At 70.7% G+C, this 102,486-nt stretch carries 110 protein-coding genes; 57 read left to right on the top strand and 53 right to left on the bottom strand.

Annotated features, from left to right (window positions below):
- Positions 1-431: 431 nt before the first annotated feature.
- Genes Aau02nite_RS15770 through mshA form a run of 3 tightly spaced genes read right to left on the bottom strand, consistent with a single transcriptional unit; the run spans position 432 to position 3,558 of the window.
- Positions 432-1,730 carry an MFS transporter gene (locus Aau02nite_RS15770; RefSeq protein ID WP_246595176.1) on the bottom strand — a complete coding sequence of 433 codons (1,299 nt, stop codon included), beginning with the start codon at positions 1,728-1,730 and terminating at the stop codon, positions 432-434.
- A 32-nt stretch (positions 1,731-1,762) separates the two neighbouring features.
- The gene (locus Aau02nite_RS15765; protein ID WP_212989170.1) at positions 1,763-2,260 is read right to left on the bottom strand and encodes a type III secretion system chaperone family protein; all 498 of its coding nucleotides are present in this window, start codon (positions 2,258-2,260) and stop codon (positions 1,763-1,765) included.
- Positions 2,254-3,558: a D-inositol-3-phosphate glycosyltransferase gene (gene mshA, locus Aau02nite_RS15760; RefSeq protein WP_246595175.1), complete on the bottom strand. Its 1,305-nt coding sequence runs from the start codon at positions 3,556-3,558 to the stop codon at positions 2,254-2,256. Before mshA ends, Aau02nite_RS15765 begins: the two co-directional genes overlap by 7 nt.
- Positions 3,559-3,700: 142 nt before the next feature.
- Between mshA and Aau02nite_RS15755 the strand changes: the two genes are divergently transcribed.
- The gene (locus Aau02nite_RS15755; protein WP_212989169.1) at positions 3,701-4,462 is read left to right on the top strand and encodes an SDR family oxidoreductase; all 762 of its coding nucleotides are present in this window, start codon (positions 3,701-3,703) and stop codon (positions 4,460-4,462) included.
- A gap of 4 nt (positions 4,463-4,466) precedes the next feature.
- On the top strand, positions 4,467-5,261 hold the full coding sequence (locus Aau02nite_RS15750) for a class I SAM-dependent methyltransferase (protein WP_212989168.1): 795 nt from the start codon (positions 4,467-4,469) through the stop codon (positions 5,259-5,261).
- Positions 5,262-5,267: 6 nt separating this feature from the next.
- On the opposite strand, the gene Aau02nite_RS15745 is transcribed toward Aau02nite_RS15750, so the two are convergent.
- The 3 genes from Aau02nite_RS15745 to Aau02nite_RS15735 form a co-directional block, all read right to left on the bottom strand.
- On the bottom strand, positions 5,268-6,908 hold the full coding sequence (locus tag Aau02nite_RS15745) for a DNRLRE domain-containing protein (RefSeq protein ID WP_246595174.1): 1,641 nt from the start codon (positions 6,906-6,908) through the stop codon (positions 5,268-5,270).
- A gap of 235 nt (positions 6,909-7,143) precedes the next feature.
- A complete protein-coding gene (locus tag Aau02nite_RS15740) occupies positions 7,144-7,545 on the bottom strand; it encodes a response regulator (RefSeq protein WP_212989166.1) in 402 nt (133 codons plus the stop codon).
- Between the two features lie 72 nt (positions 7,546-7,617).
- Positions 7,618-9,384 (bottom strand): S8 family serine peptidase, encoded by a 1,767-nt coding sequence (locus Aau02nite_RS15735; RefSeq protein ID WP_212989165.1) that lies wholly within the window; start codon positions 9,382-9,384, stop codon positions 7,618-7,620.
- A gap of 231 nt (positions 9,385-9,615) precedes the next feature.
- On the opposite strand from Aau02nite_RS15735, the gene Aau02nite_RS15730 reads away from it, so the two are divergent.
- Both Aau02nite_RS15730 and Aau02nite_RS15725 read left to right on the top strand, forming a co-directional pair.
- A complete protein-coding gene (locus Aau02nite_RS15730; protein WP_212989164.1) occupies positions 9,616-9,840 on the top strand; it encodes a DUF7455 domain-containing protein in 225 nt (74 codons plus the stop codon).
- 79 nt (positions 9,841-9,919) lie between these two features.
- Entirely contained in the window at positions 9,920-11,731 is a 1,812-nt protein-coding gene (locus Aau02nite_RS15725) for a sensor histidine kinase (RefSeq protein WP_212989163.1), read from the top strand.
- A 3-nt stretch (positions 11,732-11,734) separates the two neighbouring features.
- On the opposite strand, the gene Aau02nite_RS15720 is transcribed toward Aau02nite_RS15725, so the two are convergent.
- The 3 genes from Aau02nite_RS15720 to Aau02nite_RS15710 all read right to left on the bottom strand — a co-directional run bounded on the left by Aau02nite_RS15720 (position 11,735) and on the right by Aau02nite_RS15710 (position 15,014).
- Positions 11,735-12,517: an SRPBCC family protein gene (locus Aau02nite_RS15720; protein ID WP_246595173.1), complete on the bottom strand. Its 783-nt coding sequence runs from the start codon at positions 12,515-12,517 to the stop codon at positions 11,735-11,737.
- A gap of 74 nt (positions 12,518-12,591) precedes the next feature.
- Positions 12,592-13,344, bottom strand: a complete 753-nt coding sequence (locus tag Aau02nite_RS15715) for a hydrolase (RefSeq protein ID WP_212989162.1) — start codon at positions 13,342-13,344, stop codon at positions 12,592-12,594.
- A gap of 113 nt (positions 13,345-13,457) precedes the next feature.
- Positions 13,458-15,014: a methyl-accepting chemotaxis protein gene (locus tag Aau02nite_RS15710; RefSeq protein ID WP_212989161.1), complete on the bottom strand. Its 1,557-nt coding sequence runs from the start codon at positions 15,012-15,014 to the stop codon at positions 13,458-13,460.
- A 211-nt stretch (positions 15,015-15,225) separates the two neighbouring features.
- Between Aau02nite_RS15710 and Aau02nite_RS15705 the strand changes: the two genes are divergently transcribed.
- Positions 15,226-16,074 (top strand): peptidoglycan DD-metalloendopeptidase family protein, encoded by an 849-nt coding sequence (locus Aau02nite_RS15705; RefSeq protein WP_212989160.1) that lies wholly within the window; start codon positions 15,226-15,228, stop codon positions 16,072-16,074.
- A gap of 136 nt (positions 16,075-16,210) precedes the next feature.
- On the opposite strand, the gene csrA is transcribed toward Aau02nite_RS15705, so the two are convergent.
- From csrA to flgN, 5 genes are read right to left on the bottom strand one after another with little or no spacing between them, the layout of a single operon-like run.
- The gene (csrA, locus tag Aau02nite_RS47385; RefSeq protein ID WP_212989159.1) at positions 16,211-16,462 is read right to left on the bottom strand and encodes a carbon storage regulator CsrA; all 252 of its coding nucleotides are present in this window, start codon (positions 16,460-16,462) and stop codon (positions 16,211-16,213) included.
- 49 nt (positions 16,463-16,511) lie between these two features.
- Entirely contained in the window at positions 16,512-16,910 is a 399-nt protein-coding gene (fliW, locus tag Aau02nite_RS15695) for a flagellar assembly protein FliW (protein ID WP_212989158.1), read from the bottom strand.
- Positions 16,911-16,951: 41 nt separating this feature from the next.
- The gene (locus Aau02nite_RS15690; protein WP_212989157.1) at positions 16,952-17,866 is read right to left on the bottom strand and encodes a flagellin N-terminal helical domain-containing protein; all 915 of its coding nucleotides are present in this window, start codon (positions 17,864-17,866) and stop codon (positions 16,952-16,954) included.
- An 8-nt stretch (positions 17,867-17,874) separates the two neighbouring features.
- Positions 17,875-19,257 carry a flagellar hook-associated protein FlgK gene (gene flgK, locus Aau02nite_RS15685; protein WP_212989156.1) on the bottom strand — a complete coding sequence of 461 codons (1,383 nt, stop codon included), beginning with the start codon at positions 19,255-19,257 and terminating at the stop codon, positions 17,875-17,877.
- Positions 19,257-19,742 carry a flagellar export chaperone FlgN gene (gene flgN / locus Aau02nite_RS15680; protein ID WP_212989155.1) on the bottom strand — a complete coding sequence of 162 codons (486 nt, stop codon included), beginning with the start codon at positions 19,740-19,742 and terminating at the stop codon, positions 19,257-19,259. The genes flgK and flgN overlap by 1 nt, the downstream gene beginning before the upstream one ends.
- 239 nt (positions 19,743-19,981) lie before the next feature.
- Here flgN and Aau02nite_RS15675 point away from each other — a divergent pair, with 239 nt between their 5' ends.
- The 30 genes from Aau02nite_RS15675 to Aau02nite_RS15530 all read left to right on the top strand — a co-directional run bounded on the left by Aau02nite_RS15675 (position 19,982) and on the right by Aau02nite_RS15530 (position 47,499).
- A complete protein-coding gene (locus Aau02nite_RS15675; RefSeq protein ID WP_212989154.1) occupies positions 19,982-20,806 on the top strand; it encodes a flagellin N-terminal helical domain-containing protein in 825 nt (274 codons plus the stop codon).
- A gap of 114 nt (positions 20,807-20,920) precedes the next feature.
- On the top strand, positions 20,921-22,393 hold the full coding sequence (fliD, locus tag Aau02nite_RS15670; RefSeq protein WP_212989153.1) for a flagellar filament capping protein FliD: 1,473 nt from the start codon (positions 20,921-20,923) through the stop codon (positions 22,391-22,393).
- Positions 22,394-22,410: 17 nt separating this feature from the next.
- Complete coding sequence (gene fliS, locus Aau02nite_RS15665) at positions 22,411-22,803, top strand: flagellar export chaperone FliS (RefSeq protein WP_212989152.1); 393 nt, start codon at positions 22,411-22,413, stop codon at positions 22,801-22,803.
- A gap of 5 nt (positions 22,804-22,808) precedes the next feature.
- Positions 22,809-23,132 carry a hypothetical protein gene (locus Aau02nite_RS15660; protein WP_212989151.1) on the top strand — a complete coding sequence of 108 codons (324 nt, stop codon included), beginning with the start codon at positions 22,809-22,811 and terminating at the stop codon, positions 23,130-23,132.
- Positions 23,133-23,316: 184 nt separating this feature from the next.
- Complete coding sequence (gene flgB, locus Aau02nite_RS15655; protein ID WP_212989150.1) at positions 23,317-23,664, top strand: flagellar basal body rod protein FlgB; 348 nt, start codon at positions 23,317-23,319, stop codon at positions 23,662-23,664.
- A 5-nt stretch (positions 23,665-23,669) separates the two neighbouring features.
- Positions 23,670-24,065, top strand: coding sequence for a flagellar basal body rod protein FlgC (locus Aau02nite_RS15650; RefSeq protein ID WP_212989149.1), 396 nt, complete (start codon positions 23,670-23,672; stop codon positions 24,063-24,065).
- Positions 24,066-24,067: 2 nt separating this feature from the next.
- Positions 24,068-24,412: a flagellar hook-basal body complex protein FliE gene (gene fliE, locus Aau02nite_RS15645; RefSeq protein ID WP_212989148.1), complete on the top strand. Its 345-nt coding sequence runs from the start codon at positions 24,068-24,070 to the stop codon at positions 24,410-24,412.
- A gap of 1 nt (position 24,413) precedes the next feature.
- Positions 24,414-26,012, top strand: coding sequence for a flagellar basal-body MS-ring/collar protein FliF (gene fliF, locus Aau02nite_RS15640; protein WP_212989147.1), 1,599 nt, complete (start codon positions 24,414-24,416; stop codon positions 26,010-26,012).
- Positions 26,013-26,053: 41 nt separating this feature from the next.
- Positions 26,054-27,079: a flagellar motor switch protein FliG gene (fliG, locus tag Aau02nite_RS15635; protein ID WP_212989146.1), complete on the top strand. Its 1,026-nt coding sequence runs from the start codon at positions 26,054-26,056 to the stop codon at positions 27,077-27,079.
- The gene (locus Aau02nite_RS15630; protein WP_246595172.1) at positions 27,063-27,737 is read left to right on the top strand and encodes a FliH/SctL family protein; all 675 of its coding nucleotides are present in this window, start codon (positions 27,063-27,065) and stop codon (positions 27,735-27,737) included. The genes fliG and Aau02nite_RS15630 overlap by 17 nt, the downstream gene beginning before the upstream one ends.
- 13 nt (positions 27,738-27,750) lie before the next feature.
- Complete coding sequence (locus Aau02nite_RS15625) at positions 27,751-29,058, top strand: FliI/YscN family ATPase (RefSeq protein WP_212989145.1); 1,308 nt, start codon at positions 27,751-27,753, stop codon at positions 29,056-29,058.
- An 89-nt stretch (positions 29,059-29,147) separates the two neighbouring features.
- Positions 29,148-29,822 carry a flagellar export protein FliJ gene (locus tag Aau02nite_RS46460; RefSeq protein ID WP_246595171.1) on the top strand — a complete coding sequence of 225 codons (675 nt, stop codon included), beginning with the start codon at positions 29,148-29,150 and terminating at the stop codon, positions 29,820-29,822.
- Entirely contained in the window at positions 29,819-30,778 is a 960-nt protein-coding gene (locus Aau02nite_RS15615; RefSeq protein WP_212989144.1) for a transglycosylase SLT domain-containing protein, read from the top strand. Before Aau02nite_RS46460 ends, Aau02nite_RS15615 begins: the two co-directional genes overlap by 4 nt.
- A 28-nt stretch (positions 30,779-30,806) precedes the next feature.
- Positions 30,807-32,906 (top strand): flagellar hook-length control protein FliK, encoded by a 2,100-nt coding sequence (locus Aau02nite_RS15610; RefSeq protein WP_212989143.1) that lies wholly within the window; start codon positions 30,807-30,809, stop codon positions 32,904-32,906.
- Positions 32,907-32,988: 82 nt separating this feature from the next.
- A complete protein-coding gene (locus tag Aau02nite_RS15605) occupies positions 32,989-33,480 on the top strand; it encodes a flagellar hook assembly protein FlgD (RefSeq protein ID WP_212989142.1) in 492 nt (163 codons plus the stop codon).
- 3 nt (positions 33,481-33,483) lie between these two features.
- Entirely contained in the window at positions 33,484-34,683 is a 1,200-nt protein-coding gene (locus Aau02nite_RS15600) for a flagellar hook protein FlgE (RefSeq protein ID WP_212989141.1), read from the top strand.
- 183 nt (positions 34,684-34,866) lie between these two features.
- A complete protein-coding gene (locus Aau02nite_RS15595) occupies positions 34,867-35,154 on the top strand; it encodes a flagellar FlbD family protein (protein WP_212989140.1) in 288 nt (95 codons plus the stop codon).
- A complete protein-coding gene (locus Aau02nite_RS15590) occupies positions 35,154-35,942 on the top strand; it encodes a flagellar motor protein (protein ID WP_212989139.1) in 789 nt (262 codons plus the stop codon). Before Aau02nite_RS15595 ends, Aau02nite_RS15590 begins: the two co-directional genes overlap by 1 nt.
- 2 nt (positions 35,943-35,944) lie before the next feature.
- Positions 35,945-36,973 carry a flagellar motor protein MotB gene (locus Aau02nite_RS15585; RefSeq protein WP_212989138.1) on the top strand — a complete coding sequence of 343 codons (1,029 nt, stop codon included), beginning with the start codon at positions 35,945-35,947 and terminating at the stop codon, positions 36,971-36,973.
- Between the two features lie 20 nt (positions 36,974-36,993).
- Positions 36,994-37,449 (top strand): flagellar basal body-associated FliL family protein, encoded by a 456-nt coding sequence (locus Aau02nite_RS15580; RefSeq protein WP_212989137.1) that lies wholly within the window; start codon positions 36,994-36,996, stop codon positions 37,447-37,449.
- Positions 37,450-37,596: 147 nt separating this feature from the next.
- Complete coding sequence (locus tag Aau02nite_RS15575) at positions 37,597-38,499, top strand: flagellar motor switch protein FliM (RefSeq protein ID WP_212989136.1); 903 nt, start codon at positions 37,597-37,599, stop codon at positions 38,497-38,499.
- Entirely contained in the window at positions 38,496-39,245 is a 750-nt protein-coding gene (fliN, locus tag Aau02nite_RS15570) for a flagellar motor switch protein FliN (RefSeq protein WP_212989135.1), read from the top strand. Before Aau02nite_RS15575 ends, fliN begins: the two co-directional genes overlap by 4 nt.
- A gap of 4 nt (positions 39,246-39,249) precedes the next feature.
- Positions 39,250-39,669 (top strand): flagellar biosynthetic protein FliO, encoded by a 420-nt coding sequence (gene fliO, locus Aau02nite_RS15565; protein ID WP_212989134.1) that lies wholly within the window; start codon positions 39,250-39,252, stop codon positions 39,667-39,669.
- Positions 39,647-40,546: a flagellar type III secretion system pore protein FliP gene (gene fliP / locus Aau02nite_RS15560; protein WP_246595170.1), complete on the top strand. Its 900-nt coding sequence runs from the start codon at positions 39,647-39,649 to the stop codon at positions 40,544-40,546. Before fliO ends, fliP begins: the two co-directional genes overlap by 23 nt.
- Positions 40,547-40,589: 43 nt before the next feature.
- Positions 40,590-41,354, top strand: a complete 765-nt coding sequence (locus Aau02nite_RS15555) for a flagellar biosynthetic protein FliR (RefSeq protein WP_212989133.1) — start codon at positions 40,590-40,592, stop codon at positions 41,352-41,354.
- Positions 41,355-41,357: 3 nt separating this feature from the next.
- Positions 41,358-42,449: an EscU/YscU/HrcU family type III secretion system export apparatus switch protein gene (locus Aau02nite_RS15550; protein ID WP_212989132.1), complete on the top strand. Its 1,092-nt coding sequence runs from the start codon at positions 41,358-41,360 to the stop codon at positions 42,447-42,449.
- Positions 42,450-42,528: 79 nt separating this feature from the next.
- On the top strand, positions 42,529-44,571 hold the full coding sequence (gene flhA / locus Aau02nite_RS15545; RefSeq protein ID WP_212989131.1) for a flagellar biosynthesis protein FlhA: 2,043 nt from the start codon (positions 42,529-42,531) through the stop codon (positions 44,569-44,571).
- Positions 44,561-46,117, top strand: coding sequence for a hypothetical protein (locus Aau02nite_RS15540; protein ID WP_246595169.1), 1,557 nt, complete (start codon positions 44,561-44,563; stop codon positions 46,115-46,117). Before flhA ends, Aau02nite_RS15540 begins: the two co-directional genes overlap by 11 nt.
- Positions 46,118-46,120: 3 nt before the next feature.
- Positions 46,121-46,378: a hypothetical protein gene (locus tag Aau02nite_RS15535; RefSeq protein WP_212989129.1), complete on the top strand. Its 258-nt coding sequence runs from the start codon at positions 46,121-46,123 to the stop codon at positions 46,376-46,378.
- A gap of 71 nt (positions 46,379-46,449) precedes the next feature.
- The gene (locus Aau02nite_RS15530; protein WP_212989128.1) at positions 46,450-47,499 is read left to right on the top strand and encodes a sulfotransferase family protein; all 1,050 of its coding nucleotides are present in this window, start codon (positions 46,450-46,452) and stop codon (positions 47,497-47,499) included.
- Here Aau02nite_RS15530 and Aau02nite_RS15525 read toward each other — a convergent pair.
- From Aau02nite_RS15525 to Aau02nite_RS15475, 11 genes are all read right to left on the bottom strand, one after another.
- Positions 47,452-48,510 (bottom strand): winged helix DNA-binding domain-containing protein, encoded by a 1,059-nt coding sequence (locus tag Aau02nite_RS15525; RefSeq protein ID WP_212989127.1) that lies wholly within the window; start codon positions 48,508-48,510, stop codon positions 47,452-47,454. The genes Aau02nite_RS15530 and Aau02nite_RS15525 overlap by 48 nt on opposite strands.
- 174 nt (positions 48,511-48,684) lie before the next feature.
- Positions 48,685-49,170, bottom strand: coding sequence for a hypothetical protein (locus Aau02nite_RS15520; RefSeq protein WP_212989126.1), 486 nt, complete (start codon positions 49,168-49,170; stop codon positions 48,685-48,687).
- Between the two features lie 7 nt (positions 49,171-49,177).
- Positions 49,178-49,540, bottom strand: a complete 363-nt coding sequence (locus Aau02nite_RS15515; RefSeq protein WP_212989125.1) for a response regulator — start codon at positions 49,538-49,540, stop codon at positions 49,178-49,180.
- On the bottom strand, positions 49,537-49,998 hold the full coding sequence (locus Aau02nite_RS15510) for a chemotaxis protein CheX (RefSeq protein WP_246595168.1): 462 nt from the start codon (positions 49,996-49,998) through the stop codon (positions 49,537-49,539). Before Aau02nite_RS15510 ends, Aau02nite_RS15515 begins: the two co-directional genes overlap by 4 nt.
- Positions 49,999-50,009: 11 nt before the next feature.
- Positions 50,010-50,387 carry a response regulator gene (locus Aau02nite_RS15505; protein ID WP_246595167.1) on the bottom strand — a complete coding sequence of 126 codons (378 nt, stop codon included), beginning with the start codon at positions 50,385-50,387 and terminating at the stop codon, positions 50,010-50,012.
- A gap of 15 nt (positions 50,388-50,402) precedes the next feature.
- Positions 50,403-51,248, bottom strand: coding sequence for a CheR family methyltransferase (locus tag Aau02nite_RS15500; protein WP_212989122.1), 846 nt, complete (start codon positions 51,246-51,248; stop codon positions 50,403-50,405).
- Complete coding sequence (locus tag Aau02nite_RS15495; RefSeq protein ID WP_212989121.1) at positions 51,245-52,435, bottom strand: protein-glutamate methylesterase/protein-glutamine glutaminase; 1,191 nt, start codon at positions 52,433-52,435, stop codon at positions 51,245-51,247. The genes Aau02nite_RS15500 and Aau02nite_RS15495 overlap by 4 nt, the downstream gene beginning before the upstream one ends.
- Before the next feature lie 16 nt (positions 52,436-52,451).
- Complete coding sequence (locus Aau02nite_RS15490) at positions 52,452-53,324, bottom strand: hypothetical protein (RefSeq protein WP_212989120.1); 873 nt, start codon at positions 53,322-53,324, stop codon at positions 52,452-52,454.
- Positions 53,324-53,761 carry a chemotaxis protein CheW gene (locus Aau02nite_RS15485; protein WP_125812421.1) on the bottom strand — a complete coding sequence of 146 codons (438 nt, stop codon included), beginning with the start codon at positions 53,759-53,761 and terminating at the stop codon, positions 53,324-53,326. The genes Aau02nite_RS15490 and Aau02nite_RS15485 overlap by 1 nt, the downstream gene beginning before the upstream one ends.
- Position 53,762: 1 nt before the next feature.
- Positions 53,763-56,105: a chemotaxis protein CheA gene (locus tag Aau02nite_RS15480; RefSeq protein WP_212989119.1), complete on the bottom strand. Its 2,343-nt coding sequence runs from the start codon at positions 56,103-56,105 to the stop codon at positions 53,763-53,765.
- Positions 56,106-56,231: 126 nt separating this feature from the next.
- Positions 56,232-56,930 (bottom strand): response regulator transcription factor, encoded by a 699-nt coding sequence (locus Aau02nite_RS15475; RefSeq protein WP_212989118.1) that lies wholly within the window; start codon positions 56,928-56,930, stop codon positions 56,232-56,234.
- A gap of 223 nt (positions 56,931-57,153) precedes the next feature.
- Between Aau02nite_RS15475 and Aau02nite_RS15470 the strand changes: the two genes are divergently transcribed.
- Positions 57,154-57,867 carry a sensor histidine kinase gene (locus tag Aau02nite_RS15470; RefSeq protein WP_212989117.1) on the top strand — a complete coding sequence of 238 codons (714 nt, stop codon included), beginning with the start codon at positions 57,154-57,156 and terminating at the stop codon, positions 57,865-57,867.
- Between the two features lie 119 nt (positions 57,868-57,986).
- The gene (locus tag Aau02nite_RS15465) at positions 57,987-58,499 is read left to right on the top strand and encodes a CAP domain-containing protein (protein ID WP_246595166.1); all 513 of its coding nucleotides are present in this window, start codon (positions 57,987-57,989) and stop codon (positions 58,497-58,499) included.
- 4 nt (positions 58,500-58,503) lie between these two features.
- Here Aau02nite_RS15465 and Aau02nite_RS15460 read toward each other — a convergent pair whose 3' ends face one another.
- The gene (locus Aau02nite_RS15460; RefSeq protein WP_438841137.1) at positions 58,504-59,598 is read right to left on the bottom strand and encodes a UDP-N-acetylmuramate dehydrogenase; all 1,095 of its coding nucleotides are present in this window, start codon (positions 59,596-59,598) and stop codon (positions 58,504-58,506) included.
- 57 nt (positions 59,599-59,655) lie between these two features.
- Here Aau02nite_RS15460 and Aau02nite_RS15455 point away from each other — a divergent pair, with 57 nt between their 5' ends.
- The 3 genes from Aau02nite_RS15455 to Aau02nite_RS15445 all read left to right on the top strand — a co-directional run bounded on the left by Aau02nite_RS15455 (position 59,656) and on the right by Aau02nite_RS15445 (position 63,046).
- Positions 59,656-60,417: a maleylpyruvate isomerase family mycothiol-dependent enzyme gene (locus Aau02nite_RS15455; RefSeq protein ID WP_212989114.1), complete on the top strand. Its 762-nt coding sequence runs from the start codon at positions 59,656-59,658 to the stop codon at positions 60,415-60,417.
- 180 nt (positions 60,418-60,597) lie between these two features.
- Positions 60,598-62,025, top strand: coding sequence for a GH1 family beta-glucosidase (locus Aau02nite_RS15450; RefSeq protein ID WP_212989113.1), 1,428 nt, complete (start codon positions 60,598-60,600; stop codon positions 62,023-62,025).
- A 4-nt stretch (positions 62,026-62,029) separates the two neighbouring features.
- Complete coding sequence (locus Aau02nite_RS15445) at positions 62,030-63,046, top strand: LacI family DNA-binding transcriptional regulator (RefSeq protein WP_212989112.1); 1,017 nt, start codon at positions 62,030-62,032, stop codon at positions 63,044-63,046.
- Positions 63,047-63,052: 6 nt separating this feature from the next.
- Here the strand turns inward: Aau02nite_RS15445 and Aau02nite_RS15440 are convergent, their stop codons facing one another.
- Both Aau02nite_RS15440 and Aau02nite_RS15435 read right to left on the bottom strand, forming a co-directional pair.
- Complete coding sequence (locus Aau02nite_RS15440; protein ID WP_212989111.1) at positions 63,053-63,862, bottom strand: EI24 domain-containing protein; 810 nt, start codon at positions 63,860-63,862, stop codon at positions 63,053-63,055.
- Between the two features lie 11 nt (positions 63,863-63,873).
- The gene (locus tag Aau02nite_RS15435) at positions 63,874-64,335 is read right to left on the bottom strand and encodes a hypothetical protein (RefSeq protein WP_212989110.1); all 462 of its coding nucleotides are present in this window, start codon (positions 64,333-64,335) and stop codon (positions 63,874-63,876) included.
- A gap of 186 nt (positions 64,336-64,521) precedes the next feature.
- On the opposite strand from Aau02nite_RS15435, the gene Aau02nite_RS15430 reads away from it, so the two are divergent.
- The gene (locus Aau02nite_RS15430; RefSeq protein ID WP_212989109.1) at positions 64,522-65,523 is read left to right on the top strand and encodes a PKD domain-containing protein; all 1,002 of its coding nucleotides are present in this window, start codon (positions 64,522-64,524) and stop codon (positions 65,521-65,523) included.
- 128 nt (positions 65,524-65,651) lie between these two features.
- On the opposite strand, the gene Aau02nite_RS15425 is transcribed toward Aau02nite_RS15430, so the two are convergent.
- The 8 genes from Aau02nite_RS15425 to Aau02nite_RS15390 all read right to left on the bottom strand — a co-directional run bounded on the left by Aau02nite_RS15425 (position 65,652) and on the right by Aau02nite_RS15390 (position 71,246).
- Positions 65,652-66,542 (bottom strand): alpha/beta fold hydrolase, encoded by an 891-nt coding sequence (locus Aau02nite_RS15425; protein ID WP_212989108.1) that lies wholly within the window; start codon positions 66,540-66,542, stop codon positions 65,652-65,654.
- A complete protein-coding gene (locus Aau02nite_RS15420; RefSeq protein ID WP_212989107.1) occupies positions 66,539-66,862 on the bottom strand; it encodes a DUF2516 family protein in 324 nt (107 codons plus the stop codon). Before Aau02nite_RS15420 ends, Aau02nite_RS15425 begins: the two co-directional genes overlap by 4 nt.
- 70 nt (positions 66,863-66,932) lie before the next feature.
- Positions 66,933-67,400 carry a hypothetical protein gene (locus tag Aau02nite_RS15415; RefSeq protein ID WP_212989106.1) on the bottom strand — a complete coding sequence of 156 codons (468 nt, stop codon included), beginning with the start codon at positions 67,398-67,400 and terminating at the stop codon, positions 66,933-66,935.
- The gene (locus Aau02nite_RS15410; protein ID WP_212989105.1) at positions 67,397-67,927 is read right to left on the bottom strand and encodes an XRE family transcriptional regulator; all 531 of its coding nucleotides are present in this window, start codon (positions 67,925-67,927) and stop codon (positions 67,397-67,399) included. Before Aau02nite_RS15410 ends, Aau02nite_RS15415 begins: the two co-directional genes overlap by 4 nt.
- A 69-nt stretch (positions 67,928-67,996) precedes the next feature.
- Complete coding sequence (locus Aau02nite_RS15405; RefSeq protein WP_212989104.1) at positions 67,997-68,932, bottom strand: asparaginase; 936 nt, start codon at positions 68,930-68,932, stop codon at positions 67,997-67,999.
- A complete protein-coding gene (locus Aau02nite_RS15400) occupies positions 68,929-69,762 on the bottom strand; it encodes a beta-keto acid cleavage family enzyme (protein WP_212989103.1) in 834 nt (277 codons plus the stop codon). Before Aau02nite_RS15400 ends, Aau02nite_RS15405 begins: the two co-directional genes overlap by 4 nt.
- A 27-nt stretch (positions 69,763-69,789) precedes the next feature.
- Positions 69,790-70,851 (bottom strand): CAF17-like 4Fe-4S cluster assembly/insertion protein YgfZ, encoded by a 1,062-nt coding sequence (gene ygfZ / locus Aau02nite_RS15395; protein WP_212989102.1) that lies wholly within the window; start codon positions 70,849-70,851, stop codon positions 69,790-69,792.
- Positions 70,848-71,246 (bottom strand): Fur family transcriptional regulator, encoded by a 399-nt coding sequence (locus tag Aau02nite_RS15390; protein WP_212989177.1) that lies wholly within the window; start codon positions 71,244-71,246, stop codon positions 70,848-70,850. Before Aau02nite_RS15390 ends, ygfZ begins: the two co-directional genes overlap by 4 nt.
- Before the next feature lie 62 nt (positions 71,247-71,308).
- Between Aau02nite_RS15390 and Aau02nite_RS15385 the strand changes: the two genes are divergently transcribed.
- A complete protein-coding gene (locus tag Aau02nite_RS15385; RefSeq protein WP_246595165.1) occupies positions 71,309-72,100 on the top strand; it encodes an aminotransferase class IV in 792 nt (263 codons plus the stop codon).
- Positions 72,101-72,190: 90 nt separating this feature from the next.
- Here Aau02nite_RS15385 and Aau02nite_RS15380 read toward each other — a convergent pair whose 3' ends face one another.
- Both Aau02nite_RS15380 and mtfM read right to left on the bottom strand, forming a co-directional pair.
- Positions 72,191-72,790, bottom strand: coding sequence for a heme-binding beta-barrel domain-containing protein (locus tag Aau02nite_RS15380; protein WP_246595164.1), 600 nt, complete (start codon positions 72,788-72,790; stop codon positions 72,191-72,193).
- On the bottom strand, positions 72,787-72,891 hold the full coding sequence (mtfM, locus tag Aau02nite_RS47380; protein WP_281420991.1) for a small membrane protein MtfM: 105 nt from the start codon (positions 72,889-72,891) through the stop codon (positions 72,787-72,789). The genes Aau02nite_RS15380 and mtfM overlap by 4 nt, the downstream gene beginning before the upstream one ends.
- Positions 72,892-72,905: 14 nt before the next feature.
- On the opposite strand from mtfM, the gene Aau02nite_RS15375 reads away from it, so the two are divergent.
- The 3 genes from Aau02nite_RS15375 to Aau02nite_RS15365 are packed head-to-tail and all read left to right on the top strand — an operon-like array spanning position 72,906 to position 74,439.
- Entirely contained in the window at positions 72,906-73,280 is a 375-nt protein-coding gene (locus Aau02nite_RS15375; protein WP_212989100.1) for a DsrE family protein, read from the top strand.
- Between the two features lie 42 nt (positions 73,281-73,322).
- A complete protein-coding gene (locus Aau02nite_RS15370; protein ID WP_212989099.1) occupies positions 73,323-73,838 on the top strand; it encodes an RNA polymerase sigma factor in 516 nt (171 codons plus the stop codon).
- Positions 73,819-74,439, top strand: coding sequence for a LytR C-terminal domain-containing protein (locus tag Aau02nite_RS15365; protein WP_212989098.1), 621 nt, complete (start codon positions 73,819-73,821; stop codon positions 74,437-74,439). Before Aau02nite_RS15370 ends, Aau02nite_RS15365 begins: the two co-directional genes overlap by 20 nt.
- Here Aau02nite_RS15365 and Aau02nite_RS15360 read toward each other — a convergent pair.
- The 7 genes from Aau02nite_RS15360 to Aau02nite_RS15335 form a co-directional block, all read right to left on the bottom strand.
- A complete protein-coding gene (locus Aau02nite_RS15360) occupies positions 74,436-77,258 on the bottom strand; it encodes an RICIN domain-containing protein (RefSeq protein WP_212989097.1) in 2,823 nt (940 codons plus the stop codon). The genes Aau02nite_RS15365 and Aau02nite_RS15360 overlap by 4 nt on opposite strands.
- A gap of 72 nt (positions 77,259-77,330) precedes the next feature.
- Entirely contained in the window at positions 77,331-78,194 is an 864-nt protein-coding gene (locus tag Aau02nite_RS15355; protein WP_212989096.1) for a hypothetical protein, read from the bottom strand.
- A gap of 69 nt (positions 78,195-78,263) precedes the next feature.
- Positions 78,264-78,593 carry a DUF1416 domain-containing protein gene (locus tag Aau02nite_RS15350; protein ID WP_212989095.1) on the bottom strand — a complete coding sequence of 110 codons (330 nt, stop codon included), beginning with the start codon at positions 78,591-78,593 and terminating at the stop codon, positions 78,264-78,266.
- Positions 78,594-78,595: 2 nt separating this feature from the next.
- The gene (locus tag Aau02nite_RS15345) at positions 78,596-79,444 is read right to left on the bottom strand and encodes a sulfurtransferase (RefSeq protein WP_212989094.1); all 849 of its coding nucleotides are present in this window, start codon (positions 79,442-79,444) and stop codon (positions 78,596-78,598) included.
- 171 nt (positions 79,445-79,615) lie between these two features.
- On the bottom strand, positions 79,616-79,693 hold the full coding sequence (locus Aau02nite_RS47780; protein ID WP_322790998.1) for an Ms5788A family Cys-rich leader peptide: 78 nt from the start codon (positions 79,691-79,693) through the stop codon (positions 79,616-79,618).
- Positions 79,694-79,762: 69 nt separating this feature from the next.
- The gene (locus Aau02nite_RS15340) at positions 79,763-80,551 is read right to left on the bottom strand and encodes an LmeA family phospholipid-binding protein (protein ID WP_246595163.1); all 789 of its coding nucleotides are present in this window, start codon (positions 80,549-80,551) and stop codon (positions 79,763-79,765) included.
- Positions 80,552-80,616: 65 nt separating this feature from the next.
- Positions 80,617-81,633: a hypothetical protein gene (locus tag Aau02nite_RS15335; protein ID WP_246595162.1), complete on the bottom strand. Its 1,017-nt coding sequence runs from the start codon at positions 81,631-81,633 to the stop codon at positions 80,617-80,619.
- Positions 81,634-81,962: 329 nt separating this feature from the next.
- Here Aau02nite_RS15335 and Aau02nite_RS15330 point away from each other — a divergent pair, with 329 nt between their 5' ends.
- The 6 genes from Aau02nite_RS15330 (at position 81,963) to pstB (ending at position 87,987) form a co-directional block, all read left to right on the top strand.
- Positions 81,963-82,679 (top strand): winged helix-turn-helix transcriptional regulator, encoded by a 717-nt coding sequence (locus tag Aau02nite_RS15330; protein ID WP_212989174.1) that lies wholly within the window; start codon positions 81,963-81,965, stop codon positions 82,677-82,679.
- The gene (gene mshD, locus Aau02nite_RS15325; protein WP_212989092.1) at positions 82,676-83,542 is read left to right on the top strand and encodes a mycothiol synthase; all 867 of its coding nucleotides are present in this window, start codon (positions 82,676-82,678) and stop codon (positions 83,540-83,542) included. The genes Aau02nite_RS15330 and mshD overlap by 4 nt, the downstream gene beginning before the upstream one ends.
- Positions 83,543-83,891: 349 nt before the next feature.
- Positions 83,892-84,983, top strand: coding sequence for a phosphate ABC transporter substrate-binding protein PstS (gene pstS, locus Aau02nite_RS15320; protein WP_212989091.1), 1,092 nt, complete (start codon positions 83,892-83,894; stop codon positions 84,981-84,983).
- A 46-nt stretch (positions 84,984-85,029) separates the two neighbouring features.
- The gene (gene pstC, locus Aau02nite_RS15315; protein WP_212989090.1) at positions 85,030-86,115 is read left to right on the top strand and encodes a phosphate ABC transporter permease subunit PstC; all 1,086 of its coding nucleotides are present in this window, start codon (positions 85,030-85,032) and stop codon (positions 86,113-86,115) included.
- A 32-nt stretch (positions 86,116-86,147) separates the two neighbouring features.
- Positions 86,148-87,194: a phosphate ABC transporter permease PstA gene (pstA, locus tag Aau02nite_RS15310; RefSeq protein ID WP_438841138.1), complete on the top strand. Its 1,047-nt coding sequence runs from the start codon at positions 86,148-86,150 to the stop codon at positions 87,192-87,194.
- A 16-nt stretch (positions 87,195-87,210) separates the two neighbouring features.
- On the top strand, positions 87,211-87,987 hold the full coding sequence (gene pstB, locus Aau02nite_RS15305) for a phosphate ABC transporter ATP-binding protein PstB (protein WP_212989088.1): 777 nt from the start codon (positions 87,211-87,213) through the stop codon (positions 87,985-87,987).
- On the opposite strand, the gene Aau02nite_RS15300 is transcribed toward pstB, so the two are convergent.
- Entirely contained in the window at positions 87,988-88,749 is a 762-nt protein-coding gene (locus tag Aau02nite_RS15300; RefSeq protein ID WP_212989173.1) for an NUDIX hydrolase, read from the bottom strand.
- 81 nt (positions 88,750-88,830) lie between these two features.
- Here Aau02nite_RS15300 and Aau02nite_RS15295 point away from each other — a divergent pair, with 81 nt between their 5' ends.
- The gene (locus Aau02nite_RS15295; protein ID WP_212989087.1) at positions 88,831-89,820 is read left to right on the top strand and encodes a Gfo/Idh/MocA family protein; all 990 of its coding nucleotides are present in this window, start codon (positions 88,831-88,833) and stop codon (positions 89,818-89,820) included.
- Here the strand turns inward: Aau02nite_RS15295 and Aau02nite_RS15290 are convergent.
- The 5 genes from Aau02nite_RS15290 to Aau02nite_RS15270 all read right to left on the bottom strand — a co-directional run bounded on the left by Aau02nite_RS15290 (position 89,810) and on the right by Aau02nite_RS15270 (position 94,083).
- Entirely contained in the window at positions 89,810-90,688 is an 879-nt protein-coding gene (locus Aau02nite_RS15290; RefSeq protein WP_212989086.1) for an RNA polymerase sigma-70 factor, read from the bottom strand. The genes Aau02nite_RS15295 and Aau02nite_RS15290 overlap by 11 nt on opposite strands.
- Positions 90,685-91,275, bottom strand: a complete 591-nt coding sequence (locus Aau02nite_RS15285) for a carboxymuconolactone decarboxylase family protein (RefSeq protein ID WP_212989085.1) — start codon at positions 91,273-91,275, stop codon at positions 90,685-90,687. The genes Aau02nite_RS15290 and Aau02nite_RS15285 overlap by 4 nt, the downstream gene beginning before the upstream one ends.
- A gap of 57 nt (positions 91,276-91,332) precedes the next feature.
- On the bottom strand, positions 91,333-92,340 hold the full coding sequence (locus Aau02nite_RS15280) for an inorganic phosphate transporter (RefSeq protein ID WP_212989084.1): 1,008 nt from the start codon (positions 92,338-92,340) through the stop codon (positions 91,333-91,335).
- A gap of 3 nt (positions 92,341-92,343) precedes the next feature.
- Positions 92,344-92,970, bottom strand: coding sequence for a DUF47 domain-containing protein (locus tag Aau02nite_RS15275; RefSeq protein ID WP_212989083.1), 627 nt, complete (start codon positions 92,968-92,970; stop codon positions 92,344-92,346).
- Positions 92,971-93,126: 156 nt separating this feature from the next.
- The gene (locus Aau02nite_RS15270) at positions 93,127-94,083 is read right to left on the bottom strand and encodes a PI-PLC domain-containing protein (RefSeq protein ID WP_246595161.1); all 957 of its coding nucleotides are present in this window, start codon (positions 94,081-94,083) and stop codon (positions 93,127-93,129) included.
- Between the two features lie 105 nt (positions 94,084-94,188).
- On the opposite strand from Aau02nite_RS15270, the gene sigJ reads away from it, so the two are divergent.
- Positions 94,189-95,073 carry an RNA polymerase sigma factor SigJ gene (gene sigJ, locus Aau02nite_RS15265; protein ID WP_212989082.1) on the top strand — a complete coding sequence of 295 codons (885 nt, stop codon included), beginning with the start codon at positions 94,189-94,191 and terminating at the stop codon, positions 95,071-95,073.
- Here sigJ and Aau02nite_RS15260 read toward each other — a convergent pair.
- Positions 95,056-95,562 carry a DUF402 domain-containing protein gene (locus tag Aau02nite_RS15260; RefSeq protein ID WP_212989081.1) on the bottom strand — a complete coding sequence of 169 codons (507 nt, stop codon included), beginning with the start codon at positions 95,560-95,562 and terminating at the stop codon, positions 95,056-95,058. The two genes, sigJ and Aau02nite_RS15260, sit on opposite strands and share 18 nt — an antisense overlap.
- A gap of 20 nt (positions 95,563-95,582) precedes the next feature.
- Between Aau02nite_RS15260 and Aau02nite_RS15255 the strand changes: the two genes are divergently transcribed.
- Entirely contained in the window at positions 95,583-97,652 is a 2,070-nt protein-coding gene (locus tag Aau02nite_RS15255) for an ATP-dependent DNA helicase (protein ID WP_212989080.1), read from the top strand.
- Between the two features lie 114 nt (positions 97,653-97,766).
- On the top strand, positions 97,767-100,514 hold the full coding sequence (locus tag Aau02nite_RS15250) for a transglycosylase domain-containing protein (protein ID WP_212989079.1): 2,748 nt from the start codon (positions 97,767-97,769) through the stop codon (positions 100,512-100,514).
- Between the two features lie 40 nt (positions 100,515-100,554).
- Here Aau02nite_RS15250 and Aau02nite_RS15245 read toward each other — a convergent pair whose 3' ends face one another.
- Positions 100,555-101,850: an AI-2E family transporter gene (locus Aau02nite_RS15245; RefSeq protein ID WP_438841136.1), complete on the bottom strand. Its 1,296-nt coding sequence runs from the start codon at positions 101,848-101,850 to the stop codon at positions 100,555-100,557.
- Between the two features lie 140 nt (positions 101,851-101,990).
- Here Aau02nite_RS15245 and Aau02nite_RS15240 point away from each other — a divergent pair, with 140 nt between their 5' ends.
- Positions 101,991-102,287 carry a GroES family chaperonin gene (locus Aau02nite_RS15240; RefSeq protein ID WP_212989171.1) on the top strand — a complete coding sequence of 99 codons (297 nt, stop codon included), beginning with the start codon at positions 101,991-101,993 and terminating at the stop codon, positions 102,285-102,287.
- A gap of 18 nt (positions 102,288-102,305) precedes the next feature.
- Positions 102,306-102,486, top strand: a 181-nt coding sequence (locus Aau02nite_RS15235; RefSeq protein WP_212989078.1) for a hypothetical protein, incomplete at its 3' end; no start/stop codon positions are given.

The following is a 102,486-nucleotide window of genomic DNA, read 5'->3' as shown; positions in this document are numbered from 1 at the left end:
TCGCCGCCATGAAGGCCGACGATCTGCGCCGGCGGCTGCGCGGGCACGGCGTCAAGGGCACCGGCGAGCTGAAGAAGCCCGAGCTGGTGCAGCGGCTGATCAAGATCGAGACGGCCGGCACGAAGAAGAAGGCGGCCAAGAAGTAGCCGCCGGTGGGCGGCCGGAGGGCCAGCGGTCGACAGCCGGATGACCGAGGCGGGCATCATCCGTGAGGGTGAAGTTGCCAGGTGTGACGGTTCAGACAGATGGCAGACAGCCAACCCGCTTGTGGCCCTTGACCGGCCCAACTAGCGTGGTCGATGGACGCCGAGCCGTCAGTTCGGGGAACGGGTCGGCCCTTCGGGGCCACCGCGGATCGGCGTTCGGGGACGGGTGGCATCAGCCGTTGGGGGACGGCGTTACCCGAGACCGGCGGTTAGTGCGGGCGACGCCTATGGGGATGGGTGTCGCCCGCCGCCGCCGGCGCCGTCAGCCCCCACGGCATCCGGCTTCGCAGCCTTCAGTTCTGCAGCCTTCAGTTTCCCGGCCTTCACTCGTCGCTCCCGGCTCGGGCCCGCCGCCAGATGCAGAAGCGCGGCCACGACACCGACGGCAGCGACGATCAGCCAGTGCGCCGGCCCGAAAGCCTGCAGGCTCACACCGCCCAGTGCCGGCGCCAGGAACGCCGCCGCCGGGAAGGTGAGGAAGAACACCGCCTGGTAGCGCCCGCGCAGCTCGACCGGCGCCAGCTCCGCATTGATCTCCGCGTTCGGCGGTGCGGCCAGCATCGACCCGACGGTCCAGACCGCCGCCGCGACCAGGTAGCCGCCGAGCCGGTCGGCGAACGCCAGCGTCGCGAAGCCCACCGCCATCACCGCCACCGCCGTCGCCAGCACCCGGTCCTTGCGGTGCCGGTCGATCAGCCGCGGCACGAAGAGCTGCCCCAGCACGATGAGCGTCCCGCCCAGCGCGGTGACGAGCCCGTAGCCCGACGGGCTGAGCCCGTCGGCGCTCATCGCCAGCGGCACGATCGTGCTGGTCTGGGCGTAGAGCAGCGCCTGCAGCAGGGTCAGGCCGACGAAGACCAGGAAGATCCGGTCGGCCAGGACGGTCCGCATCCCCCCGCCGGCCACTGCCACCGGCGGCCGCCGGCTGAGCGTCTCCGGGACCTTCCAGGCGATGAGTACGCCGGTGAGCACCGTCGCCGCCGCATCGATCAGGAACAGCCCGAGATAGCTCCACTCGGCCAGCAGCCCGGCCAGCAGCGACGCCCCGGCCAGGCCCAGGTTGAACGCCCAGAACTGCAGGTTGAACGCCCGGGAGCGGCGCTCGGCGGGCACCACGTCGATGATCGCCGCGACGAAGGCCGGGCCGGGCATCGACTGGGCCAGCCCGAGCAGCAGACCGAGCCCGGCGACGAGCCGCAGATCCGTGCTCACCCCCAGGGCGACCAGCAGGGCGGCGGTGGCGAAATGCGCCGCGAGCAGCGTGGAGCGGCGGCCCCAGCGGTCGGTGAGCACGCCGCCGAGCAGGGTGCCGGCGACGCCGCCGATGCCGTACCCGCCGACGATGAGGCCGGCCAGCGCCGGGCTCGCCCCGCGCTGGGCGGTGAGGTAGAGGCTCAGGAACAGCACGGCGAAGCCGCCGACCCGGTTGATCAGCAGACCGGTCCAGAGATACCAGTACGTCGCGGGGAGTCCACCGGCCGCGTCCGTCCACCACTTGCGCCCGGTCGGCACCCGGTCCCCCAACTGGTAACGATCTTAACAGTTACCGGTTCAGGTTAGCCCGGGGTTTCCTCGTCGGCGAGGTGGGCGAAGGCCTGCAGGTTGGCCAGCGACTCGCCGCGCTTGACCCGCCACTCCCACTCGCGCTTGATGGACGAACCGAAGCCGATCTCCAGCATCGAGTCGAAGGACTCGTCGGCGTACGTCAGCACCGCGCCCAGCAGCCGGTCCAGCTCATCCTCGTCCAGGCCCTTCAGCGTCACCCGGCCGGTCAGGTAGACGTCACCGGCGGCGTCGATCGAAAAGCTCACGCCGTACATGCGGGCGTTGCGGCGCAGCAGCCAGGCCCACAGCTCCTCGCTCCGCTCGTCCGGATGGCGCATCACGAACGCCTCGATGCGCAGGGCGTGCTCCCCCACGATGAGGTTGCAGGCCGTCTTGAGCTTGTGTGTGCCGGGCAGCGTCACCACCCACGCGGCATCGCCGGTGGACTCGCACTCCAGCTCACGTTCCGCGCAGACGCGCTCGATCAGCGCGCCGATCTCGGTCACCATGAGAAGGAGCCTGCCAGGCGGGCCTCGATCAGTGCACGGTGCTCGGTGACCGCCTCGCGGTAGACCCGCAGCAGGCCGTCCGCGGTGCGGTCCCAGGAGAAGTTGGTGGCGTGCCGGACCGCACCGATCGACAGCCGCAGCCGGCGGGCCGGGGCCAGCAGCAGATCGGCCAGCACCCTGGCCCAGTCGTCCGGATCGTGCCCGTTCACCAGCACCCCGCTCACGCCGTCGGTGACCGCCGTGACCAGGCCACCCACGGCCGCCGCGACGACCGGCGTGCCGCAGGCCTGCGCCTCCAGGGCGACCAGCCCGAACGACTCGTTGTGGGAGGGGACGGCGACCAGGTCGGCCGCCCGGTACAGCGCGGCCAGGGCCTCGCCGGTCTGCGGCACCACGAACCGCACCTTGTGCGAGACGCCGAGCGACGCGGCCAGCTCGATCAGCGCGGTGGGCCGGTCCAGGCCGCTGCCGCTGGGGCCACCGCAGATCACCACGGTCACGTCCTCGTCGCGCAGGGCCGGCGCGGCCAGCGCGTTGATCAGCACGTCGGGGCCCTTGAGCGGCTGGATCCGGCCGACGAAGGCCACCACGTACCCGCGTTCGGGCAGGCCGAGCCGGCGGCGGTCGGCCGCCCGGGTGGACCGGGGTCGAAAGCGGTCCAGATCCACGCCCGGCTGCACCACGGTGAGCCGGGTCGGGTCGGCGTCGTAGCAGCTGACCAGGTCCTGGGCCTCGAAGCGGGTGTTCGCCACCAGCCGGTCGGCCTCGGCGATGACCTGCTCCTCGCCGATCACCCGGGCCTTGGGCTCGGGGCGGTCACCGGCGGCGATGAACCTGTTCTTGACCTTGGCCAGGGTGTGCGCGGTGTGCACGTGCGGGACACCCCAGCGTTCCCGGGCCAGCCAGCCGACCTGCCCGGACATCCAGTAGTGCGAATGGATCAGGTCGTACGCACCGGGCGGGCGCGCGGCCTCGGCCCGGAGCACGCCGTTGGTGAAGGCACAGAGCTGCGACGGCAGCTCCTCCTTCGACAGGCCCTCGAACGGGCCGGCGGTGACGTGGCGCACAGTCACGCCCGGAGCCATCTCGACGACCGGCGGCAGCTCGCTCGACGTGGCGCGGGTGAAGATCTCCACCTCGACGTCCCGCTCGGCCAGCCGCTTGGAAACCTCGACGATGTACACGTTCATGCCACCGGCGTCACCCGTGCCGGGCTGCTCGAGGGGCGAGGTGTGCACGGAGAGGGTGGCGATGCGCCGGGGTGTCGGCCAGGGGCCTGCAGCCCGCAGCTCAGCCACGTCGTGTCCCTTCGCGAAGCAGTGGAACGTAACGGGGAACTGTTACGCCGTCGTTCATCTTCCCTACCGGAAGGTCCTCAACCCAACGCCAGGAGGCCGGGGGTGACCGAGCTCTCCCGCCGGGGTGAGGCAGGATCAAAGGATGGTGCAGAAGAAGATCGCCGTCGTCACCGGGGCGTCCAGCGGTATCGGCGCGGCCACCGCCCGCCGGCTGGCCACCGAGGGCTTCCACGTGGTGGCCGCGGCGCGGCGCGCGGACCGGCTGGAGCAGCTGGTCGCCGGGATCGGCCCGGACGCCACCGCCGTGGTCTGCGACGTCACCTCGGATGCGGCCGTCGACGCGCTGGCCACTGCGGTCGGCGAGCTCGGTGCACCGGTCGCGCTGCTGGTCAACAACGCGGGCGGGGCGCGCGGGATGGACCCGGTCGAGGCCGGCTCGGTCGACGACTGGCAGTGGATGTACGAGGTGAACGTCCTGGGTACGCTGCGGGTCACCAAGGCCCTGCTGCCGGCCCTGGAGGCCAGCGGCGCGGGCACGGTGGTGACCGTCGGCTCGACGGCCGCCTTCACCGTCTACGAGGGCGGCGCCGGTTACACGGCCGCCAAGCACGCGCAGAACGCCCTGGTCGGCACCCTGCGCCTGGAGCTCGCCGGCCGGCCGGTGCGGGTCATCGAGATCGATCCCGGCATGGTGCGGACCGAGGAGTTCTCCCTCAACCGCCTGGGTGACCCGGCCAAGGTCGACGCGATCTACGCCGGCGTGCGCGAGCCACTGGTGGCCGAGGACATCGCGGACTGCGTCGCGTGGGTCGCCACCCGGCCGCAGCACGTCAACATCGACCGGCTGGTGGTGCGCCCGATCGCCCAGGCCGCCCAGCACAAGGTGGCCCGGGAACAGAGCTGATGCCATGAAGCCGGTCGGTGCGGTCACCCGCGGCACCACCAACCCCAACCGGCTGCGCCGGGTGGACAACTTCATCGCGTACCGCTGCGGGGAGCTGCTCACCCGCGCGGCCGCACCGCTGGTGGTGGATCTCGGATACGGCGCGACGCCGATCACGGCGGTCGAGCTGCGGGCCCGGCTCGCGGCCGCGGTCCGCCCGGACGTCGCGGTGGTCGGCCTGGAGATCGATCCGGTACGGGTGAGCGACGCCCAGCCGTGGGCGGACCCGCCGCTGCTGGAGTTCCGCCGGGGCGGCTTCGAGCTGGCCGGCCTGCGCCCTCAGGTGGTCCGCGCGTTCAACGTGCTGCGCCAGTATCCGGCGCAGGACGTGCCCGCGGCGTGGGCCGCCATGACCGGCACCGGCGCGCTGCTGGTCGAGGGCACCTGTGACGAGCTGGGCCGGATCGCCACCTGGGCGGTGGTCGGCGCGGAGGGGCCGCGGACGCTCACCCTGTCGGCGCGACTGTCCGATCTGGACCATCCGGCCACCTTCGCCGAGCGGTTGCCGAAGGCCCTGATCCACCACAACGTGCCCGGCCACCCGATTCATGACCTGTTGCGGACCCTGGGCGCCGCCTGGGACGCGTCGGCCACCCCGTTCGGTCCGCGGCAGCGGTGGCGGGCCACCGTCGCGAAGTTCCGCGAGCAGTGGCCGGTGCTGCCCGGTCCGGCCCGGTGGCGCCGTGGCGAACTGACCGTGCCCTGGCCCGGACAGCCGGCCGGGCCGGCCCGCGAACGGACCGGCCCGGTATCGGGGTGAACGACGTCACTTGCCGATGGTCACCTTGAACATCGGGTCGGCGGCGACCTTCTTGAACGCGGCGAGGCTGCTCGCCGAGGAGTTCACCGAGATGTCCCGGTCACCCTCGTCGTCGCTGGCGGTGTCGAAGTAGACGACGGCCTTGATCGCCGGGTGGGCCTTCAGCTCGGGGACGACCGAGGCGAACGCGGCGGACTTGTCGGTGATGGTCGCGCGGCGGTGGTACATGCCCCACTCGGCAACCATGATCGGCTTGGTCGGGTGGTTCTGGACGGCCCAGTCGTACCAGCCGAGGCCGCCGCCGGTGGGCTGCCGGTCGAGGAGGTCGCCCATGCCGCCGTAGTGGTAGTAGCCCTTCTCCACGCTGACGTAGGAGTCCAGGCCGACCCAGTCGACGTACGCGTCGCCCGGGTAGAGGTCCTTCCACCAGGACTGCGCCATCCACTTCTCGTTGCCCATGTAGGCGATCACGTTGACGGCGTTGCTGACCCCGTTGGCGCGCAGCCGGGTGATCACGTGCCGGTACATCGCGGCGTAGTCCTTGGCGGTCATGCCCGACGAGGCGGTGGTCTGCACGTCGTTCTCCGGCTCGTGGTGCAGCGCCAGGAAGAACTTCTGGTGGTAGTTCTGCTTGACGTACGCCGACCACTTGTCGATCCGGGCGTTCTGCTCGCCCGCGGCGACCTTGGCCCAGGTGGAGTTGTAGGCGATCTTCCAGTTCAGCAGGAGCACGCGCGGGCGCTGCGGGTCCTGGGTCATCGCGATCTCAGCCTTGGTCGGGAACTGCTCGTCACCCTTGTGGTACTGGTGGAAGATCGTCGCGGTGCGTCCGGTGAGCGTCTCCCAGCTCTTGAGGGCCTGGTCGCGCGGGGTGTCGGTGAAACCGCCGGCCGCGGCTCCCCACAGCACGCCGCAGGACGGCACGAGCAGCGCACCGGTGACGCATTCCGCCGGCGGCGTCGTGGTCGGCGGAACGGTGGTCGGCGGGGTCGTCGGGGCGGTGGTGGGCGGGGTCGTCGGGGCGGTGGTGGGCGGGGTCGCCGGCCTGGTGGGGGTGATCGTGGTGCGCTTGACCGTCAGGACCAGCTCGGGGCCACCGGCGGTGGCGGTGCCGTACTCGATGGCGCGCAGCCGGGTGACGCCGTTGGTGGCCGCGGACTTCAGCGCGAACGCGTAGGTGCCGGCCCGGGTGACCACTTTGGAGACGTCGAAGCGCAACGTCGTGTCGGTGGTCCGCGGCTTGATCGAGGCGACCAGCCAGCCGAGGGCGGGCGCGTTCGCCGCGGTGAGCTTCTGCTCCGACCAGGTACCGGCCACCGAGTAGACGTTGAGCGTGGCGGCGACCGGCTTGCTCTCCACCGGCAGCCGCAGTTCAGCCGCGGTGACGGTGGCCCCCGCGGCAACCTTGGGTGCGAACTTCACATAGGACAGCCGGGTCTCTCCGGCCTCCTTGCCGACCACGAGCTTGTCGGCCGAGCCGAAGTTCACCGTCTTGCGGGTGCTGGACGTGTAGGCGTCGTCGGTGCTGTAGATGGTCGTCGTCTCGGTCGTGGTCGCCGCGTTCGCCGTACCGGTCAGGGTGAGGCCCGTGCCGGCCACCACCACACCCGTCAGTGCGACTCCGATCGTCCTGCGCCTGGCCGTCACGTCGTTCCCCCTGTATGTCAAACAATTGCTGTCTGACATTCAGGTTCGGCGCGGGCGGGTGCCGGCCCGGATCGCGAACGGGTGCAGGCCGGGAGCCCCGCCACAGTGGACCGTCTGGCGGCACGGGCCCCACCGGATGAAGGGCTTTTGGGCCGACGGCGGCTCCGCCGTTCGGCCGACCCCCGGACGCGAAAAACGCCGCCGGAAAGTTCCGGCGGCGTTCTCGCTCAGCTCGTCACACGGTCGGTGCCCGCTGGTCCAGGATCGAGCGCAGGGCCTCGAGCAGCAGATCCGACGTGAACGGCTTCTTGACCAGCAGGGCGTCCGGCTCGATCAGGCCCTTGGTGACGGCGATGTCCTTGGGCAGACCGGAGATGTACACGACGCCCATCTCGGGGCGCAGCTCGGACGCGGTGCGGGCCAGCTCGCCACCCGAGTCGCCGGGCAGGTTGAGATCCGTGACCAGCACGTCGATGACACCGGGATGGTCCTGGCAGACCGCGATCGCCTGCTCCCGGTCGCCGGCCACCAGGGTGGCGAAGCCGCGGCGCTCGAGCATCCGGCGCATGATGTCGCGCAGGTCCTCCTCGTCGTCGACGACGAGGACCGTGGGGCGCTCCTGCGTGACCTCCGTCATGGCGGCCTCCTTGCCTCTACTCACGGACAACGCTAACGGCGGGACACCGCACCGGTACGGCTTTCCGAGCTTTCAGAGGGTCAACTTCCACTTGTCCAGGATTCCGGTCGTGGTGCCGTAGGTGTCCTTGACCTGCAACGTCCACGTACCGTTGCGAGACGTACCGGAAAGGTTGATCGGGTAGGTCTGCGACAGATTCGCCACCCTGTCCGCCTTGTCGGCCTGCTTCAGCGTGTACTTCGTGCCCCGCGGGCTCACCAGCGAGACGACGAGCGAACCGCGGAAGCCGTGCACGACGGTCACCGTCACGCTGGAGGTCGCCGACGCGGTGCCGGTGCAGCCGGAGATGCCCACACTGCTCCACGCGGTGCCGTACCGGCTGATCCGCACGTCGGTGCCCATGGTGAACGGCCCGCACGCGGGGACCGGCACGCTGGTGGTCGGGGTCGTCGTCGGCGCAGTGGACGGGGCAGTCGTCGGAGCGGTGGTGGGGGCCGACGTCGGAGCGGTGGTGGGGGCCGACGTCGGAGCGGTGGTGGGGGTGGTCGTCGGGGCGGTGGTGGGGGCCGGCGTGGTCGGGGCCGTGGTGGGCGCCGGGGCCGGGGTGCCGGTGACGGTGTTCAGCCAGGCCGTGTTGAGCAGCTTGTTGACCGAGCCGGTGCCCGGTGAGGTCACCTTGTCCACCGACGCCTTGGTGGTCAGCAAGGTGAGCACCTGGGCCGGCGTGGCGGCCGGGTCGGCCCCCAGCACCAGCGCGGCCGCGCCGGCGACGTGCGGGGCGGCCATCGAGGTGCCGCTCATCGTCTGGGTGCCGGTGTCGGAGGTGTAGCCGGCCGACGTGATCCTCGCGCCCGGCGCGAAGATGTCGAGGCAGGAACCGAAGTTGGAGAACGACGCCCGGGCGTCGGTGCTCTCGGTGGCTCCGACCGTGATCGCGTTGGGCGTGGCCGCCGGCGAGTAGCCGCAGGCGTTCTTGTTCTCGTTGCCGGCCGCCACGGTGTAGGTGACGCCCGACGCGATCGACTTGGTGACCGCGGCGTTGAGCGCCGAGCTCAGCGTGCCGCCGATGCTCATGTTGGCCACGGCCGGCTTGACCGCGTGCGTGGTGACCCAGTCGACACCCGCGATGATCGCCGAGTACGAACCCGATCCGGTGCAGTCCAGGACCCGGACGCCGACCAGCTTGACGTCCTTCGCGACGCCGTACGCGTGGCCGCCGACCGTGCCGGCCACGTGGGTGCCGTGCCCGTTGCAGTCCTGGGCGGTGGCGTCCTTGTCGATGAAGTCCCAGCCGTGGCCGGCCCGTCCACCGAACTCGGCGTGGCTGGTGCGGATGCCGGTGTCCAGCACGTACGCGGTCACGCCGGCCGCGGAGCGGTGGGTGTAGGTCTTCGACAGCGGCAGCGCCGGCTGGTCGATGCGGTCCAGGCCCCACACCGGGGTGCTCTGGGTGTCGGCCATCCGGACGGTGGCGTCCTGCTCGACGTAGTCGACGGCCGGGTTCGCCGCGAGCCGGCGGGCCGCCGTGGCGGTCATGGTGGCCTGGAAACCGCGGACGGCCGAGAGGTAGTTGGCACGGACCTTGCCGCCGTACCGCTTCGCGAGGGACTGGGAAGCGGACGTCACCCGGGAAGCCGCTGCGGATCCCGGCTTGAGCACCACGATGTAGCTGCCGGCGATCGCATCCGCGGCGGCCGCGGCGCGGACCGGGCCGGTGGGCAACGCGGTGGGGGTACCCGCGAGTGCGGTGCCAGTGACGCCGGTCACTGCGGCCGCGGTGGCGATGCCGGCGGTCAGCGCGAAGCGCGCGGTACGGCGCCGGCCGTCGTTGCGAGTCATTCTGGGTTCCCTCCCGTTAAGCCACAGGCGAACGACTTCACCCGCGTATTGGGGTATGCCGGTGGCGTCTGAGGGAAAGGTTGACGACGGGACAGAGTCACCAGGGACCTTGCCGGTTGCGCGTCAGTAGCAGGGTCCCGAAGGACGTCCCGAGGGCTAAGGCGCCCCTCCGGCGGGCCGAAGTACCCGCTGTCAGGACCGCTGCACCGCCACCGAGCAAGGAGAGCGATGATGACCACCATGCTGTCGCCCGAGATCGTCACCGTCCCGTCCCTGGTCGACCGCTGCGACAGCTGCAACGCGGCCGCCAAGGCCGAGATCGCCCTCAGCAGCGGCGGCTCGCTGGTGTTCTGCGGGCACCACGCCAACAAGCACGCCGACCGGCTGGTGCTGCTCGCGTCCAAGGTCACCGTCGAGGACGGCTTCGAGTGGGCGGGGCAGTCTCACCCGGCGTGACCACTTGATCCCATCCGCCGCGATATGATCACTCCCTCACACTTGGGCGGAAACGCCCATATTTAGAGGGGTTCCACCGGTGCAGATCGCGGCGCACGACGTGGGCAGGCTGTCCCGGATCCTCGCCGGGTGCGCCGGTGTCGCGGTGGCCGTCTTCGGTGCCCTCGACCTGCTCACCTCGTCCGCTGAAGAGAACGCCCTGACGTCGAGCCCGGCAGCCGCACTACTGGCCGCCGGGCTCGCCCTGTTCCTGCTGGCGCCCATCCGGGCCAGCACCCCGGCGCGCGTCACCGCGTACGTCCTGGCCGGCCTGGCCGCTCTGCTGGGGGCGGCCGCGCTGGTCCGGCATCCGGCTGCGGCTGTCGCCACCCTGCTGACCGGGCTGGCCCTGACCGGCATCGACGTGCGGGTACGCCGCCCCGGGGAGCAGTCCCGGTTCCGGATCGCCGACCCGCTGCTGGCCGGGGCCACGATCATCGCGCTGGTCGCCCTGGTGCCGCGGATGTTCGCGCCGACCTTCCCGGACGGCGGTGGCCCGGACAGCGTGATGACGCCGTACCACGCCGGTGCCCTGCTCACCCTGGCGCTGGGGGCCATCCTCGCGCGCCCGGAGGCGGGTCCGCTGCGTACCGCCGCGGCCGCCGGACCCGGCACCAAGATCCGGCACACGCTGCCCGTGGTGATCGCCGTGCCGGTGCTCGCCGCACTGGTCAGCGCGCTGGCGGTGCGGACCGGGATCAGCCGGCCGGCCGCCGCGATCAGCACCGGGGCCATCCTGGCCGCACTGGCCGTGCTGGCCCTGATCGGTTTCCTGGTCCGCTCGCTGGAGGGGGCCGACCGCCAGCAACGGGAGCTGGTCGCCGAGCTGCGCGAGCGCCGCGAGTTCGCGGACACGCTGCTGCAGTCGATGAACGAGGCGGTGATGGTGCTCGACGCCAACCACCGGGTGATCGACGTCAACCGGCGCTGGCGGGAGCTGACCGGCCACCGCGAGCCGGCCGCCCCGGATCCGGCGTCGCTGCCGCCGGCCGGCACCGGCGACTGGCTGGTCCGGCACGCCGACGGCACCGACATCCCGGTGCTGGCCACGATGGCCCCCATCCCCGACGCCGACGGGCGTCCCCGCGCGTACGTGGCGACCTACGTCGACATCACCGACCGCAAGCGGGTCGCGGACGAGTTGCGGGAACGGGCCGGCGAGCTGGAACGCAGCAACGAGCGGCTGCGCGAGTCGAACGCGAGGCTGGCGGCGGCACTGGCCTTCAAGAACGACCTGACCTCGATGCTGACCCACGACGTGGCCCAGCCGATCAGCTCGATCGCCAGCCTCTCGGAGCTGCTCAGCGCGGACTGGGCCGAGCTGGACGAGGACACCCGTCTCGAGCTGACCACGAAGATCGACAAGAACACCCGCCGGCTCGTCAAGATGATGAACGATCTGCAGCTGCTGTTCCGCCTGGACACCGGGGCGGTCACCGCGCGGCGTACCCCGGTGCCGGTCCGGGAGGTCGTCACCGCGGTGGCGGCGGAGCTCCGGTGCGCGGCGGACGTGACGATCGAGGTCGACGAGGACCTGGCCGCGCTGGCCGACCGGCAGCACCTCTGGCACGTGGTGCACAACCTGCTCGGCAACGCGCTGAAGTACGGCGATCCCCCGCTGGTGGTCAGCGCCCGCCGCGCCGGGGAGGCGGTCGAGCTGGTGGTGCAGGACCGCGGCGCGGGCATCCCCGAGGAGCTGGTGCCCCAGCTCTTCGACCGGTTCATGCGCGGCGCCGGGCTCGGCCTGTTCATCGTGCGGCACCTGGTGGAAGCCAACCGGGGCTCGGTCCGCTACGAGCGGGCCGAGCCCCGGGGTGCCCGTCTGGTGGTGACCCTCGAGGCGGCGCGGTGAGCGTCACCAGTCGTGGTCGCCGCCGCGCTCCTCCTCGTGGATGACGCCGTCGCCGCGGACGTCGCGGGAGCCCATCGCCTTGCCACCCATTGGCGCGGAGCCGCCGCTCACCGACCGCGAGCCGCCGATCCGGCGGCCGGGGGCCAGCACGTCGTCCAGGTCGGCGGCGCTGGTGATGCCCGGCGCCGAGGTGATGTCCACGTCGGTGCCGGCGTTGGCGTTGCTGAACTCGCCGGCGCTGGTGCCCCAGCCGGCACCGGGATGCGGCCGGCCGCCGCGGGCCCGGGCGGCGACGGAGGCGGGTGAGGCCGGGTTGCCCGGCGTGCCGGCGAGCTGCTTGGAGCTCGCCCCGCGCAGCTGCAGGTCACCCAGCTTGCCGGTCTCGATCAGGCCCTTGAAGGCGTCCAGGTCGGCCTTGAGCCGGCGGCGCAGGGTCTCCTGACCGTGCCGGTCGCTGGGCAGCAGGAAGGCCACATCGGCCTCCAGCTGGGCGACGATCTGGGTCCGGGTCTCGCCCATCGGCCGCAGCGTGATGGTCTCGGCGAGCAGTGGTCCCTCGGTGGTCGCCCAGGAGACCCGCTCGTCCAGGGAGCGCTCGGTGATCCGGGCGTCGAACTCCCGGCGGTGGCCCTCGACGTCCATGATCCAGTGGGTGCGGTCGTCGCCCACCCGGGTCACCCGCTGCACACCGGTCATGAACCGCGGATAGTTCTCGAACGTCGCGATCTGCTCGTACACCGTGTGCAGCGGGGCACCGACCTCGACGGCCTGCTGAACCATACTCATCGCATCTCTCCCATGCTGAAGTGCTGGCATGACCGAGAGTACGTATGCGATTACGGATCGCGGCCGGTTTCCGATCAGACCCGGCGCACGTACTGCCAGTGCCCGACCTCGCCGGCGTACCGGGCGTCACTCGCCGCGACCAGCGCCACACCAGCCTCCCGCAGCATGGCCACCACCCGCGGGGACGGGCCCCGCCAGGCCTCGCTGATCTCGACGGCCGTACCGGTGACCAGACAGGCGGTGGCCAACGCGGCCAGCATCTCGCCGGTGACCGCGGACTCTTCTACGCCGACCTGGGTGAGCAGGCTCAGCGGACGGGCGAGCTGCGCCGGGGCGTACCGGGAGGCCCGGTCCATGCCTTTGATCGTCGCCGTCACCACGATCTCGGCCACCTCGTCCGCAGTGAGCTCGCCGGTGGCGAGCCGGGCGCGTACCTCACGCGGCAGCATCGGGCCGGTGGCCATCGGCAGCCGGGACACGGCCACCGACACCGCCTCCAGGTGGCCCAGGTCGGCCGGCCAGGCCAGCCAGCCGTCGCGCTGGACGACCTCGACCTCGGCGGCGATGCGCAGGTTCAGCTCGGTCCGCCGGCGGGCCCGGCGGATGGTGTCCGCGTACGCGGACAGCCACGTCGTCTCCGGCCCCACCTGGTCGGCGAAGGTGACGGAGCTCAGCCCGGCGTGGTCGGCGGCGGAGACGATCAGGCCCACGCTGTCCCGGCCGGCCGCGAACCCGGTGTGCACATGGGCGTCGGCCCTCAGATCCAGGGCGGCCGCCGGGGCGGCGAGGGTGGTGCCGTCCAAGACCGATTCACGCTCTGCACCCACGATGACTCCCGAGACCGTTTCCCGCCGGACGAGTTCATCTCGCCCTGGGGATTACGGTGCGGCCCCGGTGTTGTGGACCGGGGCCGCACCAGGTGCAGTCCGGGTGCGTCCGGTCAGAGCCGGAAAGCGCCGACCAGAGTGCGCAGTTGCTCGGCGGTGCGGGCGACCTCTTCACTGGCCTGCCGGGTCTGGGTGACCCCCTGCACCGCGTTGGCGCTGGCGGTGGAGACGTCGGAGATGTTCGCGGCGATCCGGCTGCTGCCCGACGCCACCTCGCCGATGCTGCGGCTCATCTCGCCGGTGGTGGCGGTCTGCTCCTCCACGGCGCTGGCGATCGTCGTCTGGAAGTCATTGATCTTGGCGATGACCTCGCTGATCCGGCCGATCACCTCGACCGCGCCGCCGGTGTCCTGCTGGATCGCGTTGACCCGGGAACCGATGTCCTCAGTGGCCCGCGCGGTCTCCTGGGCCAGGTCCTTGACCTCGCTCGCCACCACGGCGAAGCCCTTGCCCGCGTCACCGGCCCGGGCCGCCTCGATGGTCGCGTTCAGGGCCAGCAGGTTGGTCTGCTCGGCGATCGAGGTGATCAGCTTGATGACGTTGCCGATCTCGGCCGACGACTCGCCGAGCTGCCGGATCGTCTCGGTGGCCTGCGCCGCCTCGGCGACGGCGACCGCGGCGATCTGGGCCGCCTCGCTGGTGTTGCGGGAGATCTCCCGGATGCTCAGGCCCATCTCCTCGGAGCCCGCCGCGACGGTCTGCACGTTGCGGGAGATCTCCTCCGCCTCGCTCGACGCCGAGGAGGTCTGGGCGTCGGTGTTGTGGGCGGCGTCGGCGATCTGCCCGGCCACGGCCGAGAGCTCGGTCGCCGAGCTGGCCAGGGTCTCGGCCTCCTGGCCGATCGTGGTGAGCGAGCGGTGGATCGAGGCGACGGCAGCGTCGAGCCCGGTGGCCATCCGGCCGAGCTCGTCGCGGGTCGTGATGCCGCTGCGCTGGGTCAGATCCCCCTTCTGCAGCGCGTCGATGACCTCACCGAGCCGCTGCACCGGGCGCAGGATCGACCGGGCCAGCGGTACGGACAGCCCGATCAGCAGGATCAGCCCGACGAGCCCGACGAGCCACGCCGCCCGCTTGGTGTCACTGACCGCGTCGGTCATGGCCGCACGCTCCTGCTCGGCCGTAGCCGTCACCTTCTCGTTCAGCGCCCCGAGCTGATCGTCCACGGCGTGGTTGCGCTCGGCGATCTGGTCGGTGTTCACCGCGGCACCGCCGGGAACCAGGGACTGCTGGACGAATCCGGAGATGAAGGTGCCGAATTCGTTCACGTCCGGCCGGATCGTCCCGAACTCGGCCGCCAGGGCACCGGTCAGCCCGCACCCCTCGACCCCGTCGGCCGCCTCGGTCGCGGAGGTCACGTCGTCGGCGACGTCCTGCGTGACGTCGTGCTTGAGGGCGGACCGGTACGCGTCTACCTTGAGCTCGCTCTGCCTGGTGTCGAGGTGGTTCAGCGCCGCCAGACAGACCTCCAGCGTGCGCACCTCGTCGGACTGGGTGACGACCCTGTTCTGTCCCTGCACCGTGATCGTGGCTAGAGCGACCAGTGCCAGCACGCCGACGAGCACGATAAGCGTCAGACGCTTGGCGATGCCCATTTCCGTCAATCTCGACATCCACGTCTCCTTCGGAAGCGACCATGTGCCCGCGCGTCCGGGCTCACGATGCGGCACTAGTTCCATCTTCAGACCGGATCGGCCTACTCGCGCCGGTTTTTATCTATTTGCCGCAACTGTTCTGCACTGACGGAGCACCGGAACCCGCATCCCGCGCTCGGCAGCCTGGCCTGATCGAGACGCGTCCGCGTACGGCCGAAGGGAAGAACCCATGAAGCGACGACATCAGCGCACCGCCCTCGCCCTGCTCGCCGCGGTCAGCACCGTCGGCAGCTCCCTGACCCTCAGTTCCGGCCCGGCCGCCGCATCCGGCACCGCCCGGATCGCCGGCACCGGCAAGGTCGTCACCGGCGGAACACCGCTCAACGCGCGTAGCGCCCCGTCCGCGGGCAGCCCCCGGATCGGCACCATCAGCAACGGCGCCACCGTCTCGATCATCTGCCGGATCGCCGGCCAGTTCATCAGCGGGACCGTCACGAACACCGGTTACTGGGACCGCCTGGCCGACAACGGCTACATCTCCGACGCGTACGTCCAGCGTGGCGCGTTCCCCATTCCCAAATGCCCGGCCCCCGCCGCACCGATTTCGGCCGCACCGTTGCCGCCCGTGTCGGGCACCTGGATGCTTCCCGTCGCCGCCGGGCTGATCAGCGGCTTCCGCACCACGGCCCGCCCGGCGCACGACGGCATCGACCTGGCCGCCACCCGCGGCACCCCGATCCGCGCGGTCGCGGCCGGCACCGTGATCCGCATGGTGTGCAACGTCTCCAGGGGAAGCTGCGATGTGGACGGCAGCCCCGCGCTGAAGGGCTGCGGCTGGTACGTCGAGGTCCAGCACGAGGGCAACCTGGTGACCCGGTCCTGTCACATGGTGCGGCGCCCGTCGGTCACGGTCGGCCAGCGCGTCCCCCGCGGCGCGATCCTCGGCTACGTGGGCACGTCGGGCTCGTCGTCCGGCCCGCACCTGCACTTCGAGGTGCACGCGGGCGTGCCGGCGACCCGGGAGAACGCCGTCGAGCCGATCGCGTTCTTCCGGGCGCGCGGGCTCTCCATCCGCTGATCCCGTCCATCCGCTGATCCCGGCACCGCCGTCCACCCGGGCGGCGGCGCCGGTCCGGCCCGCCAACCGTTGCCGGGCAAGCCAACGGGCCGGACTCCCACAGGGAGCCGGCCCAGATTGGTACCACTATGGAGGGTCAGTCGCCCGGAGGTTCGACCATGGCCGGGCGCAACATCTCGGTCACCGCGCGGACGGCGTCCTCATCCGGCGACGCCGCCTCACGGTTGGAGGTCTGCAGCTCCCGAAACACCTCTTCACGGTGCACTCGAATGCTGCGCGGAGCCTCGATCCCGATGCGGACTACGTCACCGCGGGTCTCGAGCACGGTCACTACGACGTCGTCACCGATCATCAAGCTCTCGCCGGCCTTCCTGGTCAGCACGAGCATCGCAGTCGCCCCTTCTCCATCCGTGGACAGGACATCGGTGCGGACTCGCTCAGTAATCCTTGCGCATGACTGCGCGTACCGGCAGGCTGCTGTCGTTGAGGACCACCTGCATGGCCCGTCGGCTGTCCCGGTCCACGATGATCGGGGCCAACAGGTTCGCCGTCGTCTCGTTGGCACCGGCCGTGATGACCACCATCACCAGGAGCCGATCCGGATCCTTGGTGTTCAACGCGGCGAGCACCTGGTTCTCGATCTCCGGCGCGTAGTCCGGGAAGAACGGCTCCGGCGGTGCCACCAGGAAGCGGAGTTCCGGGTCCTGGATGGAGGTGAACGCGTACAGCAGGCCCTGGTCGTTCAGCCGGACGAGAATGAACTGCTGGTGCGCGGGAAAGCCGGGCATGGGCACAGCCATGTCAATGATCGGCATTTCCAGGTCGATGTCGGTCATGGATGCCCCAATCGGCCGGGACTCGGTGCGTGTACTCATGGTCACCTCAGGTAGTCGATGAGCGACGGTTGGATAACCTTGGCCGCGGCGGCCAAGGCGGCCTGGTACGAGGTCTCCTGCAGCTTCATGTCCATAATCGTCTTCGGCAGATCGATGTCCTCGATGTCGGACAACTGCGACGTCACAGACAGCAGACGGTCCTGCGCGGACTCCTTCATCTGCGTCATCCGATTATATCGTGAACCGATCTCGGAAACTGCCGATCGCAACTGATCGCCGGCCTTGTCGAGTTGCTGCAGATTGGTCTGCAACTGAGTATCGTCGCCGGCCCTGATACCCGCGGAGATATCCTGCAGCACCCTGAAGAGACCGGTGGCATCGTCACCGAAAGCCTCCACGCCGGTCACGTCCACCCGCACCTTGGCTCCGGAGCCGACCGTCCGCGAGACACTGGTGTCCGCGGGGCTGCTCGGATCGTAGGTCGCGCCCTGGTACACACCGTTCCCGTCGTACGCCACTTCGCCCACGGTGGTGCCACCGAAGACGGGCCGATCGAGGTATCTGGTGTTCGCCTGGGCGATCAGGGTCTCCCGGATCTGGTCGATCTCGGCAGCCAATGCCTCCTTGGCCAAGACACCGGAGGTGGAAGTGTTCAACCCCTGCAGGGTCAGATCACGGGCCTTGTTCACCAGGGCCGAAGAACTGCCCAGCGTGTCCTCCATCGTACTCAGCCAGTTCAGCCCGTCCTCGGCATTGCGGATGTACTGCTGACTCGCCCGCGATTCGCTACGGAACTGCAGCGCGGACACCGTGCCGGCCGGTGAATCCGACGGCCGGTTGAGCTGCTTACCGCTCGACAGCTGATCCTGAATCTTCGCACCTTGCGCGAGATTGCGTTGCAGATTGGCCAGCACCCGGGTATGGATGCTCTTTTCGGTGACTCTTCCGCTGATCATTGATACTCCTACCTTCCGACCAGGCCGGTGCGGTTGATGAGCTGGTCGAGCATGGAATCGATCGTTGTCAGCACCCGGGACGCGGCCTCGTACCCACGCTGGAACGTCAGCAGGTTGGTCATCTCCTCGTCGAGATTGACCCCGGACTGCCCCTCGCGGGCCGCATCGATCTGCGCGGCCACGACCCCCTGGATCTCAGCGCGGCGCACGGAGCCCTGCGACACGACCCCGAGCTGACCGATCAGCTCCTGGTACTCCCGATCCGGGCCGTCGGCCCTGTCGCCGATGTCCGCGATCGCCTCGGCCACCGAGCTGTCCCGGGTGCCGGGGGCCCCGGACACCGCGACTTTGTCCGGGTCGGTGATCAGGACCTTGATCGTGCCGGCCGAGTTGCCACCGAAGAAGGCGGCTCCGGTGTCGCCGTCGGCGCTGTAGCCCTGGCTGTGCAGAGCGTTCACCTGGCCGATCAGATTCTGGGCGATCGAGTCGAGATCGGCCGCGAGATCGGGGATGATCCTGGTCATCGTGTTGGTCATCGCGCCCACGGTGCCGCCGGCTTCGGCCGGGGTGCCGCTGTCCTTCCAGGTCAACGCCACCGGAGCGGCGGCCTGGTCGGCCAGCCGAGCGGCCCCGGTGTACTCGACCTTCCGCGTCACAGCCCCGGTGACCAGCGTGGAGCCGCCGATGAAGACGTCCATGCCGCCGTTCGGCCGCTTGGCGGCGGTGGCCCCGGTGAGCTCCGAGAGCCGCATGGCCAGCAGATCCCGGCGGTCCTCCAGCTCGTTGACCGTTACACCTGAGGCGTTCGCCTGGATGATGCTGCTGTTGAGCTGGGCGATCGATCCCGCCGTGACGTTCACCTCGTCGACGTAGACGTCCATCGAGTTCCGGCTCTGGCTCCACTGCCGGGCAAGCGCGTCGTGAGCGCCGTTCAACTGGTCGGCGACGATGGCACTCTGTTGGATGAGGGCGGACCGGCTGGCGGTGAGCTGCGGATTGTTCGCCACATCGCTCCAGCCGCCCCACATGTCCTGCAGCTGGGCCGCGAGCGCGGTGTCACTCGGCTCCGCGAAGGCGTCCTCGATCGAAGCGTACGACGCGCTCTGGCTGGCGAGATAGGCACTCGTGCCGTGTTCGGCCCGTCCCCGGCTCTCCAGGTACTCGTCACGCAGGCGCTGCACAGCGGAGACTGCGACACCGGTGCCGATCCCGTCCGTCTTGGCCCACATGGACGGCACAACCGCGCCGACCTGAGCCTGCATGACGACGCGTTGCCGGGTGTATCCCTCGGTGTTGGCGTTCGCGATGTTCTGACCGGTCACATCCAGACCGCGACGCTGGGCGTAAAGCGAGGTCAGTGCGGTGTTGATACCGCCGAAGCTACTGCCCATCAGATTGCCTCATCCACTAGACTTGGCCGGCGCAAGCCGCCGCTGACGGCTTTTCCTTGCGGGCTATAGGTTTCCACGGTGTCGGCGAACGCGAGCATGGTTTCGCGAGCTGCCCGCTGACCCGCGGTGAGCAGGTCCCGGTTGATCTCCGCCATGGCGGAGATCTCCGACGTCAGCGTCAGGAACGCCCGGCGGTGCTGATGCAGGAGATCTCCCCAGGGCGCGGGCGCGGTGTCCGCCAGCTCCCCCAGAGACGCCTCCGCGCTGAGCCCCAGCTCGATCGCGACAGCCTGGGAATAGGCCGCCCTGGCGACCTCGGTCTGCCGGATCTGGTCCAGCACCACCTCTACTTCACGCGTGGCGTGCGCGAGCCAGCGGGACCGATTCGAGGCGAGCAGCAATTGCTCCTCCTCCAGCTTGAACAGCAGCAGTTCCAACAGCTCCCGTGCGCGCCACAGGACGCTGGACAGGTCGGTCAAGCTCACGGCTCCTCCGTCTCCGCGAGGGGATCCCTCCGCTTCATCGGAAACGTCGGCAGGCGCCAGCCGTCTCTGAGGGGTTGAGGGGCGCCGGGTTGCCTCCTGGCGGGCCGGCGTTCGGAAAAAGTCGCGAACAAACTTCGGATACCCCTCAGGACGGACCGTGGCCGACCGATCTCTGATGGCGTAAGCAAAACGGCTCATGGACGGGCCGGGTCAGGACCCCACTCAAGGAGGAAATTCAAATGGGTCTTCGTATCAATCAGAACATCGCTGCCCAGAACGCCTACCGCAGCCTCTCTGTCTCCGACAACCAGATGTCGAAGTCGCTCGAGAAGCTGTCGTCGGGTTTCCGGATCAACCGGGCAGCCGATGACGCCGCGGGTCTCGCCATCAGCGAGGGTCTGCGGAGCCAGGTCGGTGGCCTCAAGGTCGCCGCCCGCAACGCCCAGGACGGCGTCAGTGTCGTCCAGACCGCTGAAGGTGCGCTGAACGAGGTGCACTCGATCCTGCAGCGCGGTCGTGACCTGCAGGTGCAGGCCGCGAACGGCAGCAACAGCACCGACTCGCTGGCTGCGATCAACTCCGAGCTGACCGCCCTCGGCGACGAGATCACGGCCATCGCCGGGCGCACCGACTTCAACGGTGTGAAGCTGCTGGACGGAAACGCCAACCTGACCTTCCAGGTGGGCGCGAACAGCAGCGACACGCTGTCGGTCGACATCAGCGACCTCGACCTGACCGCTGCGGCCGCGTCGCTCACCACTGCGGCGACCAACAACGCCGCAGCCGGCTCTGCGGCAGACATCGATCTGATCGACGCTCAGATCAAGCTCGTCTCCGGCGAGCGGGGCAAGCTGGGTGCCTCGCAGAACCGGCTCGAGCACACCATCAACAACATCAACGTGTCCGTGGAGAACCTGTCGGCGTCCGAGAGCCGGATCCGCGACACCGACATGGCGCAGGAAATGATGAGCTTCACCCGCTCGCAGATCCTGTCCCAGGCGGGCACCGCGATGCTGGCTCAGGCGAACCAGTCGCAGCAGGGCGTTCTGTCCCTCCTGCGCTGATAGCAGCGTCCAACAGCTCAACCAACTGAATAGACAACCGAATAGACGGGCGGCCGGCGACCTCGCCGACCGCCCGTCAGGTATCGGCACCGACGAAGAGAAAAGAGCGCCGCGATGGCTATGAGCGTCGACGGACTTGTCACCGGCATGAGCACCTCGGACACAGTCAAGCAGCTCATGCAGGTCGAGGCCCTTCCCCAGACGGCCCTCAAGACCAAGATCACTGTGCACAACCGCACAGTGACCGCATACCAGAGCGTGAACAGCAAGATGGCGGGTCTGGTCACCGCGGCCAAGGCGCTCGACGACCCGGCCAGCTGGGCCGGGATCAAGGCGACGTCGAGCTCGAACGCCGCCGTGGTCACCGCGCTTCCCGGCGCGTCCGCCGGCTCGTTCACCTTCAAGGTCGATGCGCTGGCGGCGGCGCACACGGCCACCTTCACCGGAGCGTCGGTCTCCTCGCCGAGCGATGCCCTGCTCGCGCCCGTCATGGCCGGCGACACCTTCGACATCAGGCTGGCTGACGGCACCACGAAGACGCTGACCCCGACGGACAGGTCGCTGAAGTCGGTGGCCGCGGCGATCAACGGCGACCCCGACTCCATGTTCAAGGCCGCGACGGTGCAGGTGGGGCCGGGCCAGTACACACTCCAGCTCACCGCGAAGGCCTCCGGCGCGGACGCCGCCTTCTCCAACGGCCTCACCGGCGCGGACGACGACCTCAGTGGTGCCCTGACCGGCCTGACCCTCGGCGGTCCCACGCTCACCAGCCAGGGTGCCGACGCCCGGCTCCAGGTGGGCACCACGGCGGACGCCTACTTCATCACGTCACCGACGAACACCTTCGCCGACGTGCAGCCGGGGGTGACCGTCACCGCCACCAAGAAGCAGGCTGCCGACGACGCGCCCGTCACCATCAGCCTCGACATCGACGCCGAGGGTATCGCCACCAAGCTGCAGGCGCTGATCGACAGCGCCAACACGGCGCTCACCGAGATCGCGGCACAGAGCCGGGGCAAGAACGGCACCGTCGCGGCCGGAGCGCTGGTCGGTGACACTGCGATGCGCAAGCTGAGTCAAGACATCATGAGCACCGTTTCCGGCGGTGCCGGCGCGCTGGGATCCTTCAACACGATCGGCATCGGGCTGGACCGCAGCGGCAAGCTGACCTTGGACAAGGAGGCGTTCGGCAAGGCTTTCACCGCCGACCCCGCCAAGACCCAGGAGTACTTCAATTCCTACACCGAGGTGCCCCACGAGAAGGCCAGTCCCACCAAGTTCGACCCGGGCTGGGACCAGGCGCAGGGCCTTGCCAGCAAGCTGCTGACGGTCGGGTTGCAGGCCACCGAGGGCGTGAAACTGCCCACCGATCCGCCGGGCAGAGTGAAGGAAGGCACGCTGCAAGGCCTCATCCAGCGCCGTACCGACTCCATCGAATCCCTCAACGACCAGGTCAGCGCCTGGGATGTCCGGCTGGATCTGCGCAAGTCGGCACTGCAGCGGCAGTTCTCCAACCTCGAGGTCGCGATGGGCAAGATGCAGCAACAGTCCTCCTGGCTGGCGAGTCAGCTCGCCGGCCTCGGATGAGCGGAGCCAGTTCCCTCATGACCACACCTTCACCGGCCATGCGCGCCCGCTACATCGCTGACTCCGTCGCCACCGCTTCACCGGCCAAGCTGCTGCTGATGCTCGTCGACCGCCTGCTCCTGGATCTCAACCGCGGCGAACAGTCGCTGCTGGCCGGCGACCGGGTTGAGGCCAACACCCACCTCAAGCATGCCCAGGACATCGTCACCGAGCTCCACGTGTCGCTGAACCTGGACCTCTGGGACGGGGCCGCCGGCCTGGCCGCCCTCTACGGCTTCGTCCAGACCGAACTGGTCAACGCGAACGTGCGCGGCGACGCGGCCAAGGTCAAGGCGGTCCTGACGCTGATGGAGCCGCTTCGCGACACCTGGCGTGAGGCGGCACTGGCCGTCGCGGCATCCGAGGAGTGATCTCGATGGCCGACGAATGGCGGCAGGTGTGGATCGCCGCTCTCGATGAGCTCGAGGCCGACGTCGAGGCCGTCGAGCGGATGATCGCCGAGGAGCACCGTAGCCAGGAACTGCCGGCGGCAACCCCGTGGGCGCCGCCGCCCGGCATCGGAGCGATCCCGTTGGATCTGCGGCCCCGGGCGGACTTCATCCTGACCCGGCAGCTGGAGGCGGCGAAGGCGGCAGCCCTGGCCATCACGGCCAACCGGCGGCAGACGGCGTTCGCCTCCCGGGTGGAGGTCGGCACCTCCGGCAAGGGTGTGCCCACCTACATCGACTGCGCCATCTGAATCACCTGCATCACCGGCATCGGACCCGGGGCCCCAGCAGGGGTCTCGGGTTCTTGCGTGCAACCCACCAGCAACCGGTTGGTACTCAGCGGATCGGCCGTCGGGCCGAAACGGAATGTACGAGCAACGGATTGCTCGACGATCGCCAAGGACGGGCGCCTGTTGCACCGAGAAGGGAGCTGCCGTGTTCGATGACGTCTCTTCGTCAGCGCTCCGCGTCGCAGTGGCCGGCCTGTCCGCCCGCCAGAACGCCATCGCCAACAACATCTCGAATATCGAGACCCCCGGCTACCGGGCTCGTAAGGTCAAGTTCGAGGAGGCGCTGAGCAGCGCCGTCGCTCACGGCCAGTCGCCCTCGACGGTCTCGCCGAGCGTGCAGAACTCGCTGGAGCCGACGCGGCTGAACGGCAACAACGTCAACCTCGACGAGGAGACGCTCTCGCACATCGACACGACGATGCGCTATCAGCTGACGCTGCGCGCCCTGGACGGTAAGTACGGACTGATCCGCGACGCGATCAAGGGGGCCTGAGGTAGATGAGCACCTTCAACGCGATCGGCACCGCAGCATCCGGCGTCACTGTCTACCGCAAGTGGCTGGACGCCGTCTCCGACAACATCGCGAACATGGACAACGTCAGCAAGACGTCCGAGAACGCGTTCCAGGCCCGGTACGTAGTCGCCCAGGAAGCCCAGGACGGCAACGGCGCGCAGGTGGGCGGCATCGCCTACGGCAGCGCGGAGGGTTTGCTGTCCTACGAGCCGGACAACCCGATGTCCGACACCGAGGGCTACGTGCGCCGGCCGGACATCGACCTCGGCAGCCAGATGGCCCAGCTGATGATGGCGCAGCGCGCGTACCAGGCGAACCTCTCGGTCGTGGACCGGGCGCGGGAGTCTTACAACGCGGCGATCCAGCTCGGGAGGGCGTGACCATGACCTCTCCGATCAGCGCGCTCGGCGCGGTCAGCGGCCTCAGCGGCATCGGCGGCGTCGGTGCTGTCGGCGGTGTCGACGGCATCGCCGGGGCCGGCGTGAGCCAGGCCGTCACCGGGCCGAACACCGACTTCGCGGGCATGCTCTCCAAGGGCCTCGAGAGCGTCCAGGGAGCCCAGTCCAAGGCCTCGGACCTGGCCGTGCAGGTGGCCAACGGCACGTTGCAGGACCCCGCCCAGTACACGATGGCCTCCACCGAGGCCGCGCTGGGACTGCAGCTGACCATGGCGATCCGCAACAAGGCCGTGGAGGCCTTCCAGGAGATCATGAGGATGCAGGCCTGATATGAGCGACCGACTCCCCGCGCCCGTCCGCAAGGTCGGTGACAGCTTCAAGTCCTTCACCCCGGGACAGAAGGCCGTCACCGTCGCCGCCGTGCTCGCTCTCCTCATCGGCGGCTACTTCTTCGCCACCTGGGCGTCGAAGCCCTCGTACTCCGCCCTGTTCAGCAACCTGTCGAGCAAGGACGCCAGCGCGATCGTCGAGTCGCTGCAGAAGACCGGCACGGCGTACGAGCTGAGCAACGGCGGCAGCACCATCCTGGTGCCCAAGGACCAGGTGTACGACCTGCGGCTGCAGCTGTCCGGCGAGGGTCTGCCGGGCGAGTCGGACACCGGCTACGCGCTGCTGGACCAGCAGGGCATCACCACCAGCGACTTCATGCAGCACACGAACTACCAGCGCGCGTTGCAGGGCGAGCTGGCCAGCACGATCAAGTCGATCGACGGCGTGGAGGCGGCGACGGTCAACCTGGTGCTGCCGCAGAAAGACGTGTTCGCCGATGACCAGAACAAGACAACCGCCTCGGTGCTGGTGCAGTCCGCCTCGAACAAGCCGCTGACGGCCGAGAAGGTCCGCGCGATCGTGCACCTGGTCGCGTCGAGCGTCGAGGGTCTCGACCCGGAGCAGGTCACCGTGGCCGGCGCCGACGGCAAGATCCTGTCCACCGGCGGCGGCGCCGCGGTGGCCACCGGCGGTGACAGCGGTACGGAGTCGCAGACGGTCGCCTTCCAGAACCGTCTCAACGCCTCGCTGCAGAACATGCTCGACAGCGTCGTCGGACCCGGCCACGCCGTGGTGACGACCACCGCTGAGCTGGACTACGACCAGACCGAGACGACCACCGAGCGCTTCACGTCGGACCCGTCCGTCGCCGCGCTGTCGGAGAGCATCAGCCGTGAGGCCTACAACGGCAACGGCAACGGCACCGGCGGTGTGCTCGGCCCGGACAACATCCAGGTGCCGAACGGCACGGCGAGCAACGGCGCCGGGCAGTACGAGAACAGCAACACCGTGCGCAACAACGCCGTCAACAAGACCACCGAGGCCCGCCGGAGTGCGCCGGGCAGCATCAGGAAGCTGAACGTGGCGGTCCTGCTGGACAGCACGACCGCCGGTGCGGTGAACGCCGCCGACGTGCAGGCGCTGGTCAGCGCCGCGGCCGGGGTCGACGCCACCCGTGGCGACACCATCGCGGTCAGCGCCATGCCGTTCGACACCAGTGCCGCCACCGCGGCCAAGGACGCGCTCGCCGCGTCCGCCGCCGCCGAGCAGTCCGCCCGGCAGACCTCGCTGATCAAGACCGCGGCGCTGGCTCTGGTGGTGCTGATCCTGTTCTTCCTGGCCTGGCGGGCGAGCCGGCGGGCGAAGAAGCGCAAGGCCCTGACCCCGGCCGAGCTCCGGCACCTCGAGGAGATGCAGGCCGCGCTCGAGCAACAGCGCCTGGCCCAGCTCAACGCGGCGATCCCCTCGCCCGCGATCGAGGCCGCGAACGCCGACCTGGAAGCCCTCGAGGAGCGCCAGCGCGAGATCGAGCAGATGGTCGAGGACCAGCCCGAGGAGATGGCCGCCCTGTTGCGCGGCTGGCTCGCCGCCACCCGCTAGGCCCGTAGGCACGTCCACCCCTGGTTCAAGGAGGAACCGCGTTGACCGCACCCGGACTGAGCACGACGTCGATGACCGGCCTGCGCAAAGCCGCCATCCTGATGGTCCGGATGGGCAAGGAGTATTCGACCCGGGTGCTCGCCAACATGAAGGAGAACGAGGTCGAGGAGATCTCCGCGGAGATCGCCCGGCTGGGCAAGCTGGAGCCGCAGGTCGTCGGCGACGTCATCGACGAGTTCTACGTCCTGGCCACCACCAAGCACGCCGGCGCCGGCGGCATGGCGTACGCCCGCGAGCTGCTCGAGGCGTCGCTGGGCACCGAGCGAGCGCAGCTGATCCTGGACCGGCTGCAGGCCTCGATGACCGACATGCCGTTCAACTTCCTCAGCCACGCCGACCCCCGGCAGCTGCTCTCCTACGTACAGCACGAGCACCCGCAGACGATCGCACTGGTGCTGGCGCACATCCCGTCGGCGCTGGCCAGCTCGATCCTGTCCGGGCTGGCCCCCGAGGTGCAGTCGGACGTCGCACACCGGATCGCCGTCATGGACCGGACCTCGCCGGACGTGATCCGTCAGGTGGAACTGGCTCTGCAGCGCAAGCTCTCCACCGTGTTGCAGCCGGACGAGCTGTCCACGGTCGGCGGCCTGGACCCGCTGGTCGACATCATCAACCGGGCCGACCGCACCACCGAGCGTCTCATCCTGGAGGCCCTGGAGGCCCGCAACCCGGAGATCGCCGAGGAGATCCGGCGGCGGATGTTCATGTTCGAGGACATCGTCAACCTCGACGACCGCTCGGTGCAGCTGGTGATGCGCCAGGTCGAGCCGTCCGACCTCGCCACCGCGCTCAAGGGCGTGGCGGAGGAGGTCCGCAGCAAGGTCACGCAGAACCTCTCCGAGCGGGGCCGGGAGAACCTGCTGGAGGAGATCGACCTGATGGGCCCGGTCAAGGTGAAGATGGTCGAGGAGGCCCAGACCAAGATCGTCGCGGTGATCCGCGCGCTGGAGGACTCCGGCCAGATCGAGATCCAGCGTGGGGGCGAGGCCGATGAGCTCATCGAGTGACGACGGGCCGGTGCTGCGGGGCAGCGTCGCCGAGGCGGCCACCGCGGCCCGTTTCGGCGTTGACCTGCGCCGCGGCGTACCCGAGGACAGCGCACCGGTCGAGCGGGCCAAGCAGCAAGCCCGGACCACCGGTTACGCCGAGGGCTGGGCCCAGGGCCAGCGGGCCGCGGCGCTCGCGGCCGAGGCGGCCGCCGAGCGGGCCCGGGCCGTGGAGCAGGCGCACGATCACCGTCGCGCGGCCGCCCTGGCCCAGGCCGTCAACGCGCTGGGCCGGGCCGTCACCAACCTGGAGACCCAGCTGATGCCCACCCTGCACGAGCTGCAGGAGGCGGTGCTGGCGCACGCGTTCGAGCTGGCCGAGGCCATCGTCGGCCGGGCCGTGGACGACCCGGAGGGCCGGGCCGCGGCCGCGCTGCGGCGGGCCATGAATGCCGCGCCCGAGCAGGGCGACATCGTGGTGAGCCTGCATCCCGACGATTTCCGCCATCTCGTCGGCACGGCAACCAACGCCGACTACAACTACGAGGGCCGGCCCGTGCACCTGCGGCCCGATCCGGCACTGCACCCTGGCGACGCGGTGGCCGAGACCGGCACCACGACTGTCGACGCCTCCATCGCCGCCGCTGTGGCGAGGGCGCGGGCCGCACTGAGACTGTGAAGGACTCCACCGGGTGACCGACGTCTTCCGCAACCGCATCAACGCCGCCCTGACCGCGGCGCAGCCGCTGAGCCGGGGCAAAGTCACCGGGGCGGTCGGCCTCCGGGTCACCGTCAGCGGCCTGGAGGCGCGGGTCGGTGAGCTGTTGCGGATCGGTGAAGGCGACGATGCCGTCCTCGCCGAGGTGGCCGCGATCGACGGTGACCGCCTCTCCTGCCTGCCGCTCGGCTCGATCGCCGGCATGAGCACCGGTAGCCCCGTGGTTTCGACCGGCGGCCCGCTGCGCGTCGCGGTCGGCCCGGATCTGCGCGGCCGCATCCTGGACGGCCTGGGCCGGCCGATGGACGGTGGCCCACCGCTGCGCGGCGAAATGGTGGGCATCGACGGGGCGCCACCGTCGGCGATGGAACGCCAACTGGTCGACGCGCCGATGCCGCTGGGCGTCAGGGTTCTGGACACGCTCGTCCCGTGCGGCCGCGGCCAGCGCATCGGCATCTTCGCCGGCTCGGGCGTCGGCAAGTCCACGCTGATGTCCATGATCACCCGTGGCACCACCGCCGAGCTGAACGTGGTCGCCCTGGTCGGCGAGCGAGGCCGGGAGGTACGCGAGTTCATCGAGCACGACCTCGGGGCGGAAGGGCTGGCCCGCTCGGTGGTGGTGATCGCCACGTCGGACACGCCGCCGCTGGTCCGGCTCCGGGCCGGCGCGGTGGCCACCCGGATCGCCGAGTACTTCCGCGACGAGGGCGGCGACGTGCTGCTGATGATGGACAGCGTGACCCGGGCGGCGATGGCGCAGCGCGAGGTCGGGCTCTCCGTCGGCGAGCCGCCGGCCACCCGCGGCTATCCCCCGTCAGTCTTCGCGATGCTCGCCTCCATGCTGGAACGGGCCGGCCCCGGCGCCCGCGGCAGCATCACCGGCCTCTACACCGTGCTGGTCGAGGGTGACGACCACAATGAGCCGATCGCCGACGCGGCCCGCTCGATCCTGGACGGGCACATCGTGCTCGACCGCAAGCTCGCCACCGCCGGCCACTTCCCGAGCATCCAGGCCCTCGACTCGATCTCCCGGGTCGCCAACCGGATCACCACCCCGGAGCAGCGGCAGGACGCAGCGGAGCTGCGCCGGATGATGGCCGCGCACCGCGACGTCCGCGAGCTGGTCGAGATCGGCGCGTACGTGCCCGGCACCAACGCGGACGCCGACCGGGCCACCGCGATCTGGCCGCTGATCACCGCGTTCCTGCGGCAAGGGCTGGACGAGAAAGTCAGCGCGCCCGAGGCGTGGCAGGCCCTGCGGCAGGTCATCGCCGCCTCCTGACGGTTGCAGGTCGGGTGCATTCGCTCAGCCGGGCCGTAGCCGGGCCGACCGGAGTGGTGAGGGAGCACCTCGACGTATCGGGAGGTCTTGTGAATCGCCTGTTCCGGCTCGGCCCCGTACTGCGCGCCCGTAAGGCCCAGGAGGACGCGGCGAAGGGTGCCGTCATCCAGTCCCGGCAGCAGATCCGCGAGGCACAGGCGCTGGTCAAGCGCCGGCACCTCGACCTGGCCGGTGCGGACGCGCCGACCGAGGGGACCGCGCGGGCCATGGTCGCGTCGATGGTGGCCCGGCAGTCGATGGCGGCCACCCTCTCCGGCGCACACCGAATGGTCGCCGACGCCGAGGATGTGGCCCGGGAGAAGCAGGCCGAACTCGCCGACGCGGCGAAACGGCGCCGGGCGGTGGAGCTGATGGCCGAACGGCACGCCGAGACCGTCAAGGCCCACGACCTGAAGGTCGACCAGCTCGCCGTCGACGAGATGGCGGTGACGGCCAAGGCCCGCAGCGCCGCCCGCGGGGTCGACGCGACCAGCGAGGAGCGGGCCCAGGTGCTGCGGCACGGTAAGGGCACCGCCGCCGACCGGGAGGACGTCGCCCGGGAGACCGCTAACTCGGTCGCCGCCCGGCGGCAGAGCACCAACCTCGCGCATGCCGGGCAGGTGATCACCGCCGCGCAGGCGGCTCTCGCGGTGGTGGCTAAGCAGAACGCCGGACCGGCCGATTCCCAGGACGAGAACGACGCCGACGACGGGAGCCGCGCATGATGGGTGTCCAGGGAGTCATGTCCCGCATCTCCGAGCTCAAGTCACAGCTCGGGCTCACCCCGGCCGCACCGAACGTCACCTTTGCCACGGCGCTCACCGAAGCCAAGGACGTCAAGGGCACCAAGAACAGCACCGGTGTCACCGGCCAGTCGGTGGTCGACGCCGCGAAGAAGTACCTGGGCACCCCGTACAAGCTCGGCGGCACCGATCCGGCTACCGGGTTGGACTGCTCGAGTCTGGTGCAGAAGGCGTACAAGGATCTGGGGATCGACCTGCCGCGCACCTCGCAGGAGCAGGCCAGGGCCGGCACCAAGGTCGACAGCCTGCGCGACGCGAAGCCCGGTGACATCCTCGCCTTCGACAGGCCCGTCGGTCACGTCGCGATCTACCTCGGCGACAACAAGATGATCGCGGCGCCGAAACCCGGCGACCACGTCAAGATCCAGTCGGTCTACGAGACGCCGACGCACATCCGGCGCGTGATCGACTCCGACCTCACCGCCCGCTCCGCCACCGGCACCACGGCGGCCGCCGCCGTACGCCCAGCCAGCCTGCAGAACTCCACGTCGCTGGCAGGTGTCCCGTACGCGGACATGTTCCTCAGGGCCGGCGCCAAGTACGACGTGTCGCCGAAGCTACTCGCCGCGGTCGCCAAGGTCGAGTCGGGATACAACCCGAGGGCCGTGAGCAGGGCCGGCGCACAGGGTCTGATGCAACTCATGCCGGCCACCGCCCGCGGTCTCGGCGTCGACAATTCGTTCGACCCGCAGCAGGCCATCAACGGCGCCGCGAAACTGCTCTCCGGTCACCTCAAGGAATTCAAGTCGCTGCCGCTGGCGCTGGCTGCCTACAACGCCGGCGGCGGCAGCGTGCACAAGTACGGCGGTATCCCGCCGTTCGCCGAGACGCAGGCGTACGTGCCCAAGGTCCAGAAGGCACTCCGTGCGCTCGGCTGAGTACGCACACAATGAGGGGAACCGCCGCATGACGAGCTCCGTGACCGGGCCCGACCGCAGGCCGACGACCGATGCCGGACGCCGTACCGGTGCCCGGCCCGGCGAGGGTGCGGAGTCCTTCGGATCGGCGCTCTCGGCCGAGCTGGACCGTGACCCGGCCGACCAGGCCCAGCACGCGAGCCGGCAGCGGGCCGGCCAGGCGGCACAGAGCCGGACCGCTCAGCAGCGGGCGCACGACCAGGCTGCCTCGCACCGTTCCGCCGCCGCGTTCCGGGAGGCGTCGAACCAGGTCGAGTCCCGCTCGGTCGACGCCCGGTTGCAGAACCGCGGGGCCCAGAACCGGGTCGCGCAGAACCGCGTCCTGCAGAACCGCAGCGCCGACCAGCGGGTCATGCAGCAGCAGATGTCCCAGACCCGGGCGGCGGCCCAGCGCACCACGGCCCAGCACCCGGAGGCCTCGCGCCCCGAAGCAACCCGACCTGAGACAGCCCGGCCCGAAACGGCCGCGCCGCAGACCGCACGGCCCGGGACTGCTCGGCCCGAGACCAGCCGACCGGAAGCCGCCCGACCCGAGCCGGCGGGGACCGGATCCGCGAGCGCGGAACCCTCGCGTGTCGAGACCGAGCGCCCGGCCGGGGCTCAGGACCCGCAAGCGCGGCCCGCCGAGTTGCGGCAGCCCGGAACCGGCCGGGCCGACACCGGCGCGGCGCAGGTGGCCGAGGAGACGGACGGCTCGGTCACCCGGGAATCCGAGGTCGCCGAGACCGCTCCGCTGCCCGCGATGCCGTTCCAGGGCGCGTGGGTAGCCCTCGGCCCCGTGCCGGTCGATCCGGTAGCCACCCCAGCCGCCGCCACTGCGGCCACAGTGGTCCCGGCGGCTCCGGTGATCCCAGCCGATTCACCGGCTGCGGCCGCACCGGCACCAGCACCAGCACCAGCACCAGCACCAGCACCAGCACCGACCAGCGCTCCCGCAACCGCTCAGGCAGCGGCAGCGCCGGTGGTCGACGCCGGCGCCTCGCAGGCTGTCGCATGGACCGAGGCCGAGGCACAAGCTGCTACTCCGACCGGCAACGCCGGGATCCCGCTCGCCCCGAGCAGCGCGGCGCCGACCACCGGCAGGCAAGCTGACGCCGTCGCGCAGGCAGCCGTCACGCCGCAGACCGCGTCCGCTACCCCGCCAGCCTCTCTGACCGCGCCGACGACTACGGCCCCGGCTACCACTCCCGTAGCACCGGTTGGTCCCGCCGGTGCCGAGCTCACGGGCGATGGCACTGACCCGGCGGCGCCGGTTGCTCCCGCTCCGAGCGCGACCCCGGCCGCCGCGCCGAACGCGACCCCGATTGCCGCGCCCACCACGGCAGCCGTCACATCGCAAGCGGCCACCGGGGCGGTCGTGGACGGTGCTGTCCTCGCTCCTGACGCCACGGCCACCGGTCAGCCCGACGCCGCTTCCGCCAAGGTCGAGGCTCCGACTCTCGGGCATCGGGGCGCGAGCACCGGCGGTGACGCTGCTGGGCAGGGCGCGGACGGACAACCGTCCGGCGCCGGCACGAATACCCCGCTCGCCACCACGGCGCCCGGCACGGACGTGTCGTTCGGCGTACCCGGCGTCGCTGGTGTCGCCGCCACCGCACCGACGGCGCCGGCCACGCCGACCGCCCCGGTGGCCGCCGCACCGCCGCCGGCACCGGCCACGCCCGGCCCTCTCGTCAACCAACTCGCCACCCGGATCGTGCCGCTGCGGCTGGACGCCGACGGGGTGCACCGGCTCACTGTCAACCTGCACCCCGTCGACCTCGGCCCGGTCCAGGTCATCGCCGAGATCCGCAACGGCGAGATCAACGTACAGCTGGCCAGCTCGACCGACGCCGGCCACGAGTCGCTGCGCGGCGCGCTGGACGACCTGCGCCGCGAGCTGCAGCAGGCCGGCTTCTCGAACACCTCGCTGGATCTGCGCCAGGGCACCCCGCAGGAGCAGGCTCGTCAGCAGTTCGCGTTCCTGAACAACGGCGACGGGACGCGAGGCGAGAACGGCTCCGCGACCACGGAACCAGCCCTGCCCGTCACCGCCGAGCCGCTTCTCCCCGGTGTCGACGGCAACAGCCGGCTCGACATCCAAGCTTGACCCCGAACAGGGCTAAGCGAATCGGTGCACCCGCCGAAACTGTGTGCGAGGGCCACCGACTCGAACCCAGGAGGACTTGTTCATGACGTCACCGATCGGCGGAAACGTCAGCAGGGAATTCGACGCCAGGAACGTGACCGCGACGTCGATGTACACGAACAAGACCACCACGGACGCCGGCGCGAGCAAGTCGGTCGGCGACCGGGACACGTTCCTGAAGCTGCTGGTGGCACAGCTCAAGTACCAGGACCCCAGCAACCCGGCCGACTCGACGCAGTTCCTGGCGCAGACAGCGCAGTTCACCCAGGTCGAGAAGCTCGGCGAGATCGCCGAGATGATGCAGGCCCAGCAGTTGATCGGCGCGAGCGCGCTGGTCGGCCGCACGGTCACGTATCAGGACGCGAACGGCATGACCCATACGGGCGTCGTCACCAAGACGAAGCTCAACGGAGACAGCGAACCGACGCTCGTGGTCGGGAACACGGATGTGCAGCTGTCCAAGGTCACGGAAGTCCAGCAAACCGCAACCGGACCAGCGACAACCACCGATCCCGCTACCCCGAAGGACACCTGACCCATGCTGCGTTCTCTCTTCTCCGGCATCAGCGGCCTGCGCGCGCACCAGCAGATGATGGACGTCACCGGTAACAACATCGCCAACGTCAACACCACCGGCTACAAGTCGAGCCAGACGGTCTTCCAGGACACACTCTCGCAGATGGTCAACGCCGCGGGCGCACCGCAGAACGGCGCCGGTGGCACGAACCCCGCGCAGGTCGGCCTGGGCGTGCGGACGGCCAGCATCAATGCCAACTTCAGCCAGGGCGCGGCGCAGACCACCGGCAAGTCCGGCGACATGATGATCCAGGGTGACGGCTTCTTCATCACCAAGAGCGGCGGCGAGACGGTCTACACCCGCGCCGGCTCCTTCACCTTCGACGCCAACGGCTCGCTGACCACGCCGAACGGCCAGATCGTGCAGGGCTGGAGCGCCGACGGGGACGGCGGCGTCAACGTGGCGGGCGCCCCCGGCAACATCAAGCTGCCGATCGGCATCAGCCTGGCCCCTGAGGCGACCACGAAGTTCACGCTGACCGGCAACCTGTCGTACGAGGCACCGATCGACCCCACGGGTGTCGCGCCGGGGAGCACCAAGGTGATCCCCATCCCCGTGGTCGACGGCAACGGCGTCTCCAGCACACTGAACGTGACGATGACCAGGTCGGGCCAGGACGAGTGGACCGCGTCGACGCCCTCGGGCACCCCGGTACCCATCCCGTTCGTCAACGGCAAGCCCAACGACGGCACCAATCCGATCACCAGCATCGTGCTGGACGGTCTCACCGTCGATATCACCGACATCACCCAGTACAGCGGCAACACCGAGGCCCGGGTGAGCGCCTCGGACGGCTCCGGGGCGGGCATCCTGAGCTCGTACACGGTGTCGAACACCGGGCAGATCGTCGGCGTCTTCTCCAACGGACTCAAGCAGACGCTGGGTCAGCTCGCGCTGGCCAACTTCAACAACGTCAACGGTCTGGAGAAGATCGGTGACTCGATGTTCCGCAGCACCGTGAACTCGGGTCTGGCCCAGGTCGGCGCGGCCGGCTCCGCGGGCCTCGGGCTGATCACCAGCGGCGCGCTGGAGATGTCGAACGTCGACCTGGCCCAGGAGTTCACCAACCTGGTCATCGCCCAGCGTGGCTTCCAGGCCAACAGCCGCATCATCACCACGAGCGACGAGATCCTGCAGGAGCTCGTGAATCTGAAGCGCTAGTAGACAGCACCGGCGGTTGAGCCGGGGCGGCCGTGAGGCCGCCCCGGCTTCGCTCTGTCCGGGGCGGGTCGCACCCGGAAAGTGACCGGGTGGCGCTCATCAGCAACCGCCCGCACGCCGAAGTGAACGATGACAGGCCACGGATGGCCACCAGCCGAAAAAGACGCCCCAAGGACGGATGTCGTGATTCTCGTAACCCGCCTCAACGGAGCCGTGTTCGCCCTGAACCCCGACTTGGTCGAGCGTGCCGACTGCACGCCCGACACGGTCATCACGCTGGTGGACGGCACCAAGTACGTCATTGCCGAATCTGTGCCCGAGCTCATCGACTCAGTGCGGCACTACCGCGCCTCGCTGATCGCCCAGGCGAGTCGCATCGAGGCTGAGCCGGCCCTGCTGGCCGAGCCCGGCCCCACCGACGACCAGACCGCTGCCACGAACGTGCTGCAGCTGCACCGGAAGGACCGCTGATGGATATCGCCACCATCGTTGGTGTAGTCGTAGCACTGATCATCGTTTTCGTCGTCCAGATCCTGGAGGGCGGTCACCCGGCCTCCATCATCCTGATCCCGGCCATGGTGCTGGTCTTCGGCGGTGCGTTCTGTGCCGCCATGGCCGGCGGCGTGCTCAAGGACGCGAAGGGCGTCGGCGGGCTCCTGAAGAAGGCGTTCGCGCCGAAGGTCATCCCGCCGAACGAGCTCGTCGACGACATCGTCAAGCTCGCCGAGCGGGCCCGCCGCGAGGGCCTACTGGCCCTCGAGGACGCGGTCAAGACGGTAGAGCACCCGTTCCTGAAGCGTGGCCTGCAGCTGGCCATCGACGGCACGGACCCCGAGGAGCTGCACGACATCCTGCACGCTGAGGTCAGCGCGAAAAAGAAGGCCGACAAGACCGGCAAGAAGTTCTTCGAGAGCATGGGTGGCTACGCCCCGACCATCGGCATCATCGGCACCGTCATGGGGCTGGTGCACGTGCTCGAGAACCTCGACAAGCCGGAGACCCTCGGGCACTCCATCGCCGCGGCGTTCGTGGCGACGCTCTGGGGCGTGCTGTCCTCCAACCTCATGTTCCTGCCTATCGCGTCCCGGCTGGACCGGCTCTCCGGCATCGAGGCCGAGGAGATGGAGCTGGTCATCGACGGGGTGCTGGCGATCCAGGCCGGCTCGAACCCGCGCCTGGTCGCGCAGAAGCTCCGCAGCCTCCTGCCGCCGGACGCGGCCAGGGCCGCCGAGGCCGCCTCCACCAAGAAGGCCGCGTAACCGTGAGCTCGAGCGGAGGCCGCAGGAAGGCCAAGCACGAGGAGCACGAAGAGCACGTCAATCACGAACGCTGGCTCGTGTCGTACGCCGACATGTTGACGCTGCTGTTCGTCCTGTTCGTGGTTCTGTTCTCGATGAGCAGCGTGGACCAGAAGAAGTTCGCCGAGCTGGCAGCCGGCCTCTCCGAAGGCTTCGGCGCGTCGAGTGTGGCGATGACCGGTAACGTCTCGAACCTCGAGGGCGCGGGCCAGAGCACCAACGTCGTCCCGATCGACCCGGGCACCAACCCGGGCGACGGCAGCACCGGCACCGAGGACATGACCAAGGAACAGAAGGAGGCGGTGGAACGGGCAATCCGGGCCGCCAGCCGCAAGCAGGCGTCGGCGAACGCCAAGGCGGCGACCAAGGAGGTGGAGAACCTCAAGGAGATCGAGAAGAAGATCGCCGACGCCCTCGCCGCCGCCAAACTGCTCAACCAGGTCAAGTTCACCATCAACGAGCGCGGCCTGGTGGTCACCGTGGTCACCAACGAGGTCGTCTTCGCCGGCAACCGGGCCGAGTTGCGCCCCGGCGGCAGGAAGATCCTCGGCACCATCGCACCCGCGCTTGCCCAGCTGCCGAACAACATCGAGGTGGACGGCAACACGAACCAGCTCAAGGCGACCACCTCGTTCTACCCGAGCGGCTGGGAGCTATCCGCGGCCCGGGCGTCCACCACAGTTCGCTACCTGGTTAACCATGGCCTGGCCAAGGACCGGATGAGCGCGGTGGGCTTCTCCGACACCAAACCGCTGATCGACCCGAAGGACCCCCGCGCGGTCACCATGAACCGCCGGGTGGACGTCGTCGTGCTCACCCGGCTCAACGCCGAGCAGGCCGCGCTGCTGCCGGCCGCGGCGGGGAACGACGCGAAATTGCACACCGGAACTACTACCGCCCAGGCCGAGGCCCGGGCTAAGGCCGAGGCCGGCACGACCGAATCAACCACCGAGACGCCGGCCACCGGGTCGACGACCGTCCCGCACGACTGACCACGACAGGAGGAGTTCCGATGAGCAAGGACGACAAGGACGCTACGGCGGAGACGCCGAAGAAGCCCAAGAAGATGCTGATGATCATTGTGCTCGCCGTGGTGCTGCTCGGCGGTGGCGGCGCTGGTGCCTGGTTCTTCTTCCTCAAGGGCGACGCCGCCGAGGCCGCACCGGTCAAGGGCGCGGTCATCACGATCGAGAACACGATGACCATCAACCTCGCCGACGCGCACTACCTCAAGCTCGGTTTCGCCCTGCAGATGACCGAGGAGGCCGGCGCGGTCGAGGTCGATGTCGCCGAGGCGATCGATCTGGCGATCGACCAGTACACCGGGATGGAGATCGCCGAGCTGGAGACCGAGAAGGGCCGGCTCAAGGCCAAGGCCGAGCTGCTCGAGAAGATCGAGAAGGCCTACAACGTCGACCACAAGCACCTGGTGATGGGCCTCTACTTCACCTCCTTCGTCACGCAGTAACCAGCAGGCACCCCATGGGCAGGTCCGCACCACGCGGACCTGCCCATTGCGGTGATAGGTGGACATAACAGGCGCGGGCCTCAGCGGTTCCGGAACCGAGCCGATGAGGACGACGTGACCACGTCTCCGACCCGTACCCCCGGCAAGATGCCCCGGCGCGGCAACGCCGGCCCCACGAACTACGACTTCCGCAAGCCGATCAAGCTCTCCCGGGAACACATCCGGACATTGCAGATCGCCTTCGAGACGTACGCCCGCAGCTGCGGCACGCTCTTCACCACCCGACTGCGCGTGGTCAGCAGCGTCTCCCTGGTCTCGATCGAGCAGCTGAACTACGACGAGTACATGTCCTCGCTGGCCAACCCCACGGTGATCGCGGTCGTGTCCATCGACCCGCTGCCCGGCACGGTCCTCGTGGAGATCTCTTCTTCCGCGGTAATGACCGCTATCGACCATATGCTCGGCGGTCCGGGTGGGGCCCAGCCGGAACGCCCGCTCACCGAGGTCGAGATGCCGCTGCTGCGCGGTCTGTTGGAGCGAATGCTGGGCGAGCTGCGGTACGGCTTCGAGCAACTCGTCGACATCTCCCCGAAGCTCAAGGAGATCGAGTACAACCCCCAGTTCCTGCGTGCGCACCAGCCGGGAGACGCGGTGGTGGTCGCCTCGTTCGAAATGAAGATCGGCACCGAGGAGTGCGTGGCCAGCATCTGCCTGCCCTTCACCACCATCCTGCCGGTGCTGGAGAAGCAGGAGACCATCGAACTCACCTCGGCCGAGCGGGTGATCCGGGACAGCTCGCTGCGCAACCTCACGGCCGGACTTTCCGCGGCGCCGATTGACGTAGCTGTCCGATTCCGGCCCATTCGCATGCGTACCGATGACATCGTGGAGCTATTGCCCGGTGATGTCGTGCCGCTGGCCCACCCGACCAGCGTGCCGCTTGAGGTCACCGTCAACGAGACCGTTTTTGCACATGCAGTTCCCGGTAATCAGGGCGCTCGGCTCGCCTGCCTCGTCGTGCCGTCACCCAAGGAGGAAAAGCGCCGATGACCGCGCCCACGATCACCGATCCGCAGCTCGCGCTGGTCCGGACCGCCGCCCAGGCGGCCCTGGCGGTGCTGCCGACGAGCCGGGAGCTACTGGTGGGTGCGCCCGTGCCCGCGAACGCCGACATGCTGACCACCGGGCAGGCGATCACCGCCAAGTTCAGCGGCGCGGCGACCGGCGAGGTCGTCGTGGTGGTCGGGCAGGACCTGGTCGACGCGCTGAGGGAAAGCCCGCTCGGCGAGCTCGACCTGACCGCGGCCGTCCGCCCGGCGCTGGAGGCCGCAGCACGTGCGTTCGGTCCGGTGGTGCTCGACCCGGGACAGCTCATGGAGCCCGGCGTGGCGCTGAGTGCGATCGCCGCCAAGGACGGCGCCGTCGCGGTGCCGCTGCTGGACGGCGGGGACATCCGGGCGGTGATCGCCCTGGCACTGACGCCGTGGCCCGCCGACGCGGCTCCCGGCGGCGTGGCCCGGCGCGGTGAGGGTGCCGCACCCCTGCGGAGCGGGCTGGACATGCTGCACGACGTCGAGATGGAGGTCTCGGCCGAGTTGGGCCGCACCCGGATGAGCGTGCGGGAGCTGCTCTCACTGATCCCGGGCGCGATCGTGGAGCTGGACCGGGCCGCCGGCAGCCCGGCCGACCTGCTGGTCAACGGCCGGTTGATCGCCCGGGGCGAAGTGGTCGTCGTCGACGAGAACTTCGGCATCCGGATCACCGAGATCCTCTCTCCCGGCAACGAACGGGAGTAACCCCTTGTTCGAGCTCGTGCTGCGGATCGCCTTCTCCCTGCTGGTCGTCTTCGGCCTGATGTGGGGACTGGCCCGGGTGGCGCGCCGCGGCGGTGTGGGCCGGCGCGGATCGGGCAGTCTGTCGGTGCTCAACCGGCAGTCGCTGAGCCGCGGCTCGTCGGTGGCGGTCGTCCAGGTCGCGGACCGGGCGCTGATCCTCGGGGTCACCGACAACCAGGTGAGCCTGCTGGGCGAAACCGATCTGGACGCGTTCGGGCACGAGTCGCATCCGGTCCACGACCCGAAAGGGGACGGCAGCCACCTCCTCGCGACGCATCCGACTGTGCTGCCGCACCACGGCGGCAAGTTGGACGGCTCCCTGCTGTCACCGCGGACGTGGGGCTCGACCCTGGACTTCCTGCGTGACCGGACGACGAGGCGCTGACATGTGGCGGCGTACCCTGCTGATTCTCTTCCTCGCGCTGAGCGCGCTGATCCCGGCCGCCGCGGCGCAGGCCGCGCCACCGCAGCCGATACCGCACCCGATGGCGCAGCCGGCCGGCGTGACCGTCGGCTACGAGCTGCCCCGGGCGCCCGGCCCGACCGCCCCGACCCGTCCGGTCGCGCCGACGGTCTCCCCGAGCGGCGGCGGCAGCATCAACTTCAACATCAACGGTACGAATCCCGACGGCAGCAAGCCGGCCTCGTCTCTGGTGATCGTGCTGGGCCTGACCCTGCTCTCGGTCGCACCGGCGATGCTGCTGCTGTGCACCTGCTTCACCAAGGTGTTCATGGTCCTCGGCATCACCCGCAACGCGCTGGGCCTGACCAGCCTGCCGCCCAACCAGGTGCTCGCCGGGCTGGCCCTGTTCATCAGCCTGTTCATCATGAGCCCGGTGGTGTCGCAGGTGAACGAGGTGGGCGTGCAGCCCTACCTGGCCGGCGACAAGACCCAGTCACAGGCCTTCTCCGACGGCGTGCAACCGCTGCGGGACTTCATGCTCAAGAGCACCCGCGAGGACGAGCTCGCCCTGCTGATCAAGGTTGCCGGGCAGGAGAAGCCGGCGAACCCCGATGACGTGGAGCTGACCACGCTGATCCCGGCGTTCGTCCTGTCCGAGCTGCGCGCGGCGTTCATCATCGGGTTCGTCATCTTCATCCCGTTCCTGATCATCGACATGGTGGTCTCCGCGTCGCTGATGTCGCTGGGCATGATGATGCTGCCCCCGGTGACCGTGGCGATGCCCTTCAAGCTGCTGCTGTTCGTGCTGGTGAACGGGTGGGGGCTGATCATCACGGCGTTGGTGGGTTCGTACCAGTGAGGCCCGCGAAGGGGTCCCCGGCCGGCGCCTGCCGGGGGGCACAGTGAACTTCGAGCTGCCGATCTCCGAGCTGGTCGCCATCATGCTGGGGGCGGCCCGGGCCGGCGCGTGGCTGATGCTCTGCCCGCCGTTCAACTCACGGCTGATCCCGGTGCAGGTCAAGGTGCTCCTCTCGATCGGACTCGCGCTGCCGATGACGCCCTACCTGACCGCCTCGGTGCCCGCGGTGCAGACCTCGGCGATCATCGCGAGCACGCTCATGCAGATCTTCGTCGGTGCGGCGCTGGGCTTCATCACGTACCTGTTCTTCGCGGCGATCCAGGCGGCGGGCGACCTGCTGGATGTGTTCGGCGGCTTCACGATGGCCGCCGCCTACGACCCGCTCTCGCTGAACCAGAGCTCGGTGTTCGGACGCTTCTACAACCTGGTCGCGGCCACTCTGCTGTTCGCCAGCGAGGGACACCAGCTGATCCTGCGAGGGTTCCTACAGTCCTACAAGACGCTTCCACTGGACACGACCTTCTCGCTGGAGACCCTGAGCAAGCTGCTCACCAGCGGCATCGGCGAGATGGTGGTCGCCGCGGTGCAGATCGCCGGTCCGCTGATCGCCGTGCTGTTCCTCACCGACGTCGCGTTCGGCCTGCTCAACCGGGTGGCCCCGGCGCTGAACGCGTTCCAGCTCGGTTTCCCGGCGAAGATCTTTCTGCTCCTCACGCTGTCCGGGACCGCGGTCGCGATCCTTCCGCGTGCCCTCGACACCCTGGTCGACAAGGCTGTCACCGCGGTCGTCCGGCTGAGTGGGGGGTGATCCGTGGCCGGTGAGAAGACCGAACAGCCCACCCCGCAGAAACTCAAGAAGGCCAGGGCGGAAGGCCAGATCGGGCGCAGCCAGGACATCGGCGCCTGGGTCGGCATGCTGGCCGCCAGCATCGTGCTGCCCCGCACGCTGAGCTCGACCATGGACCACTGCCGGGAGATGATGGCGAAGATCCCGGACGTCATCGCGGACCCGGATCCGGCGGTCGCGCTGGACATCCTGAAGGAGGGCCTGTGGAGCGCCGCCTGGGCTGTGCTCCCGCTGGCGCTGACGATGATGGTGGTGGGTGTCGCGGCGGCCGGGGCGCAGGGCGGCATCCGGGTTGCCACCAAGCTGTTCATCCCGAAGTTCAACCGGCTCAACCCGTGGCCCGGGATCAAGAAGATGCTCGGGCCGCAGGCCATGTGGGAGGGCACGAAGGCCCTCGTCAAGACCGGCGTGCTGGGCGGTGTGCTGTACATGACGATGAAGGACATCGTGCCGCTGCTGATGACCGCCGGTCAGCTGCAGATCGGCTCGCTGCTCGGCGTGCTCAACGACGCCGCACTGACGCTGATCCGGGCAGCGGCGGCGGCCGGCATCGTGATGGCCGCGGCGGACTACTTCGTGGTGCGGCGGCGCACGAACAAGCAGCTGCGGATGACCAAGGAGGAGGTCAAGCAGGAGCACAAGAGCAGCGAAGGTGACCCCCACGTCAAGGGCCAGCGACGGGCGATCCAGATGGCGATGTCCCGCAACCGGCAGATGGCCGACGTACCGACCGCGGACGTGGTGCTGGTCAACCCGACCCACGTCGCCGTCGCCCTGCGGTACGACCCGGAGAAGGGCGCTCCCCGAGTGCTCGCCAAGGGCCAGGGTGCGATCGCTCAGAAGATCCGCGAGCTGGCCGCCGAGCACCGGATCCCGATGGTGCAGGACGTACCGCTGGCCCGGGCGCTGGAGAAGAGCGTGGAGGTCGGGATGGAGATCCCGGCAGACTTCTACGGCGCGGTGGCCAAGGTGCTGGCGTTCGTGATGAGCCTGAAGGCCAAGGGTGCGGCGGCCGGGCTGCACCGCAACCCCAACCCGACCCCGGCGGCGGTCTAGGGAGGATGCCCGACAATCTGGGAGATTTACTCACATCGCGCGCCCCACTGCGGGAGTATCAGCACGTGGAGGGGGTGCTGTGAAGAACCGCAACCTCGGCAAGCTCGCCGTACCCATCGGGGTCATCGGCATCATCGTCATGATGGTCGTGCCGCTACCGACCTTCCTCCTCGACCTGCTGATCGCCCTCAACATCACCGGCGCGCTGCTGATCCTGCTGATCGCAATGTTCGTGCAGCGGCCGCTCGACTTCTCGGTCTTCCCGGCGCTGCTGCTGGTGGCCACGCTGTTCCGGCTGGCGCTCAACATCAGCGCCACCCGGCTGGTGCTGCGCGACGGCGACGCGGGCAAGGTCATCCACGCGTTCGGCAGTTTTGTGGTCGGTGGCTCGCTGGTCATCGGCCTCGTGATCTTCCTGATTCTGATCATCGTGCAGATCGTGGTGGTGACCAAGGGCGCCGAGCGCGTCGCCGAGGTCGGTGCCCGCTTCACCCTCGACGCGATGCCCGGCAAGCAGATGGCGATCGACGCCGACCTGAACGCCGGCCTGATCGACGAGGCCGAGGCCAAGCAACGCCGCGCCGACGTCTCCGCCGAGGCCGACTTCTACGGCGCGATGGACGGTGGCTCCAAGTTCGTCAAGGGCGATGCCATCGCCGCCATCATCATCACGGTGATCAACCTGGTCGGCGGCTTCGCGATCGGCATCCTCCAGGAGGGGATGTCGCCCGCGGACGCAATGAACCACTACAGCCTGCTGACCATCGGCGACGGCCTGGTCTCCCAGATCCCCGCCCTGCTGCTCTCCGTCGCCACCGGCCTGATCACCACCCGCTCCGCGACCACCGGCGACATGGGCAGCAGCGTCACCTCTCAGCTCAGCCAGAACAGGCTGTCCCTGCGGATCGCCGGCTGTGCCGCGCTGGGGCTCTGCGTGATCCCCGGGCTTCCCAAGCTCCCGTTCCTGCTGATCGGTGCGGCCGTGCTGCTGATCGCGCAACGGGTCAAGGACCCGGAACCGCTCGCGGACAGCAAACCGGCGGCCGAGATCGAACGGCCCTCGCCGGACTCTCCTGAGCAGTTGCTCGGCGAGATGCGCGTCGATCCGCTGGAACTGGCCCTCTCCCCCGACCTGGTCGACCTGGTCGACTCCAACGGCGGCGACCTGCTGGACCGGGTCCGGGCGCTGCGCCGCAAGATGGCCCTCGAGCTGGGCATGGTCATGCCGCCCGTGCGGACCCGGGACGACCTCGACCTGCCACTGTCCTCGTACGCGATCCGGATCAGCGGCGTCGACGCCGGCGCCGGCCAGGCCCCGCCCGGCACGGTGCTGGCGATCGGCGACGGCCTCCAGGCGCTGCCCGGCCGGGCCGGCGTCGAGCCGGTCTTCGGCCTGGCCGGCAAGTGGGTCCCGGCCGAGCTGCATTACCAGGCGGAGCTGGCCGGCGCGACGGTCGTGGACCGAGCCTCGGTGATCATCACGCACCTGGCCGAGATCGTCCGGCAGAACGCCAGCCGCCTGCTCGGCCGGGAGGACGTCCGGGCCCTCACCGAGATGGTCAAGCGCACCCACCCGGTCGTGGTCGAGGAGCTGACCCCGACGTTGCTCAGCCTCGGCCAGATCCAGAAGGTGCTGCAGGCGCTGCTCGACGAGGGCGTGCCGATCCGCGACCTGGTCCGGATCTTCGAGTCGCTGTCGCTGCGCGCCAAGGTCTCCGTGGACCACGACGGTCTCGTCGAGACGGCCCGCACGGCGCTGGGACCGGCCATCGCCGCGCAGTACGCCAGCGGCGGCCGGCTCGCCGTCATCACGCTCGAACCGATGCTCGAGCAGAGCCTGCTCGAATCGCTCCGGCCGAGCGAGACCGGTGCCTTCATGGCGATCGACGGCATGCGCGCCGAGGCCATGGTCTCCGAGGCCGGCCAGCTCGTCGAGGCCGCCGAACAGCAGGGCATCACTCCCGTGCTGGCCTGTTCACCGCAGCTTCGGCTGCCACTGATGCGTCTCCTGCGGGCCGGCTCACGCCGGGTGCAGGTGCTGTCGTATTCCGAGATTTCAGGTTCCACCGCACAGATCGAGACCATGGGGGTGGTGAACGGTGCCTACGCGGGTGCTGCTTGAGGGGCCGGCCATCGAGCCGTTGCTGGCGCAGGTGCGCGATGAGTACGGCTCCTCTGTCCGGATCATCTCGGCCGACAAGGTCCGTAGCGGTGGCTTCGGCGGTTTCTTCGCCAAGCAGCACTACGAGCTGTCGGTCGAGGTTCCGGACACCGAGGAACGTCGAGAGATGCCACGACCGCAACCGGCGGTCGAAGGGCCGCCGCACACGCTGGAGCAGTTGCTGGCACGAGCCGAGTCGGGCGACCGGATCGCTCCGGACGACGACCCGGTCGTAACCGACCGGTTGACCGGGATGGGCGCCGGGATGGGTGATGCGGACGCCGCGGTCGGCCGGCCCGCGCCCGGCGCCGGCGGACCGGGCGGGGCCGGCCGAGCCGCGGCCGACCCGGGCGCCGCGTTCGCCGAGCTGATGGCCGGCCTGGAGAAGGCCGACACCAATCCGTGGGTCCGGCCGAGCCCGCGACCCCAGGCCGCGGAGGCGGACCGGACGGACGGACCGACGGTACGGCCGTTCCGCCCGGCTCAGGCCACCGGCTCACCGGTCAACGGCGGCCCGAGTGCGCGCCAGCAGCCGACCGTTCCGTCGCTCGCGGAGCTCATGGGCGGTCTCGGGGTGAACGACGGACCCGCTTTCCCGACGAACGCCGCCGCCAACCGGGCCGCCCAGAACCCGGCGCCGCCGCGCACTGCCGCCGCGGCGTACGGGCTGGTGCCGACCTCACCGGCGCCGGCCGGCAACGGGCTGGCCGAGACGCTGGCCGGGCTCGGGCTCGGGGTGCCGGCGACCGCACCGGCGCGAACCGTGCACGCCACCACGACGGCCCAGCCGCCGGCCGTGATGCGGCAGTTCCACGGCGATCCGGTGCAGCAGAACCTGATGAAGGTCGGCATGCCGGAGGAGATGGCCGCGCAGATCGTCGGCGGTGACACGTACGCCGGGGTGCTCAGCGTGCTGGCGTCGCGGCCCGCCGCACCGGCGGTGCCGGACGCTCCCGGGGAGATCCTGGTGCTCTGCGGGGATCTGGACCATGCCCTGCCGATCGGCCGCAAGCTCTGCGAGCAGGCCGGAATCGATCAGGCCCACCTGATGCTGGGCGGGCCCACCGCGGCCGGCACCGGCATGCACTCCTCGCGGGTGCTCGGGGATCCGCCGGCGGCCGCGGCCAAGGCGGAACGGCTGCAGAGTGCCGATCACGCCTGGATCGTGGTGGTCGACGCACCGGTCGGCGGCACGGACCCGATCCGGGTCAGCGACATGTGCGACGCCCTGGGCGCCACGGCGGTGTGGGCGGTCGTGGACGCGACCCGCAAGACCGCCGACACGGCCCGGCACCTGCGGACGCTCGGTGAGGTGGAGGCGCTGGTGGTGCACAGCGTCGACATCACCTCGGATCCGGCCACGGTGCTGGGGCTGGACCTGCCGATCGTGTCGCTGGACGGCAAGCCCGCCACCCCGCACGCCTGGGCCGCGATGCTGTGTGCCCGGATCGCCGCGGACGTGGTGCCGATGGCCGCTCTCCCGCGGCGGCCCGCCCGGGGCAGGTGACCCGTGATCCGGCCCTCCGTCCTGCTGTTCGCGCTGCTGATGAGCGCACCGGCGTTGTACCGCTACGTCACCGACGAGGTCGACCTCAGCCAGGTGCTGATCCGCTTCCTCATCGCCGTGCCGATCGCCGCGGTCCTGCTCGCCGGTCTGCGCTTCGTCATCGCCGGGTACGGCAGGACGGAGGAACCGGGCACTCCGACGTCCCCGACGCCGGGAATGCCCGATTCATCGAGCTCTGCGGCGATTCGCGACACGCCTTGACAGGTCATGAATAATTTCGTTTTGATGGCATATGTTACCTCCGGTGCGCGACTGCCCACCGGAGGTGAACTGTGCCCGCTGACCGCCCGGTCATCGTCGTCGGCTGCCCGCGTTCGGGCACCACGATGCTGCAGCTCATGCTGCACGCCCATCCCCGCATCGCGATCCCGCCCGAGACCCGGTTCGTGCTCGCCGCGTACCGGGAGCGCCGGGACTTCGGCGACCTGGCGGTGGCCGCCAACCGGCGGGCCCTGGCCCGCCACATCGTCGGCCGCCAGGAGACCCGCTTCTGCGACCTCGGCCTCGACGCCGACGACGTGGTCGAGCGGATCGTGGCCGGGCCGGGAACGCTCGGCTCGGTGCTGGGCACGATCTTCCAGCAGTACGCGGCCCGCTTCGGCAAACCACGCTGGGGTGACAAGCGACCGGCCTACCTGCACAACATCGACATCCTGCTGCGGCTCTTCCCGGACGCGCAGTTCATCAACATCGTCCGCGACGGCCGGGACTGCGTGGCCTCGCTCAAGGAGATGTCCTGGCACCGCAAGGACATCTACGCGACGGTGGCGGCGTGGGCCCGGGCCGTCGACGATGCCCGCCGGGCCGCCCGGCGCCTGGGACCGCGGCAGTGGCACGAGGTGCGGTACGAGGACCTGGTGGCCGATCCGCACGGCCGGCTCGCGGCGATGTGCGCGTACCTGGGCGAGGAGTACCACCCGGCGATGGCCGAGCCGTCCGCGGTGGCGCAGGTGGCGGTGCCCTCGTTCAAGACCTGGCACGCCCTGACGCACGCGCCGGTGACCACCCGGCGGGTGCAGAGCTGGCAGACCCGGCTCGACCCGGAGGAGATCGCCCTCTGCGAGGCGGCGCTGGGCTCGCGGCTCGTCGCCGGCGGCTACGAGCTGTCCGGCACCATCCGTCCGGCCCCGGCCGAGCTGTTGCGCTACGGCTGGACCGCGGCTCCGCAGCGGTTCATCCCGGCCCGGCGCGGCCTGAGCCGGGCGGCGAGCCGGCTGCGTCCCGACCGGGGCCTGGCCTACGTGCCGGGGATGACGCCGGCCCAGCGCACCGGCTCAGAGCCGCACGAGACGAACGGCCGGGTCGACGCCGGCCAGCCGTGACAGTTCGGCACCCTCCCGGCCCACCTCGTCCCGCTCGGCCGCACTCAGCGGCGCGAAGAGCCGTACCTCCAGCACCCCGGCCTTGATCTTCCACAGCCCTCGCACCATCCCGTCGACGGTCAGCGCGGCGTCCGCCGCCAGGTACGGACGCCGCTCGGCGGCCACGATGCGCGACCGGTCGGCGTGGCCGAACAGCACGTTGTCGAAACCGGCCAGGAACCGTACGGGTGCCGGCACATCCGGCCCCGGGCGCGGCGCGTCCGGCAGGTCGAAAAGCTCGGCGCCGGAGTCATCGCGGAAGACCCGCAGCCGCGGGCGCAACGCCTCGAAGACCTCACGCAGCCGGGTCATACCGCTCCACGCCTGCATGTCCTTGACCGAGGCCGGCCCGAACGCGGCCAGATAGCGCCGCACCAGCTCCCGCACGTCCCCGGCCTCCAGCGGCCGGCCCAGCAGCTGCTCGGCGTGCGCGAAGGGAGTGGCGCCCCGCCGGCCCCAGGTGCCGTCGGGCGCGGGATGCACGATCGGCAGCAACCCCTGCACGGACCGGGCCAGCCACTGCGGATCGCACTGCGGCCACCGCTCGGCCAGCGCCCGGCCGAGCTCGGACCGGGTCAGCGTCCGGGTGCCCAGCACATCACGCGCCGCCGCGGCCAGCTCGGCCGGCGCGATCCCGGCGGTGTACCGCCCGAACGCCCCGCGCTGCCAGACGTCCAGCATGGGCTGCAACAGCGGCCGCACCCGGACGTAGTCGGAGGTGGCCAGCAGGTGCTGCGTCCCGCGGAACAGAGTGGCCCGCAGCACCAGCCGCTCCTCGATGAGCCGGGTCAGATCGGTGAGGGCGAACCCCTCGATCCGGTTCCACAGCCCGAAGTACGGCAGTTCAGGATCCTGCCCTTGCATGCCGACCAGTTGTTCCACAACGGACAGGGCCGGCTTGCGGACCCGGGAGAGCAGGAGTTGCCGGGCCAGCGTGGCCCGGCCCAACGCCCGCGGGGAAAGCACATCCATGCGGCCAGTCTGGCCGCCATTGCGGTCAGGATCTGGCCCTTGCGCGCACGGACCTGGCAGGGTGCGGGGATCCGCTCATGAGCGCCGAGCGAATGGATCCCCGCGCCCGGTCTCGGCGCGAGCGACGGTCCGTACCCCGCACCGAGCTACGACATCAAACCCTTGATCTGCCTTTCAGGCCAGCGAGAGCGACAACTTCCCCTTGCCGTAGCGGGCCACCTCGACGGTCAGGTCCAGGCGCTTGCCCAGGGCCAGCAGGTGCGCGCGGGCGTCGTTCGGGATGTCCATGCCCGGGTAGATCACCTGGTAGAGCTTCACGTGCGGGGCGCCCTCGCGGTTGAGCAGGCTGGTCAGCACGTTGCAGAGCTCGAAGACGTTCTCGGCCAGGTTCGGGAAGAGCTGCTTCTCCTCGATGCTGTCCTCCGCGGCGCCGGCCGGGAGCAGGCCCAGGGCGGCGCCCGCGTTGGCCGCCAGCGACAGCTGCATGCCGAGCACCGCGTAGAGCTGCTGCGACGTGTCCGCGTAGACGGCGATCACGGCGGTCGGCAGGTCGGCGGCGGTCATGGGATCGCCCGGCGAGACGTTGACGTCGCGGCCGAGCAGGTCCTCGAAAAGGTTACGGACGGTGAGAGCGACGGGGATAACCGAGGTGTCAGACATAGCTATATCATCCCAAAATAGGAGAGAAGACCTCGTCAAAACGTTCCGCAGTGAACGGCTTGACGATGAAGAAAGCCGAACCGGCGGCCTCCGCCGCCTGCTGCATCTCGGGCGTGCACTCCGAGGTCACGAACCCGAACTTCACGTTGTTGCCGGCCGCCCGCAGCTGCCGCAGCACCTCGATGCCGGTCATCTCCGGCATGTTCCAGTCCGAGATCACCAGATCCGGCTTCTCGGCGACCGCCATGTCCACGGCCTGCTTGCCGTCGGCCGCCTCGACCAGGTCGTGGTCGCCGAAACCGGCCTGCCGCAGGGTCCGGGTGACGATCTGGCGCATCACCCGGCTGTCGTCCGCGATCAGGATCTTCATGCGCTTGCCTCCTGCTTCACGCTCTGCCACATCGAGATGGACACCGGCTCGCCGTCCCAGATGCCGTACAGGCCGCTGATCCGTTCGGCCGCCGGGTAGTACGAGGCCGTGTCGGGCGCCAGCACCACCGTCGGCAGCGACAGGAAGCAGCCGGCCGGGAGCATCGCCTTGACGTTGCCGCCGACGATGTTCGCCAGTTCACCGAGTACGTCGGAGATGTCCTCCTGGGCGACCTCGTCGGGCTCCATGGCGAGGAAGGCCGCGGCGGCCCTGCGGGCGGCGTTCTGCGAGGACGCGTAGACCAGGTGCCCGTGCCAGGAGCCGGTGATCGAGACCGTCGAGTGCACCTCCGACAGCTGCTTGACGTCGCCGTGGGGCACCAGCGGGTTGACCCCCTCAGGATCGAGGTACGAGACCCACACCTGCTCCGCCATCTCGGCGAGGTCTCGCTCAGTCACCACGGGTTCGCTCATGAGTTCGCTCCGGTCGGGACGAGGCCCAGCAGGGCCAGCTTTTCTATCATCGCGCCCTCCGTGAAGGGCTTGATCACGTATTCGTGGGCGCCCGCGGCCAGAGCCCGGACGATCTGGCTCTGCTCGCTCTCGGTTGTGACCATCACCAGGGTCATCTCGCGCAGCCGCGGTTCGGCGCGCACCTTCGTCACGAACTCGAGCCCGTTCATGTTGGGCATGTTCCAGTCGATGAGGGCCAGCTCCGGCACCTCGGTCATCGTGGCCAGCAGATCGAGGGCCTCCTGGCCGTCACCGGCCTCGACCGCCTCGAAGTTCAGCTTGGCGACGATGCGCTTGAGAATCATTCGCATCGCCCGGGAATCGTCGATCACCATGGCACGCACCGCAGCTCACCCCTTCCTAGCGGTACCGGCCGGCACCGCGCTCCGCACTCGGTAGGCAGAGGTCCGGCCGGCCGCCACCCGTTCGTAGTTGTCGTCGATGCCGATGGTCGTCTCGGCCGCTCCGAGGAACAGCCAGCCGTCCGGCCGCAGCAGCCGGGCGACGTTACGCAGCACCGACTTCTTCGTCGCGACGTCGAAGTAGATGAGCACGTTGCGCAGGAAGATCACGTCGAACGGCGGCAGCGCCGGCAGGGGCGCGGTGAGGTTCATCAGCTTGAACGACACGTTGCGCCGCAGCGCCGGGGTGATCCGCCAGTGCGCGCCGGCCCGCTCGAAGTACTGCACCAGCTGGGTCGCGGGCAGACCACGGTTGACCTCGACCTGGCTGTACTCGGCGGCCTCGGCCCGTTTGACCATCTCGGTGGAGATGTCGCTGCCCATGATCTCGTACGACCACCCGGTCGGCAGGTTCTCCTGCAGCGTGATCGCGAGGCTGTACGCCTCCTGACCGCTGGAGCTGGCCGCCGACCACAGCCGCAGCTTGCGGTTCGTCCCCCGGCTGCGGACCAGCTCGGGCAGCACCACGTCGGTCAGCGCGGAGAACGGCTCACGGTCCCGGAACCACGACGTCTCGTTGGTGGTCAGCGCGTCGATGATCCGGCGCTGGTCCTCCGAGTTGGGCCGGCGCTGCATATTGGCCAGGAACTCGGCCACGCTGGCCGCGCCCACCTGCCGGGCCACCGGGATCAGCCGGGCCTCGACCAGATACTCCTTGCCCGGGGCGAGCACGATCGCCGCCTCCCGGCGGACCAGGGCCGAGACGAACGCGAAGTCGGCTGCCGAAAGGGTCATCGGGTCACCGCCGTCGGACGCGACACGCGGCCGGCCTGGACCCGCTGGATCAGGGCGGCCGCGATCCGGTCCAGGGGCAGGATCTCGTCCGCCAGCCCTGCGCCGACCACGGCACCGGGCATACCCCAGACCACGGAACTGGCCTCATCCTGCGCCAGGATTTCGGCACCTGCCTCACGCAGCACCTTCGCACCACCCCGTCCGTCGTATCCCATGCCGGTCAGCACCGTGGCGAACGCCGAGGCTCCGAAGAGCGCGGCCACCGAACGGAACATCACATCGACCGCCGGACGGCACGAGTTCTCCGGCGGCGCGCCACTGAGCTGGGTCAGCGTCGCGGTGCTCCGGCGCTGCAGCACGAGGTGCCTGTCGCCGGGAGCGATGTAGACGGTGCCGGGTGCGAGCTCCATGCCGTCGCCGGCCTCGACGACGTGCAGCGACGTGCTGCGGTCGAGGCGCTCGGCGAACATCCGGGTGAAGACCGGCGGCATGTGCTGGGTGACCACGATCGGCACCGGCAGGTCGGCGGGCAGCGCCTGCAGCACCTTGGTCAGCGCGTCCGGGCCGCCGGTCGAGGAGCCGATGGCCAGGATGTCGACGCGGCCGGGGGCGCCGGCGCGGCGTACCGGGCGGGCCGGGCCGCCTGCCGCGGGAGCGCCGGGACGCGGCGGCGCCAGGCCGGGACGACCTGGCACCGGTCCGCCGGGCCGACCGGCGGCCGGTGGGCTCAGCCCCGGCCGGCCCGGAGGCGGACCGGGCCGTGCCGGTGGGCCGGACGGCGGGCGACGGCCGGCCAGCGCATGGATCTTCGGTACGAGCTGCTCGCGCACGGCGGCGATGGACTCGGCGATCGAGCCCACGTTGCTCGGCTTCGTGACGTAGTCGGTGGCGCCGGCGGAGAGCGCCTCCAGCGTCGCGCTCGCCCCCGCGGCCGACAGGGTGCTGAACATGATCACCGGCAGCTGCTTGTGCCGCTTGCGCAGCTCCCGCACAGCTTCGATGCCGTTCATCTGCGGCATCTCGATGTCCATCGTGACCGCGTCCGGCTTGAGCTGATCGATCTTCGCCTGGGCCAGCAGGCCGTTGGCGGCGGTGCCGACCACCTCGATGCCGGGCGCACCGGTCAGCGAGTCCACGATGAGCCGGCGGACGACCACGGAGTCGTCGACGACCAGGACCTTGATCATGAAGCCACCGCGCCCTTCACCCGAGCCACGCCGGGCCGAGCGCCGCGACCACCGGCGCGAGCAGCCGGTGAGCCGTGGCGGTGTCCAGCAGGTCCCGGACGACCAGGGCCTGCACCGCGCCGCTGAGCATGTTCCAGACCCCGCCCGCGCGATCGGCCAGCGGGATGGCCGCCGTGTCGATCGCCTGCACGAGCAGCATCTGGGCGGCCGCGGCGGTCCGGACCCGGTCGGACAGGTACGCCGCCCAGGACGCCGAGTGCACCGCCGGGGACCATCCGCCGGCGTTGCGCCGGGCGTCCTCCGCGGACTGCAGCAGCCGGGTCAGATCGTTCGCCCGGATCGAGCGGAGCCGGTCCAGCAGCGCCGAGATCGCATAGTGGTGCGGGCCCAGGTCGATCGGCTTGCCCGCGGGCAGTTTGCGCAGCGCGGACACCCAGCCGGCCCCGAGCATCCGGCGGGTCGAGTCGTCCAGCACCTCCCGCAGGTAGCTGGCCACGGCCGCGTCGCAGAGCAGGGCCGTCGCCGAGGCGGCGTCCTCGCTCTGCTTGGCATCGCGTCCGGAGCCCTGCCAGGTCCAGGCCATGACGTCGTAGCGCAGACAGGTGAGCAGCGAGTCCACCGACCCGATCGGGGCCCGCTCGACCAGCGCCAGCGAACTGGCCGGGTCGTCGGCCTTGAGACCCTTGAGCGTGGGCATCTTGCGCGCCGCACTCTCCACCTCGACCCAGAGCGGCCCGCGGACACCCTCGTCGGGCAGCCGCTCGGCCAGCACCGGCAGGTCCCCGACGCTGAGGCGCAAGGCGCGCAGCAGCACCTCGGCGGTCGCCGACCCGCCACCGAGGCGGGTCAGGTCGAAGCCGAGGACGGGGGCGCTGACGAGGCTGTACATCAGGTGGTGGCTCGATAGGTGTCGACGGCCTGGTTCACGTCCAGGGCCAGCATCAGCCGTCCGTCCATCTTGAACGTGCCGGTGACCAGCTCCCGGGTCGGGCCGCTGAGCGTGTCCGGTGGCCCCTCGAAGGCCTCGTCGTCGAGGTCCACGACCTCGCCGATGCGGTCCACGAGCAGGCTGACCGGCTCGCCGTCGCCGCGCAGGATCACATTCATCACCGGACCCTGCATGGCCTGGCGGACCAGGCCGAGCTGCACCCGCAGGTCGACCGCGGCGATCACCTGGCCCCGCAGGTTGAACAGCCCACCGACGGCCGGCGGAGCCAGCGGTACGGGGGTGTACTCGTTGTAGGAGAGCACCTCCTGCACCGTGTGCACCTCGACCCCGAACAGCTGGTCGGCCACCTCGAAGGTGGCAAACTGACGACTCGCCATGTCAGGCCTCCACCAGCATCTCGACGGGCACCTCGGTGTAGAAGTTCGGATCGGCGGCCAGGATGGCCCGGCGCACGTCCAGCAGCTCGGTCACCCGTTGCTGGATGACCGCGGTGCCGATCAGGCCGTCCTCCTCCGCATCGCGGCGGGCAGTGGTGGAGTTCTCCGCGATGTCGACGATCCGGTCGACGACCAGCGCGACGCTGCGCTCACCCTCGCTGTAGACGACCACGGACACGGTGTCGCCCTCCTCCACCTCGCTGTACGCCCCGAGCAGGTGCGACAGCCGGACGAGCGGCAGGATCTGGCCCCGGTACTGCACGACCTCCCGCGACCCGGCGTGCTCGATGCGGTCCCGCGGAAACTCCTCGAGCCGGGTTACCGCGTCCAGCGGGATCGCCACCCGGCGTTCACCGACGGCCGTGACCAGCAGTCGCTCGCCGTTGGCGGGTCCGCCACTGGCGCGCGAGGTGCCGACCAGGTTCTCCCGGTCGGACTCGGCGGTCAGCTGCGAGCGCCGGGCCAGCGACGAGACGTCGAGGATCAGGCCGACCTTGCCGTCGCCCAGGATGGTGGCGCCGGCGTACAGGCCGATGTCCTTGAACCTGCTGTTGAGCGCCTTGACCACGACTTCCTCGGTGTTCAGGACGCGGTCCACGACCAGGCCGAACCGGCGGCCGTCGGCGTGCAGCACCATGATGTAGACACCCTGGTCGCCGCCGACGTTGAGACCGAGCGTCCGGTCCAGGCGGACCAACGGGAGCAGCTTGCCGCGCAGCCGGTAGACCGGCGCGCCGGAGGCGTACTCGATCTTCGTGGACTGGCCGTCGATGAAGACCAGCTCCAGCACGGCCACCTGCGGCACCACGTAACGCTGGTCGCCGCAGTCGACGGTCAGGGCCTGGATGATGGCCAGGGTCAGCGGGATGGTGAGGCGCCAGACCGTACCCTCGCCCAGCGTCGAGTCGACGCTGACCGCGCCGCCGATCCGCTCGATGTTGGTCTTGACCACGTCCATGCCGACACCACGGCCGGACACGTTGGTCACCTTGGCGGCGGTCGAGAAGCCGGGCTGGAAGACCATCGCCATGATCTCGCGCTTGTCCATCGTGGCGATCTGGTCGGCGCGCAGCAGGCCCTTCTCCACGGCCTTCTCGGCGATCCGGTTGACGTCCATGCCGGCGCCGTCGTCGGCCACGTCGACGGCGACGTGCCCGCCCTCGTGGTACGCCCGCAGCGTCAGCGTGCCCACGGCCGGCTTGCCCGCGGCGACGCGCTTGTCGGCCTCCTCGATGCCGTGGTCGACCGCGTTGCGCACCAGGTGGGTCAGCGGGTCCTTGACCGCCTCCAGCAGGCTGCGGTCGAGCTCGGTCTCCTTGCCCTCCATGACCAGCTCGACCTGCTTGCCGAGCGACTGGCTGAGGTCGCGGATGACCCGGGGCAGCTTGGACCAGATGTGCTCGATGGGCTGCATCCGGGTCTTCATGATGCCCTCTTGCAGCTCACTGGTGATCATCCCGAGCCGCTGGGCGCTGCGCACCAGACCGGAGTCGCCGGTCTCCATCACGCCGCGGACCAGCTGGTTGCGGGCCAGCACCAGCTCACCGACCAGGTTCATCAGGCCGTCCAGCAGGTCGACGTCGACCCGGATCGCGCTGTCGGCGACGCTGCGCTTGGGAGCCTGCTGCTGCAACGCCTCGTTGACGGCGGCGGGCTGGGCCTTGCCCTCCTCCAGCAGAATGGCGCCGAGCTTGCGCTCGTCCCCCTCGAGCTGCTGCTGCAGGGCCGAGCCGACGTCGCTGGGCGCCGCGGCGCCGGACTCGACGAGCATCTCGCCGAGCGGCTTCCGCTGCCCCTCCACGGGCTCGGGCGCCGGCCGGACGGACTTCTCCTCCAGCGGCTCCGGCTCCTCGGCCGGCTCGGCGGCCGAGGCGGGCTCGGCCGGGGCGGCGGCCTCGGGCGCGTTCATCTGGGCGTGTACGGCGGTGATGATGCTGTCGACCTCGACGTCACCCTCGTTGCCGTCCTGCTCGATCGACTCCAGCAGCGACCGGACGCCGTCGATCGTGGCCAGCAGCGTCGTGATCGTGGTCGGGGTGACCGGCTGGACGCCGTCCCGCAGTCGGGAGAGCAGTGACTCGCCGGCATGGGCGAGTGTCTCGAGCCGGCTGAAGGCCAGGAAGCCACTCGTTCCCTTGATCGTGTGGATGGCCCGGAAGATGCGTGAGATCAGGTCACGCGATCCCGGTTCCTGTTCGAGGGCGACGAGATCCCGGTCGATCTGATCCAGGTTCTCGTGGCTCTCCATCAGGAATTCGCCGACGATCTCGCCAAGGTCTTCCACGGACTACCTCCTGCTCGTTTCCCATGCTGCTCATCGACCTCCCGGGTCCTCACCTGAGGACACCCGGATTGCTACCGGTGCCGGCTCATGCAATGAACTTGCATGTGCTTTCCGCCGCGGACGGGCTCAGCCGTCACCGCCCGGCCGCCGGTAGCGGTAACCGAAGCCGCGCACGGATTCGATCGGGGAATCCTCGGGGTCCGTCCAGCCGAGCTTGCGGCGCAGCCGCAGGACCGCGAACTTGACGCGTTCCTGGCCGATGCCGGTCGGGTCGTCCCAGGCCTGGGTCAGCAGCTGGTTCGGGCTCAGCACCGCCCCCGCGTGCCGGACCAGCGCGTTGAGCAGCCGGAACTCGGTGGGCGTGAGGCGCTTCTCGTCACCCTTGACGTAGACCCGGCGCTTGGTCGGGTCCAGGTGCACCAGGCCGTCGTCGTAGATCTGGCTGGCCCAGCTGTTCTGCGCGCCGTTCGAGCGGCGCAGCAGCGCCTCGACCCGGGCGAGCAGTTCGTTGTTGGCGAACGGCTTGGTGAGGTAGTCGTCGGCGCCGCCGCGCAGCCCGCGGACCTTCTCGGCCTCCTGGCCGTGTGCGGTCAGCACCAGCACCGGTACGTCGGAGACGTCCCGCAGCCGTTCGAGCACCTGCCAGCCGTCCATCTCCGGCAGGCCGACGTCGAGCACGACCAGGTCGGGGTGCTCGGCGTACGCCTCCTTGAGGCCGGTACGGCCGTCACCGGCGTGCGCCACCTCGTAGCCGGCCCGGCTGAACAGCAGCCGCAGGGCCAACGCGATGTCCGGGTCGTCCTCGACCACGAGCAGCCTGCTCATGCTCCCACCACCATGACCCCCCAACGCTGCGTCGCCAGACGCGGCTGCCCGGGCCGGCACGGCACATGCCCGGCATCGGTCAGCGTCTTGCTTGCGCCGCCCGCGACCGCGGGTGACGAAGATGAAATGTCCAAAACCACGATAGCGTGACGTGTCGGTTCATATACGGAAAGTTATAGTTCAGCGTGCGCTTCCGCTTCCGGGGCCGATCGGTGGTCCACTGATGAGCCCCGTCCCCGCTCCCGCACCTCCGACACTGTCGGGCGGCGCGCTGCAACCCCGCTTTCTCACGGTCATCTCGCACGAGCTGCGGACACCGCTGACCACCATCGCGTCGTTCACCGAGAGCCTCGACACCGACGACCTGGCCCCGGCCGAGCGCTCAATGGCGCTGGCCGCCGTACGGCGCAACACCGACCGGATGCTCACCCTGGTCGAGGACCTGATGCTGGTGACCCGGCTACAGACCGGCGACCTGGAACTGCGGCCGGCGCGGGTGGACCCCGGGGCGCTGATCCGCGAGGCCGCCGAGTTGCTGGCGAGCCGGGAGCCGTACACGGCGGCGACGGTCCGGGCGGGCGAGGGGCCGGCGTTGTCGGCGGACGCCGCCCTGCTGCGGGACCTCTTCTACGCGGTTGTCGGGACCGTGGCCAGCGGGGCGGCCGACCGCTCGGCCACGGTGAGCGCCGAGGCCGGAGCCGAGGGCTGGACGGTGTACGTCACCGCGCGGCAGGCCGAGCAGCTGACCGACGAGCACCTGATGGCGGGAATGCTGGCCACCCCGGAACCGCCGCACCGGCGGCGCAGCACCGCCGTCTGGATGCTGCTGGCGGAGGCGATCGCCGCGCGGCACGGCGGCTGGGTGCGCCTGACCTTCGCTCCGGAAACGGGCGCCGGGGCTGAGATCGGTCTTCCCCTGACCATCCCCTCAGACTGACACGGACCTCGCACCGTCGGGGTGGAAACGGCGAAAGGAGGGACGTAACACCGAAAAACCGGTCCGATTACGGTGCCGGGCGACAGGCGCCCGGCCGTGGACCGGGAGGCAGCACCTTGTTGGAATCCGTACGTCGTCTGGCCCTTGTCGCGGCCGCACCGCTCGCGTTGCTCGGGCTGACCGCCGCGCCGGCGCACGCCGTGACCGCGGTTCCCGCGTCCGGCCCGGCGCGGACCGCGCCGACGACCTCCCAGGTTCTCGGGGCCGAGGTGGTCACGCTGACCAACGAGGAGCGGGTCCGGGCCGGGTGCCCGGCGCTCACCGTGGACGAGGTACTGACCGTCGCCTCCGTCCGGCAGAGCCACTACATGGCGGCCACCGGGGACTTCGGCCACTTCGGCTGGCGCGGCTCGACCTTCCTGAGCCGTTCGCGGGCGGCCGGCTACCACGCCGTGGCGGCGGAGAACGTGGCCTACGGCTTCTCCAGCTCGGCCGAGGTGATGGCCGCCTGGATGGCCAGCCCGCCGCACCGCCGCAACATCCTCAACTGCGACGTGAAGTCGTTCGGTGCCGGTGTGCGGCAGGCCGTGAACGGCACCTACTACTGGACGCAGGTCTTCGGCTGGCGCTGACGCGTCAGAGCGAGCAGTTGATCAGGACCGGTTCGGGATGCAGGACGACACCGAACCGGTCCCGTACGCCGTCACGGATCTCGCGGGCCAGCTCCAGCAGGGCCGTCGTGGTGCCGCCACCGCGGTGGGTCAGGGCCAGCGTGTGCTTCGACGAGATGGCCACCGTGCTGCCGCCGTACCCCTTGGCGAAGCCGGCCTTCTCGATCAGCCAGGCCGCCGGCACCTTGACGGTGCCGTTGGGGGCCGGCCAGCTCGGCGGCTCCCCCGCGTCGACCAGCCGGTCCTGCACCCGGGCCCACTCCTCGGCGGAGAGCACCGGATTGGTGAAGAACGACCCCACCGACCGGGTGTCCGCGTCCTCCGGGTCGAGCACCATGCCCTTGCTCGCGCGCAGCTTCAGCACGGTCTCGCGGACCCGCGCGGCACTGACCCGCTCGCCCGTCTGCACCCCGAGGTGCCGGGCCAGCTCGGCGTAGCGGATCGGCGCCGACTCCGCAGACTCGGCGAGCCGGAAGTCGACGTCGAGAACGAGCCAGCGGTCGCTGTGCTTGAAAATGCTCGACCGGTACGCGAACCCGCACTCCGGCAGCGACAGCACCCGCATCTCGTCCTCGTGCCGGTCGTAGACGTGCACCGCCTCGATCGTGTGCGCGACCTCCTGGCCGTACGCCCCGACGTTCTGGATCGGCGTCGCTCCGGCCGAGCCCGGGATGCCGGAGAGGGCCTCCAGGCCGGACAGCCCGAGCTCGAGGGTGTGCGCGACGAGTTCGTCCCACGGCTCCCCGGCGGCCACCCGGACCAGCGCGCCCCGGGCGTCCCGGTCGATCAGCCGCACTCCCCGCGTGCGCAGCAGCAGGACCGTCCCGGGGAAGCCCTCGTCGGAGATCACGACGTTGCTGCCGCCCGCGAGGACCAGGACCGGTTGCCCCTTTCGGGCAGCAACCCGTACGGTTGAGACCGCTTCGTCCGGTTCGGACACCACGGTCAACGTGCTTGCCGGACCGCCGAGGCGTAGCGTCGTGTACGCCCCCAGCGAACTGACATGCGCAGCGGATGCGTCGGTTGGGTGGTCAGCGCTAACGTCAGGCACGACGTTCACCCTAGGCCGCGGGCCCGGGGCGGAAACCGGTGGACCTCCTCGAGCGGGAGAAGGCTGATGAACAGGCTGCACGCGACCAAGGACTTCTGGCTTGCCGCCCTGCGTGCCGACGGGCCGGCATTCCAGGACGCCGTCACGCAGACGGGCCCGGACGCCGTCGTGCCCTCGTGTCCCGGCTGGACGGTCGCCGATCTCACCGAACACCTCACCGTGCTGCTGCACTGGGTGCGTGAGCTGACGCCGCGCGGCGTGGTGGACCGGCCCGCCGACCGGGTCGTCCCCGAGCCGCGGCCCGCGTGGCCGGACGCGCTCGACGGCCTGCGGCGGGAGCTGACCGGCACGATCGAGACCCTCGACGCGCTCGACCCCGACTTCCCCAGCTGGACCTGGCCGGCCCAGGCCCGCAAGGCCGGCTTCTGGCAGCGCCGGATCGCCCACGAGGTGTCCGTGCACCGCTGGGACGCCGAGTCCGCGGCCGGCCGGGCCACCCCGATCGAGACCAAGCTCGCCGCCGACGGGGTCAACGAGGTGCTGGACACCTGGCTGCCCGCGGGCCGCCGCAAGGGCCCGACCGACCTGCACGGCGTGGTGCACCTGGTGGCCACCGACGCCAGCTACGAGTGGTTCGTCCGGCTCCGCGGCGCGGGCATCGCGCTGCTCGACACCGGCACCATCCTCGACAGCGACGACCACCACGCCCGGGCCGAGGCCGGCGGCACGGCGAGCGATCTTCTGCTGGCTTTGATGGGCCGGATCGATCCGGACAATCTGGTCATCACCGGCGACCGCCGCCTGTTCAGCGCATTGCAGGCCGGTTGAGCATCTCGTCCCCCGAACGGGATTCTGCAACTTTCGGATGGCTCCCGGAAAGGTGAATGGCTCTACGCTGTACCGGTTAAGGGCGATCGCTTCCGGTCGCCCGTCAGAGTCCCGCCGCTGATCAGACCGGTCGGCGCGGCCCGGCACGGCAGCGGCGGATCACGCAGGGAGCGGTGAAGGATGACGGCAACCGTCTCGGTGGAATCGAGCGACGATCCGCTGGCATCGGGGGTACGGTTCCCGGACGGCTTCGTCTGGGGCGCCGCAACGGCGTCGTACCAGATCGAAGGCGCGGCGAACGAGGACGGGCGCGGCCCGTCCATCTGGGACACGTTCAGTCGCGAGCCCGGCCGGGTACACGCCGGGCATACCGGCGACGTGGCCTGCGACCACTACCACCGGTATGTCGAGGACGTCGCGCTGATGGCCGACCTGGGCCTGGCCTCGTACCGGTACTCGATCGCCTGGCCGCGCATCCAGCCCGACGGCACCGGCCCGGTCAACACCCGGGGCCTGGACTTCTACGACCGGCTGACCGACGAGCTGATCGGCAAGGGCATCGACCCGGTGGTCACGCTGTACCACTGGGACCTGCCGCAGAGCCTGCAGGACCGGGGCGGCTGGACCGCGCGGGAGACCGCCGAGGCCTTCGCCGAGTACGCCCAGATCATGCACGCCCGCCTCGGCGACCGGGTCCGCACCTGGACCACGCTGAACGAGCCGTGGTGCTCGGCGTACCTCGGCTACGCCAGCGGGGTGCACGCGCCCGGCGTCCGGGACGCGGCCTCGGCGTTCAAGGCGGTGCACCACCTGCTGCTCGGCCACGGCCTGGCAGCCCGGGCGCTGCGGGAGGCCGGCGCGCAGAGCGTCAGCATCACCCTCAACCCGTCGGCGGTCTTCCCGCTGGACGAGAACAAACCGGGCGACGTCGACGCGGCCCGGATCGTGGACGGCCTGAGCAACCGGATCTTCCTCGACCCGCTGCTGCGCGGGCGGTACCCGGACGACATGCGCGAGCACATGGCCCGCTTCACCGACCTGAGCTTCATCCGCGAGGGTGACGAGGCGATCATCAACGCGCCGATCGACGTGCTCGGGATCAACTTCTACACGCCGTCGTACGTCTCGGCCAAACCCGGCCAGCCGGCCTCGCCGGACGCGCCCGGCACCGAGGGCATCGCCTTCCGCAAGCCGGTCGGCCCGATCACCGACATCGGCTGGCAGATCGAGCCGGCCGCGCTGACCCGGTTGCTGGACCGGATCCACCGCGACTACCCCGGCACGCCCATGATGATCACCGAGAACGGCGCGGCGTATCCGGACGGCCCGGCCGAGGACGGGCAGATCCACGACACCAACCGGATCGAGTATTTCGACGGGCATCTGCGCGCCTGCCTGGATGCCATTTCCCACGGCGTTGACCTTCGGGGATACTTCGCCTGGTCGTTGATGGACAATTTCGAATGGGCCGAGGGGTACGCCAAGCGGTTCGGCATCGTGCACGTGGACTACACCACGCAGCGCCGGGTGCCCAAGGACAGCGCACGGTGGTACCAGGAGGTGATCCGGCGTAACGGTCTCACCGACCAGGGCCGGATCGGGGAGTGAGCTGATGGTGACGCGGGAGCGACCGACCCTCGAGGCGGTGGCGAGGCGCGCCGGCGTCTCGAGGGCGACCGTCTCCCGCGTCGTCAACGGGTCGACCACGGTCGCCGTGGCGATCCGCGAGGCCGTGCACCAGGCCGTCGCGGAGCTGGGCTACGTGCCCAACCAGGCCGCGCGGAGCCTGGTCACCCAGCGCACGGAGTCGATCGCGCTGATCCTGCCGGAGACCGCCAACCGGGTCTTCTCCGACGACCTGTTCTTCCCCGCGGTGATCCGCGGGGTCAGCGTGGAGCTGGACGCGGCGGACAAGCAGCTGGTGCTGATGATGGCGGGCTCGGCCGCCAGCCACGACCGGGTCGAGCGGTATGCCATGGCCGGCCACGTCGACGGCGTCATGTTCGCCTCGATGCACGGCGCCGATCCGCTGCCCGGCACCCTGGCCCGGCTCGGCATCCCGGTGGTGTGCAGCGGGCGCCCGATGACCCCGGCCGAGCTGCCGGTCCCCTACGTCGACGTGGACCACGTCGGCGGCGTGGGCCAGGCCGTACGCCACCTGATCGGCACCGGCCACCACCGGATCGCCACCATCGCCGGGCCGCAGGACATGATCGCCGGCATCGACCGGCTCACCGGCTACCAGGACACCCTGCGCGACGCCGGGCTGACCGAGCACGTGGCCTTCGGCGACTTCACCCGCGATTCCGGGCTGCGCGCGATGCGCCGCCTGCTCGCCGAGGATCCGCAGCTCGACGCGGTCTTCGTGGCGTCGGACATGATGGCGCACGGCGCGCTGCAGGCGCTCAAGGACGCCGGCCGGCGGGTGCCGGCGGACGTCGCGGTGGTCGGCTTCGACGACTTCGAGATCAGCCGGCTCAGCGACCCGCCGCTGACCACGGTCCGCCAGCCGATCGTCGACATGGGCCGCACCATGGCCCGGCAGATGCTCGGGCTGGTCAACGACAAGCAGGACGTCCCGGACGCCGTGGTGCTGCCCACCGAGCTGGTGGTCCGCGCCTCGGCGTGAGTCCGGTCAGCTCTCGATCGGCAGTCCCAGCACCTTGCGGGAGAGCAACGTGCCCCCGACGACCGCGGCCGGCATCAGCAGCACGGCGCCGAGCGGGATGAGGAAACACGCGAAGACCACCACGCCGAAGCCCAGCGCCATCGCCCGGTTGCCCCGCAAGGCCACGCGCCGGTCCCGCAGCCGCCGGCCACGGCGCTGGAACGGGACCCCGGTCAGCTCGACCGCGAGCAACCAGCCCGCGACCGCCCCGCCGACGACCGGCACGACCGTCTGGCCGACCACCGGGATGAAGCCGGCGGCGAACAACGGGATGCCGAAGAGCACGGAGAGGCCGATCAGGCGCAGCGAGTCGACCAGGCTCCGGGCCAGCGAACGGCCCAGCGACACCTCGACCTCGTCCGGTACGCCCCCGAAGCGGTCCTCGACCATCCCGGAGATCTTCTCGTAGAACGGATCGCCGATCAGCAGCGTCACCGCGGTGAAGGTGAGCACGCCGATCAGGCCGCTGAGGCCGATCAGGGCCGCACCGGCGACGATCCGGATGACGTCCCGCCAGCCGGCCGACCAGTCGTCGGCGAACCACGTGACACCCGAGGCCAGGTCGTCGACGAAGACGACGAGGGTGATCAGCAGGGCGGCGTACAGCACGCCGGAGATCACGGCCGGCAGCAGGCCCAGGCCGAGCATCCGCGGATTGCGCAGGACCAGGCCAAGACCGCGGCCGAGCAGACCGGCCCCGGTGGCGAACCGGCGTACGGCGCCGCCGGTCGCTGCGGCGCCCCGGCCGGCCGCGGACCGCAGGTGAGTGTCTTCCACGTTCCGGGAGCTTAGGACCTGCGGACCAGCCCGGTTCCGCCGAGGCCGAAGTCCGGGGCGGCACTGCCCGACGACGGCACCGTCGCCGACGGGCTCGGCGGCGTGGTGACGATCTGGGTCGGCGTGGGCACCGGCGGCAGCAGGGTCAGGGTCGGGTCCGGTGAGCCCGACGTGACGATGACGGACGGCGTGGCCGCGCTGGGGGCCGTACTGGCGGTGGGCCCGCCGGGCGGGCCGGGCAGCGGGGACTCCACTGCCACCGGCTTCGGCGGCCGTGGTGACCAGTCCAGCTCCGGTGAAGTGGTGGCGGTGGTGGCCTTCGGTGGGGCGGCGCCGATCCCGCCGGCCCCGCCGGGTGCGCTCACCGGCGGCGGGGCGGGGGCCGGCGTACCGAGGGTCCAGCCGACGGTGACGGCGAACGGGAGGCCGAGGGCCACGACGCTGAAGAAGATGGATCTGGGGGAGTACCGCACGTTCTCAACACCGGATCAGCGGCCCGAAAAGTTACGGCGTAGCCGGATTCGCCCCGAACCGGCGCCCTGGGAACGGCTTGATCAGCGGCGATCCGGCCCGGTACTGTCCATCGGCTCGCATCGAATGCGAGCAATTTTCCACGGGGGACAGACATGAATTCCGGACGATCTCGCAGTCTCGCCGCGATGCTCACCCTTGCGCTCGGGGCCGGCACGGTGGCCGGCGCCGGCCTGCTCGGCCCGCCGGCCTGGGCGGCCGGCGACCTGACCGGCACCTACACCCTGGACAGCACCGGCATCTGGACCGGCCAGCAGGTCACGCTGACCGAGAACGAGCTGGTCGACGGGACCCCGGACTCGGTCGCCGAGCGCACTGTCGACTGGGGTGACGGCTCGCCGGTGCAGGCCCTGCCGGCCGGAGCCACGAAGGCGACCCACAAGTACGCGGCGGTCGGCAGCTACCCGGTCACAGTGAAGCTGACCGACGCGGACGGCGAGGGCACCGCCACGATCACCAACGCCTCCGCGACCGTGCAGGTGAGCACCGCCATCGGCAGCTACAAGTTCGCCGTGGCCTCCAACTGGACCTGGGCGGACGGCGGCGCCACCGCCAAGCTGCTGCTCTCGGGCGTCCCGGCCACCGCGACCCGGGTGTGGGTCGACTGGGGCGACGGCAAGACCAGCCTGCTCGGCCCGAAGACCGCCGCGACGACGCACTACTACCCGGTCGGCGTCCACGCCGCGAAGATCACCCTGGAGAACGCGCAGGGCCGGACCACGCCGGTGACCACCCGCGGTTACACGGTGAAGGTCGACGAGACCAGGCCGACCAGCACGCTCACGGTGCCGGGCAAGCCGACCCGGGCCTCGTCCTGGAAGACGATCCAGGGCACGGCCAAGGACGGCCAGATCGGCATGGACTCCGTCGGCGTGCAGCTGTGGAAGTGGACCGCCACCAAGGACTACTACTTCAACTTCTCCACCCGTAAGTGGGTCCGGTACACCCCGGGCAAGACCAAGATCCCGAACGCGGCCGTCACCTGGCGCGGCGTGGACGCCAAGGGCGTCTGGCGGGTCCCCGTGCCCGGCCTCGGGAAGGGCTACTCCCTCGAGGTCGACTACGTGGCGGTGGACCGCGCCGGCAACGACAGCGGCTGGAAGTACAAGGTGCAGAAGCTCACCAGCTGAGCCGCTCACGGGTGTCAGCGTGGCCGCGGTCACCGCCCGGGCCGCCCTCTGGCAGCCGGTCGCCGAGAATCGCAGCGTCACCCGCGCGATCACCGGACCGGACCACATCCCCGGCGGACGCTCCGGCCTCAAGCCGCGTTCAGGAAGGCGGAGATGCGCTCGCGCAGCTCCTTGCGGTGGGTCCAGAGCAGCGTGGGCCGGTCGTAGACCTGCAGCTCGGCCTTGGGCAGCAGACCGGCGAGGCGCTCGGCGACCGACACCGGGTGCACGTCGTCGCCGACACAGCCGATCACCAGGGCCGGACCCGGGAACGCGGCCAGCACCGACTCGTCGGGCACCGCGGGAGAGCGCCAGAGCGTGTCCAGCTCCGGGGCCAGCCCGTCGGTCAGCAGCTGCTCGACGCGGTGGCGCAGATAGCTCCAGCCGGTCGGAGTGTTGCGCACCGCCGGCGGTAACTCCGGCTCGACGGCCTCGGCGACCAGCGCGGCCTCACCGGACTCGACGGCGGTGAGCAGCCGGGCCAGGCGCGCCGCGGCCACCGGCGGCCGTACACCGTCCAGCGGCGCCGGCAGATAGAGCACGATCCGCTCGAACCGCTTGGGGGTGTCCGAGAGCAACCGGCACAGCGCACCGGCGCCCATGCTGACCCCGAGCGCCCGGCTCGCCCCGGCCCGGTCGGCGACCGCCCGCAGGTCGTCGGCGAGATCGGCGAAGCTCCACGGCCCGGGTGGGGCGTCGGAGCGGCCGTGCCCGCGGAAGTGGAAGAACACCCGGCGGCCGAGGACGCCGCTGCCCAGCGGGCGGGTGCCGGCGATGTCGCCGGCCAGCCCGTGCGCGAAGACGCTGACCGGCTCGCCGACACCGGTGACGAGCTGCTCGATCCGGCCGCCGTGCGGGGTCTCGATCAGCTGGGTGGGCGGCATCGGCAGGGTGGGCCGGCCGCTGCGGGGCGCGCTGGGCCCGGGGCCGGAGCTCCGCGGGCCGCCGTCCGGAGGCGGCGGCCAGCGGAGGCGCTTCACCAGAAGCCCTTGCCGTCCGTCAGGTCACGCAGGCCGGGCCGGACGTCGAGCAGGTAGATCAGTGCGGCCGCGATGCCGATGAGGCCGAACAGGCCGGTGGCGCCGCCGCCGACGCCGAGCAGCGTCAGGATGATGCAGACCGCGAGAATGGCGAGCCAGGCGCCCTTGGGCAGGGTGCCGATGGCCTGGAAGCCGTCGCCGCGCTGGGTCACGCAGTGGATCAGTGCGACTGCCTGCACCACCAACGACACGATCGAGACGGCGATCGAGATCAGGCCCGCGACGTCGTCGTAGAAGATGGGTGTCGCGCTGTAGTCCATGACGGCCAGTCTATGCCGCGGGCCCCGGCTGCCGCCGAGGCCCGCTGATCAATCAGTCGCAGGTCGTTACTTACTTGTCGCCGATCTGCTTGTCGGCGGCCGGGCGGGCCACCCGCTTGCGCGGCTTCGGGGCCGGGGTGGCGGCGGCCTCGACGGCCTTCGGCTCCTCGGTGGTCTCGATGTCGGCGTTGACCACGTCGGCGGCCTCGACCACGCCGGTGCCGACCACGCGCTCGCCGTGGGCGACCAGCGAGGTGTAGACGGCCAGGGCCCGCTCCTGCGCGGCCTGGGCGAACGCCGCGGCGCTCGCGGCGGCGGTCTCGCGCAGCTTGTCGAAGTCGGTGCTGGTCGCGGTGCTCTTCAGCGTGGTGGCGGTGGTGGCCGCCGTGTCGTTCGCGGTGCGCAGCGAGGCGACCGCGCGGTCACCGAGCTCGGTGACGACGGCCGGCAGCTTGCGCAGCTGCTGGTAGGCCAGGTCGCCGGCGCCGGCGGCGGCGTAGAGCGGGGCGGGGAAACGGGTCTTGGTCTGCTCGGTCATGACTGCTCCTCGGGCTTCGTGGTCTTGGGTGCGGGGGCGGCGCCGCCTTCGACGACTGCCACGTCCTGGACGACGGCCCGCAGGGCCTCGTCCTCGTCCGGCACGTTCGCGGCGGGCACGCCGTCACCGGGCGTGCTCTCGTCGGGCGTGCTCTCGTCGGACCGGGTCGCCTCCGGCGCCTGCCGGGCGGTCTCGTTGCGGAACGTCTCGTAGATCTGCGACAGGGACTGCTTCTGGGCGATGGTCAGCTCGGGATCGGCCGCGATGGCGGCCAGCACCCCCTGCTGACCCTCGCCGTCGAGCAGGCCGGCGCGCAGGTACATCGCGGGTGTGGACACCCGCAGCGCGCTGGCCAGCTGCTGCAGCACCTCGGCGCTGGGCTTGCGCAGGCCACGCTCGATCTGGCTGAGGTAGGGGTTGCTCACCCCCGCCCGGTCGGCGAGCTGCCGGAGCGAGATCTTCGCGGTCTGCCGCAGGTCACGGATGAATTCGCCGATGTCCTGGGGCAGATCCTTGGGTGCGGCCATGCATTTGACGGTAGCCGGGAGTGCTAGCTCTTGCAAGCAAAACGCTAACAATAGCTAGCGTGAAGCCGGTCACCAGGCCGAGCGGACCTCGCCGACCCGGACGCCGCCGCCGAGCACCGGCACGGTCTCGAGCTGGTCGAGCACGGGCGCGGACACGCCCAGCCGGCGCAGCGCGGACACCAGCACCGGCATCCGGGCCCGCATCGCACCGTCCGCCACCTTGATCGCCACCGCGCCGACACCCGCGACGGCCACCGCGACCACGCCCTCGGCCCCGCCCTTGGCCAGCAGCCCCGGCACGCCGTGCATCAGCCGGGTGTCGTCCTGGCCGGTCCCGGCGACCAGCTCGGGGCCGGCGCGCATCGTGTCGGCCACCAGCCGCTCGAAAGAGGCCGGCGGCGCGTCCACCAGCCGCTGGAAGCCCCGGGCCAGCGCGGTCAGCGACACGGCGAACACCGGCGCGCCGCAGCCGTCGACGCCGGTGGCGGCGATCGGCTCCCCGGCCAGGTCGCTCACCGCCGCGGCCAGCGCCACCTGCAGCGGGTGCTTGACGTCCCGGTAGTCCTCCAGCGACCAGCCGTTCACCACGCAGGTGGCGAGCATCCCGGCGTGCTTGCCGGAGCAGTTCATCAGCACCGGCGTGGCCCCGCCGCCGCCGCGCAGCACGATGTCGCGCTCGTCCTCGGACAGCGGCAGCGACGGCGGGCAGCGCAGCGCGGTCTCGTCCAGGCCCGCGGTGGCCAGGATCCGGCGGACCCGGGCGACGTGGAAGGGCTCGCCGAAGTGACTGCCGCTGATCAGCGCGAGGTCGGCCGGTTCGGCGGGGCGCAGGCCGGCCCGCAGCATCCCGACCGTCTGCAGCGGCTTGTTGGACGACCGCGGGAAGAACGGGCCGGTGACGTCACCGGCCGCCGCGACCGTCCGGCCGTCGGCGTCCAGCACGACCACCGAGCCGTGGTGCACGGACTCGACGAAGCCGGAGCGCACGACCTCGGCGAGGATCATCGGGCCACCATCCCGAGCAGCTCGCGGGCCTCGGCCGTGGTCAGCGGCGGGCGCTGGGCCAGCTGGGCGAAGCCGACCGCGCGGGCCACCAGCTGCATGTTCGACTCGACGGGGCGGCCCTTCGCGTACGTGACGGTGTCCTCCATGCCGACCCGCAGGTGCCCGCCGGTCGCCAGCGACGCCAGGATGACCGGGATCGTGCTGCGGCCGATGCCGGTGGCGGAGAAGGTGCTGCCCGCGGGCAGGTCCCGGATGGCCTGGTGGCAGGCGACCAGTGCGGCGGCGGTGCCGGGCATGCCACCGGGCACGCCCATCACCAGGTCGACGTGGACGTGGCCGCCGTACGGCAGCCCGTGCTGCGCGAGCAGGCGTTGCAGGGTGGTCAGCTGGCCCAGGTCGAAGATCTCGTACTCGGGCACGATGCCCTTGTCCTGCATCCGGGTGTGCAGGTCGACGATGAACTCCCAGCGGTTCAGGAACACGCCGTCGCCGAAGTTGACCGTGCCCATCGTGCAGGAGGCCATCTCCGGGCGCGCGTCCAGCACGGCCAGCCGGTCGGCCTCCGGATCGGTGACCGCGCCGCCCGAGGAGAGCTGCACGATGAGGTCCGTCGACTGCCGCAGCGCGGCCACGGTCTCGCGCAGCCGGCCCTGGTCCAGCGTCGGCTCGGCCGCGTCGTCGCGGATGTGGACGTGCACGATCGCGGCGCCGAGCGCCTCGCACTCCTTGGCGGTGGCCACGAGCTCGTCGATCGTCACCGGCAGCGCGGGTACGGCTGCCTTACTGCTCTCCGCGCCGGTGGGCGCGACAGTGATGAGGGTCCCGGTCATGCCGCGATCCTGTCATGCCGCCCCTGCTCAGGAGATGTCGATGGCCGCGGCCGACTCCCCCACCAGCAGCGCCGCATCGTCGGCGACGTTGCGCTTGAGCACCGCCAGCGCGATCATGCCCAGCTCGTGGTGGCGGACGGCGGTGCCGACGTAGCCCACGGCCCGGCCGTCCAGGGTCACCGGCGTGCCCTGCGCGGGCGGCTGATCGGTGGCGATCCCGTCGAGGTGCAGCAGCACCAGCCGGCGCGGCGGCTTGCCCAGGTGATGCACCCGGGCGATCGTCTCCTGGCCGCGGTAGCAGCCCTTGTCGAGGTGCACGGCCGGCGCCACGAAGCCCGCCTCGGACGGGATCGTCCGGTGGTCGGTCTCCCAGCCCAGCCGCGGCACCCGGTGCGCCACCCGGACCGCCTCGTACGCCCACAGCCCCGCCTTCGGCACGCCGGCCAGCAGCGCGAGCACGCTCTCCAGCGACGAGCGTGGCACCAGCAGGTCGACGCCCAGCGGCACCCGCCGCGCCAGGGCACCGGCACCGAACGGCCGCACGTCGTAGAGCGCGGTCGGTGCGGCCGGCACCGTCCCGGCGGCGAACTTCGGGCCGGGCACCTCGAAGATCCGCGGCTCGGCGAGCTCCACGCCCAGGTGCTCCCGCGCGGCGGCCACCGCGTGCGGCCCGATCAGCGACAGCACCGCGATCTCGGCGCTCGCGTCGCGCGGCTCGACCTTGGTGAAGAAACGCATCATCTCGAGGTACTTCAGCAGGGCCGCGCCCGCTCCGGGCTCGGTGTCGAGCCAGGCGATGGTGCCGTCCTCGGCGACCAGGGCGTGCTGCTCGACGTGCCCGTGCGGGGAGAGCACGAGCAGCTCGGTGCCCTGCCCGGCGCGCAGATCGCTGAGGTGCTGGGTGGTCAGGGTGTGCAGCCAGCTCGCGCGTTCCTCGCCCGGCACGGCGAGCACGTCGCGGTTGGAGCGGTCGACCAGGCCGACGGCTGTGTCGAGGGTGCGCTGCTCGCGCATCGGGTCGCCGTAGTGGGCCGGTACGCCGGCGTCGGCCGACGCGGGCTCCAGCTCCTCGATGAGAACGGTGGTCATGGCTGCTCCTTGCAGTCGCCGCAGACGCCGAACAGGGACACGTGCCCCACGTCGACCCGGAAGTTGCGGTCCCGCTGCAGCTGCTCGGTCACCGGCAGCATCACCGCCGGATCGACCTCGTCGATCGACCCGCAGTCGCGGCAGACCAGATGGACGTGCTGGTCCTCGCCGGCCCGGTGGTACGTCGGTGACCCGTGCGACAGATGGGTGTGGCTCACCAGCCGGAGGTCCTCGAGCAGCTCGAGGGTGCGGTAGACGGTGGTGATGTTGACGCCCGCCGCGCGCTGCCGCACGGTGTGGTGGATCTGCTCGGGGGTCGCGTGGCCCAGCTCGTGCACCGCCTCCAGGATCAGCTGGCGCTGCGGAGTCAGTCGCAGGCCGCGCTCCCGGAGCATCTCGGCGAGGGAAGAGGAGGACACGCTACGAGCATAGTTCGCTCGGCATACCCTCTTCTCTGGTGAGCGACAGCTTGATGGTGATCCCCGGCTCAGGTGAGCTGAGCCCGGCGGACCGGGGCGTGCTGTACGGCGAGGGCGTCTTCGAGACGCTGCACCTGCGCCCGGACGGTCCCTGGCTGCTCAACGCCCATCTGGACCGTCTGGCCCGGTCGGCGGCCTTGCTGGAGCTGCCGCTGCCACCGCGTGCGGAGCTCACCGCACTGGCCGCCCGAGCGGCGCAGGCCCGGACCGGCGGCGAGGGCGCCCTGCGGTTGATCGTCACCCCGGCGACGTTCTATGCCACGGTCGGCGCGGTGCCGGCCACGGCCCGCCGCCAGCGCCGGGAGGGCATCAAGCTGATCACCGCGGACCTGGGCCTGACCGCCCGCCCACCCTGGTCGCTGGCCACGGCCAAGACCATCTCGTACGCGGAGAACCTCGCCGCCACCCGCTGGGCCAAGGACCAGGGCGCCGACGACGTCCTCTGGCTCCGCGCCGACGGCCACGCCCTGGAAGCCCCGACGGCCAGCCTCATCTGGCTCACCGGCGACACCCTCTGCACGGTCCCGCCGCAGCAGACCGGCATCCTCCCCGGCACCACCGCGGCCCACCTGCTCAGCCGCGCGCCGGAGCTGGGCCTGCGCCCGGAGGAACGCATGATCACCGCAGCCGACCTGCCGGCCACCGACGCGATCTGGCTGGCCAGCTCCCTGCGCGGCCTGGCCGAGGCGCGCACCCTCGATGGCGCCGCGCGAGCGGCGTCACCGTGGAGCCCGCGCCTCCTCGCCCTGCTCGGCTTCGACGGCTCCTGACCGAGCACGGACCTCGCGTTCGGCGGGAGCGACGGTCAGCACCATGCAACCAGGCACGACATCCTGACCTTGACCTTGATCTGGGGAAGATCAGCCACCGATACGGAGCAACCTCGCCGACAAGTGCGGCACCAAGGTCTCGCCCATGCCGGACATCTCGTGGGCGTAGAGCAGCGCCCCGTCGACGATGCCGAACAGCCGGTGACCGGCCGTGACCTCCAGGGCTGACGGCGTGCGGACGACCGCGTCGGTGACCATCTCCAGCCGGGTGCCGTTGACCCGCCCGACGTAGAGCTCCATGACGCCGTCCGGCGTCATCATCGTGGCTTCCATCTCGTCGCCCGGCCGGTCGTTCACCAGGACGGGCCGCCACCAGCCGGTCTCCCGGTCGGCCATCCGCACCGGCTGGGAATCCGCGTCCAGGATCCAGATCCGCGACTCGTACGCCAGGAACGGCCGCCCGTCGTGGCTGATCCGGACCTCCTGGGCGAAGTCGAAGTCCTCGGGCGCCGGGAAGCCACCCTGCCCGCGGCCGCGCCACAACCCGATGAACGGCAACAGCCCCAGCAGCGCCGGGTGCAGATCCGGTCCCTTGCGGAGGTCGTGCGTGTCCTCGTACGGGTACGGCCCGACCGGCGGAGCGTTCAGCCAGGGCGGCGGGCCCAGCGGGTTTTCCGTCTCACTGCTCACCAGCGTCCCCTTGCAATGCGCATCGCCAGATAGCCCAAACCGCCTGCCAGCCCGCCGAACCCGGCGACCAGCAGACTCACGAACCCGATCTCGGTAACCATGACCGGCCCATCCTATGCTGACCGGCATGGCCCGCTTGCTCGTCGTCAAGGCAACCGCCGGCGCGGACGCCCCGGAGCGCTGCTCGCAGGCGTTCACCGTGGCCTCGACCGCGGCCGCGTCCGGGGTGGACGTCTCGTTCTGGCTCACCGGCGAGTCCACCTGGTTCGCCCTGCCGGGCCGGGCCGCGCAGTTCGAGCTGCCGCACGCCGCACCGCTGCCGGACCTGCTGGACCTGCTGATCGGCAGCGGCCGGGTCACCGCCTGCACGCAGTGCGCCGCCCGCCGGCAGATCGGCCCGGACGACGTGCTGCCGGGTATCCGGATCGCCGGCGCCGCGGTGTTCGTCGAGGAGATCATGGCCGGGGGCGCGCAAGCGCTCGTCTACTGACCAGGATGCAACCGGCCCCGCCGCTGCGGGGTGTACTTGGTCATGCCACCCAGTACCGCTGACTTCGACGCCTTCTACCAGGCGAGCGCCCGGCGCGTCGTGCTCTACCTGTACGCCGTCTGTGGCGACCTGGCCGACGCACAGGACATCGCCCAGGAGGCGTACGCCCGGGCCTGGCAGCACTGGCCGAAGGTGTCCGGCTATGAGAACCCGGAGGGCTGGGTCCGCGCGGCCGGCTGGCGGCTGGCGGCGAACCGGTGGCGGGGTCTGCGGCGCCGGTGGGCGGCGCATGCCCGGATGGGTCCGCCCGACGTGGAGACGCCGAGCCCGTCACCGGATCGGGTGGCCGTGGTCGCCGCCCTGCAGCAACTGCCGGCCGCCCAGCGCCAGGCGGTGGCCCTGCACTACCTGTACGACATGTCGGTCAACGACATCGTGCTGCACACCGGCGCCCCGGCCGGCACCGTCAAAGCCCGGTTGTCCCGGGCCCGCACCGCGCTCGCCGAGCTGCTCGGCGACCACCCCCAGGAGGTCAACGATGTCCCGACCCGTTCGTGAGCGGCTCGCCGAGCTCGAGGCGGACGTCGAGCAGTTGCGGCTGGCCCCGGCGGCTGCCGTCCGGGCCCGGGGGCGCAGCCGGATCCGTCGCCGCCGGGCCGGCACGGCAGCGGCGCTCGCCACGATGGTCGTAGCGGGCGGATTCGGCCTGAGTTCGGTCGCCGGTGGTGCGGCGGATCCGGTCGCCCCGCCGCCCGCTGCCCCCTCGTCGTCGGTTTGCTCGTTCCCCGTCGACCTCGAGCTGCCCGACGACCCCGGCGACGTGATCATCAAGGTCGTCGGCCGCTCCGACCTGGTCGGCGAGACGGCCATCGAGCTCAAGCATCGCGGCTTCGTCGCCGACGAGCTGAGGTGGTTCGATCCGGACGCCGACAACGCGGGACCCGTGGCGGTGCTCCGGTACGGGCCCCAGGCGGTGGGCGCCGCCACGGTGGTGCGAGCCCTGGTGAGTGGCGACGTCGCCATGAAGTTCCTGCCCGACCGGGGTGGCCGGACCATCGACCTGGCGCTCGGCACCGGCTTCCGCCGGCTGGCCACCACGACCGAGGTGAACATGGCCCTGGTGGAGTTCGGCGAGCCGGCCCGCCCGGCCGGCTGCTAACCCGGGACGATCCGCCAGCGCTGGTTCGCCCCGCCCAGGTCCGCCCACTGCGTGACCACCGCACCGTCGGCAGTGGACTGGCCGGACACCTCCAGGACCTTCCCGCTGTGCCGGGCGACCAGCACGAAGGCACCGGCACCGGCCCAGGCCAGCCGCCACTGCTGGTGAGCCCCGCCGGCGTAGGCGCGCTGTGTCACCCGGGCGCCGTCGGTCATCGAGGAGCCGCCGACCTCGGCGCACTTGCCGGTCAGGTTGCTCACGATCCGGAAGTGGCCGCCGCCCACGTCCTCGAACTTCCAGACGTGGTCGGCGGTGCCGGTCGATGGCCACTGGGTGAGCTGGGCGCCGTCGGCGGTGGACATGTCCTGGATCGCCAGCACCTTGCCGGTGTGGGTCACCTGCAGCTTGACCGGGCCGTCCGGGATGAGCTGCCAGTTGTGGTCGGCGGTGCCGGTGTCGGCGTACTGCACGACGTTCGCCGAGTCGGCGGTGGACATGCCGGCCACGCCGAGCACCTTGCCGGAGTTCTTGTTCCTGATCCGCAGGTGGCCGTCGCCGTTGTCGACGAGCTGCCAGAGATGGTCGGCGGTGCCGTTGTCGTCGAACTGCACCACCTGGGCCGAGTCGGCGGTGGACATCCGGTCGACGCCGAGCACCTTGCCCGAGTTCACGCAACGGATCCGGACGTGGCCGTCGCCGTTGTCGACGAGCTGCCAGAGATGGTCCGCCGTGCCGTTGTCCGCGAACTGCACCACCCGCGCGCTGTTGGCCTGCGACATCTGGTCGACGCCGAGCACCTTGCCGCTGTGCTGGTTGCGGATCCGGAAGGCCACGCCGGGCGGGACCCACGGCCGGCCGTCCCCGATCGTCGGGAACGAGGTGATCCGCAGCCGCGCGGCACCCATCGGAATCAGCGTGACCGTCTCGACCGGCTCGGCCGACGGCGTCGGGCTGTCCTGCAACGGCGTGACGATCTCGTCGCTGTCGGCCGTCCAGGCGGGGATCCGGCGCGCCGGCGTGGTGATCCGGATCGGCGCGGTCGCCGGGGTGAACGGATCGGCCACGTCGCCGAGGCCGGTCGTCACGACGAAGGACGTCGCGCCGTCGAGCCCGTAGTTCCACGGTGAGCCGGGCCGGACCTCGCTGGTCGGCCAGGTCTCGGTGCCGCCGGTGCGGGTCCATTTCTCGGTGATGGCCAGCGAGAAGGTCAGGGCGCCGAAGTCGACGGAGACGCTGTCCTGCATGGCGGGCCAGGTGCGGACCCGGGTGCGCATGGGCAGGCGCAGCACGACCCGGTCGCCGTTCTGCCAGGTCCGGCTGATCTTCCCGTACGCCGGGCCGGCCGCGACAACCGCGGCGGCACCGTTGACGGTGAGCACGGGGTCGGTGCACCAGCCGGGGATCCGCAGGTACAACGGGAACGCCACGCTCGCCGGGGTGCTGACCGTGTACGTGATGGTGTCGCCGAACGGGTACGCGGTGTCGGCGCTGACGGTCACCTCCGTACCCCCGGCCACCGCGGCCGTGACCCGCGACGGACCGTGCAGGTTCGCGGCCAGGCCCGCGTCGGGGGTGGCCGCCCACATCTCCTCGACGTAGTACGGCCAGCCCATGCCGTAGTTGTGCGGGCAGCACCGGTAGTTGTCGATGCCGAGCATGTACGCCTGCATCGGGAAGCCGTTCTGGAACTGCCCCTGGCTGCCGGTGTGGTCCCGCAGCGAGATGCTGTTCGCGCTGGTGATGTAGTGGATGCCGCGCTGCTGCGGGTCCAGCGCCGCGGGCAGCGAGTTGACCGCCAGGTCCTCGACGCGGTCGAACCAGACCGGGTCGCCGGTGATCCGGCCGAGCATCTCGTGCCCGGCCATGAACTCGACGATGCCGCAGGTCTCGAAGCCCTGCCGGGGGTCGCCGAAGCCGGGGCGGGCGTTCTCGTCACCGGCGAACCCGCCGCCGGGGAACTGCCCGTAGGTCTGCATGACCAGGTCGTAGTCGGCGTAGCTGGCCTGCCGGTGCGCGGCGTCGCCGGAGAGCACCGAGTAGACGGCCGGCTCCCGGAAACCCTGGGCCAGGTTGACGTTGTGCAGCGACGGCAGGTTGTTCACGTAGTTCGCGGAGTTCGCGTGGATCTTGTGGGCCAGGTCGAGCAGGAACGCGTCGCCGGTGCGGTTGTAGGTCCAGAACACCACCTCCAGCGTGTCGGCCCATCGGTAGCTGCCCCAGCTCTGCGAGAAGACGCTGGTCGGACAGCCGTTGACGTAGCGCAGGAAGCGGGTCAGGAAGGGCACGACCCGCTCGTCGCCGGTGAACTCACCGAAGGTGCGGATCGCGTGCAGCATCGGCATGTGCGGCCACAGGTCGGGGCCGTTGTCCAGGCTGGTCCGCAGGCGGGTGGGGCCGAAATAGCCGTCCGTCGCCTGGGTGGCGAGCACGCCGTCGATCCAGCGCTTCGTCTCCGCGACGACCCGGGCGTCACCGGTGACGTAGCCCAGGCTGCTGAAGCCTTTGAGCCAGTACGGCACCTCCTCCCAGCCGCCCAGTTCCGGACGGATCCAGCCGGTCTGGTCGTACCGCAGGAAGTGCGAGACCTCGGTCAGCCGGCCGTTGAGGCCGTTGAGCTGGTGGCCGAGCTGGGTGGCGAGCCAGCCGCCGGCCCGGGTCCGGCCGGGCGTCAGCCGCAGGAAGGCGTCGGGGCGCAGCGGCGCGCGGTTCACGACGTAGCCGGGCGCGGCCGCTCGGGCCGTCGTCGCGGTGAGGAGTTCGGTGGCCGCCGCTACGGCGGGCACAGCGAGGGTTCCGGCCAGGAAGGTACGACGATCCACAGCAGCCTCCGGGTGGGCCAGGGCGTGCAGTCACGGTGGATTATAGATCGGTCGTGCTCGATGGAAGGTTTATCAACGACAACCGGTGGTGGCGTCCACCCGGGCCCGGCCCTCGCTGTCGCTGACCACCACCGACACGGTCCCGGCGCGGTAGGCCCACATGTGCGGGTCGGACTGCACCACCACGGCCCCGGCGACGGCACCCCGCAGCGCTCGCCCGAGATCGGCGGGTGCGATCACCTCATCGGCGGTGACCGTCCGGGCGATGCCGCCGTTCGGGCACGACACCTCACTGGCCGTGGCCTCCGCCGCGGTCGGTTGCAACGCCCGCAGCGCAGCCGTGAACGCCGGCGGCACCTCGGTGGCTGCGACCGGCGCCGGATCGAGGTCCACACCGTCCGCGAGCGGCCGGCATCCCGTCGAGACCAGCAGGGTGAAGACGGTGGCGTCCGCGTCGGCGGTGGTGTCGACCCCCACGAACTCACCCGCGTCGGCCCGCAGGCCGTAACGGGTGCGGGCCTCGTTGTGCCGGGCCTTGGCCGCGTACCCGGCTGGCATCGCGCGGGCGATCGCCTCCAGCGTGCCGGGCACCTGACCCGGCTGGACGCGGACGGTGATCTCCCGGGTCGCCTCGACCCCCTCGCGCACCGGCGTGAGGGCACAGTCGCGGTCGAAGCTCAGCTCGCCCAGGGTGACCACCCGGCCGGCGGCGTCGGCCGCGGCCAGCGTCACCCCGGTGGCCCGCTGCAACACGGGCAGCGCGGCCGCGATGTCCCGCTGCTCCGGCACGGTGGGCGGATCGTTACGCACGGACCAGACGCCGAGGCCGGTCAGCACCAGGGCCCAGGTCACCACCACCCCCGTCAGCCACCAGCGCCGCCGGGGCCGCGGGGCAGCCGGAGGTGGCGGAGCGGGGTGGTACGCGGGGACGGTCACGGCAGCCATGCTTGCACGACGAAGGGCGGGACCCGGTGCGGGTCCCGCCCTTCGGCAACAGAGCGTGGGTCAGGAGCTGACGCTGAGGCCGACCTCGTTGACGCCGCGGGTCGCATCCACGGCCAGGTCGCCGTTGCCGTGCCGGGACAGGGCCCGCAGGGTCCAGGTGCCCGGGGCCGCGAAGAAGCGGAACACCCCCTCCGGGGACGTCACCACCTCCGCCGTGAACTCGCCGGTGGAGTCGAGCAGGCGGACGTACGCGCCACCCACCGCCTCACCCTCGGCGTTGCTCACGACGCCCGTGATCACGGTTTCCTTCTGCAGATCGACACTGGCCGGGATGGGAGCCGACTGGTCGGGCGCGGCGCAGCCGTCCGCGATGTTCGACGGAGACGTCATGGTCACGCCTTCCCCGGCTCGTCGCCGAGCGCGATCGGCACGCCGATGAGCGAGCCGTACTCGGTCCAGGAGCCGTCGTAGTTCTTCACGTTCTGCTGGCCGAGCAGCTCCTTGAGCACGAACCAGGTGTGCGAGGAGCGCTCGCCGATGCGGCAGTAGGCGATGGTGTCCTTGCTGCCGTCCAGACCGGCCTCGCCGTAGATCTTGGCGAGCTCCTCGTCGGACTTGAAGGTGCCGTCCTCGTTGGCCGCCTTGCTCCACGGCACGCTGATCGCGGTCGGGATGTGGCCGCCGCGCTGCGACTGCTCCTGCGGCAGGTGCGCCGGGGCCAGCAGCCGGCCCGCGAACTCGTCGGGGCTGCGCACGTCGACCAGGTTCTTCACGCCGATGGCCTGCACGACCTCGTCACGGAAGGCGCGGATCGACAGGTCCGGCGCGGACGCCTGGTACTGCGTCGCGGGGCGGTTCGGGACGTCCTTGCTGTACGGGCGGGCGTCGAGCTCCCACTTCTTGCGGCCACCGTCGAGCAGCTTGACGTCGCCGTGCCCGTAGAGCTTGAAGTACCAGTACGCGTACGCCGCGAACCAGTTGTTGTTGCCGCCGTAGAGGATCACGGTGTCGTCGTTGGCGATGCCCTTGGCCGACAGCAGCTTGGAGAACTGCTCCTGGTTGACGAAGTCGCGGCGTACCGGGTCCTGCAGGTCGGTCTTCCAGTCGATCTTCACGGCGCCGGGGATGTGGCCGCCGTCGTAGGCGGTGGTGTCCTCGTCGACCTCGACGAAGACGACGCCCTGCGTGTCGAGGTTCTTCTCGGCCCAGTCGGCAGAGACGAGTGCGGTGTCGCGACTCATCGGAGTACTCCCTTGTCAGGTGAGGTGGGGGTGAGTCGACGCGCGGAGATCTGGTCGCACCCCGCGCGGGACCCTTGCGGTACGGATCACGTTGGGTTGGGTGCGACGGCGCCACTGCCGGGCGGGGAGAATCAGAGGAAGATCAGATCCTGCGCAGCGTGCATGGCCCCGTCAGATGACAGGGCGACACAGGCAGGCGGCCACGCGGCACAGGTCGACCGCGCGCCTTTTGGTGAGCAGAGGGCTCATGAACGTGACCTTACCAGCGGGTCCACGGCTCGGAACACCGTCGACCACCATCCGGGATTGAGGGAGGGGTCACAAGCCGCCTGAACTCAGGGACACGTTGCTGGCGCCGGTGGTCACGTACAGGCCGTCGGCGCGCGGCTCGACCTTCTGCACCTTCAGGCCCAGCGGCAGCGCCGGCACCTCGAGGTTGAAGGCCAGCTGCTTGACGTAGTTGTCGACCAGGGTGCGCACCAGCGGGATGTTCGGCAGTCCCTCGGCGGTGACGTCGGCGAAGGTGACACTGACGACGCCGTCCTTGACCGCCAGGTTCGCCGTACCGGTGGCATTGAAGGTCTGGCCCAGCGCCTGGAACGGCGCGGCACCGATCAGCTTGCCGTCGCGCTCGCTGAGCTTGAGACCCTCCTGGCCGATCAGGTCGGCGAGGTCCGGATAGGTCAGGGTGCCGACGCCGGTGACCGTGGCGGCCACGATGTCGCCGTTGCCGGAGCGCACGGTGTCCAGCGGCGCGTTCACGTCCTTGGCCCGGATGTCGAGCTTGTCCATCTTGATGGTCTTGCCGTCGCCGGCCGGCCCGGAGAACTTGTTCAGCAGGATCTTGATCTCCTGGTAGTTCCCGGCGAGGACCTGGGTCAGGAACGGCACGCCCGCGATGGTCACGTCCGGCTTCTCGGCCGTGGCCTTCTGCTCGGTGAGCTGCTGGGCGACCCGGTCGCCGATCTCCCGCTCGGCGTAGGACGCGCCGAACCGGTCCACCGCGACCAGCGCCGCACCGATGATGAGCAGCAGCACCACGAAGGTGATCAGCAGACGCCGACCCCAGCGCTTGCGCGGCCGTGCGGACCCGTACACCTCAGCCACTACGGCCTCCCGTTCACCTCAGGTTGGGGCACGGTATATGCCCGATGCGAGCTCCCGGGACACCCTCAACCGAGGAAGAAGGCCGTCAGTACGTACGCACCGGGCAGGGCCAGGGCAAACGCGCCCAGCGGACCCTGCATGTGCCGGGCCACCCAGAAGGTCGGGGTGTCGCCGGCCATCCGGCGGCCCACCTCCGAGTAGTTGACCGCGAGGTCCACCAGCATGGCCACCCCGGCGGCGACGAAGCCGAGCAGCGCCCCCTTGGCCGGCGTGAACGGCAGCACCAGCACGCTGCCCAGCCCGGCCGCCGCCAAAGTGCCGAGCATGGCCCCGACGATGATGCCGGTGGCCCCCCGGGGCACCTGCGGCGCGATCCGCGGCCGCGGGAAGAACGCGTCGACCAGATGCGCGACCAGCACCGCCACGGCGACGGCGGTCAGGCAGACCAGCACCGCCTGGGTGCCGACGGGCTTGCGGGTGAGCACGATCAGCTGCGCGAACGAGACCACGCCGACCACGATCAGCAACGTGCCGCTCAGCGCGTCGCGCACGTGCATCCGGTCGCCGGGACGGATGAACTGCCCGGCCACGGCCACCGCATAGCCGGCCACCGCGACCACGATCAGCGGCAGGATCCCGGCGGGTTCGCGGTTGACCGCCAGATAGTCGGCCACCAGGGCGGCGGCCACGCAGACCCCGGCGACCGTGCCGGCCGCGGGCGGCCGGATGGCCATGGTGAAGGCGAGGATGAAGAGCAGCTGCACCCCGAAGACCACGATCGCGTACGGCAGGCGCGCGTCCGGACCGGAGGTCTGCGCTCCCAGCACCAGCCCCACCCCGAGCAGCGCGGCGAAGCCGGCGATGGCCACCGAGAGCTGACGGCGGACCGGGACCTCGGGGATCTCCTCCTCGATCTCCTCGTCGTCCTCCTCCGGATCGCCGCCACGGGCACCGATCCGGGAGGCGGGCTCGGGGGCGCCGGCGTAGAAGCCGGACGAGGACCGGCCCGGCGCCGACCGGGCGATCTCCCGGGAGACGTCGTCGTCCCAGGAGTCGTTGTCGCGCGGCGCGGAGGGAAGCACGCCTGCGATCGTGCCAGACGCGGGGCCGATCGTGCTCATCGCAGCGGGGTCATCCCACACGTCACCCGCCGGCAACATGGATGCGCTCCCATTGCGCCTGGGATTCCGGTCGGGTGAAAGGCTGGTTACGGTTCGGCCGTTCGGCCACCTCGGGGGCGTAGTTCACATCACTTGGCGATCCGACCAGGGCTTTCCGCCTGCTGCATCGGTTAAGGTGTTCGCAGCCCACCCGTCGGTGACGCCGGGACAAGTCCTACCGGTGGCGCAGCCCTGAGCTGTGCAGACCGGGTCACCCGAGCGGCCTGCGGGCCGCGAGGATCGAGGTGAGTGTGGAAATCCTCCTGTTGGTGACGACACGTGCTGGTGAACCGTCCGCCGTGCTTCCCGCCCTGGACCTGCTGCCCCACTCCGTGCGCACGGCGCCTCGCGACGTGCGCACTCTGGTGTCCGGGCCCAGCCCGGACGCCGTGCTCGTCGACGCCCGCTCGGAGCTCTCCGAGGCCCGCGCGACGTGCCGGATGCTGCACGCGACCGGCATCGGTGTCCCGCTGATGGCAGTGGTCACCGAGGCCGGCCTGATCGCCCTCAACGCCGACTGGGGTGTCGACGACGTCATCCTGGCCAGCGCGGGCCCGGCCGAGGTCGAGGCCCGGCTGCGCCTGGCGGTCGGCCGCCTGACCAACGCCACGGCCGGGGCCGGCGGCTCGATCCGGGCCGGCGAGCTCAACATCGACCCCGACACCTACGCCGCCAAGCTCAAGGGCCGGCCGCTCGACCTCACCTACAAGGAGTTCGAGCTGCTCAAGTTCCTCGCCCAGCACCCGGGCCGGGTCTTCACCCGCGACCAGCTGCTGCGCGAGGTCTGGGGCTACGACTACTTCGGTGGCACCCGGACGGTCGACGTGCACGTGCGGCGCCTGCGCGCCAAGCTCGGCTCGGAGTACGAGTCGATGATCGGCACCGTCCGCCAGGTGGGCTACAAGTTCGTGGTCCCGCCGAGCGGCCGCCAGCTGCCCGACAACGAGCCCGTGTCCCTGCCCGTATGACGACGGTCCGCACCCGGGACCGGCTCTCCCCCGCCGAGGCGGCTGACGTGCTCACGTTGGCCGCCGCGGCGGACGAGGCCGACGGTGTCCACCCCCTGTCGGAGGACGGCGTCCTCGGCCTGCGCGGCTCCGGCCGCACCCACCTGCTCGCCTACGCGGACGACACCCTGGCGGGCTACGCCTACCTGGACGGGACGTCCGGCGAGCTGGTGGTGCACCCGAAACACCGGCTCCGCGGCCACGGCACCGCCCTGCTGACCGCGGCCGGTCCGGGCCCGCTCCAGTTCTGGGCGCACGGTGACGAGCAGGCGGCGCGGGCCTTCGCCGAGAAGGCCGGCTTCACCCGCTCCCGTGTGCTCTGGCAGATGCGCCGGTCCCTGTCCGGCCTGCCCGACGTGCCCCTGCCCGAGGGTGTCACCCTGCGGGCCTTCGTGCCCGGCGCCGATGACGACGCCTGGCTGGGCGTCAATTCCCGGGCCTTCGCCCACCACCCGGAGCAGGGCCGCTGGACGGCCGACGATCTGCGGCTGCGGTTCGGCGAGCCGTGGTTCGATCCGGCCGGCTTCCTGCTGGCGGTGGACCCGGCCGACGACCGGCTGCTCGGCTTCCACTGGACCAAGGTGCATCCCGCCGACGGCGGCGAGCCCGCGATCGGCGAGATCTACGTGCTGGGCGTCGATCCGGGCGGCCACCGCCGGGGGCTGGGCGCCGCGCTGAGCGTGGTCGGTCTCCGGCATCTCGCCGGCCTCGGCCTGGCGGACGTGCTGCTCTACGTGGACGAGTCCAACACCGCCGCCGTGGCGCTCTACCGGCGGCTGGGCTTCGAGATCCACTCCACCGACGTGATGTACAGCCGCGGCTGACCCGTCACGGGACGACCGTCACCGGCCGGCGCGGCGCTCCGGTTCCGGCGTGACGAGCGGTGAGTAAGCCACCTCACACGGGCTGATCCCACGCGTCCCAACCCGGTCAGCCGGGCTCGAAAGAGAACACAAAATAACGGACATATACGGCGTCGCGCCCTCGGTTCACGTAACGGACAACCCCTCCACAGCCAAAGGCTACGAACCGGCGCAGACCTGTTCACCCTGCGTTCACTTATGCCCGGGGAGCCGGTCACTTCGCGCTCTTAGCTTTTCGTCTGTGCCGATGAGAGTTCGGCCGGCCGGGACTACAGAGCCCGGAGTTGCGATTCATTTGAAGGGAAACCCGTTGAAGCTCCAGCGGTTCTACGTTGCCGGCATTGCCCTGACCGCCTCGGTAGCGCTCGCGGCATGCGGCTCTGACAACACCGACTCCCCCGCGGCCAGCGACGCCTCGGCCGCCTCCGCGAACTGCGCGGCCGGCGACCTGACGGCGCAGGGTTCCTCAGCGCAGAAGAACGCCATGGACGAATGGATCAAGGCGTACCAGGGCCAGTGCTCGGGCGCCAAGATCGGCTACGAGAGCTCCGGCTCCGGCGCCGGCATCCAGGCGTTCATCGCCGGCACGGCCGACTTCGCCGGTTCCGACTCCGCCCTCAAGGAGGATGAGCAGCCGCAGGCCGACGCCAAGTGCCCCGGTGGCCAGGCGCTCAACCTCCCGATGGTGATCGGCCCCATCGCGGTCGTCTACAACCTCGACGGCGTCGAGAACCTGCAGTTCTCGCCGGCCACCCTGGCCAAGATCTTCGCCGGCAAGGTCACCAAGTGGGACGACCCGGCGATCAAGGCGGAGAACGCCGACGCCAAGCTCCCGTCGACGGCGATCCAGTCCGTGCACCGCTCCGACGAGTCGGGCACGACCGACAACTTCACCAAGTACCTGAGCAAGACCGCCGAGGCGGACTGGACGTTCGGCAACGCCAAGGCCTGGAAGGCCCCGGGCGGCGTCGGCGCGGCCAAGTCGGACGGCGTGGCGACCGCGGTCAAGAGCACGGTCGGCGCCATCTCCTACGTCGAGCTCTCCTTCGCGGAGAACAGCGACCTGAAGATGGCCAAGATCAAGAACGGTGCGGGCGAGTTCGTCGAGCTCACCGGCGAGAGCGCCGGTAAGACCATCGCCGGCGCCAAGGTCAAGGGCACCGGCAACGACCTGGCCCTCGACATCGACTACACCACCACCGAGGCCGGCGCGTACCCGATCGTCCTGGTCACGTACGAGATCGCCTGCAGCAAGGGCAGCCCCAAGGCCGCGGCCATCAAGGGCTTCCTGAGCTACACCGCCAGCACCGGTGGCCAGTCCGCGCTCGCTGAGCTCGGCTACGCCCCGCTGCCGGAGGCAGTCCGCAGCAAGGTCGAGACCTCGGTCGCGGCCATCTCCTGATCTGACCACAGCGCTCCCACCCCTCTAGACGACAGCGAGCGAGCGAATGGGTGACTTTCCCTCCCGCTCGGCGAGCACCGAAGCCGGCGGATCGAGCGTGACAGCACGTCACGCCCGGTCCGCCGGCGGCGGCCTATCGCCGATACCTCCCGATGACCTCGACGGCAGCCGCCCGCCGCTCGGTGGTGGGGGCGCCCTGCCCAGGAAGGCCCGGTTCTCCATGGAGACCGGCTTCCGGGCCCTCAGCACGGCCGCCGGCGCGATGGTGCTGGTCATCATCGTCGCCATCGCGATCTTCCTGATCTCGAAGGCCGTGCCCGCCCTGCAGGCGAACACCGAGAACTTCCTGAGCTACAAGGCCTGGTTCCCGAACGACGCCGAGCCCAAGTTCGGCATCGCCGCGCTGGCCTTCGGCACGGTCCTGACCTCGATCATCGCGCTGATCGTCGCGGTGCCCATCGCCCTGGGCATCGCCCTCTTCCTCTCGCACTACGCGCCCAAGCGCCTGGCCAACCCGCTCGGCTTCATCATCGACCTGCTCGCCGCGGTGCCCAGCGTCGTCTTCGGCCTCTGGGGCCGGGACGTGTTCCGGGTACCGGTGCAGGACTTCTCGGTCTGGCTGAACAAGTACTTCAGCTGGCTGCCGATCTTCGGGGGCGACGGGCCGTTCGGCCGGTCGATCCTGCTCGGCAGCCTGGTACTGGCGATCATGGTGCTGCCGATCGTGACGTCGCTGTCGCGTGAGGTCTTCCAGCAGACCCCGCTGATGAACGAGGAGGCGGCGCTGGCCCTGGGCGCCACCAAGTGGGAGATGATCCGCACGGCGGTGGTGCCGTACGGCAAGCCCGGCGTCATCGCCGCGATCATGCTGGGCCTGGGCCGCGCGCTCGGCGAGACCATCGCCCTGGCCCTGACCCTGGGCATCGTCTTCAACATCTCGTTCAACCTGATCGAGAGCGGCGGCAACAGCATCGCCGCCAACATCGCCAACACCTTCGGCGAGGCCAACGCCACCGGCCGCGGTGCGCTCATCGCCTCCGGCCTGGTGCTCTTCGCCATCACCCTGGTCGTCAACATGGCTGCGCGGGCGATCATCTACCGCCGCCGCGAGTTCCGGGACAGTGCCGCATGAGTCTTCTGGAAAAGGAAGTCCCCGGGGTCGTCATGACGCCGGACAACATCCGGTCGAAGAAGCTGCCGTGGGCGGTCGACCTGGGCGTCGCCGTCGTCGCGCTGATCGTGGCCGCGGCGGTCGTGCTCGGCCTCGGCCTGGGCAACTGGGTCCTCGTCGTGGTGGTCGGCATCGTCTTCTACCTGGCCGGGATGTTCGCCGCGGCGACCCGCGTCGAGGGGCGCCGCTCGGCCCGCAACCGGCTCTGGAAGACGCTGATCTACGCGGCCTGCATCCTGGCGATCCTGCCGCTGGCCTCGGTGGTGTGGACGCTGGTCTCCAAGGGCGCCGCCCGCCTCGACGGCGAGTTCTTCGGCACCTCGATGAACAACATCGGCGCCCGGGACCCCAACGGTGGCGCGTACCACGCGATCATCGGCACGCTGGAGCAGGTCGGCCTCGCCACCCTGATGGCAGTCCCGCTGGGCGTGCTGGGCGCGATCTACCTGGTCGAGTACGGCCGCGGCAAGTTCGCCCTGACCGTGCGCTTCTTCGTCGACGTCATGACCGGCATCCCGTCGATCGTGGCCGGCCTGTTCATCCTGGCGTTCTGGGTGCTGATCGTCAGCCCCTGGTTCAACAACGGCACGCCGCGCTTCTCCGGCTTCGCCGCCTCACTGGCGCTGACCGTGCTGATGTTGCCGACGATCGTGCGGTCCACGGAGGAGATGCTGCGGCTGGTGCCCGGCCCGCTGCGCGAGGGTGCGTACGCACTGGGTGTGCCGCAGTGGAAGACGATCGTCAAGGTCGTCCTACCGACCGCACTGCCCGGCATCGTCACCGGCGTCATGCTCGCCGTCGCCCGCGCCGCCGGCGAGACCGCCCCGGTGCTGCTGGTGGCCGGTGGCGCCGCCGCGATCAACTTCGACCCGTTCGCCGGCAACCAGTCGTCGCTGGCGCTGTACGTGTATCAGCAGGCCGGTGACGCCTCGCGGTTCGCACCGGAACGCGCCTGGACGGCGGCACTGACGCTGGTCGCCCTGGTCCTCATCCTGACGATCGCGGCGAAGCTGCTCGCCCGCCGCAACCGGCTGACCTGACAAAGAGGTGTCCCCCATGGCCAAGCGCATCGAGGCGAGCAACGTCTCGTCCTACTACGGCTCGTTCAAGGCGATCGACAGCATCTCCATGACCGTGGAGCCGAAGACGATCACCGCCCTGATCGGCCCCTCCGGCTGCGGCAAGTCGACGTTCCTGCGGTCCATCAACCGCATGCACGAGGTGCTGCCGAACGCCCGCATCGAGGGCCGGCTCACCATCGACGACCAGAACATCTACGACTCCGACGTCGACGTCACCGCCGTACGCCGGATGATCGGCATGGTGTTCCAGCGCCCCAACCCGTTCCCCACGATGTCGATCTACGAGAACGTGGTCGCGGGCCTGAAGCTCAACGGCGTCAAGAAGAAGTCCCTGCTGGACGACGCGGCGGAGAAGTCGCTGAAGTCGGCCAACCTCTGGGACGAGGTCAAGGACCGCCTGGCCCGCCCGGGTGCCGGCCTCTCCGGCGGTCAGCAGCAGCGCCTCTGCATCGCCCGCACCATCGCGGTGCAGCCGCAGGTCGTGCTCATGGACGAGCCCTGCTCGGCGCTCGACCCGATCTCGACGCTGGCCATCGAGGACCTGATGTTCAAGCTCAAGGACCAGTTCACGATCATCATCGTCACGCACAACATGCAGCAGGCGGCCCGGGTCAGCGACAAGACCGGTTTCTTCTCGATCGAGAAGACCGGCGACCCCGGCCGGCTCATCGAGTACGACGACACGCAGAAGATCTTCAGCAACCCGGCCGAGAAGAAGACCGAGGACTACATCACCGGCCGCTTCGGCTGATCACAGGTGCAGCACGCCGCCGTCTTCCGTCAGCTCGACCCGGGGCATGACAGGAGCGGCGGCGTTCCGCTCTCCGGAGGCTGCCGCAACTTCAGAAATACTTCGGTACGGGGACAGATCGTCCAGCATCGCCCGCGTAGGTGGCAGCATGGCCAGGCCGTTGGCGGCCGCCGGGCTGATCCACATGGTCCGGTCGGCCTCACCGGAAACGTCCCGCGCCGTCTGGGCCGGAGGCAGGGCCGCCACGAAGAACCAGGTGTCGAAGCGCCTCGGCTCGAACTCCGGGGTGATCCACCGGGCCCACGGGAAGAGCAGATCGTCCCGCAGCCGCAGGTCCCGCCGGTCGAGGAGCTCGGTCATGGTCAGCTCCCGCCGGTGCACGGCGACCCGGTCGGCCTCCCAGTCGTCCCCGCTGACATCGCCCACCAGCTCGTCACCGGCCGGGCCCGCGAGCAGGATTCCCGCCTCCTCGAAAAGCTCTCGGGCCGCCGCGCCCACCACGGCCTTCGCTTCCCGCTCGGGGACGCCCAGCCGCTCGGGCCAATCGCTCCGGATCGTCCGCGGGAGGTCGTTACGGTCGACGCCGCCGCCCGGGAAGGCGTGCAGGCCGCCGAAGACCATCGTCGACGCGCGTCTGAGCACGTACACCTCGAAGCTCGCACCGCCCGGGCGCAGGAGCACGACGGTGGCCGCCGGGCGGGCCGGGGCCGGCGGGCCGGCGAAGTCGCGGGCCCGCTGCAGCATGGCCGCCGGTAGCGGCATCGATTGGCTCACCCGCTGATCCTGCCCCATCCGCCGCGGGCTGGCAGCGCTACCCGTCGCGCGGAGGATACGGTGGCGATCATGACCGATAAGAACGTCCGCTGGGGCATCCTGGGCACCGGCGGCATCGCCAGTACCTTCGCGTCCGACCTGCCGCTCGTGCCCGGCGCCGAGCTCGCCGCCGTCGGATCCCGTACCGGTGCGGCCGCGACCGCGTTCGCCGAGCGGCACGGCTTCGCCCGCGCCCACGGCTCCTGGGCCGAGCTGGCCGCCGACCCCGGCGTCGACGTGATCTACGTGGCGACCCCGCACGCGTTCCACCTCGACGCGGCGCTGGCCTGCCTGGCGGGCGGCAAGGCGGTGCTGTGCGAGAAGCCGATGACCCTGGACCACGCATCCTCGGCGCGGCTGGTGCGGGAGGCCGGCAGCCGTGGCCTGTTCCTGATGGAGGCCATGTGGATGCGCTGCAACCCGGCGGTGCGGCGGATCGTCGAGCTGGTCGACGAGGGCGCGATCGGCGAGGTCACCGCGGTGCACGCGGACTTCGGGCTGCAGGGGCCGTTCGAGGCGACACACCGCCTGCGTGACCCCGCGCTGGGCGGCGGCGCCCTGCTCGACCTGGGCGTCTACCCGCTCAACCTGGCCCACCTGATCCTCGGCTCCCCCGCGACGGTGCACAGCTGGGCGCGGCTCACCGCGGAGGGCGTGGACGACAACACCGGCATGCTGCTGGGCTACGACTCGGGCGCCGTCGCGGCCCTGACCTGCAGCCTGGTCGGTGAGACCCGCAACGCCGCGTCGATCACCGGCACGCTGGGCCGGATCGACCTGCCGCAGGGCTTCTTCGTGCCCCGCTCGTTCCTGCTGCACCGGGCGGGCGCGGAGCCGGAGGAGATCACCTACCCGTTCGAGGGCAGCGGCTACCAGTACGAGGCGGCGGAGGTGCAGCGCTGCCTGGCCGAGGGCCTGCTGGAGAGCCCGCTGATGCCGCACCGGACGACCCTGGAGATCATGACCCTGATGGACACCATCCGCGCCCAGCTCGGCGTCGTCTACCCGGTCACCGGCTGAGCCGGGCCTCCGCGCCGAGCCGGGCCAGCTTGTGCGGGTTGCGGACCGCGTAGATCCGGGTGATCCGCCCGCCGTCGATCACCAGGTTCACCACCGTGTCCAGCTCGCCGGCGAGGTCGAGCCGCATCGCCGGCGCCCCGTTGAGCCACATCGGCAGCACGGCGAAGTCACCGGCGAGCTCGGCCACGCTCGCCAGCAGCGGACCCACCCGCCGGGCGGCCACGATCGGGCGGCGAGCCGCGGCGACGACGCCGCCGCCGTCCGACACCAGGACGACATCGGGCGCGAGCACGTCCAGCAGCCCTTGCAGGTCGCCGTCGCGGACCGCGGCCCGGAACCGCTCCACGACGGCCTCCTGCTCGGCCCGGCTCACCCGCACCCGCGGGCGCCGCGCAGCCACATGCGCACGGGCCCGATGGGCGAGCTGCCGCACCGCCGCGGGCGTCTTGCCGACCGCGGCCGCGATCTCGTCGTACGGCGTCTCGAACACCTCACGCAGCACGAACACGGCCCGCTCGGTGGGCCCGAGCGTCTCCAGCACCATCAGCATCGCGAACGAGACACTCTCCGCCAGCTCGATGTCCTCGGCCACATCCGGGCTCGTCAGCAGCGGCTCGGGCAACCACTCGCCGACGTACTGCTCACGCCGGCGGGCCAGCGTCCGCATCCGGTTGAGCGCCTGCCGGGTGACGACCTGCACCAGGTAGGCCCGGCCGTCGCGAATCCCGCGCTGGGCCTCGGCGCCGAGATCCGCCCACCGCAGCCAGGTCTCCTGCACGACGTCCTCGGCGTCGGCGGCCGAGCCGAGCATCTCGTAGGCGACCGTGAACAGCAGGCTGCGGTGGGCGAGGAACGGATCGTCGGTCATGCGCCCGCCGGGGCACCGCTCGGCTGGGCCAGGGGCGCCAGGCCGCACGACGCCGACAATCCCTCGGACTCGATGCCGAGGGCGACGTTCATGCGCGCGGCCTGGTTGGCGAAGGCGATCCAGGCGGTGAGCTCGATCATCGCCGGGGCGCCGAGCCGGCTGAGCAGGCTGGCGGAGAGGTCGTCGGTCACGGTCGGCGGGGTCTGCGACATCGCCTCGGCGTACTCCAGCACGTCGCGCTCCAGCGGCGTGAAGACCTGCGACTCGCGCCACCGCGGGACCTCACGGGCCTTGGCCTCGTCCAGGCCCTTGTTGTGGGCCTGGAAGTAGCCGAGGTCCAGGCAGAACGAGCAGCCGACCAGCGCGGCCACCGCCATGTGGGCGTACGACTTGAGGTCCTCGTCGCACTCGTGCCACTTGGCGGCCCTGCGGCCCGTGCCCATGCTGGTGCTGAGCACCTGCCGGTTGTGCCACAGCACTTCGAGGCCCTCGGGCACCCCGCCGAACATCTTCCTGGTGAACCTCTTGAGCACGGCGCCGTAGACACCGGTGATCTCAGTCCTGGGGACCCTGGTGTTGCCGGTCATGTCTCCTCCTCGGTGTCGATGACATGAAGACACCGAGGAGGAGCGATCTGTGACAGATCAGCCGAAGATCGGCCGGACCGCGAAGTAGACCAGGCAGGCGATGAACGCCGCCGCCGGGAAGGTCGTGATCCAGGCGAGGATGATGTTGCCGGCGACGTTCCAGCGGACCGCGCTCAGCCGCTTGGTCGAGCCGACGCCCATGATCGCCGAGGTGATGGTGTGCGTCGTCGAGATCGGCGCGTGCAGGACCAGTGCGTTGAAGAACAGCACCGAGCTGGCCACCGTCTCGGCCGCGAAGCCCTCGGCCGGACCGAGGTCGATGATCTTGCGGCCCAGGGTCCGGATGATGCGCCAGCCGCCCGCGTACGTGCCGGCCGCGAGCACCGCCGCCGAGGTCCAGAACACCCACCACGGGATGTGCGTGGCGCTGTCCTGGAAACCGCCGGTGTACAGCGCCAGCACGATGATGCCCATGGTCTTCGCCGCGTCCTGCATGCCGTGTCCCACGGACATGAACGCGGCCGAGACCGTCTGGGCGTGGCGGAAGCCGCGGTTCAGCTTGCCCGGCTGGCCCCGGCGGAAGGCCCACATGATCGCGACCATGAAGATGAAGCCCAGCATGAAACCGACCAGCGGCGAGGCCACCATCGGGATCAGCACCTTCTCGACGATGGTGGCCCACTGGACCGTGCCCTCGGTGGCGAACAACGTCGCGCCGACCAGGCCGCCGAAGAGCGCGTGCGACGAGGACGACGGCAGGCCGAAGTACCAGGTGATGAGGTTCCAGGTGATCGCGCCGACCACGCCCGCGAAGACGACCCCCAGGCTGGGGATACCGAGCGGCAGCTTGACCAGGCCGTCGCCGACCGTCTTGGCCACCTCCGCGCCGAAGTGGGCGCCGATGAAGTTGCCGACCGCGGCCATCGCGAGCGCGACGCGCGGGGTCAGGGCCCGGGTGCTGACGCTGGTGGCGATGGCGTTCGCCGCGTCGTGGAAACCGTTGGTGTAGTCGAAGGCCATCGCGGCGAGGATCACCGCGAGCACTGCGACGAGCTCGGCGGACAAGGCCTAGGACTCCTTGACCGTGATGGTCTCGACCGTGTTGGCCACCCGCTCGAAGGCGTCGCACGCGTCCTCGAGCTCGTCGGCGACCTCCTTCATCTTCAGCACCGTGAGCGCGTCGTACTCGCCGGAGAAGAGCCGGACCAGCAGCATCCGGTACGCCCGGTCGCCGTCGTTCTCCAGGCGGTTGATCTCGATCCAGTACTCCTCGAGATTCTTCATGGTCTTGAGCCGCGGCATCGCGTCGGCCGTGACCTTGGCCTGCTGGTCGAGGACGTTGACCAGCTCGTGCATCTCGCGCGGCAGCGACGGCAGCTCGGTGAGGCCGTACAGGTAGAGCAGGTTGCCGACCGCTTCGAGGTGGTCCATGACGTCGTCGAGCTGCGAGCCCAGCGAGTAGATGTCCTCGCGGTCGAACGGCGTGATGAAGGTCGAGTTGATCTTCTTGTACAGCTCGTGGGTGATCTGGTCGCTGTCGTGCTCGACGTCGGTCAGCCGGTCGCTGACCGACTGCACGTCCACCCCGGGCAGAGCCAGCTCGTTGAGCAGCTCGGTGCCACGCACGAGGTTCTGGGCTGCCCGGGTGAACAGCTCGTAGAAGGCGCCCTCGGTGGGGCGGAAGGAGAACTTCACGGCGCGAACCTCGTTTGCGGGTGGACGGGGTCTGGCGAATTCGAGGGAATGCTAGGTAATGCCTCGCCGGGTACCGAGCCCGCCTACCCCTGCTCAACAGCAGTTCAGTGCTCGTTCACCTGCTGTTCACCTGGAAGCGTCACTTATGCGGATCTTTCAGACGGCGGGGGCGATGTCCGGGTGCTGATCGGTGGCCCGCGGGGCCGGCGTGGGACGCCGGGGTGGCACTCGCGGCGGCACCGGCCGGAGTACGGGATGCCGGCGCAGATGCCGGGCCAGTCCGGCCTGGTCCACGTCGGCGATCACGTCCACCCCGGCCCCGGCCAGCTCGGTCCAGATCGCCTGCCGGGCCTTGCGGGAGCCGGTGGGCAGCCCGCAGACACGGACCGTACGCCCGTCCTCGTGCGCGGAGCGGACCAGCGCGTGCAGCAGGTGCCGCTCCTCGGCGGAGATCGGCTCGCACCCGTCCCAGCCGAACCGGCGGCTCCACGGCTCACTGATCATCGGCACCAGCGCGGGCGGGGCCGACGCGGCACCGATGTCGTCGAACGAGCCGTCCGCGAAGGCGTACCGGCGGGACTGCGTGGCGAGCAGGTCACGGACGTCGACGATGCCGGTGATGGCGACCGTGACGGCTCCCGGGTCGAGGCGGCCGTCGACGCAGCGGCTCAGCAACGGCGCGTGGTCGCGCAGCTGCTGGTCGAGCATCCGGTACGCCCGCAGCAGGGTGTCCGCGTCCCGGACCGGCCCGGTGAACTCGACGACCAGCCGGAACGGCACCCGCTGGTCCCGGCAGAGCCGGCCGCCGCGCGCCTGGGCCCGGGCGAACAGCGGGGACAGGACCATCCGGCGCAACGTACGGCCGGGTTGCGGCACCCCGGAGCCGAGGAACAGCTCGCCGTGCGGACCCGGGCGCACCGGGACGGTGAGGCCGGCCAGCCCGCGGCGCAGCACACCGGGCAGCGGATCGCCGGCCTGGCTGCCCACCAGCGCATGCCCGGCGGGCAGGTACGGTCGCGGCCGGCGAGCCACCGCGACGCCGAGTGTCGCCGCGCCGGTGGCTCCCGCCACGCCGGCCAACGCGCCCAGCAGGGTCGCCACGTCGTTCGCCACCGTCTGCCCCCCTCAAACGCGAAATAGGACCAAATACTCTTATCGCGCTCACCACTGTGTCATACGTGACACCTGTGACCGGGCAATGTCCTTCAGAATTCCCCCATGCCGTCGGACCCTTTCGAAGCTGAGCGCCCACACCTGCTGGCCGTCGCGTACCGGATGCTCGGCAGCCGCGCCGAGGCCGAGGACGCCGTCCAGGAGACCTGGCTGCGATACCACAAGGCCCGCACCGGCGGGGAGATCCACGACCTGCGCGGCTGGCTGACCACGATCACCGGCCGGATCTGCCTGGACGTGCTCAAGTCGGCCCGGGTCCGCCGCGAGGCCTACCCCGGCCAGTGGCTGCCGGAGCCGGTGGTGTCGTTCCTCGACGACCCCGCGGAACGGGTCACCCAGCGTACGGAGGTCAGCCTCGCGCTGCTCGTGGTGCTGGAGAAGCTCACGCCCGAGCAGCGGGTCGCGGTGGTCCTGCACGACGCGTTCGCGGTCCCGTTCGAGGAGGTCGCCACGGTGCTCAACACCAGCGTCTCCGCGGCGCGCCAGCACGCCTCGCGGGGCCGGCGGGCCATTGCCCAGGGACAGGCCCGGCACACCGCGGATCTGCCCGAGCAACGCAAGGTGCTCGACGCGTTCCTGGCCGCGGCGGCCTCCGGTGACCTGCAGGCCCTCGCGGCCGTGCTGGCGCCCGAGGTGGTGGCGATCGGCGACGGCGGCGGCGTGGTCAACGCCGGCCTCAACCCGGTCGTCGGCCTGGACCGCGTGGCCCGCTTCTACATCGGCATCCTGAGCCGGCGGGCGCAGGAGTACACCGACGTCACGGTCGAGCCGGTGCTGGTCAACGGCGACGCGGGCGTCCTGGTCCGCGGGCGCTACCCGACCGGGCGCCCGCTGCTCTTCGTGCTCACGGTGGCCGTCGCCGACGGCCGCGTCACGGCCGTCTACAACCAGCTCAACCCGGCCAAGCTGCGGTCAGTCGACGACCGCTGAGAGCCATTTCCGGTACGTCGTAGCGAACGGTTCGGAGCCGTCGCCCAGGGCCACGAACAGGCGCTTGGCGGCGGCCCGGGCCTCGGTGACCAGGTCGTCCGGATAGCCGAAGCGCACCTGGTGGTCGGCGAACTCGTCCTCGTCGCGCAGCTCGATCACCCCGGTGTCACGGCGCCGCGAGACGTCCAGGTCCAGGTCGACGATGTACACGGTGTCACCCTCCCAGCGCGCCGGGGTGGTGATGTCGCAGTAGACCTCGCTGGTGCGCGGCGGCGGGTTGAACATCCCGGTCCACCACGCCCGGTGCGGGATCAGCAGCACGAACGGGATCTGCTCGACCGACGGCAGGCCGTGGTAGACGGACTCCGTGCCGCGGGTCACACCGACCCAGACACCCAGCTCGTCCTCGTTGAGCCGGCGGGCCGGGTAGTCGCGGTGGGCGGAGCCGTCGTACTTGGTGTAGACGACCCGGACCATCTCGCTCGGCATGACAAGACCCTAACGGTGACATGGTTTCGTCGGTGGTGGCGGGTACGGTCTCCGACGTGACTGCCGCGACCCGCAAGAAGGCAACCGCGTCCCAGCTTCTCGCCGCCGCCGTCGGCGCTGTCCCGGGCGGCGCCTCCCGGCCCGGCCAGGAGGAGATGGCCGCGGCCATCGAGCGGGCCGTCAAGCAACGCGAACATCTGCTCGTGCAGGCCGGCACCGGCACCGGCAAGTCCCTGGCCTACCTGACGCCGGCCCTGCTGGTCGACGGCCCGGTGGTGGTCTCCACCGCGACCCTGGCCCTGCAGAACCAGCTCGTCGAGCACGACCTGCCCCGGCTGGCCGACGCGGTGGAGCCGGTGCTGGGCCGCCGCCCGACCTTCGCGGTGCTCAAGGGCCGGCACCACTACCTCTGCGTGGCCAAGCTCGAGCACGCCGACGAGGAGGCGCCGACCGACACCCTCTTCGACGACGCGCCGCCGCGCGCGACCCAGTGGCTGGGTGAGGCCGGCAAGCTCGGCAAGCAGATCCTGCGTGTGCAGGCCTGGGCGGAGAAGACGAAGACCGGCGACCGCGACGAGCTCGACCCGGGTGTCGACGAGACCGCCTGGCGGCAGGTGTCGATGCCGGCCCGCGACTGCGTGGGCGCGGCCCGCTGCCCGTACGGCGCCGAGTGCTTCGCGGAGGCCTCCCGGGTGCGCGCCCGCGAGGCCGACATCGTGGTGACCAACCACAGCCTGCTCGCGGTCGACATGCTCGCCGAACGCAACATCGTCCCCCCGCACAAGCTCCTGATCGTCGACGAGGCGCACGAGCTGGCCGACCGGGTGTCCTCGGCCGCGCAGGCCGAGCTGACCCCGGAGGCGGTCGAGCGGGCGTCCCGGCGGGCCAGGCCGCTGGTCTCCGCGGCCGCCGCGGAGGCGCTGGCGGAGGCGGCCGACGCGCTGACCGTCGGCCTGAGCGACCTCCCGGCGGGCCGCCTGACCACGGGCCTGCCCCCGCTGCTGCACCAGGCCGTGCTGCTGATCGACTCGGCCACCCGGGCCGCGCTGGACGCGATCGGTGACATCAAGAACGATGACCCCGACCCGGTCCGCAAGCAGCAGGCCAAGGCGACCCTGGACGACATCTCGACCACGGCCCAGCGGCTGCTGGAGGAAGACCAGTACGACGTGGCCTGGGTGGAGAAGTCCGACCTCGGCAACGGCCGCCGGGCCCTGGTGGTGGCCCCGCTCTCGGTCGCCGGCACCCTGGCCACCAACCTGTACGAAGAGCGCACGGTGGTCGCCACCTCGGCGACGCTGACGCTGGGCGGCCGCTTCGACACGGTGGCCCGTTCCCTCGGGCTGCCGGCCCCGGCTCCCGTCCCGGCGGCCCGCTCCGGCGCCGGCCTGACCGCGGACGCGCCGCCGGTCTCCGGTGACGGCTGGAGCTCACTGGACGTCGGCTCCCCGTTCGACTACCCCCGCCAGGGCATCCTGTACGTCGCCGCGCACCTGCCCCGCCCGGCCGCCTCCGGTCTGCCCGACCCCGCCGGTGAGGAGCTGCTCAAGCTGGTGGAGGCCCTCGGCGGCCGTACTCTGGGTTTGTTCTCCTCCCGCCGCGCGGCCACCCAGGCCGCCGAGCTGCTGCGCGCCCGCACCGACCTGCCGGTGCTGTTGCAGGGCGAGGAGTCGCTGCCGATCCTGGTCCGCAAGTTCCGCGAGCAGAAGGAAAGCTGCCTGTTCGGCGTGATGTCGCTGTGGCAGGGCGTGGACGTCCCCGGCGACGCCTGCCAGCTGGTGGTCATCGACCGGCTGCCGTTCCCGCGCCCGGACGAGCCGCTGGCCGCCGCCCGCGCCGCCGCCGTGGACGCCACGGGCGGTTCCGGCTTCGCCTCGGTCAGCGTCCCCATCGCCGCGGTGCGCCTGGCCCAGGGGGTGGGCCGGCTGATCCGCTCGACCGGCGACAAGGGAGTGGTCGCCGTGCTGGACTCCCGCCTGGAGACGGCCCGCGGCTACGGCGCCTTCCTGCGCAAGTCCCTGCCCCCGTTCTGGTACACGACCCGCCCGGAGGTCGCGGTCGGCGCCCTCCAGCGCCTGGCGAAGTCCTGACCGCCCGTACCGCCATGACTACTTTCCTCCGATAAGCAACAAAACCACCGTCTCATCCGTCTACTGGTCAGGTGTTGATCGACACCGACGTGGACGTCGAAGGGACCCCGCTTCATGACGGTCACCGCGGATCCGGGACCGGCCTCGCATCGCAAGCGCTTCACCCTGCCGCGGTGGTGCCGTCGCACGGTGGCGGCACTCGTGGTGGGGGCGGTGGGACTCGGCGCAGGTGTCGCCGGTTATGTGGCGAGCGTCGACCTGCCACCGGATCCGGTGCCGCCACAGGCCTCGGTCCTGTACTACCGCGACGGTCGCACGGTGCTCACCCGCATCGGCGCGACCGACCGCACCGACGTCGGGCTGAGCCAGGTCCCGGTGCCGGTCCAGCGGGCGTTCCTGGCGGCCGAGGACCGCGGCTTCTACGACCACGCCGGCGTCTCCACCCGCGGGGTGCTGCGGGCACTGTGGGCCAACGTCTTCCACGACAGTGGTCAGGGGGCGTCGACCATCACCCAGCAGTACGTGCGGAACGCGTACCTCACCCAGGACCGCACGGTCAGCCGCAAGGCCAAGGAGTTCGCCCTCGCACTGAAGGTCGAGAACCGGTTCAGCAAGGACGAGATCCTCCAGCGCTACCTCAACACCATCTACTTCGGCCGCGGCGCGTACGGCATCCAGGCCGCGGCGCACGCCTACTTCGGTACGACGGTCGACCGTCTGACCGGCTACCAGGGGGCGGTGCTGGCCGCACTCATCAAGGACCCCACCCGCGGCGACCCGGCCGCCGACGCCGAGTGGGCGCAGACCCGGTGGCGGTGGATCCTGCGGGCCATGACCGAGCAGGGCTGGCTGCCCGCCGGCGAGGCTGACCGCGCGCCGTATCCGGCCGTCGCCAAGGAGTCGGTCACCGCGAACACCGTCGGCGGTGCCGCCGGCCTGATCGCCGACCGGGTCGAGGACGAACTGGTGCGGGCGGGCATCAGCCGCCAGCAGGTGCGCACCGGTGGCCTGCGGATCACCACCACGATCGACTTCACCGCCCAGGGCGCCGCCTCCGACGCGGTGGCCGCGGCGCTGCGGGGCCAGCCCAAGGAGCTGCGGACCGCCCTGGTGGCCATCGACCCGGCCAGCGGCGGGGTACGCGCCTACTACGGCGGCGACCGGGGCCGTGGCTACTTCGACGACGCGCTCGCCGCCCGCCCGCCGGCCTCGACCATCAAACCGGTCGTCCTGGCCGCCGCCGAGGAGCGTGGCATCGGCTTCCAGTCGCTGTACAACGGCAGCTCACCCCGCCAGTTCCCGAGCCGGCAGGGAGTGCCGCTGTACAACCAGCGCAACCTGCAGTGCCCGGTGTGCCCGCTCGACCAGGCCATGGTGCACTCGCTCAACACGCCGTTCTACGCGCTGGCCGAACAGATCGGCCCGGACACCATCCGGGGCCTCGCCCACCGCCTCGGCGTGCCCGAGAAGTACGGCAAGCAGCCGACCATGGTGGACGTCGCGGGCGATCCGGCTCCGGGCCGTACCCGCCCCGACATCGCCCTCGGCCGGTATCCGGTCGCGCCGGCCGACCTGGCCACCGTCTACGCCACCCTCGCCGACCAGGGCCGGCGCCGGGACCGGCACTTCGTCGACTCGGTCATCACCGCCAAGGGCGCCGTGCTGCACCTGTACGCCGGGAAGCCGGAGCGGGTGCTCTCCGGTGCCGTGGCCGCTGACGTGCAGACCGTCCTGTCCAAGGTCGTGGCCAAGGACGGCGAGGTCGCCGGGGTCGACGCCGCCGCGAAGACCGGCTCCCAGCAATGGGGTGACACCACCGACTCCTCCGACGCGTGGACGGCCGGCTGGGCCCCCGGACTGGCCGCGGTGACGTGGATCGGCCGGGAACAGCCCGGACCCATCCGCGAGAAGAACGGCAAGGCCATCAACGGCGACGGGATGCCGTACCGGATCTGGCAGACGTTCCTGGCCGCCGCCCTGCGCGGCCAGCCCGCGCGCGCGGTGACCCGCCCGTCGCACGTGGGCCGGCTGGAGACCACCGACCTGAGGACGCTCGGCGCCGCCATCAAGGCACCGGTCGGTGCGGTCTTCCAGGGCCCGCAACAGGGCGACCAGGTCGACCGGTCCAAGGCGACCGGCTCGTGGCAGCAGCGGGTCGGCCGCCTCACCAAGGCGCTCGACAGCTACGCCGCCACCGTCCCGGAGTTCTCCGTCGCGGTCGCCGACCGCAAGACCGGGCGCCGGTTCAGCTACCACGGCGGGCGGCGGCAGGAGTCCGCGAGCATCATCAAGGCCGAGTTGCTGGCGGCGTTGCTGCTCAAGGCCCAGGACGAGGGACGCGAGCTCACCACGGCCGAGAAGAAGCGCGTGACGAAGATGATCCGGGCCAGCGACAACAACGCCGCCAGCAAGGTGTACGACGCGGTCGGCGGTCCGGACGGGCTGCGCGCGGCGGGTGAGCGCCTGGGCCTGAGCGACACCGACCCGGACGAGTCCTGGGGCCTGACCCGGACCACGGCCGACGACCAGCTCGAGGTGCTCGCCGCGCTGACGGATCCGGGCAGCGCCCTCGACGAGGACTCCCGGGAGCTGATGCTCGAGCTCATGTCGTCGGTGAACGCCGACCAGAAGTGGGGGGTCAGCGCGGCGGCCCTGCCGGGCGAGCGGGCCGCCCTGAAGAACGGCTGGGTGTCACGGACGGCCGAGGACGGACGCTGGATCATCAACAGCATGGGCCGGATCAGCGGCACCGGCACCGACACCTCCGTGGTGGTGCTGTCCCACGGCCACGGCGACAAGCAGCCCGGCATCGACGTGGTCGAGCACGTGGCCGCGCTGACCCGCAGCTACCTCGGCTGGTGACGACCCGGCCCGGGGTGGTGACCGGGGCCCGGGATGACGGTCAGGCCGGGGTGGTGGCGTTTCCGGCCGGCACGACCACGGCATCCGGTGGGGCTTCCGGGCGCTGACGGGCGAGCCGCCGTACCCCGGTGTTGAGCACCGCGATCAGCGGGACCGCCACCAGGGCCCCGATGATGCCGGCCAGCACCACGCCGGAGGCGATGCCGATGATCACGACCAGCGGGTGGATGGCCACCGCCCGGCCCATGATCAACGGCTGCAGGATGTGGCCCTCGACCTGCTGGACCAGGATCACCGCGCCCAGCACGATCAGCGCGATCACCCAGCCCTGGTCGACCAGCGCGACCAGCACCGCCACCGCGCCCGACACGCTCGCGCCCACGATCGGGATGAACGCGCCCAGGAACACCAGCGCTGCCAGCGGGAACGGGAACTGGACGTCGAGGATCACCAGCGCCAGGCCGATGCCGGTGGCGTCGATGAAAGCCACCAGCACGGTCGCACGTACGTAGGAGCCCAGCGTCGACCAGGAGGCGTCGCCCGCGTCGGCCAGGCTCCAGCGGGCGTTGACCGGGAAGAGCCGCACCAGGAAACGCCAGATCTTGCGGCCGTCGCGCAGGAAGAAGAACGTCGCGAAGAGCACCAGCAGCGTGCCGGTCAGCACCTCGAACAGGGTCGCCGCGGTGGCCACCCCGGTCGCGGTCAGCGACGACGTGTTCGCGTTGATCCAGTTCTGGGCCGAGTCGATGGCCTGGTTCACCTGTTGGTCCGACAGGTGCAGCGGGCCGGTGCGGGCCCACTCCTGGATCTGCCGCACGCCACTGATCGCCTTGTCGGTGAGCTCGCCCACCCCGTCCACGAACTGGCTGACGACCAGCGTCAACGTGCCCGCGACGGCACCGATGCCCCCGATCAGCACCAGGAAGGTCGCCAGCGACGCCGGCACCCGGTACCGGCGCAGCCAGGCGACGGCGGGCGACAACAGCGCCGAGAGCAGCAGGGCGATGGCCAGCGGGATCACGACGATGCTGACGGTGCCGACGAAACGCACCAGCACCCAGCCGACGACCCCGACGACGATGAGCCGCCACGACCACGCGGCCGCGATCCGCAGCGAGTGCGGCACCTCGGCGTCGTCCCGGCTGGAGGTCGACCGGTGATCAACCGGCGGATCCGGCGCGGGCAGCTCGAAATCGACGTCCCGATCCTCCGACCCCCGGTCGCGCTCCGTACGGGCCAGCCGGACGGACTCCCGCCCACTGTCGTACGCACGCCGCAGATTCGCCCGGACCCGTTGCAAGCGGCTCAACCCGCAGACCCCCTCGTCCGTCGTCACGCCGGTCCCACCGTAGTGCAGTCCCGCCCGGCCACCCCGTCACCACCCTCGACCGGGCTGAAGGCCACCCATCTCAGGCGCGGGCGTACCGTCCTGTCGTGAACACCGACACCCGTACCGAGGCCGGGCTGCCCATCCGGATGTTGCACGACCGCGTCCTCGTCCGGCTCGACGGCGGCGACGGCGAACGCCGCTCCAGCGCCGGCATCGTCATCCCGGCCACCGCATCGATGGGCCGCCGCCTGTCCTGGGCGAAAGCCGTCGGGGTAGGCCCGAACGTCCGCTCCATCGTCGTCGGCGACCGGGTCCTGTTCGACCCGGACGACCGCGCCGAGGTGGAGCTGCACGGCAAGGAGTACGTGCTGCTCCGCGAGCGCGACGTGCACGCGGTCGCCGCCACCCGCGTCGAGTCGGACGGGACCGGGCTCTACCTGTAGGCGGGGTCCTCGGGGTCAGTGCTGCTGGCTGCCGGAGGGGGTGGCGTCGCCGCTGCCCGGGTCGTGGTCGTGGTCGTGGTCGTGGTCTTGTCCCGGCTCGGACTGGGGCTGGCCGTGGCCTTGCTCCTGACCCTGCCCTTGGGCTTGACCTGCGTGCTGGCCCTGGCCTGCGTGCTGACCCTGGCCTGCGTGCTGACCC

This window comes from Actinoplanes auranticolor (assembly GCF_018332655.1).
Taxonomy (GTDB): Bacteria; Actinomycetota; Actinomycetes; order Mycobacteriales; family Micromonosporaceae; genus Actinoplanes; species Actinoplanes auranticolor.
The sequence above is the reverse complement of the archived record's forward strand: the minus strand, read 5'-3'. Positions and strand labels throughout refer to the sequence as shown.

Coding starts and splice junctions, on each gene's coding strand:
- Aau02nite_RS15605 (WP_212989142.1), top strand. CDS start 32,989: ATGACGTCACCGATCGGCGGAAACGTCAGCAGGGAATTCGACGCCAGG.
- pstB (WP_212989088.1), top strand. CDS start 87,211: ATGGCCAAGCGCATCGAGGCGAGCAACGTCTCGTCCTACTACGGCTCG.
- Aau02nite_RS15500 (WP_212989122.1), bottom strand. CDS start 51,248: ATGACCCTTTCGGCAGCCGACTTCGCGTTCGTCTCGGCCCTGGTCCGC.
- mtfM (WP_281420991.1), bottom strand. CDS start 72,891: ATGGTTACCGAGATCGGGTTCGTGAGTCTGCTGGTCGCCGGGTTCGGC.
- Aau02nite_RS15300 (WP_212989173.1), bottom strand. CDS start 88,749: ATGCCGCTACCGGCGGCCATGCTGCAGCGGGCCCGCGACTTCGCCGGC.
- Aau02nite_RS15430 (WP_212989109.1), top strand. CDS start 64,522: ATGCTCACCCTTGCGCTCGGGGCCGGCACGGTGGCCGGCGCCGGCCTG.
- Aau02nite_RS15720 (WP_246595173.1), bottom strand. CDS start 12,517: ATGAGTATGGTTCAGCAGGCCGTCGAGGTCGGTGCCCCGCTGCACACG.
- Aau02nite_RS15255 (WP_212989080.1), top strand. CDS start 95,583: ATGGTTTCGTCGGTGGTGGCGGGTACGGTCTCCGACGTGACTGCCGCG.
- Aau02nite_RS15750 (WP_212989168.1), top strand. CDS start 4,467: ATGAAGCCGGTCGGTGCGGTCACCCGCGGCACCACCAACCCCAACCGG.
- csrA (WP_212989159.1), bottom strand. CDS start 16,462: ATGCTCGTGCTGACCAGGAAGGCCGGCGAGAGCTTGATGATCGGTGAC.
- fliW (WP_212989158.1), bottom strand. CDS start 16,910: ATGACCGACATCGACCTGGAAATGCCGATCATTGACATGGCTGTGCCC.
- Aau02nite_RS15290 (WP_212989086.1), bottom strand. CDS start 90,688: ATGACCGACGATCCGTTCCTCGCCCACCGCAGCCTGCTGTTCACGGTC.
- pstA (WP_438841138.1), top strand. CDS start 86,148: ATGACGCCGGACAACATCCGGTCGAAGAAGCTGCCGTGGGCGGTCGAC.
- fliE (WP_212989148.1), top strand. CDS start 24,068: ATGACCTCTCCGATCAGCGCGCTCGGCGCGGTCAGCGGCCTCAGCGGC.
- Aau02nite_RS47780 (WP_322790998.1), bottom strand. CDS start 79,693: ATGAGCCCTCTGCTCACCAAAAGGCGCGCGGTCGACCTGTGCCGCGTG.
- fliN (WP_212989135.1), top strand. CDS start 38,496: ATGACCGCGCCCACGATCACCGATCCGCAGCTCGCGCTGGTCCGGACC.
- Aau02nite_RS15675 (WP_212989154.1), top strand. CDS start 19,982: ATGGGTCTTCGTATCAATCAGAACATCGCTGCCCAGAACGCCTACCGC.
- Aau02nite_RS15350 (WP_212989095.1), bottom strand. CDS start 78,593: ATGACGTCTCCGTCGAACATCGCGGACGGCTGCGCCGCGCCCGACCAG.
- pstC (WP_212989090.1), top strand. CDS start 85,030: ATGGGTGACTTTCCCTCCCGCTCGGCGAGCACCGAAGCCGGCGGATCG.
- Aau02nite_RS15600 (WP_212989141.1), top strand. CDS start 33,484: ATGCTGCGTTCTCTCTTCTCCGGCATCAGCGGCCTGCGCGCGCACCAG.
- Aau02nite_RS15765 (WP_212989170.1), bottom strand. CDS start 2,260: ATGGTGACCGAGATCGGCGCGCTGATCGAGCGCGTCTGCGCGGAACGT.
- Aau02nite_RS15515 (WP_212989125.1), bottom strand. CDS start 49,540: ATGAAGATCCTGATCGCGGACGACAGCCGGGTGATGCGCCAGATCGTC.
- Aau02nite_RS15495 (WP_212989121.1), bottom strand. CDS start 52,435: ATGATCAAGGTCCTGGTCGTCGACGACTCCGTGGTCGTCCGCCGGCTC.
- Aau02nite_RS15485 (WP_125812421.1), bottom strand. CDS start 53,761: ATGGCGAGTCGTCAGTTTGCCACCTTCGAGGTGGCCGACCAGCTGTTC.
- mshD (WP_212989092.1), top strand. CDS start 82,676: ATGACGACGGTCCGCACCCGGGACCGGCTCTCCCCCGCCGAGGCGGCT.
- Aau02nite_RS15375 (WP_212989100.1), top strand. CDS start 72,906: ATGCTGACCGGCATGGCCCGCTTGCTCGTCGTCAAGGCAACCGCCGGC.
- Aau02nite_RS15740 (WP_212989166.1), bottom strand. CDS start 7,545: ATGACGGAGGTCACGCAGGAGCGCCCCACGGTCCTCGTCGTCGACGAC.
- Aau02nite_RS15520 (WP_212989126.1), bottom strand. CDS start 49,170: ATGTCTGACACCTCGGTTATCCCCGTCGCTCTCACCGTCCGTAACCTT.
- Aau02nite_RS15580 (WP_212989137.1), top strand. CDS start 36,994: ATGAGCAAGGACGACAAGGACGCTACGGCGGAGACGCCGAAGAAGCCC.
- Aau02nite_RS15455 (WP_212989114.1), top strand. CDS start 59,656: ATGAACAGGCTGCACGCGACCAAGGACTTCTGGCTTGCCGCCCTGCGT.
- Aau02nite_RS15705 (WP_212989160.1), top strand. CDS start 15,226: ATGAAGCGACGACATCAGCGCACCGCCCTCGCCCTGCTCGCCGCGGTC.
- Aau02nite_RS15450 (WP_212989113.1), top strand. CDS start 60,598: ATGACGGCAACCGTCTCGGTGGAATCGAGCGACGATCCGCTGGCATCG.
- Aau02nite_RS15345 (WP_212989094.1), bottom strand. CDS start 79,444: ATGAGTCGCGACACCGCACTCGTCTCTGCCGACTGGGCCGAGAAGAAC.
- Aau02nite_RS15575 (WP_212989136.1), top strand. CDS start 37,597: ATGCCCCGGCGCGGCAACGCCGGCCCCACGAACTACGACTTCCGCAAG.
- Aau02nite_RS15365 (WP_212989098.1), top strand. CDS start 73,819: ATGTCCCGACCCGTTCGTGAGCGGCTCGCCGAGCTCGAGGCGGACGTC.
- fliD (WP_212989153.1), top strand. CDS start 20,921: ATGGCTATGAGCGTCGACGGACTTGTCACCGGCATGAGCACCTCGGAC.
- Aau02nite_RS15730 (WP_212989164.1), top strand. CDS start 9,616: ATGACCACCATGCTGTCGCCCGAGATCGTCACCGTCCCGTCCCTGGTC.
- Aau02nite_RS15405 (WP_212989104.1), bottom strand. CDS start 68,932: ATGATCCTCGCCGAGGTCGTGCGCTCCGGCTTCGTCGAGTCCGTGCAC.
- Aau02nite_RS15390 (WP_212989177.1), bottom strand. CDS start 71,246: ATGCTCCGGGAGCGCGGCCTGCGACTGACTCCGCAGCGCCAGCTGATC.
- flgK (WP_212989156.1), bottom strand. CDS start 19,257: ATGGGCAGTAGCTTCGGCGGTATCAACACCGCACTGACCTCGCTTTAC.
- Aau02nite_RS15505 (WP_246595167.1), bottom strand. CDS start 50,387: ATGGTGATCGACGATTCCCGGGCGATGCGAATGATTCTCAAGCGCATC.
- Aau02nite_RS15260 (WP_212989081.1), bottom strand. CDS start 95,562: ATGCCGAGCGAGATGGTCCGGGTCGTCTACACCAAGTACGACGGCTCC.
- fliF (WP_212989147.1), top strand. CDS start 24,414: ATGAGCGACCGACTCCCCGCGCCCGTCCGCAAGGTCGGTGACAGCTTC.
- Aau02nite_RS15475 (WP_212989118.1), bottom strand. CDS start 56,930: ATGAGCAGGCTGCTCGTGGTCGAGGACGACCCGGACATCGCGTTGGCC.
- Aau02nite_RS15285 (WP_212989085.1), bottom strand. CDS start 91,275: ATGACCGGCAACACCAGGGTCCCCAGGACTGAGATCACCGGTGTCTAC.
- sigJ (WP_212989082.1), top strand. CDS start 94,189: ATGCCGTCGGACCCTTTCGAAGCTGAGCGCCCACACCTGCTGGCCGTC.
- Aau02nite_RS15470 (WP_212989117.1), top strand. CDS start 57,154: ATGAGCCCCGTCCCCGCTCCCGCACCTCCGACACTGTCGGGCGGCGCG.
- Aau02nite_RS15650 (WP_212989149.1), top strand. CDS start 23,670: ATGAGCACCTTCAACGCGATCGGCACCGCAGCATCCGGCGTCACTGTC.
- Aau02nite_RS15710 (WP_212989161.1), bottom strand. CDS start 15,014: ATGTCGAGATTGACGGAAATGGGCATCGCCAAGCGTCTGACGCTTATC.
- Aau02nite_RS15610 (WP_212989143.1), top strand. CDS start 30,807: ATGACGAGCTCCGTGACCGGGCCCGACCGCAGGCCGACGACCGATGCC.
- Aau02nite_RS15660 (WP_212989151.1), top strand. CDS start 22,809: ATGGCCGACGAATGGCGGCAGGTGTGGATCGCCGCTCTCGATGAGCTC.
- Aau02nite_RS15370 (WP_212989099.1), top strand. CDS start 73,323: ATGCCACCCAGTACCGCTGACTTCGACGCCTTCTACCAGGCGAGCGCC.
- fliS (WP_212989152.1), top strand. CDS start 22,411: ATGACCACACCTTCACCGGCCATGCGCGCCCGCTACATCGCTGACTCC.
- Aau02nite_RS15400 (WP_212989103.1), bottom strand. CDS start 69,762: ATGACCGGGACCCTCATCACTGTCGCGCCCACCGGCGCGGAGAGCAGT.
- Aau02nite_RS15590 (WP_212989139.1), top strand. CDS start 35,154: ATGGATATCGCCACCATCGTTGGTGTAGTCGTAGCACTGATCATCGTT.
- Aau02nite_RS15250 (WP_212989079.1), top strand. CDS start 97,767: ATGACGGTCACCGCGGATCCGGGACCGGCCTCGCATCGCAAGCGCTTC.
- Aau02nite_RS15415 (WP_212989106.1), bottom strand. CDS start 67,400: ATGACCGAGCAGACCAAGACCCGTTTCCCCGCCCCGCTCTACGCCGCC.
- Aau02nite_RS15445 (WP_212989112.1), top strand. CDS start 62,030: ATGGTGACGCGGGAGCGACCGACCCTCGAGGCGGTGGCGAGGCGCGCC.
- Aau02nite_RS15615 (WP_212989144.1), top strand. CDS start 29,819: ATGATGGGTGTCCAGGGAGTCATGTCCCGCATCTCCGAGCTCAAGTCA.
- Aau02nite_RS15410 (WP_212989105.1), bottom strand. CDS start 67,927: ATGGCCGCACCCAAGGATCTGCCCCAGGACATCGGCGAATTCATCCGT.
- Aau02nite_RS15490 (WP_212989120.1), bottom strand. CDS start 53,324: ATGTACAGCCTCGTCAGCGCCCCCGTCCTCGGCTTCGACCTGACCCGC.
- Aau02nite_RS15295 (WP_212989087.1), top strand. CDS start 88,831: ATGACCGATAAGAACGTCCGCTGGGGCATCCTGGGCACCGGCGGCATC.
- Aau02nite_RS15420 (WP_212989107.1), bottom strand. CDS start 66,862: ATGGACTACAGCGCGACACCCATCTTCTACGACGACGTCGCGGGCCTG.
- Aau02nite_RS15690 (WP_212989157.1), bottom strand. CDS start 17,866: ATGATCAGCGGAAGAGTCACCGAAAAGAGCATCCATACCCGGGTGCTG.
- ygfZ (WP_212989102.1), bottom strand. CDS start 70,851: ATGACCACCGTTCTCATCGAGGAGCTGGAGCCCGCGTCGGCCGACGCC.
- Aau02nite_RS15630 (WP_246595172.1), top strand. CDS start 27,063: ATGAGCTCATCGAGTGACGACGGGCCGGTGCTGCGGGGCAGCGTCGCC.
- Aau02nite_RS15755 (WP_212989169.1), top strand. CDS start 3,701: ATGGTGCAGAAGAAGATCGCCGTCGTCACCGGGGCGTCCAGCGGTATC.
- Aau02nite_RS15240 (WP_212989171.1), top strand. CDS start 101,991: ATGTTGCACGACCGCGTCCTCGTCCGGCTCGACGGCGGCGACGGCGAA.
- Aau02nite_RS15735 (WP_212989165.1), bottom strand. CDS start 9,384: ATGACTCGCAACGACGGCCGGCGCCGTACCGCGCGCTTCGCGCTGACC.
- Aau02nite_RS15525 (WP_212989127.1), bottom strand. CDS start 48,510: ATGGATGTGCTTTCCCCGCGGGCGTTGGGCCGGGCCACGCTGGCCCGG.